An 89,423-nucleotide genomic window follows, 5' to 3' on the forward strand; every position below is an offset into this window, starting at 1 on the left:
CGTAAAGTTTACTCTATCACTGATGCTGGCCGTAGCGCGCTAGGTGAATGGTTTGAACAACCAACTGCACACCCAACCGTTCGTGACGAGTTCTCAGCTAAGCTAATGGCTTGTGCTGTACAACCTTCTGACGCTTACCGTGTACAACTTGCTGAGCTAGTAGAAGAGTCTCGCAAACTGGTTTCTCACTACAAAGAGATTGAAGCAGCTTACTACGCAACGCCATCAACTCTAGACAAGCAAGCACGCCTTGAGCGTCTTACTCTTCGTCGTAACCTACTTATCCGTGAAGCATGGATTGTATGGGCTGAAGAAGTACTGCTTGAACTTGGCGCTCTTGCTTAAGTTAAGCTAGAAGCTAGAAGCTAGAAGCTAGAAGCTAGAAGCTAGAAGCTAGAAGCTAGAAGCTAGAATAGCAAAAGGCTTGAACTCTTAGAGTCCAAGCCTTTTTTGTATCTATAGGATTTGAAATTTTACAGCCAGAGGCTTTTACAAGCACTTAGGCTTTACTTCTTAGACTTTGCTTAAAGCGCAGCGACTTGTGGACGAACACCTAATGTGTGGCAAAGTGCGTAAGTCATTTCTGCACGGTTTAGCGTGTAGAAGTGGAAGTCTTTCACACCTTCACGGCTCAGTGTACGAACCATATCAATTGCTTGGCTAGCACCAACAAGCTGACGAGTCGTTGGATCATCATCCAAACCTTCAAACTGCTTCGCCATCCAACCCGGTACTTTTACGTTGTTCATCGCAGCAAAGCGAGACGCTTGCTTGAAGTTAGAAACCGGTAGGATGCCCGGAACAATTTCAACATCTACACCAGCCGCCACACAGCGGTCTCGGAAACGTAGGTAGCTTTCAACATCGAAGAAGAACTGAGTGATAGCACGGTTAGCTCCCGCATCGACTTTACGCTTAAGGTTAATAAGATCCGATTGAGCGCTTTTTGCTTCAGGGTGAACCTCAGGGAATGCCGCTACTGAGATATCAAAATCGTGGCGAGATTTAAGTAGCTCGACTAGGTCAGATGCGTACATATCTGGCGCGCCGCCGCCTGCTGGAATATCACCACGCAACGCAACAATACTCTCGATACCATTCGCCCAGTAATCGTCGGCAATTTGAATCAGCTCTTCGCGACTCGCATCAATACACGTTAGGTGCGGTGCTGCAACTAAGCCTGTTTGGTTCTTAATCTCTTTAATGATTGAGTGGGTACGGTCACGTTCGCCCGAGTTTGCACCGTAAGTTACCGATACAAACTTTGGTTGAAGTGTTTTAAGACGGTGAACAGAATTCCACAGGGTCTCTTCCATCTTCTCATTGCTTGGTGGAAAAAACTCAAATGACACATTGATGTTGTCAGAAAGCTCAGCGATATTCTGATTTAAAGCGTCGATATGACTAGCGTGTGTGTATCCCATCTTACTCTCCCTGTGGCAAAAGCAACCACTAAAAACTCAAATCCTTAAACGACGTTTAGACGTCTATATGTCTGTAGAATGTATTGAATACGATTTAATGTCAACAGATCCATTATGAATTTTTTTCAAGTAGATCGTGAGTAAAACTCAAGTCGTTAGATGGGTCGCAAAGCAGAAATAAGGAAGAAAAAAGGCTGAGAAACACATCGTGCTTTCAGCCTTATTTATCTTAGTGAATAGTATGCTATTTAAGTGTCATAGCAAATGATCTGAGTATTAGAACAGGCTCGACATTCGGTTCAAATCAGACTGAATTGCACCAGCCGTCACTTCACGTCCAGCACCCGGGCCACGAATAACCAATGGATTATCTTTGTACCATTTACTCTCGATCGCAAAGATATTGTCGCAAGGCAGCAAGTTCGCCAGAGCGTGCTCTTTAGATAGGGCTTCAACACCTACGGTTGCCTTACCGTTCTTCTCTAAACGCGCTACGTAACGTAGAACTTTCTGTTGAGAGTGCGCTTTCTCTAAACGCTCGGCCAACTCTTCGCTTAGCACCGAAGCCTTATCAAAGAAGTCATCTACCGACAGATCTTGCAACTCTTCAGGGACCAGTGATTCCACTTTGACGTTTTCAGGCTCGATATCTAAACCCGATTCACGCGCCAGAATCACCAGCTTACGCATCACGTCTGAACCATCTAGGTCAGCACGAGGGTCAGGTTCAGTCAGGCCTTGTTGCCACGCTAAGTCAACCAACTCGCTGAATGGCACGGTGCCATCAAACTGTTGGAACAACCAAGACAGCGTGCCTGAAAAGATACCTGACAGCGCAATAATGTCATCGCCACTTTCACGCAAGTCTCTGACTGTGTGGTTAATCGGCAGGCCTGCACCAACGGTCGCGTTGTACAACCAGTGACGGCTGATCTTAGCGAAAGCATCCTGTACTTGATGGTAATACTCGCTCGATGCAGAACCAGCCACCTTGTTAGCCGAGATCAGGTGAATACCTTGTTGTGCGACTTGCAGATATTTTGCTGCAAGCACTGGGCTTGCCGTAACATCTAACACAACCGCTTCATCGTAGCCCTGAATAGAACCTAAACGCTCTAACCAGTCGTTACCATTATTGGCAATGGCTTCATCGTCAAAACACTTACTCACTGAGGTCGCATCAATGCCTTGATCGTCGAACCAATAGGTTTGGCTATCAACCACGGCTACCAATTCGAAGTTCATTCCACGGCGCTTTTCAAGTTCCGCTTTTTGCTCTGCAAACAGGCTTAACCAACTTGAACCAATGTTGCCCTTACCACACAAAGCAATCGCAACACGCTTCTGCGCTTGGAACAGTTGAGAGTGAATGCCTTTCACTAGGCTTGATGTTTCACTCTTACGAATGACTGCCACTAAGCTTAAGCCTGAGTTCGCTTCTGAGATGAACTCAACCGGCGAGCTCTTAAGTTGTTGGTAGAAACCGTAGCAATGGTTCGGGTTCTTAGTCACACCCGCACCCACAGCAGCAATCAGAGAAAAACCTTCTTTAAGCTTAATCTCAGCTTCAATCGCGTGGTCTTGAAGATATTCTAATGCACCACCAGCTATCTCTTCCGTGTAGGCAAGACGCAAGCAGTGTTGATCCGGTTCAAGCTCATAGGCAAGCGGCTCCAGTTGAGCACGCTTAAGCCCTTCAAGGACTTCACTCTCGAGACGGTCGAAATCATGGCCGTGCCCAAAGGTCAGTTGCACGATAAGCACTTCATCCAGAGAGGTAATGATTTTGGCGCCACGACCCGATGCCAGTACGCGCTCAATCTGTGTAGAGCCCGCCTCCGGCTGGTAGCTGCAGCGTAAGCTGAGATCCATAGCACTTTGAGCCACAGGCTGTAGCGTTCGGCTATGAAGCACTGGAGCGGCAAGACGAGCCAATTCACTGGCTTCATCAAGGCGAAGTAGAGGCATTAGACACGCATCTGAAACCAAACGAGGGTCAGCGCTGTAAACGCCCGCCACATCACTCCAAATCGTCACGCGTTCAACTTCAGCCAAAGCACCAATCACGGTTGCTGAGTAATCCGAACCGTTACGACCAAGTAATACCGTTTCACCCTCGAAGTTCTGAGCCATAAAGCCCGTAATCACCACGCGGCAATGTGCATGCTGCGCTAAGGCTTCTTTGATCAGAGGATAAGAACGTGCGCGGTCAACTTCAGGTTGAGCACCCGCTTCTGCACGTAAAAAGGCACGTGCATCTTGAGCAACTGCTTGTAAGTCATGCTGGCATAACAAAGCAGCGAGTAGACGTGAAGACCAAACCTCACCGTGTCCAAGCACTTTTGCTTTTTGTGCTTCACTTAAAGGAGCCGTTAGCTCCCCCAAAGCGGTAAATTCTTGTTGAATGGTTGCCGTTAGCTGAGCCGAAGACTCACCTTCAAGCAGTGTTTCAATCAGTTCAAGCTGGAACTGACGAAGTGCCTGTAGGCATTCATGAGCAATACGACCATCTTTGTCGAGCGCTTCAACAAATTCAATTAAGCGGTTGGTTGTTTTGCCCGCTGCTGATACCACCACCAAATCAGTTGCTGTTGAGTATTCTCTAAGAATGTTGACCACGCGCTGATAACACTCAGGATTCGCTAAACTGCTGCCACCAAATTTATGTAGCTGGCGAAAGGTTGCCATTATTAACCCTCCCCTTCAGCGATAAAGCCTTGTGTCTTTTCAAACGCTTGCTTGAGGTCGTCAATCAAGTCATCAGCATCTTCAAGGCCAACAGAAAGACGCAGTAACTGTTGAGAAACACCCGCCTCTGCCAGTGCTTCTTCGCCCATCGCACGGTGAGTCATCGACGCAGGGTGACAAATCAAGCTTTCCACACCACCCAGTGATTCAGCCAAAGAGAACAGCTCTAATTTATCGACAAAGTACTTAAGCGCTTCGAATGAACCCGCAAACTCAAAGCTCAACATTGAACCAAAGCCAGACTGCTGTTTCTTCGCAATATCATGACCTGGATGTTCAGGGAGGCTTGGGTGATAAATAGTGCCAACGAGATCTTGCTGCTGCAGAGACGCCAGAATTTCACGTGAGCTTTCTTCGTGAACTCGCATACGCGCACCTAGCGTACGAATACCACGTAAAGTCATGTAGCTATCAAATGGTGTGCCGGTCGCACCAATACAGTTGCCCCACCAGGCTAGCTCTTCAGCGTGCTCTTCTGTCTTAGTGACCACAACGCCACCAATCACATCTGAGTGTCCATTGATGTACTTAGTGGTTGAGTGGATAACAAAATCCGCACCCAGCTCTAAAGGCTTTTGGAACACAGGTGTCAAAAACGTGTTGTCGACAGCAACCAGAGCACCAACCTCTTTCGCTTTGCGGCAAGTTTCTGCAATATCAACCACACGAACCAGTGGATTCGATGGGGTTTCGATTAAGATCAACTTTGGCTTAAGCGCGATCGCCGCATCTAGCGCAGCTTGATCCGATTGATCAACGAACAGAACTTTGAAGTCACCTTTCAGTGAGCGAGTGTTAAACAGACGGTAAGTACCGCCGTAGCAGTCGTGTGGTGCAATAATAAGATCATCGCCACCTAAGAAAGCAGAAACCCATAAGTTAAGCGCCGAAGTACCACAGTTAGTGACCACCGCGCCTTTGCCCGATTCAAGCTCAAACAGTGCAGTTTCTAGTAAACCGCGGTTTGGGTTACCAGAACGGGTGTAATCATACTTTGGCACTTCACCAAAAGCGGGAAACCCATAGTTAGTCGAAAGATAAATAGGTGGGACAACAGCATGGTGTTGCGTGTCTGACTCGATACCAGTACGTACTGCGATGGTTGCTGGCTTCCGGCTGCTCATAGGTGCTTCCTTACAAGTTTTGCGTCTGAGAATCACAGCTGCTTGTCGGCATTTTGCGGCTGTGTTAGATATATGTTATTCACTTTACTTTCATAAACGTGAGACGTCAACACTTCTAGACGTCTATATGTCTTTGCTTATGGCAGTAAATCCCGCTAAAATCACCACTATTAATTTATTCTAACAACTAAAGTGATGAAGGTACGCAATGGCCGACTGGAATGGTGAATACATAAGCCCATATGCTGAGCATGGAAAGAAAAGCGAACAAGTAAAGAAAATTACAGTTTCTATCCCTCTAAAAGTGTTAAAGGTTCTTACTGACGAGCGTACTCGCCGCCAGATTAATAACCTACGCCATGCAACAAACAGTGAGCTACTGTGCGAAGCCTTTCTACATGCGTACACAGGCCAACCACTACCAACGGATGAAGACCTTCGTAAAGATCGTCCTGACGATATCCCTGCTGAAGTTAAAAAACTGATGACAGAAATGGGTATCGAGTTCGAAGCGTTTGACGAAGAATAAAACAACTCAGTCACTGCCTTCATTATTGATTCGCTATAGCTGACCCATCTATCACATTATGCATTGCGTTTTTATGACTACGCTGCGAATGATAGACATAAAAAAACCGACTCCAGATGAGTCGGTTTTTTATTATCCTTTTCTCTCAATAGAGCAGCAGCTACTACGCCATGTAGTTAGCAGGCATCTCGATACGAGCTACGCCAGATTCAACAGCCGCTTCCGCAACTGCTCGTGCTACGCGAGGAAGTAGACGTGGGTCCATTGGCTTAGGAATGATGTAGCCTTTACCAAATTCCAGTGCGGTCTCACCCGCCGCTGCTAGTACTTCAGCTGGAACTGCTTCTTTCGCCAGTTCACGAATCGCTTTAACCGCCGCTAGCTTCATTTCGTCATTGATTTCGCTTGCACGCACATCTAATGCACCACGGAAAATGAATGGGAAACAAAGTACGTTGTTTACTTGGTTAGGGTAATCACTACGGCCTGTACCCATGATAAGGTCAGAACGAACTTCGTGTGCAAGCTCAGGTTTGATCTCTGGATCTGGGTTTGAACATGCAAACACAACTGGCTTATCAGCCATCAACGTTAGTGCTTCAGCAGGCAGTAGGTTAGGACCCGATACACCTAAGAACAGGTCAGCGCCTTCGATAACATCTTCAAGTGTGCGCTTATCCGTGTTGTTTGCGAATAGCTCTTTGTATTCGTTCAGATCATCACGACGAGTGTGAATCACGCCTTTACGGTCAAGCATGTAAATCTTCTCACGCTGAGCGCCACACTTAATCAGTAGTTCCATACATGCAACCGCTGCTGCGCCAGCACCTAAACAAACGATCTTACACTCTTCAAGTTTCTTACCTTGAAGTTCGATCGCGTTCAGCATACCCGCTGCCGTTACAATCGCAGTACCGTGTTGGTCATCGTGGAATACCGGTACATCACAACGCTCAATCAGGCGACGTTCAATCTCAAAACAGTCTGGTGCTTTGATGTCTTCCAGGTTAATACCGCCGAATGTATCTGCGATATTCGCAACCGTATCAACGAACTCATCGATTGTGCGGTGTTTTACTTCAATATCGATAGAATCTAAACCAGCAAAACGCTTAAACAGTAGCGCTTTACCTTCCATTACAGGTTTAGAAGCAATAGGACCAAGGTTACCTAGGCCAAGAATCGCTGTACCGTTAGAGATAACAGCAACCATGTTGCCCTTACCTGTGTACTTATAGACGTTATCAACGTTCTGTGCGATCTCGCGAACAGGCTCAGCCACGCCTGGGCTGTATGCAAGTGCTAGGTCTTCTGCAGAGTTTGCAGGCTTCGTCAGTTCTACGGCAATTTTGCCTGGAATCGGGAACTCATGATAATCAAGAGCTTGCTGACGGAATTGTTCTTGAGGCGATAATTCTTGAGAGGATTGAGCTTGGCTGCTGTCTTCAGACATAGGTGTAGGTTCCTAGGATATTATTATTTGGGGGATCTTGTTCATGTTAATGGATGTACTTCAAAGTTCCTAGGTGGTTGGAGCCTCTGTCTCATTAAAAAACGAGATTTCACTACTAATAAGACCAGTGAGCAGTTGAAATTACTGTCGCTTGTTGAACTTTCGAGCTGAATTTTGGTGAAGAGAGATACGCAAGGAATTGCCCTGCAATAGAAAGGTAGGCACCTTAATCGTTGGGCGGGATTGAAGCTTGAATGAAAATCAGTGCTTTCTTAAATTGCAGGCAACAAAAAAGGACACCGAAGTGTCCTTTTTCATGTCTAAATAGCGAGAATTACTTCTTGCTAGAAAGAGCACCGAAACGCTTGTTGAAGCGATCAACACGGCCGCCAGTATCTACGATACGTTGCTTACCAGTGTAGAACGGGTGACATTTGTCACATACGTCTAGGTGGATAGATTCTTTTGCAAGAGTTGAGTTGAACTCAAATGTGTTGCCGCAAGAACAAGTTGCAGTAACTGCTTTGTATTCTGGGTGGATTCCAGCTTTCATGGGATAACCTCAAGTAGGCCGTGTCGCTATACGATTCTAAGCCGCACACCACACGTAGTTTAAAAAAGAAATAAAGACACCGCATCGACACAAAAGAGTGATGAAGCCATACCTTTAAGGCGCAGTATAGTAATGAATCTATAAGGTAGGATCAACTGATTTGATACATTTTTCACCAATTCTCTCTTTATTTCCTTTATCGGCCTGAGATTTCGGGCTGTCGTTGTCTGTATACGCTAACTCGCCGCCTTCAACCAAACTGCTTCTCGAATTTAAGCGCCTTATCCTTTAGACTGTTCGCTCTCGTCAACTCAGATAAAGCCGTCCCTTTATGCGTCCAATGATTGCCCGTGTGGCGCTGCCTGTTCCACTCGACAAGCAGTTCGATTACAAGATTCCAAACCACCTATTTCCGATTATTGGTGGACGAGTCTCTGTGCCTTTTGGACGACAAACCTTAACCGGTGTTGTAACGGCTCTGGTTAACGAATCTGAATTCGAGCTCGATAAGCTCAAACCCATTAAAGCCTTATTAGACAATCAGCCCGTTTGGCCGGAATCTGTCTATTCACTGTTAATGTGGTGTAGTCATTTTTATCAGTACCCTCTTGGCGAAACCTTTGCTAACGCCCTTCCGAGCGCTCTAAGAAAAGGCAAAGCCGCCGACTTCGCGACGCTGGTTGAATGGCAGTTAACGCCATCAGGCAAAGACCAACTGATGCAAGGTTTTGGTCGCGCGGTCAAGCAAGCCAAAGTGATGCACATGCTTGAGCACGGCCCGGTTCCTCATCAAGAGTTCATTGATGAAGAAGTTGGCAGCGCCGTACTCAAAACGCTAGAAGAGAAAGGCTGGATTGAATCGGTAGAGAAAAAGCCGAAGCGTCAACCGTGGCCAGTTGAACTTGAGAACGACCAAGACAAACCTAAGCTCAATGCCGAACAAGCCATCGCGATTGCGACCGTAAATAGCCAAACCGACTTTGGTTGTTTCCTGTTAGAAGGCGTCACTGGCTCAGGTAAGACCGAGGTTTACCTGAATATGATTAAGCCGATTCTCGATCAAGGTAAACAAGCGTTAGTACTCGTGCCTGAGATTGGCCTCACCCCTCAAACGATTAACCGCTTTAAGCGACGCTTTAATGTGCCTGTTGAGGTTATCCACTCGGGTTTAAACGATTCTGAGCGACTGAATGCTTGGTTATCAGCGCGCGATAAAATAGCAGGTATCGTAATTGGTACCCGTTCGGCTCTGTTCACGCCGTTTGCGGATCTGGGTATTATCATTGTCGACGAAGAGCACGATGCTTCTTATAAACAGCAAGACAGCCTGCGCTACCACGCTCGTGATGTGGCGATAATGCGTGCTCATAAAGCGCAGATCCCGGTTGTGTTAGGTTCAGCAACACCCGCTTTTGAAACGCTGCATAATGCTCAGATAGGCAAATACAGTTATCTCACCCTTACTTCACGTGCGGGTGTAGCTTTGCCGACCACCAATAAAGTATTGGATGTGAAAGGCGAATATCTGGAAAGTGGTTTGTCTGCGTCGTTAATTGCAGAGATGCAAAGACATCTCAAAGCAGGTAACCAAGTGATGCTGTTTCTCAATCGCCGTGGGTTCTCTCCGGCATTGATGTGTCACGACTGTGGTTGGACAGCTGAATGTAAACGCTGTGATGCTTACTATACCTATCACCAATACAGTAATGAGATGCGCTGCCACCACTGTGGTTCTCAGCAGCATATCGTGCACAATTGCCAAGGTTGTGGGTCTGCGAACTTAGTGACAGTGGGTGTCGGTACCGAGCAGTTAGAGGCTCAGCTTGGCCAACTATTCCCTGAATACAAAACCATTCGTATTGACCGCGACAGCACCCGCCGTAAAGGCAGCTTAGAAAGCGCACTCGAGTCGATTCGTAAGGGTGAATTCCAAATTCTTATCGGCACTCAGATGCTTGCTAAGGGTCATCATTTCCCTGATGTGACACTTGTGGCGTTATTGGATGTCGATGGCTCTTTATACAGCAGTGACTTCCGAGCGTCTGAACGTCTTGCCCAGCTATTCATCCAAGTAGCGGGACGCGCAGGACGAGCAAGCAAACCCGGTGAGGTGATCTTACAGACTCACCACCCAGAACATGGGTTGCTGCAAGCTTTGCTGCATAAAGACTACAACCACTTTGCTCAGACGGCGCTGGCAGAACGTAAGCAGGCAATGTTACCGCCTTATACCTTTATGACTCTGTTTAGAGCAGAAGCCAATGACACTCGCTTGGTGGAAGAGTTCTTGCGTCAGGTTCGTCACACATTGGAATCGCACCCGCTGTTTGATCAATATTGCATGGTGCTAGGACCAACCCCAGCCCCATTAGCAAAACGAGCAGGCAAATCGCGCTGGCAGTTAATCTTACAGACTCAAACTCGCTCGTTAATGCAGAAGCTATTAATGAGCGCTAAGCCGGCAATTAATATGTTACCCGCCGCGAAAAAAGTTCGTTGGTCACTCGACATAGAGCCGCAAGATCTGAGCTAAACCCCTTCGGGTTAAAACTAATGATAAGTTTGTTCACAAATATTTCATATTTCTCGTGAGCAAGTTCACACGAGTCATGTGATTTTTGTTAATCTAGCCGTAACTTTACACGGATTAAACGAATAAAATATTGCAATAAAAAAAGTGTTAGCAACACTTTCATAATATCTATTCGATTACATTTATTATTCACGCCTTAGATACTTAGGCGACAAAGGAACTTAAAAGAGGGTTTAATTTATGGCGACAATGAAGGATGTTGCCCAGCTAGCAGGCGTCTCAACAGCCACGGTATCACGTGCATTGATGAACCCTGAGAAAGTCTCAGTTTCGACTCGTAAACGAGTGGAAACAGCAGTACTTGAAGCTGGATACTCACCCAATACATTAGCTAGAAACTTACGTCGCAACGAATCAAAAACCATCATCACTATCGTTCCTGATATCTGTGACCCTTATTTCGCCGAGATCATTCGTGGTATCGAAGATGCCGCAGTAGAAAATGACTACCTTGTCTTACTGGGTGATAGCGGCCAACAAAAGAAGCGTGAGTCTTCATTTGTTAACTTAGTTTTCACCAAACAAGCTGACGGTATGCTATTGCTTGGCACTGACCATCCATTTGATGTCAGTAAATCTGAACAAAAGAATTTACCACCAATGGTGATGGCGTGTGAGTTTGCCCCTGAGCTTGAACTGCCTACCGTACACATCGATAACCTGACCTCTGCATTTGAAGCGGTGAACTACTTAGCTCAGTTAGGTCATAAGCGTATCGCTCAAATATCAGGGCCAGTATCGGCAACGCTGTGTAAGTTCCGCCAACAAGGCTATCAACAAGCGCTGCGTCGCGCTGGAGTATCAATGAACCCTGCCTATAGCACCGTCGGCGACTTTACTTTTGAAGCCGGTGCTCAAGCGGTTCGTCAATTGTTGGCACTTCCTGAACAGCCTACAGCTATCTTCTGTCATAACGACGCGATGGCCATTGGCGCGATTCAAGAAGCGAAGAAGCTGGGCTTACGCGTTCCTCAAGACCTATCGATTGTCGGCTTTGATGACATCCAATTCGCTCAATACTGCGATCCTCCGCTAACCACCATTTCTCAACCTCGTTATGAGATTGGACGCCAAGCGATGTTGATGATGCTTGATCTACTGAAAGGCAACGATGTGCAAGCAGGTTCGCGTCTACTTGAAGCTAAATTAGTGGTTCGAGGCAGTACAGCACCACCTCGTATGTAACCTTCAAAAATACCCTTACAAATCTGCGGCACATTTTGATGTGCCGCTTCCATTTCTGCACTATTATCCTCGCGCAATCTGGATTACCATGAGGGCAGAATCAGCAACTATTGAAATGTCTTGTGGCTAATAGAGATTATGTAAAGCGCGGTCGTGGTACGAAAAAGCCGACCAAAAAACAAGCCCCTCGCCGTAAACCTTGGCGCAGTGGTCTTTTGGCGATCCTCCTTGCCGGTGGTTTTGGTTACGGACTTTACCTATTGAGTAATGATCCTGAGCCGCCAGCACCTGCTCCTGTGGTAACCAAACCAAAACCTAAGCCAAAACCAGCGAAAGTGATTCCGCCGCCTCCTGAAGAGAAATGGGACTACGTTGAAACGCTGCCAAGCCGCGAAATCGAAGTGAAAGCCAAAGAGCAAGAGATCTCGAAGATCCCTTACATCATGCAGTGTGGCGCTTACAAAACCTCGTCGCAGGCAGAAGCTCGTAAGTTGGATATAGCCTTCCAAGGTATCTCGAGTGAGATCCGCAAGAAAGATGGCAGTAGCTGGTACCGTGTGGTTCTAGGTCCATACAAGTTGAAGCGTGACGCAGAGCGAGATCGCCATAAGCTGCAACGAGCGAAAATCGAACCTTGTGCTATTTGGAAAGACACCGAGTAATTTAGATTCAGCGGCAGTCTCGGTCTTAGTAAAAGCCGAAAACCAAACACCGAAAGCCTCCCACTGTGGAGGTTTTCTTTTATCCCCTCCCCTTTAACCAAATTTCCTTACAACTTCCGCCGATAAGTTTGCACGACATCACTCACCCTTCCTTGAATTATCCGAGCGCCATCCTCATATACTTTTTATACCCAAAGATAAGAAATATTAAGAGGCCCTACTCGTGACTACCATTGTATCTGTACGTCGTAATAATAAAGTCGTCATCGCGGGTGATGGACAAGTATCTCTAGGCAACACTGTAATGAAGGGCAATGCCCGTAAAGTACGTCGCCTATACAACAACAAAGTACTGGCAGGTTTTGCTGGCGGTACCGCTGATGCTTTCACGCTATTCGAAAAATTTGAAAGCAAGCTGCAAATGCACCAAGGTCACCTAACCAAAGCTGCCGTTGAGCTGGCGAAGGATTGGCGTAGCGACCGTGCTCTACGTAAGTTAGAAGCACTGTTAGCAGTAGCGGATGAGACCGCTTCACTGATCATCACAGGTAACGGTGACGTCGTTCAACCTGAGAACGACCTGATTGCGATCGGTTCGGGCGGTAACTTCGCTCAAGCAGCAGCTACTGCACTATTAGAAAATACTGATTTAGATGCGCGTGAAATCGCAGAAAAGTCGCTGAACATTGCGGGCGACATCTGTGTCTTCACCAACCATCACCACACTATTGAAGAACTAGAAAGCACCGTTGAGCTGCCAAAGCCAGAGTAACGACCGCTTCCATCAATAACGTTGTATTCAACAGTGATTAAAGAATTAAGGAAAAACCATGTCTGAGATGACTCCTCGCGAAATTGTTCACGAACTCAATCGCCACATTATCGGCCAAGACAACGCTAAGCGTTCAGTAGCTATCGCTCTGCGTAACCGCTGGCGTCGTATGCAGCTTGAAGAAAGCCTGCGTGTTGAAGTATCACCAAAGAACATCCTAATGATTGGCCCAACAGGTGTCGGTAAAACTGAAATTGCTCGCCGCCTAGCGAAATTAGCAAACGCGCCTTTCATCAAGGTAGAAGCGACTAAGTTCACCGAAGTTGGCTACGTTGGTAAAGAAGTTGAGACCATCATCCGTGATCTAACGGACGTTGCAATCAAGATGACACACCAACAAGCGATGGAGAAAGTACAGTACCGCGCTGAAGAACAAGCTGAAGAACGCATTCTTGATGCCCTTCTACCACCAGCACGTGATGCTTGGGGTCAGAACGAGCAATCAACAGAAGACACCACCTCTTCAAACACTCGCCAGATTTTCCGCAAGAAACTGCGTGAAGGTAAGCTAGACGACAAAGAGATCGAAGTTGATGTAGCCGCGCCGCAAATGGGTGTTGAAATCATGTCACCTCCAGGCATGGAAGAGATGACAAACCAGCTGCAAGGCATGTTCCAAAACCTAGCAGGCGACACCAAGAAAAAGCGTAAGATGAAAATCAAAGACGCATTCAAAGCACTGACGGAAGAAGAAGCTTCAAAGCTTGTGAACCAAGAAGAGCTAAAAGAGAACGCGATCTTCAACGCTGAAAACAACGGCATCGTATTCATCGATGAGATCGACAAAATCTGTAAGCGTGGCGACAGCTCAGGCCCAGACGTATCTCGCGAAGGTGTTCAGCGTGACCTACTGCCTCTTATCGAAGGCAGCACAGTATCAACCAAGCACGGCATGGTTAAAACTGACCACATCTTGTTTATCACATCAGGCGCATTCCAAGTGGCTAAGCCATCTGACCTGATCCCTGAACTACAAGGTCGTCTACCAATCCGCGTAGAACTTGAAGCACTATCAGCACATGACTTCAAACGCATCCTGACTGAACCAAAAGCATCTCTAACAGAGCAATACATTGCCCTAATGAAAACAGAAGATGTGAGCATTGAGTTTACTGAAGATGGCATCAACCAGATTGCGGACGCAGCATGGCGCGTAAACGAAACCACTGAGAACATCGGTGCGCGTCGTCTACACACAGTAATGGAGCGTCTAATGGATGAAATTTCATTCGAAGCAACAGACAAAGCTGGCAGCAAGCTTGTTATTGATGAAGCTTACGTAACGTCGAAACTTGGTGAGTTCGTAGAAGACGAAGACTTAAGTCGCTTCATCCTGTAGCACACCAAACTCCAACTTATTGCTCTATCTCAAAGAAATAGCAGCTAATAAGCGAATTCAAGGCCCACTTTCGAGTGGGCTTTTTATTACCCGAAAAATGGGCGTATACTCAAATCACAGTTTGAAACGAAGACTTACAAAGAAATAGACCTACGATGAAACAATCTCTACTGATTTGGCTTGATGCCGCACGACCAAAAACTCTGCCTCTTGCACTTGTCTCTATTCTTACAGGAAGTAGTTTAGCGTTCGCCGGCGGTCAGTTTTCTTTATCGATAGCACTACTGGCTTTTCTAACCGCCACCCTATTACAGATTCTGTCGAACCTAGCCAATGACTATGGCGACGCAGTAAAGGGCACAGACAACGAAAATCGCCTGGGACCAACACGCGCCATGCAATCTGGCGCGGTAACAGCGAAAACCATGAAGCAAGCGATCATCCTCAACATCGTGTTTACCATGGTCGCTGGGCTGATTCTTATTTTTCACGCCTTAACCTCGATTGAAAGTATCTTATCTTTCATTGCGTTAGGCGTATTAGCCATTGTTGCAGCCATCGCTTACACCGTCGGTAATAAACCTTATGGCTATATCGGCCTTGGCGACTTATCGGTGTTTATCTTCTTCGGTTTGTTAGGTGTATCGGGGACTTACTTCTTGCACACTGGCCATGTTGAACCAAGCCTGTTTCTCCCTGCTCTGGGCTGCGGACTGATGGCGGTTGCGGTACTCAATATCAACAACATGCGCGATATCGAAAACGACAGCGAATGCGGTAAACGTACCATGGCAGTTCGCCTAGGACAGCGCAAAGCTAAGCACTATCATTTCGCCTTGCTTGGTCTCGCCCTTGCGTCTTTCGCTATTTACCTACTGATTCAAGAAAAGCCAGTCTGGATCAGCCTGCCGTTTTTGCTGAGTATTATTATTGTTTATAAACATGGCAAAGCTGTTTGGGAAACCGAAAAACCCGCGCAGATTGCACCAATGATGCCAGTGATTGTGAAATGCTCACTGGTCACTAACCTATTGTTTGCAGGGGTTGTCGTAGCTCAAACTCTATTGAGTTAAATGAGACTAATCATTGCAAAGGGATCAAGCACCGATATACTCAAAGTAAGCTCATTGTTCAAAAGGTATACGAATGGAATACAACACTTCAGCACTGTGCGACATATATTTGGATCAAGTTGATGTCGTGGAACCAATGTTCAGCAACTTCGGTGGACGTGCATCCTTCGCAGGACAGATCACGACATTAAAGTGTTTTGAAGACAACGCTTTGATTCGCTCTGTACTAGAGCAAGATGGTCTGGGGCGTGTGTTGTTAATCGACGGTGGTGGCTCACTGCGTAAAGCGCTGATTGATGCTGAGATTGCCCTACTTGCCGAAGACAATGAGTGGGAGGGTATTGTGGTTTACGGCTGTGTTCGTGAAGTCGATGAGCTTGAAGACATGAACTTAGGCATCCAAGCCTTGGCTTCTATTCCCGTTGGTGCGAGCCAAGAGGGTGTCGGTGAGTTAGACGTTCCAGTGAACTTTGGTAGCGTGACCTTCTTACCAGAAGATTACCTCTACGCCGACAACACCGGTATCATTCTTTCAGCCGAACCTCTAGATGTAGAACTCGATCTGGATGTTGAGCAAGAAGAGGTCGAGTAACTCACTCGGCTTTGAATACTAAAACAAAGCATAAGAATACGAAGTATTAGAACGCAAACAAAAACGCCCGCTACTGAGTAGCGGGCGTTTTTTTAAATCTGAAGAGTCGATTACTCTACTTCATCCATTTTACCAAGAAGGTTACGGATGCGATCTTGCCATGCTGAATGCTCTTCCTGCATTTGCTGAGTTTTTTGCTCTAGTTCGTGACGGCTTGCTTTAAGCTCACCAGCTTCTGTTGCTAGTGCTTGTTTCTCTTCTTTAAGCTCTTCCACTTCCATTTGAAGAAGTGCAATTGTATCTACTGCTGTTTGAATTTTTGCTTCTAGCTGCTCTAGTACTTCAAAAGACATTCTGGCCTACCTTTAAGTTATCCGTTTGATGGTGAAGGTTCACTCCACTTATTTCCCCATTCTACTCAGCAGAGCAAGGATAAACACTCAATATATTCGATATTTTGCGCCATTCGATGAAAAAAACAGCGCTTTTTACCGAATATTGACGTGAACGATTAGCGCCACAACGGCAAACCGATTATTTTGATGAATAATAACTGTTTTCCACTGCGAATTGATCGAGAGCAATCTCCAAAAAACAAAAAGGCAAACGTTTCCTTTTGGATATGGTAAAATTCGCCGCGAAATTTCTATTCCCCCTTTGAAAATTTTGGAGTCCGCATGAAACGCGATTTAGCAATGTCATTCTCTCGTGTCACAGAAGGTGCAGCACTAGCTGGTTACAAGTGGCTTGGCCGTGGCGATAAAAACGCTGCAGATGGCGCTGCTGTAGAAGTAATGCGTAGCCTATTAAACAAAACTGAAATTAGCGGTGAGATCGTTATCGGCGAAGGTGAAATCGATGATGCACCTATGCTGTACATCGGCGAAAACGTAGGTGTGGGCGGCGATGCTGTCGACATCGCAGTTGACCCAATTGAAGGGACACGCATGACAGCAATGGGCCAATCAAATGCATTGGCTGTATTGGCTGCAGGCGAAAAAGGCAGCTTCCTTAAAGCGCCTGATATGTACATGGAGAAGTTGGTTGTAGGCCCAGGTGCTAAAGGTGTGATTGACCTAGAACTACCATTAACAGAAAACCTAGAAAACATCGCTAAAGCGTTAGGTAAAACACTCGATACTCTAGTCGTAACCACACTGGCTAAGCCTCGTCATGATCAAGTCATCGCCGACATGCAAGCTATGGGCGTTCGTGTATTCGCTGTGCCAGACGGTGATGTTGCGGCTTCTATCTTAACGTGTATGCCAGACAGCGAAGTGGACGTCATGTACTGCATCGGCGGCGCACCTGAAGGTGTGGTTTCTGCCGCGGTAATTCGCGCACTTGATGGTGATATGCACGGTCGTCTACTGCCTCGCCACGAAGTGAAAGGCGACACAGCAGAGAACCGTAAACACGGTGAACTTGAGCTTGAGCGTTGTGCTGAAATGGGCGTAACAGCGGGTATCGTGTTGAAGATGGAAGACATGGCTCGCAGCGACAACGTTGTATTCTCAGCAACGGGCATCACTAAGGGTGATTTGCTAGAAGGCATTACTCGTCAGGGTAATATCGCAACAACAGAAACTCTGCTTATCCGTGGCCGCTGCCGTACGATTCGCCGCATCAAATCTATCCACTACCTAGAGCGTAAAGATCCAGAAGTAGTAGGTCATATCCTGTAAGCCTAAACTCGGTGAAACAGAATATTCGAAGGCTGATACCAAGTATCAGCCTTTTGCTTTATTGGCGCAGTAGAATCTCATCATGGCTGCCGATAGAGTAAAACGCGAGCTATAGAGTAAATCATCATCAATATAGTAAATGGTTTGCTTTATAAACACCTTGCCTCATAATAGTAAGGTTCATGAGGTAGGGATAGTATGAAAACAAGCGACAAAATCTTACAGACCATTAAGCGTCAAGGCGCGGTAACCGCGAAACAACTGTCAGAAGAATTTGGCATGACGACAATGGGTGCAAGGCAACATCTGCAAAGCCTGGAAGATGACGGTATTCTTGCTTTTCATGATGTGAAAGTGAAAGTGGGTCGCCCGACTCGCCACTGGTCCCTGACTCAACAAGGCCACAGCCAATTTACAGACCGACATGGTGAACTCACTATTCAAGTGATTGATGCTGTGGAGAATCTATTTGGTAAAGAAGGGCTGGCTAAGGTTGCGGCCGAGCGTGAACAACACACACTCAAGCAATATCAAACTGCGCTGTCTGACTGTGATTCACTCATCAGCAAGCTTAAAAAACTCACCCAGCTTCGTGAAGACGAAGGCTACATGGCAGAGCTTCAAGAGCATGACGATCACTACATCTTGATTGAGAACCACTGCCCTATCTGCAAGGCTGCAACTCGCTGCCCTAGCCTGTGCCAATCTGAGCTCAATGTGTTTACTGAGTTACTAAAAGGTGAGTGTCACGTGAGCCGTACAGAGCACATAATTGCTGGCGAGAGACGCTGTACTTACACATTAACACCCGCACTTTGATCGTAACGGTAAACGGTTGATACTGTCTCAATATTGAGAAAACACAAATAGATTAAAATTTGTACAGATTTCTTTCTTAAGCTTATAGCATATGAAACACGCTTAATGCTAAGGAAGGAATGATGGCGCATCCTCAACCCGCTCAAAAACTGCCACCCTTTGACGAACTTGTCCAACTCGCGAAAAGCGATCCTAAAGCATTCAACCAATTCAAACACGAGATGTGCGAACAGATGATTTGTTCGGCTTCAGAGACCATGCAAGGTAGGCTTCGCGCTCAACAAAGTCACATCGACTTAGTGGTTAGTCGCTGTAAAAACCCACACCATGCCAATGTCGTGCTCATGCAAGAGTTACGCTGTCAGGTCTGTAAGTTCCAAGATGCACTCGAAGGGCGCAGCGGCTTTAAAGAATCTCTGCCTGAAAATGTCGTGCCTTTTAAGCCGAATACCGAACCTAAAATGTACTGAAAGTAGCAAGGCATTAAAAAGAAAAAAGGGAGCCTAATGCTCCCTTCTTATCTATCAATATTTACATGGGTCTTCGCCGTAGTCATTACGGCCTTCAGTGCCCTTCAACAAGCCACACTCAATCAGAATCCATAAGCCACACACTAATGCCGCGACGGTTGCCGCCATATGAATTGGCGATACAGGCTCTGTGGTAGTCGCAGCCATTGGCGAAGCTAAACGACCCAGTACTAGCGGCACATTTAGCAATAGCCAGTAATTCGACTTATTGCGGTCGTGCCAGCGCTTAGCGGTGACCGCAAGATCTGGGATCACAAGCATCAATAGGAAGATTGGTAGCAGGATATACGAATAAGCAGGGAACAACACAGAGATACCAGAAGCAAAACCAGTAATCGCTATGTAGTAGAAAATATTCCAAATCCAGTAAGTCTTACGACCAATTCTCCCCTTGAAAGAGAGCAGTAAATCTTTCATCGACATCTTAAATACTCAAATTTATACGCCGCTAAAAGTCAGCAGCAATGGTTAGTTTATTACTTTTTGAAAACAACTTTTATCCATATCACGAATATTCACCGTTAAGCTTCTTACATGACTCGCTTGCTCTTGCAGGATCTGCATTAACGATCGTGACAATTCTCGCTTTTGCTCTTCCGTTCGTCCCGAAAGTAACTCAAAGCTGATATGAATAAAGTCTACACTATCTTCCTCATCACCGACCAACCAATTATGGCAACGCAGTGAACGAGACTTCACTGATGGCACATCAAACAAGCCACATGTGAGAGCGACTTGGTGGAGATCTTCCAGTAAGCCTTGGATATTCACTCGCTCATCCACTGAATTGGAGTACTCTAGAACTAGATTCGGCATTGTTACTTCCTGTTGTTAACGCAATCGTTTGTCCCTTAATAACAACTAACGATGAAAAATCCGAGAAGTTAGCTATTATTCTGTCTGCCGGATCACTGATATATGCTCAAAATCTACTCTGACCATTGAGTAAGATCCAAGAAAGTCATGACCACAGTCATGATCTGTTGATATTAATCTGTTATATTATTTCGTAATAAAGTTTACTTTTTTACATTCGATTTATTTAAATACTTTGGAGATATTCCTATGCGTCATCCTGTAGTTATGGGTAACTGGAAACTAAACGGCAGCAAAGAAATGGTTGTTGATCTACTAAACGGTCTTAACGCTGAACTTGAAGGCGTAACAGGCGTAGACGTAGCAGTTGCTCCACCAGCACTTTTCGTTGATCTTGCTGAGCGTACGCTTACTGAAGCTGGCAGCGCGATCATCCTAGGTGCTCAAAACTCTGACCTAAACAACAGCGGTGCATTCACTGGCGACATGTCTCCAGCAATGCTTAAAGAGTTCGGCGCATCTCACATCATCATCGGTCACTCTGAGCGTCGTGAATACCACAACGAATCAGATGAGTTCGTAGCTAAGAAATTCGCATTCCTAAAAGAGAACGGCCTAACTCCTGTTCTTTGTATCGGTGAATCTGAAGCACAAAACGAAGCCGGCGAAACTGTTGCTGTATGTGCTCGTCAACTTGACGCTGTTATCAACACTCAAGGTGTTGAAGCTCTTGAAGGCGCTATCATCGCTTACGAACCAATCTGGGCTATCGGTACTGGTAAAGCAGCTACAGCTGAAGATGCACAACGCATCCACGCTCAAATCCGTGCACACATCGCAGAGAAATCTGAAGAAGTTGCTAAGAAAGTTGTTATCCAATACGGCGGTTCTGTTAAGCCAGAAAACGCAGCAGCTTACTTCGCACAACCAGACATCGACGGTGCTCTAGTTGGCGGCGCAGCGCTAGACGCGAAAAGCTTCGCAGCTATCGCTAAAGCAGCAGCTGAAGCAAAAGCTTAATTTAAACGTCACCGTTTAGATTAGATGAAAGGTCAACTTAGGTTGGCCTTTTTTGTTGCCTGTCATTCCAGAAACCTCAAACGGCAGGCACAAAAAAACCGCTGAACAATCAGCGGTTTTTAAATTCTTTAAGCGAACGCTAGGCGTGGCTTAGAACAACTCTTCTGCAACGCGGAACAGCTCAGAACGGTCTGGGTTCTGCATGTTCTCGATACAGTCGATGATGTCGTGGTGAACAAGTTCTTCTTTCTCGATACCAACACAACGACCACCGTGACCTTCTTGAAGAAGGTGAACAGCGTAGTTACCCATGCGAGAAGCCAGTACACGGTCAAATGCAGTAGGACGACCACCACGTTGGATGTGACCAAGAACCGTTGCACGAGTTTCACGACCAGTTGAAGATTCGATCTCTTTAGCCAGTTCGTTCGCATCCATCATTAGCTCAGTTAGAGCGATGATTGCGTGCTTCTTACCTTTAGCAATACCATCTTGGATGTTGCTGATAAGCTGTTCTTTATCTAGGCCAGTCTCTGGAGTAATGATGTACTCACAACCACCCGCGATTGCTGACATAAGCGTAAGGTCACCACAGTGACGGCCCATGATTTCAACAATAGAAATACGTTGGTGAGAAGAAGACGTGTCACGTAGACGGTCAATTGAATCAATAACAGTGTTAAGCGCTGTTAGGTAGCCGATTGTGTAGTCAGTACCCGCGATATCGTTATCGATTGTGCCTGGAAGACCGATACATGGGTAACCCATTTCAGTCAGTTTCTTAGCACCCATGTAAGAACCGTCACCACCGATAACAACAAGTGCTTCGATGCCGTGCTTCTTAAGGTTCTCAATGCCTTTCTCACGAACAGCAACGTCTTTGAACTCAGGGAAACGTGCAGAACCTAAGAAAGTACCACCACGGTTGATCACGTCAGATACGCTTGAACGGTCAAGCTTTTCGATACGGTCTTCAACAAGGCCTTGGTAGCCGTCGTAAATGCCGTAAACTTCAATGCCAACTGATAACGCAGTACGAACAACGCCGCGAACTGCTGCGTTCATACCTGGAGCGTCACCACCACTGGTCAAAACACCGATCTTCTTAATCATGCTCACCCTCGATTTTTGGGAATCTATTATTCAATTCTTGTACTTGCTGATTGTATATCAACAAGATTTTAAATCTGTATTTGTGCTTTATGTTACATTTCCTCAAAGGGAATAGCACTTAAATCGCGTAAATTTATGTAACATTTCTACTTCTGTAAGAGTATTACAGTTTTACTCAGTAACTTTGTTGATTCACATCAGAATCAACATTAATTGTTACTAAGGTGTTTTTTGAATCACCAAAGAGTTAGTAATTTTTACTCACTTTAGTTCAAAAGCCACCCACTTACCATTTGCCAGCTAATTTTTAGCACGCATTACCACGAGTGGAATTTCTGCTGCTTCTCTGGTCCAAATACGACCGAATACGGGTCTTGGTGAATTAATACATCAGCATCAGGGAACACGGAGATAAGCTTAGCTTCTACTTCGTCTGAAATGCGATGCGCTTCAATAAGTGGGATATTATCTTCTAATTCTAGATGCAGTTGAATGAAGCGAATTGGCCCCGAACGACGCGTTCGTAATTGATGCACACCCAAAACGCCTTCCACGCTCAATGATGTCTCTTTTATCTGCTTTAGTTCTTCATCAGGTAGCTTATGATCAAGCAGAGATTGAACCGCTTCCATCGCCATTTGATAAGCGCTGTAAAGAATGTAGATACCTATACCGACCGCAAATACAGAGTCCGCTTGGCCAAGCCCAAACCAACTTAATGCCAGTGCCAGCATGATCGCGGCGTTCATATAAAGGTCTGATTGATAGTGCAATGAATCGGCTGCAATAGCTTGGCTACCCGTTTTGTTGACCACATGTTTTTGGAAGCGAACCAGACCAAAGGTCATCACTATCGCGAACAGGCTGACGTAGATACCAATTTCTGGAGAGTTCAGTTCATGAGGTCGGAAGAAGCGCTCAATACCATTGAGAATAAGGAAACATGCTGAGCCAGAAATAAACATCGCTTGCGCTAATGCAGCAAGGGATTCGGCCTTACCATGACCAAAGGTGTGCTCTTTGTCGGCAGGCTGCAGAGAGTAGCGAACCACAATAAGATTAACGACAGAGGCTGCGATATCAAGCATGGAGTCCACGACGGAAGCCAACAGACTCACAGAACCTGTCACCCACCACGCTGCGACTTTCACTATCAATAAAATAGTGGCGATGGTTGTGGCTGCCCAAGCGGCGAGCGTAACTAAACGTGCGTATTCTTGTTTCATAACTTGGCTATAAAGTGACTGATAGCACAAAGTATAACCTGCAAACAACCAATTGAATATGACAGCCATGATGTAAAACATTCATTTTTAAGGATCAAAAAAAGCGGCACACGGCCGCTTCTTTCTAAACACTTTCATTCAACGCTGATTTATCAAGCAATGAATTACTTGTCTTTGTTCATGCGTTTTTCCATTTTGTCAGCACACTTAGTCATGCGCTCTTGTTGGATTTCTTTCAGTTGAGTCTTTTGCTCAGGTGTTAGTACGCTCATCATTTGATGTTGTTTCTTAAGCATTGCTACGCGACGCTCAGTTTGCTTCTCAACCATTTGGCTTGCTAGGTCGTTTGCAGCTGCTTCATCGAAGTTGTCAGCCAGTACCAATGCTTGAACTTTCTCTTGATGCGCTTTCATTTTCGCCATCTTGTCAGCTTTATTGCCTGAGTGTTTTTCTTTCATCTCAGCGCGGTTCGCTTCACGCATCTCTTTTAGTTCTGCTTTTTGAGCATCAGTCAGGTCTAGCTGACGCATCACTTTCTTATCGAAGCCGCCACATTTACCGTGCATGCCTTTGTGGTCGCCTTTATCACCACCACCGTAAGCATATGCGCTTGCTGTACCAAAAATAAGTGGAAGTGCCGCAGCTGCTAGTACAAGTTTCTTAGTCATTTTCATAATTGTTGCCTCAATTCGGTATAATAAGTCATGTGTTGCGTCTGTTTCTCAGCGCTTGAATATAGATTAGTCTTTCCCTCGTAAAGTGACGTTTAGAAAGCGTAAAGAATCGTAAAGAGTGAAAGTTGACGAATAATTAGCAGTATTATTAACCTGTAAATAGCAGATAACCGATTAAGGCTTCCCAATGGCGAACATTCTTCTTATTGATGACGACACCGAGTTAACCAGCTTACTCAAAGACATTCTGAGCTTTGAGGGCTTCACTGTTTCCGAAGCCAATGATGGCTATGCAGGGCTTGAAGCTATCAATGATGAGATTGACCTGATTCTTCTGGATGTGATGATGCCGCGCCTTAATGGCATGGAGACACTAAAGAAACTGAGAGAAAATTGGGAAACGCCCGTGCTGATGCTGACCGCAAAAGGCGAAGAGATCGACCGTGTAATTGGCCTTGAACTTGGCGCAGACGATTATCTACCTAAGCCTTTCAGTGACAGAGAGTTGTTAGCGCGTATTCGTGCCATTTTGCGTCGGACTCAAACCACCACTGCACCTAAAGCGGCCAGTGACAAGGTTCAATATCAAGACATCGAAGTCTTCCCTGGTAAACAAGAAGCCTACTGTAATGGTCAGCTCATCGACCTCACCACAACCGAGTTCGCACTACTGAGTCACCTTATCCAAAATCCAGGGCAAGTGATCACCAAAGAAGCATTGAGCCTAGATGTGTTAGGTAAAAGGCTTGCGGCGTTTGACCGCGCAATTGATATGCACATCTCCAATCTGCGTAAAAAGATTCCTGAGCGCAGCGACGGCAAATCTCGCATCAAAACCTTACGAGGCCGTGGTTACTTATTGGTAGAGGAAGATTAATGCGTATCCCTAAAATCACCAGCTTATATGGACGTATCTTTGCTATCTTTTGGTTCACCATGTTACTGGTGCTTTTGTCGGTGCTGTCACTTCCCCATTTAGATCCACGTGTAGCACGTGATGTGCCCGCAGATCATCTCAATAAATTAGAGCGTATCGCTAAATTCACAGAGAAACGCTACGCCAAAGAACCGAATCTGGGCAAAATTGTGTTCCAACTTGAGGCACCACGTAGCCGCAAGGATTCTCGCGCCCGCATCTACTTAACTGACCTTGAAGGAGCTGTCCTTACCTCTAAGAGACATTCAGACTACAAGTTGAAGGCAATTCGAAACTTTGTGACCTCAATTGAGAACCCTGAAGTGCCGAAGCAGAAGCTATACGGGCACTACATGGTCGCAGGTCCAGTACCGATCAAACTCGCAGGTGAAGAACTGTTGATGTACGCCGGAGTGAAATGGAATCAACCACCGCCATTCTTGTTACGCCTGTTTGATAAACCTCTGCAGCTTTTGCTTGCCGTGATGTTAGCCAGTACCCCGCTATTATTATGGTTAGCTTGGGCATTGAGCCAACCTGCTCGCAGGCTCGAACGCGCAGCCCAGCGCGTAGCGAAAGGTCAATTTGAAGTCGATCCAACACTTGAAAAAGGCACTTCAGAGTTTAGACAAGCAGGTGAAAGCTTTAACCAGATGGTAGAAGCGGTGAACCAAATGATTTCGGGGCAACAGCGACTGCTCTCTGATATTTCACACGAGCTCCGCTCCCCACTGACACGTCTTCGTATGGCCAATGCACTAGCGATTCGTAAACAAGGCGAGAGCCAAGAGTTAGAACGCATTGACACCGAAGCACAACGTTTGGAACAGATGATCAGTGAGCTACTGACGCTATCTCGTATGCAGGTCGACAGCCACATTACTCGTGAGGTTCAACCTATCTCGAGCCTGTGGGAAGAGATCTTGAAAGACGCACAGTTTGAAGCCGAGCAGATGGGTAAACAGCTGACGTTCTCGGAGATCCCCGAGCGTTCTATTTCGGGTAACCCTAAGCTGCTGATGAGTGCGCTAGACAATATTACGCGTAATGCCATCTACTACGGCAAAGACCAAGTCGATGTGCAGTTCCACGTGGTGCAAGATCAGCTAACAATTTGCGTCAATGATAATGGTGATGGTGTACCGGAGGATGAATTAGATTCTATCTTCAGGCCTTTCTACCGTGTCTCAACTGCCCGTGATCGTAATACCGGAGGTACTGGGCTTGGGTTAACCATTACTGAGAGTGCGATTCGCCAACACAGCGGCACCATCACGGCAAGCCGAAGCCAGTTAGGTGGATTACAACTCGAAATCACCCTACCTATCTTACCGGTGTAATACCCCCACAAAGATCGCAGTTGATAATGATTGTTATTATCACTATGGTAAATCCTCTAATTATGGAGGATTTACCATGTCGCACACTTTCCCTGAACTGCCCTACGCTTACGATGCCCTAGAACCTTACATTGATGCTAAAACGATGGAAGTGCATTACAGCAAGCACCATAGAACCTACTACGATAAGTTTGTTGCGGCGGTGTCTGGCAGCGAACTAGAACAGCAATCTCTGACCGAAATCTTCGCTAACATCTCGCAGCACAGCCCTGCCGTGCGTAACAATGGTGGCGGCTACTACAACCATATCTTGTATTGGAATTGTATGTCGCAAGACGGCGGTGGAGAACCGACAGGCGAACTTGGTGATGCTATCAAGAGCACATTCGGAGATTTCAAGACGTTCCAAGATCAGTTCGCTCAAGCAGCAATCAATACCTTCGGCTCAGGCTTTGCGTGGTTGGTGGTAGAACAAGGACAACTGAAAATCATCTCAACCTCAAACCAAGACAACCCGTGGATGGATACCATCGCCAGCAATGGTGAGCCAATTCTTGCGCTGGATGTTTGGGAACACGCTTACTACATCAGCTACCAAAACCGTCGCCCTGATTACATCAACGCATGGTGGAATGTGGTGAATTGGAATGCCGTATCTGAAAACTACGCACAAGCACTTACGAATAAAGCGTAAGCGAATGGTGGTGAACTGTACTCACTCAGCTTGCCACCGTATACTCGGGCTATCTTTGATTATTCTTGTGAAACAACATGTTTGATATCGCTCTATACGAACCAGAAATTGCGCCCAATACGGGTAACATCATCCGCCTATGTGCTAACTGCGGCGCAAACCTGCACCTGATTGAACCGCTTGGCTTTGATTTTGAAGAGAAGAAAGTTCGTCGTGCTGGCTTGGATTACCACGACCTTGCGCGAGTGAAGCGTCACAAGAACCTAGAAGCCTTCCTTGAGTATCTAGAAAATGAACGCGAAGGTGACTTCCGTATTTTTGCTTGCACAACGAAAACCACAGGTCACCACGTGGATGCAAAATTCCAACAAGGTGATGTGTTGATGTTTGGCCCAGAGACACGCGGCCTGCCTGCTGAGTTCATCGAAAGCATGCCAATGGAACAACGCATTCGCATTCCAATGATGCCAGACGCACGCAGCCTAAACCTGTCTAACGCGGTTGCGATTATTGCTTTTGAAGCGTGGCGACAAATGGGGTTTGAAGGCGCGGTATAACCGATCGCTTACTAGGGCGGTTATCTGCTACCAATGATCGCTAACACGCAATAAAAAAGGCTCTTACCATTATCACTTGCTTGCGAAGGATAATGGTAAGAGCCTTTTCTGTTTTTCCCTCTATATAAAGAAGAGGGAAAACGGATTAGTTCAAGCGGTTACGATCGTTGTCGTCGTCTTTCTTCTCAAACTCACCCTCAAAGGTGTTGCCATCTTTTGATTGGTCAGAGGGATCGCGATTGAATGGGTCTTGTCCAAATGGACTCTGACCAAAACCAGCCTGTCCACCCGCATGGAAACCGCCAGACATATTGCTAACCACCATTTTTTCCATCATTTTCTTAGCAATCATCGCTCTTGGTGCTGGCAGCAATACCAACATACCAAGTGCGTCCGTCATAAAACCCGGAGTCAGCAGCAATACACCTGCAACCGCAAGCATCACGCCTTCAAGAATCTGCTGTGCTGGCATTTCGCCTTGTTGCAAACGGCCTTGTACAGACATTAGTGTCTGAATGCCTTGGCTACGAACCAGTGAGGCACCAACAAATGCAGTAATCAACACTAACGCAATAGTTGGCCACAATCCTAAGAAGCCACCAACTTGAATAAATAGCCCAATCTCAATGATGGGTACGAAGATAAATAGTAATAATAAGATAGGAAACACACGCCCTCCTTTGTTGCATTCAGTTTACGCTGAAAGCCCTATCAATCTCAAATTTATCCTGTAAATAAGCGTGTTTATTGACCGAGAATAACTTTGCAAAATATTGACGAAACAAAACCGAAAAAGGTGATCAACTTAATATTTTTATGCGCTAAGTACAGTATCATGTGCCACATAAGTCAGGACGGATTTATCAGCCCAATATTCTAGCGAACGGAGTATTTGCACACAGAATAGGCTAATAACTAACTATATAATCAGAATAATTCTCTAAGGATCCTGTTATGGCTACTCTATCAGAAGCACAAGTTGATGCTCCTCAAGCTACTCGTCTCGAAGAAGATCTTTTAGGTCAACGTCATGTTCCGGCTGATGCTTACTACGGCATCCACACTCTACGCGCAGTTGAAAACTTCAACATCTCAAATGTAACGATCTCAGATGTACCTGAATTCGTTCGCGGTATGGTGATGACAAAGAAAGCTGCGGCTTTAGCAAACAAAGAGTTAGGTGTAATTCCTAGCGAAGTGGCTAAATACATCATCCAAGCTTGTGACCTAATTCTAGACACGGGTAAGTGCATGGATCAGTTCCCATCAGACGTTTTCCAAGGTGGTGCTGGTACTTCTGTAAACATGAACGCGAACGAAGTGGTTGCGAACGTGGCACTTGAGCTTATGGGCAAAGAAAAAGGCCAATACGAGTTCATCAACCCGAACGACCATGTAAACCGTAGCCAATCTACAAACTGTGCTTACCCAACTGGCTTCCGTATCTCTGTTTACAACAGCGTACTAAAACTGATCGACGCGATTGAATACCTAAAAGGTGCATTCGAGCTTAAGAGCCAAGAATTCAACACCATTTTGAAGATGGGTCGTACTCAACTTCAAGATGCAGTTCCAATGACGGTTGGCCAAGAGTTTCACGCTTGGGCTGTAACCATCAATGAAGAAATCAAAAACCTAGAATACACCTCAAAGCTACTGCTTGAAGTTAACCTAGGCGCAACAGCTATCGGTACTGGTCTGAATGCAGCTCCTGGCTACCAAGGCCTAGCAGTTAAACACCTAGCAGAAGTAACGGGCCTTGAGTGTGTAGCGGCTGAAGATCTTATCGAAGCAACGTCTGACTGTGGCGCATACGTAATGACGCACGGCGCACTTAAGCGTCTAGCCGTTAAGCTATCTAAGATCTGTAACGATTTACGTCTACTTTCTTCTGGCCCACGTACTGGCCTGAACGAACTGAACCTACCTGAACTACAAGCTGGCTCTTCAATCATGCCTGCTAAAGTAAACCCAGTTGTACCTGAAGTAGTAAACCAAGTTTGCTTTAAAGTTCTAGGTAATGACAACACGGTTTCTTTCGCAGCAGAAGGCGGTCAGCTTCAATTGAACGTAATGGAACCTGTTATCGCACAAAGCATGTTTGAGTCTTTAGACATCCTAACAAACGCATGTGTGAACCTACGCGACAAGTGTGTAGACGGCATTACTGTGAACAAAGAAGTGTGTGAATCTCACGTATTTAACTCTATCGGTATCGTAACTTACCTAAACCCATACATTGGCCACCACGAAGGTGACATTGTTGGTAAGATCTGTGCAGAAACAGGTAAGAGCGTGCGTGATGTGGTTCTAGAGCGCGGTTTATTGAGCGAAGAAGAGCTTGATGACATTTTCTCTGTTGAAAATTTGATGCATCCTCAGTATAAAGCGAAGCGCTACGAATAAAGTTAGCGAGAAAGGGCTCCAAACGGAGCCCTTTTTTAGGCTCCAATACGGTTAACCATGTTTATTTTGTGGATTTCTGTATGTTGCACTTTTGCTTAATTGAACCTAAACCATAGAACTATTATGTGAACATTCCAGCGGCGAATGTTCACATAATAAAATCTAAATGAGGTGTTACTTATGATTGCAGTAGAACTATTTGTCGTCCTGCTCTTTATCTTTTTGGGGGCCAGAATTGGCGGTATCGGTATCGGTTTTGCCGGTGGTGCTGGTGTTATTGCCCTTTCACTTATTCTTGGCGTTCCAACAAGCCAATCTTTCATCCCGATCGACGTAATCTTGATCATCATGTCTGTTATCACCGCAATTGCTGCAATGCAGGTTGCTGGCGGTATGGACTGGTTGGTGCAAATTGCAGAAAACTTTTTGCGTAAGCACCCTGAACGCATCACCTTTTATGCGCCAATCGTGACCTTTGTAATGACGCTAATGGCGGGTACTGGTCACACAGCATTCTCAACACTTCCTGTTATCGCAGAAGTAGCGAAAGGCCAAGGCGTTCGTCCTTCTCGTCCACTGTCTATCGCAGTTGTCGCTTCTCAAATCGCTATCACGGCTTCGCCAATCTCGGCAGCGGTTGTGGCTTTCGCGGCAATGCTGGCACCGTTCGGTGTTGATTATCTAACGCTACTGATGGTTTGTATCCCAACAACCTTCATCGCTTGTATGGTTGGCGCGGTTGTCGCTAACTACATGGGTAGCGAGCTGAAAGACGATCCTGTTTACCAAGAGCGTCTAGAGAAAGGTCTAATCAAACTAGCAACAGAAGAGAAACGCGAAATTCTGCCAACAGCGAAGAAAGCAACGTACATCTTCCTAGCAGCGATTGGTTTCGTGGTGTGCTACGCAGCAGCTATCTCTAGCTCTGTTGGTCTAATTGAAAACCCTGCGCTAGGTCGTAACGAAGCGATCATGTCTGTGATGCTGGCAGCAGCTGCGGCTATCGTTCTGTTCACTAAGATTGATGCAGCTAAGATTTCTTCAGCGCCAACATTCCGCTCTGGTATGACGGCATGTGTATGTGTACTTGGTGTGGCTTGGTTAGGTTCAACATTTGTAAACGCACACGTTGCTGAAATCAAAGACGTAGCAGGCGCTCTACTGGCTGACTACCCATGGATGCTGGCTCTTGTTCTGTTCTTCGCTTCGATGCTGCTTTACTCTCAAGGCGCAACAACGGTTGCACTGATGCCTGCAGCACTAGCGATTGGCGTAGCACCACTAACAGCCGTTGCTTCTTTTGCTGCGGTAAGTGCGCTGTTCGTACTTCCAACTTACCCTACGCTACTAGCAGCGGTTGAGATGGATGACACAGGCTCAACGCGTATCGGTAACTACGTTTTCAACCACCCATTCTTCATTCCAGGTGTGGTAACAATCAGTACAGCGGTAGCACTAGGCTTCGCGTTCGGCGGTCTGTTTATCTAATATTCGCTGATGATTGAACATTTAAAAGGAAGCTTCGGCTTCCTTTTTTATTTTCTACTCAACGTGTTGTTTGATACACATCAAATAACCATTATAAACTTTAAAAACCGCCTAAAAATAAAGTTTGAATAAAATTCCAAGATTATTCAACCCAACTAGAAACAACACCTATCAAATCAATCCCCCCTCGCTTTCCTTTAATCCATAGCGAATATTAATCCAAGCTAACTAACCAAAAAACCTTGCCGTTTTTCTGCCATTTTTCAGACCATTCATTAGCGATTATTTTTGTGAACAGCACCAAACTTAAATACTGACGTAAGGAATAAAATAACCGCAGCTAAATTAAATCTAACTTCATTTGGATTAGTAAATATAAAAACAAACTTAATTTAAAGTCAGCAACTTTATATCGTTGAGTGCTTTATAAGTGTCCGTGTATTTACAATCTATAAATCATTAGTCGCTAATTCACATCACTTCTATTTAAGATGATGTAAGGAGATAGCCATGACAACTCAAACGATACCAAGCGAGAAAAAAAAGGGCGGCTTCTTTGCCAACTTTAAATTCCCTTCTGCCTACACCATTCTATTTATTCTGATAGCGTTCGTCGCTCTGCTTACCTGGATTGTTCCAGCAGGCCAATACGACCGAGCAATGAATGAAGAGCTAGGCCGAGAAGTACCCGTAACCGGAACCTATCAAGCGGTAGAAGGTAACCCTCAAGGCGTGATTGACGTACTGCTAGCGCCTATTGACGGCTTCTACGACCACAATAGCTATGAAGCTGCGGCAATCGACGTTTCGCTGTTCATCCTAATCATTGGTGGCTTCTTAGGACTAGTAACTAAGACGGGGGCGATTGATGCCGGTATCGAACGCGTTACCGCACGATTAGAAGGGCGAGAAGAGTTGATGATACCAATACTGATGGCACTGTTCGCCGCAGGCGGTACTGTCTACGGCATGGCGGAAGAATCACTACCATTCTATACACTGTTGGTGCCTGTAATGATGGCTGCTCGCTTTGACCCTCTAGTGGCTGCTGCGACGGTACTACTTGGCGCAGGGATTGGGGTGCTAGGTTCAACCATTAACCCATTCGCAACCGTGATCGCTGCCAACGCCTCTGGCATTCCATTTACCGACGGTATCGTGTTGCGTATTGCGATGTTGATTATTGGTTGGGGTATCTGTGTCGCCTACGTGATGCGCTACGCAAGAATGGTTCAAGCCGATCCAAGCAAATCCATTGTGTACGACAAATACGAAGAGAACAAAGCGCACTTCCTTGGCAACGCAAGTGGCGAAAAACTAGAATTCACCGCAACTCGTAAACTGATTCTGACCATTTTTGGTGGTTCATTCGCGGTAATGATTTACGGTGTATCCGTTGCTGGGTGGTGGATGGCAGAGATCTCTGCAATGTTCTTAGCAGCAACCATCATCGTCGGTATTGTGGCTCGTATGAGCGAAGAAGAGTTTACCACCAGCTTTATTGATGGTGCCCGTGACCTACTTGGTGTTGCGCTTATCATAGGTATTGCACGTGGTATCGTAGTGGTGATGGACCGCGGTATGATCACCGATACCATTCTGTTCTCTGCAGAACAAATGGTAACGGGGCTTTCTTCAGTTATCTTCATTAACGTGATGTTCTTCTTAGAGATTCTACTGTCGTTCTTAGTTCCATCGACCTCTGGCTTGGCGGTACTTACCATGCCAATCATGGCACCACTGGCTGACTTTGCTGGCGTAGGTCGTGACCTGGTTATCACCGCGTACCAATCAGCATCTGGCTTGGTGAACCTAATTACGCCAACCTCCGCGGTGGTGATGGGTGGCTTGGCGATTGCTCGCGTCCCTTATGTACGCTGGGTTAAATGGGTAATGCCACTAGTCGGTATCTTGATGGTGTTCTGCATCATTGTTCTGAGTATTGGTGCGCTTATCTAAAACCTACACACCTCACTTTCTCACTCAAAGCCGCTTTCTAGCGGCTTTTTTTGTCACTATCGATGACCAACAAAACCCTTCCATCGAAACACCCTCACAAGCTGCACACGCATCATTTAAAGCCACTCTATTAATCTATCTACCTATCAAAGCCGCAAAGCCTAAACGAGCTGAGACACTTGCTAGAAAGCAAAGATAACCTTTAAATATCGATACTAAGGTTAATTAAAAAGCAAATATTCATCGCTACTATATTTAGATAAATACTTAGTCACTTATTAGAGTTAATTATATTAAAAGTAAATCAATCTGTAATAACCAAAGGACAAGCATTAGCTATTTTCATAGAAAATCGGATTAAAACACTCGATTATAAAGTGTGACCGAAATAGCTTTATTCGCATTTAAATTGTTAAAGAATAATTAATTTCACATTCAAAATTAAATATATAAATACTAACATTGCATACTTCCACCTTAAGCTCATTCTTATCAATAAAATTATTTTGCATATAAACCCCTGTAATTCCCACTCTAGTAATACGAGTGAAAAAAGTATGCATAATGTTCCCAAAGAGTTAACTATTTAGAAGGGATAGCCAATAGTTAAAAGTGCATAAAGTTTGTTAAAACCCTTAATTTTAAAGGGCTGAGGGATAAAAAACGATTTGTGATAGATCTCTAAGAATACCTGACTAGCAGGCGTAATATTAATTCCAGACAAGAGATATGAATAAATAATTCATTCTTCTCAACTGAAAATAAATAATTACTCTTAGCGATAAAAGTAATTCAAATATATAAGAGAGAGACGATCATGAGTAAGTTCTATGTAGGTTCTGAAATAGGTCAATTACGCCGCGTTCTAGTTCACCGTCCAAGACGCGCACTGACTCACCTAACACCCTCTAACTGTCACGATTTACTATTTGATGACGTACTGGCTGTTGAGCGTGCAGGTAAAGAGCATGACGCATTTACTCAAACGCTACGTGATCAAGGTGTTGAAGTTCTTCTTCTTACTGACCTACTAGCGGACACGCTAGCAGTGCCAGAAGCGAAAGATTGGCTTTTGAATCATCAAGTTTCTGATTACCGCTTAGGCAAAACTTTTGCTAACGACGTGCGCTGCTACTTGGGCGACTTACCAAACCTAGAGCTAGCAAAAATCCTAACGGGCGGCCTGTCTTACGCTGAGATGCCAATGAAATCATCTTCAATGATGCAAGGCATGCACGCACCAACTGACTTCATTATCGAACCTCTACCAAACCACCTATTTACTCGTGACACATCTTGTTGGGTATATGGCGGTGTATCAATCAACCCAATGGCGAAACCTGCTCGTCAACGTGAAACCAACCACGTTCGCGCTATTTACCGCTGGCACCCAACATTCGCAGGCCAAGACTTCATCAAATACTTCGGCGATGAAGAAAACATCAGCTACGACAACTCAACGATTGAAGGCGGTGACGTTCTTGTTATCGGTCGTGGCACAGTGCTTATCGGTATGTCTGAGCGTACAACAGCACAAGGTGTTGAGCACTTAGCATCTAGCCTATTCAAACACGGTCAAGCGAAACAAGTTATCGCAATGCAGCTACCAAAACACCGCTCTTGCATGCACTTAGACACCGTTATGACGCACATGAACGAAGATACGTTCTCTGTTTACCCTGAAGTGGTGAGTAAAGACGTTCAGTGCTGGAACTTAACTGGCGATGAGTCTGGTGCGGTAAAAGTGAAAGAGGAAGGCTACTTCGTAACGGCTATCGAAAAAGCATTGGGCGTAGACAAGTTAAACCTAATCACGACTGGTGGTGACAACTTCCATGCAGAACGTGAGCAGTGGAACGATGCAAACAACGTTCTAACGGTTAAACCTGGCGTCGTGATTGGCTACGAAGGCAACACATACACCAATGAAAAATACGACAAAGCAGGCATCACAGTTCTTCCGATTCCAGGCGATGAACTTGGCCGCGGTCGCGGTGGCGCACGCTGCATGAGCTGCCCAATTGAGCGTGATGGTATCTAATCACTAAGACGAAACGGCCAAGTTGAACGATCTTAAATCATCTCAGCTTGGCCAAAATGAGAGAACACAATTATGACTAAGCAAACTGTTGTTGTCGCACTCGGTGGTAATGCCCTACTTCGTCGCGGTGAGCCGTTAGAAGCCGATGTTCAACGCCGCAATATTGAAACGGCTGTGAAAACCATCTCTGAAATCGCAAAAGTGTACAACGTGGTGTTAGTGCACGGTAATGGCCCACAAGTTGGCTTACTTGCTCTGCAAGGTTTGGAATACAAGAAAGTAAATCCATACCCGCTAGATGTATTGGGCAGCGAAACTCAAGGCATGATCGGCTATATGTTGATGCAAGAGTTTAAGAACTACCTGCCTAACCGCAACATCTCTTGCATGTTGACCCAAATGACGGTTGATCCAAATGATCCTGCATTTGCGGATCCAACCAAACCGATTGGCCCAATCTACGAAGAAGCTGAAGCGCGTGAATTAGCGGAGAAATTCCACTGGATCGTCAAACCAGACGGACAACACTTCCGTCGCGTTGTGCCAAGCCCACGCCCTACTGGCATTGTTGAGCACGAAGCGATTACGCAACTTATCGATGCAGGCCACCTCGTAATTTGTACAGGCGGCGGTGGCATCCCAGTAAAAAAAGAAAACGGCAAATTAGTGGGTGTTGAAGCGGTTATCGACAAAGACATGTCAGCGGCTTTCTTGGCGAAACAACTGGATGCGGATGCACTGCTTATTTTGACCGACGCGGACGCTGTTTACCTTGACTGGGGCAAACCGACTCAACACGCATTGCGCAGTACCACCCCAAGCGAGTTAGCAATGTTCGAGTTCGATGCAGGCTCTATGGGGCCAAAAATTGAAGCGTCGTGCGAATTCATTGAGCAAGGCGGCAAGGTTGTGGGTATCGGCGCACTCGAAGATGGCTTGCAAATCCTGCAAGGCCAAGCGGGTACCAATATCACCAAAGGTTAACGCACAAATAAGTTTCTATGTCCTTGTAAACACAGAATCAAACGAAACAAACCGAACCGAACAAATTTAACTAAAAATTGAATCGCGCTTTCTTGAATTTTCTTTCCCTGTAACAGGAAAGCGCCTAAATCTAAGAAGGAATACATCATGGCTTTTAACCTACGCAATCGTAACTTCCTAAAACTACTAGATTTCACTCCACGCGAAATTCAACACTTGTTAGATCTTTCTATGGAGCTAAAAAAAGCGAAGTACAACGGTTACGAACAGCCAACACTGACTGGCAAAAACATCGCACTTATCTTTGAGAAAACCTCAACTCGTACTCGCTGTGCATTTGAAGTTGCTGCATTCGACCAAGGTGCTCGAGTTTCTTACTTAGGCCCATCTGGCTCTCAAATTGGCCACAAAGAATCAATGAAAGATACCGCTCGCGTTCTTGGCCGTATGTACGATGGCATTGAATACCGCGGCTTCGGTCAAGAGATCGTTGAAGAGCTAGGCGCTTACGCTGGCGTACCAGTATGGAATGGCCTGACTGACGAATTCCACCCAACACAAATCCTGGCTGACTTCCTAACTATGACGGAATACGGCCGTGGTAAACAACTGCATGAAATCAGCTTTGCTTACCTAGGTGATGCTCGTAACAACATGGGTAACTCTCTAATGGTTGGCGCTGCGAAAATGGGCATGGACATTCGCCTTGTTGCTCCAAAACAATTCTGGCCACAAGAAGAACTATTAGCTGAATGTCGTGAAATTGCTGAACACACAGGCGGCAAAATCACGCTAACAGAAGATGTTCAAGAAGGCGTGCAAGGTTGTGACTTCCTATACACCGATGTTTGGGTATCGATGGGCGAAGCAAAAGAAGCGTGGGCTGAGCGCATCAACCTAATGATGCCTTACCAAGTCAACATGGACATGATCAAAGCGACTGGCAACCCACATGTGAAATTCATGCACTGCCTACCGGCTTTCCACGGCGAAGATACCACCGTAGGCAAACAACTTGCTGCTGAATATCCACAACTAAAAGACGGCGTTGAAGTGACAGATGAAGTGGTTGAGTCTGAATACTCTATCGTGTTCGACGAAGCTGAAAACCGCATGCACACCATCAAAGCAGTAATGGTTGCGACACTAGGCAACTAATAAGTTAATAAGTTAAGCACTCACTTGTTCGTAAGACGTTGACAAGTTAAGTGCAATAACAGGGAAATGCGGGTGGCGTTCTTGGGATTTTGACCTTGGATAAAACCCGCATTTTTTTTCATGTACTAGAAAGGATTATTACCTGAAAAAACCTGAGATTCGCAGTTCCGACAAAGGCTTAAATGAAAGCTAAAAACGGACGCAATTTCGCATAAAAATCCATTAAATGAATACTTTACAGAAAGTATTGCATGGTCTTTTTATCTGAGTATAATCCTCCGCAATTTGTCTAAAGAGAGCAAAAAATGAACCGCAATTCTGTCGCACATAATTGTCAAACCACACGCCAAAGAGTGGCGTTGGTGTCATTTTTATTTTGCTCTATTGATCGTTTCGAAGCCTCCTATTTTAGGGGGCTTTTTTTTGTCCGCAATTTGACTGTATGCATAGAAGGAAGACCCGTTATGGCGCATTCGTTATTTAACAAGCACATCATCTCCATACCTGAGCTCACTCGTAATGAACTAGAGCTTATCGTCGACACAGCAGCAAGACTCAAGGCCGAGCCAAACCCAGAGTTGCTGAAAAATAAAGTCGTTGCGAGCTGCTTCTTTGAGCCTTCAACTCGAACTCGTCTTTCATTTGAAACCGCCGTTCAACGCCTTGGTGGCACGGTCATCGGCTTTGATAATGGCGGTAACACATCACTGGCGAAAAAAGGCGAAACGCTTGCCGACTCAGTGCAGGTTATTTCATCTTACGTGGATGCCTTTGTGATGCGTCACCCACAAGAAGGCGCAGCACGTTTAGCGTCTGAATTCTCTAACGGTGTTCCGGTGGTAAATGGCGGCGATGGTGCCAACCAACACCCAACTCAGACCTTGCTGGATCTGTTCTCGATTTACGAAACGCAGGGCACGCTTGATAACCTCAATGTCGCATTCGTCGGCGACCTAAAATATGGCCGTACTGTGCACTCACTAACCCAAGCGCTATCAAAATTCAATAACGTACGTTTCTTCTTTATCGCACCAGAAGTATTAGAGATGCCAGATTACATCTGTGAAGAGCTAGAAGAGATGGGGATCCAATACAGCACTCACAGCAGCATTGAAGAAGTCGTGCCAGAACTGGATGTTTTATACATGACTCGCGTACAGAAAGAGCGCTTTGATGCGTCGGAATACGCACACATGAAATCGGCTTACATCCTAACCGCCGATACATTGAAAGACGCTCGTCAAAATATGAAGGTCCTTCACCCACTGCCACGCGTCGACGAAATCACCACCGACGTCGATAAAACGCCACACGCTTACTACTTCGAACAGGCTGAAAACGGTGTGTACGCACGTGAAGCTTTATTAGCCCTAGTTCTAAACGACACTTTATAAGCAGGAGATATAGTCATGGTTAAACAAACTCAGCTACAAGTAGAAGCGATCCGTAATGGCAGCGTGATTGACCACATCCCTGCTCATCTTGGGATTAAAATTCTCAAACTGTTCAAGCTGCATAAAACAGAACAACGCATCACGATGGGCTTAAACCTGCCATCATCAGCGCTCGGCAACAAAGACCTAATCAAAATTGAGAACATCTTTCTGACCAAGGAACAAGCCAACCAATTGGCTCTGTACGCTCCACAAGCGACAGTGAATCAGATTGAAGAGTACAAAGTGGTCAACAAGCTAACCCTTGTGCTGCCAGAACAAATCAACAGTGTGTTCGCCTGCCCAAATAGCAACTGTATTTCACACGGTGAACCTGTCGAAAGTAGCTTTAAAGTGCAGCTAAAACACGGAAACGTACAGTTAAAATGTCACTATTGTGAAAAAGTATTCTCTCGCGAGATCATGAGTGAAATTCGCTAACCCTTAGCGGTATTACCTTCGCAACAAAAACCACTAAAGTAACATGGATATTTATTCCCAAGCCGGAATAAATATCCATTAGCCAAAGAATAAAACCCCAAAATAAAAGCAATAAACCAGAATATTATTTGGTGATCGCCTTCAAAAAGATAACTATCCTTTAGTGGTAGACTCAATGAATAGATGATCATACATCTCGCATACCCTTCCTTCTCTACTTCGGGATTCATCGGTAAGCCTAATTAATAATCGTACTCTACGGCTTTGGGAGTGCGTTCTGCGCTATGGACAAGCGATATCCACACGTTGACCTTAAGGAGTTGTTCATGAACGAAATCACTGAGCACGGTTGCTTGTATTCAGCTGAAGATAAAACACTGACTGCGGCGTGCAAACGCTTACTACAACAACAAAGCTTCTCGACCCAAAATCAACTGCGCGAGAAACTGGTCGAGATCGGTTATACAGGCATTAGCCAATCGACTGTCTCTCGCATTTTGTCACAGCTTGGCGTTGTCAAAATTCAGAATGCCTGTGGTAAAAAGGTTTACTGCATTACAGTTGAAAGCGCGCCTGTGCGTGTCGATGCCTCCATCTCATCGCAAATCGAATTAATTACTCACAACCAAGCGATGGTGATCGTCAAAACAAACCCTGGTTGTGCGCAGTTGGTCGCAAGGTTAGTCGATATCGACCCACATACAGAGATTATCGGTACTGTTGGCGGCAATGACACTGTGCTCATTATTCCAAAAGATACGATGAACATTGATGCTTGCGAACAAGTAGTAAGAGCACGCTTAGGTGTTGCCTAAATGTCTTACTGGCAAGGGCTGTTCACTGCAGTTGCGCAGCTAACCCTCTCTCGACTGCCTAGCAAAGTGGCTCACCCGCCCTAGCGGATATTTGCTGGTCGATGAAACTAATCACAAACTATTACGGTCTGATTGAGTTAAGATACCTTCAACTCCAATTTGATGACTAAATAGTATGCGACGACTTGCCACATTACTTTTTGTTTGTGTTTCCCTGTTCACCCAGCCTGCGTGGGCGCTTTTTGGAAATGACAACGCCGAGCCAAGCTTCGGAGGCAATAACAACGGTTTTGTCCCTGTAGACCAAGCTTTCCCTTTCAATTACTACCAGCAAGACGGCAAGGTGCTTCTCGACTGGCAAGTAAAAGAAGGCTACTACCTCTACCAACATAGCCTCTCTTTCACTGGGCAAAATCTCGCGATCGGTAACGTTGAATTAGAAGATGGTAAGCCACACCAAGATGAATTCTTTGGTGAGGTGAGCATTTATACCCAGCCGTTATTCGTTCAAGTTCCCCTACAGAGTTACCAAGATGGCTCACAGCTGATCGTTAAATATCAAGGCTGTGCGGATGCGGGTTTCTGCTATCCACCCGAAACTCGAATCATCGACATTGAACCATTTGCGGCTACAGATTTTGGTTCTGGTTCAGGCGACTCTCAAGCTAATGCGGTATCGCAAGAGTCATCGGCTGCAAACAATGAAACCGATGTTTCAACGCAACAAGCTTCTCTAAAAGCAGACGTTGCAACTAACACCACTCCACAATCAAGTGCACCCGTTTCAAAAGAAGCGAGCCTAGCCGATAAGCTCGGTGACAGTTGGTGGACGCCATTATTATTCTTAGCACTTGGTGTTGGCTTAGCCTTTACACCGTGTGTTCTGCCGATGTACCCAATTCTAACGGGTATCGTTTTAGGTGGCGGCAAGCTCAGCCAAGGTCGTGCGCTGATGTTGTCGTTCATCTATGTGCAAGGTATGGCGCTAACCTACACCCTGTTAGGTTTAGTGGTTGCCTCTGCAGGTATGCAGTTCCAAGCGGCGATGCAACACCCTTACGTATTGATTGCGTTGAGCGTTCTATTCGTGGCGTTAGCCATGTCGATGTTTGGCGTTTATAACCTGCAACTGCCAAGCAGCATTCAAACTTGGCTCAACAACCAAAGTAACAAGCAACAAGGTGGCAATACCTTGGGCGTGTTCGCGATGGGTGCTATCTCTGGCTTGGTGTGTTCGCCTTGTACCACAGCGCCACTATCGGGTGCGCTGTTGTATGTGGCTCAAAGTGGTGACCTGTTTACTGGCGCGATCGCTCTATACGCATTGGCGATGGGTATGGGTATCCCGCTGATCTTAGTTGCGGTATTTGGTAATAAGCTACTACCGAAAGCGGGCAGCTGGATGGACAAGGTAAAAATCGTATTCGGCTTTATCTTGCTGGCAGCACCAATCTTCCTGCTAGAGCGTATTATCCCTGAGTTATGGGCAACAGTGCTTTGGTCTGGCCTTGGCTTCATCGCCTTCGGTTGGCTGTACCACAGCAAAAATGCACTGCCATTCGGCGGCTGGAAGCAAAGTGCGGTCGGTATCATCGCAATGCTTGGCTTGTTTGCTTCCGCACAGCCTGCATTGAACTATTGGTTTGCGGAGAAGAGCGTAACGGTAGAACAACAGCATATCCAATTTGCACGCATCAATACCGTTGAAGAGCTAGAAATCCAGCTCATCGAAGCGAAAAAGCTGGGTAAACCAGTGATGCTCGATTTCTACGCAGATTGGTGTGTGGCGTGTAAAGAGTTCGAGAAGTACACCTTCCATCAAGCTGATGTTGAGAACAAACTTTCTGACTTCGTACTGCTTCAGGCTGACGTAACAAGAAACATGCCTCAAGATATTGAACTGCTTAAACAATTACAGGTACTCGGCTTACCAACGATTGAGTTCTGGGATGGCGAGGGTAACCATGTTCCAAATGCTCGTGTCACTGGTTTTATGCCTGCCGATGTATTCTTAAAACACATGCAAGACCACCAGCTATAACGACGACATTCGTCTAAATACAAGCTCTAACGCAAGCTGCACTGCTCCTCATAACGAGATGGCAGTGCGGCTTTTTTGTGATTATAGGAAACGCTTTCCAAGAACAGGGATAAAAGTCGATATGGTTCAGACTTTTAATGCATAGATATTGTCCACATACTCAATCAGGATGATAATAAATATTAACTAAATTGTTAAAAGTATGAACGTCATGGACTCGACCTATACCATCATCATTGCTGATGACCACCCTCTCTTCCGCAACGCCCTGTTTCAGTCAGTTCATATGGCGATCAGCGGTGCGAACCTGCTTGAGGCTGATTCTCTCGACGCCTTACTGGCTCTGCTTAAGAAAGAAGATGAACCCGACCTGCTGCTGCTCGACCTGAAAATGCCGGGTGCCAATGGCATGTCAGGCTTAATTCAACTGCGCGCTGAATACCCAGATCTACCGATTGTGGTGATTTCTGCCAGTGAAGATGCCAGCGTAGTGACTCAAGTGAAGAGCCACGGTGCGTTTGGCTTCATTCCTAAGTCGAGTGATATGCGTGAATTGGTGAGTGCACTGAATCAAGTGCTGAATGGCGACCCGTTCTTCCCTGAAGGACTGATTACCAACAATGCTGCCTGTAGCGACCTTGCAGAAAAGATTTCCACACTGACGCCTCAGCAGTACAGGGTATTAGGGATGCTTTCTGACGGCTTGCTGAACAAGCAAATCGCCTATGAATTGAATGTTTCGGAAGCGACCATCAAGGCACATATGACGGCCATCTTCCGTAAACTGGATGTGAAAAATCGTACTCAAGCGGTTATCTTGCTACAAGAAGTCCACAATTAGGCTTCGCTCATATCCTCTTCTAAAGTCGTCTTAGGTAAACATAAACCCAACCTGACGACTTTATGATCATCTATCTCTGCGACTACCCAAGTGATGTCATGCCACTCGAAGCTATCGCCCAATACTGGGTGCGCGCCAAGTTCGCGCTCAGCCAATTGTTTTAGCGTCATGTCGCGCTCTTCTTCCGAGCCAAGTTCAATGCCATAGCAGTCACTCACGGCAGCAATCGATAACCCAACCTCAAGGAAGAAATCACCAAAGAATCGAGCTGCATCTTCGGCTAAAGGTGCCTCACTGAATAGCTCACTTAGGCTATCTAGGTCTTTATCTTGACCAAGCACACAGAGAATATCGTTCGCCTCTAGCACGGTACTGCCCGATGGGTGAAGCAAGGTATCCTTTCTAAACAGTGCAGTAATGCGCGTTCCTTCCGGCATAGACAAACGCTTCAGTGGTTCGCCCACACACCATTTCTCTTCTTTCAGCTTGTAGACAAACATCTCCCACTCACTGGCAGGGTAGATTTCAATGCCTGTACGAGAAATCGGTGTCGGTGTTGGAGGTAAAGTCACTTGAGCCAATCTCGCGACTTTCATCAAGCTGCCGCCTTGAACAATCAGCGACACCATAACCACGAAGAAGGCGATATTAAAATACAGCTGAGCATTGGGCAGGCCAGCCATCATCGGGAACACGGCCAGAATGATCGGCACCGCACCACGTAAACCGACCCAAGAAACAAACCAACGTTCCTTGGTGGTAAAGCTTCTGAACGGCAGCAAACCCAACCAAACCGACAGCGGACGAGCAAACAAAATCATACCGAAGGCCAGTGCTAATGCAGGCAGAGCAATGTCCATCAGCGTCGATGGCGTCACCAGTAAACCCAATACCAAGAACATCACGATTTGGCTTAACCACGTCATGCCATCAAGGACATTAAGAATCGAGTGTCGAGAGCGTGTCGGACGATTACCAATGAACAAGCCCACTAAGTAAATCGATAAGATACCGCTGCCGCCAAGCATGTTAGAGAAGGCAAACAGAGCTACACCGCCACTGAGCACCAGAATCGAATACAGGCCATCAGCCAGCTGCACTCGATTGATTAAGCTCCACAGAACCCAACCGCCACCAAGGCCGATAAGCGTGCCGACACCAAACTGCATCGCGAAACTTTTCAGTAGGAAGTTCATTCCCATCTCGGCATCTGGGGTGCCAAGTAGCGTAATTAAGGTCACTGTCAGGAAGACTGCCATTGGGTCGTTGGTACCCGATTCGATCTCTAAGGTTGAGCCAACACGCTCATTGAGGCTTTGCCCTTTCAACAAAGAGAATACCGCTGCCGCATCGGTGGAGCCAACAATTGCGCCCACCAAAATGCCCTGCATCAGTGACAGGTCGAACAGCCAAGAAGCCATAAGTCCAGTTAAGGTCGCAGTACAGGCCACGCCTATTGTGGCTAGTGACAGTGACGGCCAGAAAGCGACCTTGAAGCTTGCAACCTTGGTCCGCATACCGCCATCAAGCAGGATCACAGCAAGCGCAAGATTACTCACCAAATAAGTTAGGGAGTAGTCATCGAAATTGATGCCACCGGGCCCATCTTCACCAGCTAACATGCCAACGAAAAGGAAGATCAAAAGAATAGGAACGCCCAAGCGAGAGGAGACTTGCGAAAAAAGCACACTGATGGCGATGAGCACCGCACCAGTTAAAAATAAGTGGTTAATAGTTATTGCGTCCAATTCGTCCCCCCAAAGAATAAAACCCGAGCTTTAAGCATGTTGATCTTCTGCCGTTAAGCAAGGCGCGGTCGGTAAAAGTGCCGCTGATACTATAACAAACTTATGTTTCGCTTCGTGTCATATGCAGGACTAAATACCGTTTCTCGGTCATTTAGTTGTTAAATTTTATGACTCGCACCCTAATTCATGCGTTTTTGTTAGACCTTAGGCTAATTTAACAACATTGTAACATCACATTTTTCTATGGTTATGTCTTCCAACTCCCATATTTCAGTGGATTAGTGCTAATCGCGTCCCGACTAAAGTTGCACAGATCCCTTTACTTATCCTTGCTACATTCTAAATCGTAACATTACGTTAACACGATAATTTTCTACAGAAACAGTTTCTACGGAAACGAAATAAAGGAGAAGGCAATGGCGTTCGAATCTACGGAACATGCTCAAGCCTACTGGAAGGAAAACTTGGGAATTATGGGAACACTGCTCGCGGTCTGGTTTGCAGTGTCTTACGGCGCTGGCATCTTATTTGTGGATGCCCTCAATACCGTTCAGTTTGGCGGGTTCAAGCTAGGATTTTGGTTCGCTCAGCAAGGTTCGATATACACCTTCGTGGCGCTGATATTTATTTACGTTGTTCGCATGAATGCGCTCGACAAAAAATACAACGTACAGGAAGACTAGAGGCTAGAACATGGATATTCAAACTTGGACGTTTATTCTCGTCGGTATTACTTTCGCGGTATATATCGGCATCGCAATCTGGGCTCGTGCAGGGTCTACGAGTGAGTTCTACGTTGCTGGCGGTGGTGTACACCCAGTAGCAAACGGCATGGCGACCGCCGCTGACTGGATGTCGGCAGCATCATTCATCTCAATGGCAGGTATCATCTCATTCGTTGGTTACGACGGTGCGGTTTACCTAATGGGTTGGACAGGCGGTTACGTACTACTTGCGCTATGTTTAGCACCTTACCTACGTAAGTTCGGTCAGTTTACGGTTCCTGATTTCATCGGTGAGCGTTACTACTCGAAAACTGCCCGTATGGTAGCGGTATTCTGTGCAATCTTCGTATCATTTACGTACGTTGCAGGTCAGATGCGTGGTGTAGGCGTTGTATTCTCTCGTTTCCTAGAAGTCGACATTAACCTAGGTATCATCATTGGTATGGGTATTGTGTTCTTCTACGCAGTGCTTGGTGGCATGAAAGGCATCACTTATACGCAGGTAGCTCAATTCTGTGTCCTCATTTTCGCCTTCCTTGTTCCAGCAATCTTTACGTCAATCATGATGACAGGTAACCCACTTCCACAAGTTGGTATGGGCTCTACGCTATCAGGCACAGATGTTTACTTACTTGATAAACTGGATGGACTCACCGAAGAACTCGGATTTACCGCCTATACCGAAGGTAACAAGAGCATGGTGGATGTATTCTTCATCTGTGCGGCTCTAATGGTAGGTACTGCGGGTCTTCCACACGTAATCATTCGTTTCTTCACTGTACCAAAAGTACGTGATGCTCGTATCTCAGCGGGTTGGGCTCTACTGTTCATCTCATTGCTATACACAACAGCACCAGGTGTTGCAGCATTCGCTCGTGTAAACATGATCGAAACAATCAACGGCCCTGACATGCAAGGTGTCGCAGCAGCAGACGCACCAAGCTGGTACAAAAACTGGGAAAGCACAGGTCTAGTAGGTTGGGAAGATAAGAACGGCGATGGAAAAATGTTCTACTCGGGCGATGAACGCAACGAGATGAAGATTAACCGTGACATCATCGTATTGGCTTCTCCAGAGCTAGCGAAACTACCAAACTGGGTTGTAGCACTGCTTGCAGCCGGTGGCCTAGCAGCCGCACTATCAACTGCCGCAGGTCTACTACTGGTAATCTCTACGTCGATTTCACATGACTTGTTGAAGAAAGGCTTCAGACCAAACATGACCGACAAACAGGAGCTGTTAGCCGCTCGTTTGGCAGCTATGGTCGCGATTGTCGGTGCAGGTTACTTGGGTATTAACCCACCAGGCTTCGTAGCACAGGTAGTAGCGTTTGCCTTCGGCTTAGCCGCAGCATCCTTCTTCCCAGCGATTATCCTAGGTATCTTCTACAAGAAGATGAACAAGGAAGGCGCAATTGCAGGTATGTTGTCAGGTATTGCCTTCACAGCAAGCTACATCATCTACTTCAAGTTCATTAACCCAGCAGCAAGCACACCTGAAAACTGGTGGTTTGGTATCAGCCCAGAGGGCATCGGTACGCTAGGTATGTGCCTAAACTTCGTAGTATCAATTGCTGTAAACAAGGTAACTGCTGAAGTGCCACAAGATGTACAAGATATGGTTGAGAACATTCGTTACCCGAAAGGTGCTGGTGAAGCTCACGACCACTAAGCAGAGATGTTTAGCAAAAAATGAATCAGTACTTACATTGTAGGGATTAGGTACTGAATCTCAGAAAGCCGATACGTTATGTATCGGCTTTTTCTTTTCCCGTTTTATTTTATAAAAAGACAAACAAAAGGTTGTTTTTAAAATCTCATTTGATAATAATTATCATTAAGATCCAGTAGGGAGATGCAAGTGATGATGAAAGAACAGCAGGGTCTCTATTCGAGGTTTTACAAAGCACAAGATCGCTTTGCTTCATTAGAACAAGTCCAAGGCCATGAGCCATTTGTGATTCGAGACTACATCGAGTGCGCACTGACGCTTTCCGCTTACTATGAAAAGCACGCCGCCCAAGAAAACATCTTGTTGTGCGAGCTGTACCTGCGCCAAGTTTTCTTCCATCTGATTGAAGCGATTGAGTCTCCTGAGCGCAGTTTCGCCTTTCGTCATATCTGCCTAGACTCTATTCACTCACCACTATTTTATTTGAAACGCCACTACTGCCAGCAGCCTCAAGGCCAAGCGCGTTTTTTGAATCTCAGCCAAACACTACAATAAGTCCAAGCCCCACTTGGCTAACAAGGATAGAACATGACCCTACAATATCGAATTGAGAAAGACAGCATGGGGGAAGTGAAAGTCCCTGCTGATGCGCTATACCAAGCACAAACTCAACGTGCTGCAGATAACTTTGCTTTTAGTTCACACAAGATGCCAACCAGCTTCATTCAAGCATTGGCATTCATTAAACAGGCCGCCGCAGACACCAACGCTCAGTTGGGTTTATTGGAAGGTGATATCGCCAACGCGATTGCCGAAGCGAGCCAAGAGATCATCGATGGTAAATACCTCGATCAATTCCCGATCGATGTTTATCAAACTGGCTCTGGTACTAGCTCCAACATGAATGCTAATGAAGTGATTGCAACACTCGCTTCAAGAAGTTTGCAGGGTAACGTGAATCCGAATGATCACGTCAATATGGGTCAAAGCAGCAACGATGTGGTACCAACTGCAATTCAAGTCAGTGTCGCTCTTATGGCTGAAAACAAACTACTGCCTGCATTAACTCACCTTTCTGAAGCACTTACCGTTAAACAGCAAGAGCTTGCTGAGGTAGTGAAAACCGGTCGTACTCATCTAATGGATGCGATGCCAATTACCTTTGCTCAAGAGCTTGGTGGCTGGAAGTTCCAGATTGAACACGCCAAGCAAGCCATTGAAAGCACCCTGCCCGCTATCAAGGCGCTCGCTCAAGGTGGAACAGCGGTAGGAACCGGGATCAATGCCGACCCACGCTTTGCCGATAAGTTTGCAAGTCACCTATCTCAATCGACAAAGATCAGTTTTAACTCGAGTGAGAACTTCTTTTTCAACCTCAGCAGCCAAGATGCGATCGTTGCCTTTTCAGGGCAGCTCAAAACTGCAGCAGTTGCGATCATGAAGATCTCAAACGATCTTCGCTGGATGAACTCAGGCCCGCTAGCAGGTTTAGGTGAGATCGAATTGCAGGCGCTACAGCCGGGTTCTTCTATCATGCCGGGCAAAGTGAACCCTGTGATTCCAGAAGCCGCAGCGATGGCAGCAGCACAAGTGATTGGTAACGACACGACGATTACTGTGGCAGGCCAATCAGGCAACTTCCAACTGAATGTGATGCTGCCAGTCATTGCTCATAACGTATTAGAAAGTATCGAGCTTTTAGCTAACAGCTCCATCGCATTGGCTGATAAAGCCGTTGCGACCTTTACTGTGCGCCAAGACAATCTTGATTTAGCACTTTCAAAGAATCCAATTCTGGTCACGGCACTCAACCCTGTGATTGGTTACTTGAAAGCTGCGGATATTGCTAAGAAAGCCTACAAAGAGGGTTTGCCAATCCTTGAGGTTGCAGAAAGAGAAACCGATCTCAGCCGAGAAGAACTCAGCAAACTGCTTGATCCAACCACACTGACGCAGGGTGGTATTGCTGGTTAAAACCAGTAACTCATAGCAAGTCTATCGGATCAAAAAAAGGCCTCATCTGAGGCCTTTTAGTCTCTAATAGTTAATTAAAAATAGTGATTTGAATTAACTCACGCGATTCAATACCGCTCTGAGTTTTAGCGGCTTCACAGGCTTGGCAATAAAACTAAAGCTGTTGGCCTTTATCGCTGCCAACATGTCATCTGTTCTATCGGCACTGATGATGACCCCTTCAAAAGAGTCTCCAAGGCGCAGTCGACACTGTTGCAACACCTCAAGTCCCGTTCGACCATTGTCGAGACGATAATCAGAGAAGATCACATCCGGCTGCCAGTCGTCATCGAGACACTTCAAGCTTTCAACCAGATCAACCGCGGTCTTAACCTCACAACCCCAACGACCAATCAGGTTCTCCATCCCGACCAAAATTTCGCGCTCATTATCGACACACAATATTTTCAGATGTTCGATGTCGCTGGTCGCCATTGGCGCTGAAGCTTGCACAACTGGAGCCACTTTTTCCGCTCGAGCTAAGGTGATGGAAAAGACACTACCTTGACCCGGCCATGAGCGCATCGAAATTTGATGACCAAGTACATGAGCAATACCTTTCGAGATGGCTAACCCTAACCCCAACCCTTGATCAGAACGCACTTGGCTGCCACGAGTAAATTCTTCGAAGATCTCTTGTTGCTTGTCTTCATCGATACCGGTTCCATTATCCCACACATCGATTCGCACTTGCCCGTTCACTCGCCTTGCACCCAGAACCACTTTGCCTTCCGGGTTATAGCGAAAGGCGTTGGTCAAAAAGTTCTGAATCACGCGCCTTAATAACTTAGGGTCAGAGTGAATGAACAATGACGATGGGATCATCTTGAACTCAATTTTTTGTTGTCTCGCTAAGGCACTAAATTCCGCATTTAAGTTGGTTAGCACATCGTGTACAGCAATCGCGTGAATGTTGGTTTCTAGCTTCCCTGATTCCAGTCGAGAGATATCCAGTAAGTCACCAATCAGATCTTCAGCAGCACCAAGCGCACTCTCGATATGAGATGACAGCTGCTTCACCTCTTGCTCTTTCGCCACCTCAGAAAGTGACGAAGCAAACAAGCGCGCAGCATTGAGCGGCTGCATTAAATCGTGGCTTACCGCGGCTAGAAAACGACTCTTGGATTGGGACTCTTGATCCGAAATCTGAGTTGCTTTTACCAAGCGATGATTCAGTTTCTCGAGCTCTTGAGTTCGCTCATGCACTCTTGATTCCAAGCTTTCGTTAGCATCTTTTAGCGCTTGCTCTGCTTGTCGGAATACCGTGATATCAGTGAAGCTCATTACGAAGCCGCCACTTGGCATCGGATTACCTTGCACCTCAATCACTCGGCCATCAGGACGAATACGGGAAGATGTGTGTCGAGTGCCTTGTTCAAGGTGATAAACACGGCGGCGAACGTGATCTTCTGAGTCACCCGGACCACACAAACCTTGTTCAGCATTATGACGAATCACATCTGAAATGGGTCGTCCAACCTGAATCAAACCCGCAGGGAATTCAAACAGCTCTAAGTAACGTTGATTCCACGCCACCAGCCTCATTTGTTTGTCTATTACTGCAATGCCTTGGCCAATATGTTCAATCGCGCCTTGCAATAAACCACGGCTGAAATCGTACAGTTCAGAGGCTTCATCAACGATGGTCGCAACCTCTTCAAGCTGCATATTTCTGCCTTGCAAGGCCGAAGTAAGTACTAACTTAGCAGAAGAGGCACCGAATACACCGGCGAGTACACGCTCTGCGTGTCGAATCAAACTCGCAGGTGCTTGTTGATTAGGAAGTAACGGCTGCCCGTGTTGTTGCCAATAGCTGTGTAAGGCACTTTTCGCTCGCTTTCGACCGACAAAACGCGACGCCAACATCTCTAATTCAGCCACGGTTACACGGCTTTGATAAAGGCTAATGTTCTCATTTTCAGGCAGCGGCGTGCCAACAAATGCTGCTGATTGTAAGCGCTCACTTAGGCTTGGCCTGGTCGACATCGAAACCACGGCATAGCACAAGGTATTAAGTACAATACTCAGCACAATGCCCCAGTTCGAACTGCTGATATTCCAGCTACTGAGCAGTTCTGGCGGCGTGATCATCCACAGCAAAAGGTTACTTTCACTATCGCCTGCCAACATGCTGGTTTGACTCATCAGGGTAATCAGCCAAATCACTGAACCGACCATTAAGCCGACATACACACCCTTTCGGTTACCCGGACGCCAGTACAAACCACCAATCAGTGCCGGAGCAAATTGAGCAATCGCCGCAAACGAAAGGAAGCCGATCGCAGACAAGGAGTGAATGGTGTCGAGCGCCTGATAGAACAACCAAGCACCAAGCAGAAGCAATAAAATAAGCCCGCGACGAATTACGAGTAGCAGCCCCGAAAAATGACGATGGGTTCTTTGAGTTAGGCGCATGCGACGCAGAAGCAATGGCATAACTAAATCGTTCGAAACCATGATCGCCAATGCGATAGTCGATACGATCACCATACCACTTGCGGCAGACGTACCACCAAGGAACGCAAGCAAGGCAATATGATTGGCGCCTTCAGCCATCGGCAGGCTAATCACATACGTATCTGCAGGCATGCTTGGAAGCAGCCCTTGCCCCGCCCATGCGATAGGAAGAACAAACAACCCCATCAAAATCAGATAAAGCGGAAATAACCAACGTGCTGTGTGTAGATCTTGAGGACGTTCGTTCTCTACCACCATGGTATGGAATTGGCGTGGCAGACAAACAATCGCCAACATGGTTAAAACGGTATGAATGATTAGAGTCGGAATATTCGGTGATTCGTAGGTGGAAGCCGCCAAATCAAGCAAGTCGATTTTGTCGCTGCTCATCGCCAAGTACATGATAAACAGACCAACAATCAAGAAGGCCGCCAGCTTAACGATGGACTCAAATGCCACAGCCATCATCATGCCACGGTGATGTTCCGTGTTATCTATATGCCTGGTACCAAACAACATCGTAAAGATGGCCAGCGCGCCAACCACAAACCAAGAAACATGATAATCCTGATAGCCAAAATCTTGAGCCAGACTAGGAGCAACAATATCGAGCCCCATGGTAATACCGCGCAGTTGCAGCGCGATATAAGGAAGAATACCGACCACTGCGATAACCGTCACAGCTACCGCTAAGCCCTGAGATTTTCCGTAACGAGCTGCGATAAAGTCGGCAATCGAGGTGATGTGTTCTCGCTTCGCAATCAGGATCAACCGCGCCAAGATCCGCCACCCTAGTGTAAAGACCAGAATCGGGGCGAGATAAATGGGTAAAAAAGACCAAGGGTTATTGCTCGCCTGCCCCACCGTTCCGTAGAAGGTCCAAGAGGTACAATACACCGCAATAGAAAGGCTATAGATCCATGGACGCCAGCGTGATAGCCAGCGAACTTGCCTGTCTCCATACCATGCGATCAGAAATAACACGCCCAAGTAAGCTAAAGAGACTGGAATTACTACCCATCCTTGCATTGAAAACCCTTTCTTCATCCATAAAAAAACCTCTCCATAAGGGAGAGGTTTCATTTAACTAGGGAAGTGCGTTTAACTCAATCGCATCGCTTAAATTATGTGCTTTGGGCTTTAATTCTGAGCATCAGATTGAGCTGAGGCTGTTTGATTGACTTCAACCACTGAACTTCTTTCATCCAGCTTAATGAACAAGGCCAATCCACCCATCGCAGCCATGCCCCAGAAAATATTCGCTCCCCAAAGCTCATAACCCCAACCACTTAAGGTCGTCATTAACGCGATAAAGGCACCTAATGGAATCGCGTTGTACAGAGCTTGCAGGGCAACCATCTTGTTCTGTTCTTCAGATTGGATGTATTGAATCGCCGCGATGTGTGCCATGGCGAATGTCACCCCGTGCAGCAACTGAGCCACTATCAATACTGGAATCGCAATCGTTGATGCTGTGATACCCCAACGAGCCATTACCCCGATGCCAGCAATCACAAACAGAGTGCGCAATGATAATCCAGCAAACAATCGCTTGCTCAGAGCAAATACAGCCACCTCAGCAACCACAGCCAAGCTCCACAGATAACCGATGATCGCCTCAGAGTGCCCGGCCTCTTTCCAGTAAATCGCACTAAAGCTGTAATACGCGGCGTGGCTTCCTTGAAGCAGTGCCATCAATGCAAGAAACTTCACTACCGACGATTCACGTAATAGTTGACCAAGTTTAGGTCTTTCAGCGACTTGCTCTGATTCTGTCACCGGCATTACGTTCGGGTTTCTCATCGCGAACAACAGAGAAACCAAAACTCCTGCCAGCGCAGTATACAAAATCATATCCGTGCCAAATTCAGCCACCAGATAACCAACCACCGTTGAACCAGCAATAAATGCCACTGAACCCCACAAACGTGTACGTCCGTAATCAAGCATCTTGAGACGGCTGTAATGGTTCGCCATTGCATCAGAAAGCGGAATAATCGGTCCATAGCAGAGGTTGAACATTACCGTTGCTAGCAACATCAATAAAAAGCTACCACCAGTAAAGAAATGGAAACCAACAAATAATAGCGCGACAAAACTGAGGCAACGCAATGCTGGTATTAAATGCTCAACTTTATGGATACGTGGGGTGATCACAAAGTTGGCAACACAACGCGTAGCCAAACCCACACCAATCAATACGCCAATGTCCCCTGCAGAAACGCCTTGGTCTTCAAACCACAGCGCCCAAAATGGCAGATAAACGCCATAGGCAAAAAAGAAACCAAGAAAATACTGGGATATCCAGCCATAAGGGGAAGGATTAAACATAGGCGACCTATAAAAATGTGTGGAACAAGGAAGCGCCAATTATGCCTAGGTCACAAAAGATGAAAAAGGGAATAATTACGGTGATAGTATTCCTATATTCAATTAGTTTGAATATCGCATTTAGACTAAAGTCGTCTGGAGCTTCGCTGGTATTTTGTCAGACTGATTAAAGACTCCCACTTCTTCTTGTGATGCTTATGCCTGACAAATTTAATATGCAGCACCCACCCTTCGATAGCCTGTCCGACACCGAACAGTTGAAGCTGCGATCTTCATTAGACGTGGTGTATTACCGTTCTCAAGAAGTGATACTAGAAGCCGATAGGCCAAGTCGACACCTGCACATTTTGATCAAAGGGGCCGTTGAAGAACGCGCCAGCAGTGACGGTGAGATTTACGCACATTATGCCAATGACGACATTTTTGATGTACGCAGCCAGTTTGAACCCCACACCAAACACCAATATATCGCGCTCGAAGACACATTAAGTTACCTGCTGCCCACCGATACTTTTCTCGATCTTTACCACGCCAATGGCCAATTCGCGGCTTACTTTGATAGTAACCTATCGACCCGAAAGGCACTGATTGAAGCCGCTCAGCAGCAACAGAATCTTGCCGAGTTCATACTGACCAAAGTAGACGACTCAATTTATCACCCACCACTGATACTTGAACCGAACCAACCTATCAACCAAGTCACTCAAACCCTTAAAGAACAAGGGTTGGATTCGGCTCTAGTTCATTTGGAACATAATGATCCAAAAGCTATTAGATCATCATATTCCTTCCCGTATGGAATCGTCACTCGAACCAATTTATTGCATGCTGTGATGCTCGATAATTTCCCATTGGATGCGCCTGTCGGTGAGATCGCAACCTTCCCGGTGATGCACGTGAACCAAGGCGATTTTTTATTTAACGCCATGATTACCATGACCAGAAATCGAGTGAAAAGGTTGATGGTTTGTGATGGTAAAAATGCGGTCGGCATGGTGGATATGACACAGATCCTCAGTGCATTTTCCACACACTCTCACGTTCTCACTTTGCGTATTGCGCGAGCCACCAGCGTTGAAGAGTTGGCCATGGCCTCTAACAAACAGCGTCAACTGGTCGAGAGCTTACTCAGTAACGGGATTCGCACACGCTTTATCATGGAACTGATTTCTGCGGTCAACGAACAGATCATAGAGAAGGCTTTTGAGTTGATTATCCCTCCTGCACTGCATAACCACTGCTGCCTAATTGTGTTGGGTTCAGAAGGTCGCGGAGAGCAAATTCTCAAAACCGATCAAGACAACGCTCTGATTATTCAAGATGGTTTGGAGTGGCATCAATGCCAAAGTGCCATGAACGACCTAACCCATACATTGCAGCAATTGGGTTACCCACTATGTCCGGGCAACGTGATGGTCAACAACCCGAAATGGGTTCATTCACAACAAGAGTGGAAGCAAACCCTCACCAGCTGGGTAAGCAAAGCAACGCCAGAGACAGTGATGGATATCGCCATCATGGCGGACGCACACGCTGTGGCGGGTAATAGGGAACTATTAAAACCAGTCAAGCGGCACCTCAGTGATTTAATGCTAGGACAAGAGTTGATTTTGACGGAATTCTGCCGCCCAGCGCTGAACTTCTCAGTACCCCTCACTCTATTTGGCAATGTGAAGCAATCCAAGTCAGGGCTCGATATCAAACAAGGCGGTATTTTCCCTACAGTGCATGGTGTGAGAGCACTTTGTCTTGAGCATGGTGTCACCGTAAACAACACCTTCGAACGCATTGAGCAGCTGGTCAGCAAGAAGGTATTAGAGCAAAGCACCGCGGATAATCTCAGTGAAGCACTCAAACAGTTCTTTAAATGGCGTTTAGCTCAGCGACTTTCACAACAACACAGCAGCAATAAAATCGACGTCAAACTGATGGAACGAGCAGACAGAGATTTGCTTCGTCATAGCCTGCACGTGGTGAAGAAATTCAAGCAATGGCTCGGCTACCACTATCAGATACGAGATTAGGCAATTGAACGATGAATAGGTTGGTTCGCTATTACTGGCATCACAAGCTCAAAGGCTCTCTTTACCAGCCTCTATTTACTGCGCCTATTGATCATGAATATGTATCACTCGATTGTGAAACCACCAGCCTAGACCCCAATCAGGCGGAATTAGTCACTATTGCCGCGACCAAGATCATCGGTAACCGAATCATTACTAGCCAACCTTTTGAAGTCCGATTGCGCGCCCCGCAATCGCTCGATTGCAATTCAATAAAAATCCACCGCATTCGTCATCAAGATCTAAAGCACGGCATCGAAGAAAAACAGGCTTTAGTTGAGCTACTGAACTTCATTGGTAATCGTCCTTTAGTCGGCTATCACATCCGCTATGATAAAAAAATTCTCGACCGCGCCTGTTTAAAACAACTTGGATTTCCACTGCCTAACCGATTAGTCGAAGTGAGCCAACTCTATCAAGACAAACTCGAAAGACAGCTGCCCAATGCCTATTTTGATCTCAGTATGGATGCGATTTGTCGCCAGCTCGATTTACCGATTCCAGTCAATAAACATGATGCATTACAAGACGCTATCTCCGCTGCGCTGATCTTTGTACGCCTTAAACATGGTGACCTGCCCCGTTTCAACTCTTCTTATTCTTAATTCAACCACTGGCGCTTCACATAGAGAGCAATATCTCAAAAATGAACTTAACTCGCTATTTTGTAAGTGAAAAGCAGCGTCTCATCCTAAAGTCTAATTGTGGAAATCGCCGTCCTAGCCGAGAGTGATAACACAAAGATGGTTCTGTAATAGACCTAGAAACTGAACACAAAGGAAGTTGCCAGTTCATTAGGAATGTAGGCACAAGGAGAGATGCAATGAGTGAAGCCCACGTTTATCCGGTAAAAGAAAATATTAAATCAACCACACACGCGGATAATGACACTTACCTAGCCATGTACCAGCAATCTGTTTCTGACCCTGAAGGCTTTTGGGGTGAACACGGAAAAATCGTTGATTGGATCAAGCCTTTCACACAGGTAAAAAACACCTCTTTCGACCCTGGCCACATCGACATCCGCTGGTTTGAAGATGGCACGCTTAACGTTTCGGCTAACTGTATCGACCGCCACCTTGCTGAACGCGGTGATGAAGTCGCTATCATCTGGGAAGGCGATGACCCGGCAGATGATAAAACTCTAACTTTTAATGAACTGCACAAAGAAGTGTGCCTGTTTTCGAATGCTCTAAAAGAGCAAGGCGTACGCAAAGGTGATGTGGTTTGTTTATACATGCCAATGGTGCCAGAAGCGGCAGTAGCAATGCTGGCATGTACCCGTATCGGTGCGGTTCACACGGTAGTATTTGGTGGTTTTTCACCAGAAGCACTGTCTGGTCGTATTATCGATTCAAACTCTAAAGTCGTTATCACTGCCGATGAAGGCGTGCGTGGCGGCCGTGCGGTTCCACTGAAGAAAAACGTCGATGAAGCTCTGACCAACCCTGAAGTGAAGAACATCGAGAAGGTTGTAGTATTCAAGCGTACTGGCGGTGATGTGGCTTGGCATGAACACCGTGATGTGTGGTGGCATGATGCTATTGCAAACGTATCGGCAGATTGCCCACCAGAAGAGATGAACGCAGAAGATCCACTATTCATCCTTTATACATCAGGCTCAACGGGTAAACCTAAAGGTGTTATGCACACCACAGGTGGTTACCTTGTTTATGCAGCGATGACATTCAAATACGTGTTCGATTACCAAGAAGGCGAGACTTTCTGGTGTACTGCGGATGTGGGCTGGATTACGGGTCACACATACCTTGTTTACGGGCCACTAGCTAATGGTGCAAAAACTATTTTGTTTGAAGGCGTGCCAAACTACCCGAACACAAGCCGTATGAGTGAAGTGGTCGATAAGCACCAAGTGAATATTCTTTACACAGCACCAACTGCGATTCGTGCATTGATGGCGAAAGGCAATGAAGCCGTTGAAGGCACATCTCGTGACAGCCTAAGAATCATGGGCTCAGTGGGTGAACCGATTAACCCTGAAGCTTGGGAGTGGTACTACAAAACGATTGGTAACGAACAGTCTCCAATTGTCGATACTTGGTGGCAAACAGAAACGGGCGGCATCTTAATCGCACCGCTACCGGGCGCAACCGATCTAAAACCAGGTTCAGCGACGCGTCCATTCTTTGGTGTGCAACCTGCGTTAGTTGATAACATGGGTAATATCATTGAGGGTGCAACAGACGGCAACCTAGTCATTCTAGACTCTTGGCCGGGCCAAATGCGTACCGTTCATGGCGATCATGACCGCTTCGAACAGACTTACTTCTCTACATTTAAGGGCATGTACTTCACCAGTGACGGCGCTCGTCGCGATGAAGACGGTTACTACTGGATTACTGGTCGTGTCGATGACGTACTTAACGTCTCTGGTCACCGTATGGGTACTGCTGAGATTGAATCTGCTCTAGTAGCGTTCGATAAGATTGCAGAGGCTGCGATTGTCGGTATCCCTCATGATATTAAAGGCCAAGCAATTTACGCTTACATCACGCTGAATGATGGTGAGTTCCCAACCGCAGAGCTTCATAAAGAAGTGAAAGACTGGGTACGTAAAGAAATTGGACCAATTGCAACGCCAGATGTATTGCACTGGACTGACTCTCTGCCAAAAACTCGTTCAGGTAAAATCATGCGTCGTATCCTGCGTAAGATTGCTACCGGAGATACAGGTAACCTAGGTGATACCTCAACACTAGCCGACCCAAGCGTGGTTGATAAGCTGATTGCTGAGAAAGCAGAACTGGCATAAGCAACCCGTTACACTCTGAATTACTGTTTAAAACAGACCTTACCTAAACCGTCACCTATGTGGCGGTTTTTTTATGGCTGATCTTGATCTCAAATATCCTCGACAAAATTAAGGCTATGACGCTTTTTTGTTAAGTTGGTAACAATTCCACGCTGTATCAATAGGAGATTAGACCAGTAAATTGCTGCGATTTGCGCTGAATTAGCTATAATCTGGTTCTAATTTTTAAATTTGGGTTTTTCTCACTGGAAATTAACCCCAAATTTTCAATAAAATGGCAACATTCACGTTCGTAAACACGATAAAGGAAGATAGCCCCACGATGTCTACAAAGTTTCGCATTCTAGTTTTAAATGGCCCAAACCTTAACCTGTTAGGCCTTAGAGAGCCTGCACACTACGGTTCTCAAACACTTGACCAGATTATTAGCTCACTGACCGAGCAGGCGAAAGCACACGATGTTGAGCTATCTCACTTACAGTCAAATCGCGAGTATGAACTGATTGAAGCGATCCATAGTGCTTATCAAAATGTTGATTTTATTATTATCAACCCAGCAGCCTTTACACACACCAGTGTGGCACTGCGTGATGCACTACTTGGCGTTGCAATCCCATTTATTGAGGTCCATCTATCGAATGTTCACGCGCGTGAGTCATTCCGTCACCACTCTTACCTATCTGATAAAGCAGAAGGTGTGATTTGTGGCTTAGGTGCCCAAGGTTATCAATTTGCTTTGACCGCTGCGCTCAGCAAGCTCAACTCAAAGTAAACATAAACAACGAACTATTACTAACCTACTCAGTCAAAGAGTAAGTTCAATTAACAGATAAAGAGAAAGAAACAATGGATATTCGCAAAATCAAAAAGCTAATCGAATTGGTTGAAGAGTCTGGTATTTCTGAGCTAGAAATCTCTGAAGGTGAAGAGTCAGTACGAATCAGTCGTAACAGCACTGCACCTGTAGCACCTGTTCAATATGCAGCAGCTCCAGCTCCTGTAGCAGCGGCAGCAGCTCCTGCGGCGGCACCTGTAGCAGCAGAAGCTGCGGCTCCTGCAGTTCCAGCGGGCCACCAAGTTCTTTCTCCAATGGTTGGTACTTTCTACGGCGCTCCAAGCCCAGACGCAAAACCATTCGTTAAAGTTGGTCAATCTGTAACTGCTGGCGAAACTCTATGTATCGTTGAAGCAATGAAAATGATGAACCAAATCGAAGCTGATAAATCTGGTGTTGTAACAGCTATCCTAGTTGAAGACGGTCAACCAGTAGAATTCGACCAAGCTCTAGTAATTATCGAATAATAGAGAGCACTCATTATGTTAGATAAATTAGTAATCGCGAACCGTGGTGAGATTGCACTACGTATTCTGCGTGCATGTAAAGAGCTTGGCATTAAAACGGTAGCGGTTCACTCAACTGCTGACCGTGATCTTAAGCACGTACTACTTGCAGACGAAACCATTTGTATCGGTCCAGCTCGTGGTATCGATAGCTACCTAAACATCCCTCGTATCATCAGCGCAGCTGAAGTTACAGGTGCAGTAGCAGTTCACCCTGGCTACGGCTTCCTATCTGAAAATGCAGACTTCGCAGAACAGGTAGAACGCAGTGGCTTTATCTTCGTTGGCCCTAAAGCTGAAACCATTCGCATGATGGGTGACAAAGTGTCAGCTATCACGTCAATGAAGAAAGCTGGCGTACCTTGTGTACCAGGTTCTGACGGTCCTCTTGATGACGACGAAGCGAAAAACAAAGCGCACGCTAAGCGTATTGGCTTCCCAGTAATCATCAAGGCATCTGGCGGCGGCGGCGGTCGTGGTATGCGTGTTGTTCGTTCTGAAGCAGAACTAACAGAAGCTATCGCGATGACTCGCGCTGAAGCAAAAGCATGTTTCAACAACGACATGGTTTACATGGAGAAATTCCTAGAAAACCCACGTCACATTGAAGTACAAGTGCTTGCAGATGGCCAAGGTAATGCTATCCACCTAGGTGAGCGTGACTGTTCAATGCAGCGTCGTCACCAGAAAGTTGTGGAAGAAGCGCCAGCTCCAGGTATCACTGAAGAGATGCGTAAGTACATCGGCGAACGCTGTACACGTGCATGTATTGAGATCGGTTACCGCGGTGCAGGTACATTTGAATTCCTATACGAGAACGGTGAGTTCTACTTCATCGAAATGAACACTCGTATTCAGGTTGAGCACACGATTACTGAAATGGTAACGGGTATCGACCTAGTGAAAGAACAGCTACGTATTGCTGCTGGTCAGCCTCTATCATTCACTCAGGATGATATTAAGCTGCGCGGCCACTCAATCGAATGTCGTATCAATGCTGAAGATCCAGTTCGTTTCCTACCTTCACCAGGTAAGATTGAACGTTTCCACGCACCAGGCGGCATGGGCGTACGTTGGGAATCTCACATCTACACTGGTTACACAGTGCCACCACACTACGATTCAATGATTGGTAAGCTGATCACTTACGGTGAGAACCGTGATGTGGCTATCGCTCGTATGAAGAACGCATTGGGTGAAATGATTGTTGAAGGTATTAACGTTAATACTGAGCTTCAACTGTCTATTATGAACGACGAAAACTTCCAACACGGTGGTGCAAACATCCACTACCTTGAGAAGAAACTTGGTTTGTCATAATCCGTTCGTTTAAGAACAGTCAAAATGCTCACTTCGGTGAGCATTTTTGTTTTTGAGCCGCCGAAAAACTCAATCTTTAATCCCCATTATATTCCGTGGGGTTTTGGTGAATTTGCTCATATTTTCTGCTAGACTCGCCATCCAATTTTTCTCATATAGAAGATGCAGCCATGCCTTGGATTCAAATCAAGCTTAATGCTACCAATGAAAATGCCGAACAAATCGGCGACATGTTAATGGAAGAGACTGGTGCTCTTTCTGTAACTTTCCTGGATGCACAAGATACCCCTGTATTTGAGCCTCTGCCGGGCGAAACTCGCCTTTGGGGTGATACTGACATTCTCGCGCTTTACGACGCTGAGACTGATACTGGTGTCGTTCTAGCGCAGATTAAAGCAAGTAACATGTTCCCTGCAGACTTTGCTCATAAAGTAGAGCAAATTGAAGACAAGGATTGGGAACGTGAATGGATGGACAACTTCCACCCAATGAAGTTTGGTGAGCGTTTATGGATCTGCCCTAGCTGGCGCGATATCCCGGAACCTGACGCTGTCAACGTAATGCTAGACCCAGGCCTTGCATTTGGTACCGGTACTCACCCGACAACGGCACTGTGTCTTGAGTGGCTTGAAGGCTTAGACCTGACAGGAAAAACCGTAATCGACTTCGGTTGTGGCTCAGGCATCCTAGCGATCGCGGCGATCAAACTAGGCGCGGCAAAAGTTATCGGGATCGATATTGATCCTCAAGCTCTGCTTGCATCAAAAGACAACGCACAACGCAATGGCGTTGCTGAACAACTCGAAGTATTCTTACCACAAGATCAACCGGAAGGTTTGCTGGCTGACGTTGTTGTTGCCAACATTCTTGCAGGTCCATTACGCGACCTTTCTGGCATCATCAAAGGCCTAGTTAAGCCAAATGGTGTGCTTGCGATGTCGGGTGTTTTAGATACACAAGCGGAAGATGTGGCGACTTATTATCGTGATGAGCTTCACATTGATCCGATCATTGAACAACAAGAATGGTGCCGAATCTCAGGTCGCAAGCAAGGCTAGACAAGACTTTGGGCGCTAATTGACTGAAATTTAAACAAATTACAAAAACAAATTGTAAATGCTCAAATATTAGTCTTTTCACGCAGCGAAAAAATGCGTAAAATGCGCGCCCTTGCTGGTACAGAACTGTGATGACATTTTTGAAAATCGGAAATTATCAACTTAAGAACAATCTAATCGTCGCTCCTATGGCTGGCGTAACGGATAGACCATTCCGTGAGTTGTGTCTTCGCTACGGTGCGGGGATGGCAGTCAGTGAAATGATGTCCTCCAATCCGAAAGTTTGGAAAACGTCAAAGTCTCAGCAGCGTATGGTACATGAAGGCGAATCGGGCATTCGTTCAGTACAAATCGCTGGTGCAGATCCACAGCTTATGGCCGAGGCTGCTCAATTTAATGTCGATAACGGTGCGCAAATCATCGATATCAACATGGGTTGTCCAGCTAAAAAAGTGAATAAAAAGCTTGCGGGCTCAGCCCTACTGCAGCACCCAGAACTCATTGAAGACATTCTGAAGGCGGTGGTAAATGCTGTCGACGTTCCAGTAACGTTGAAAACGCGCACAGGCTGGGATACAGACAATAGAAACTGTGTCCAAATCGCGAAAATAGCCGAAGACTGCGGCATACAAGCTCTTGCGCTCCATGGAAGAACTCGCGCTTGTATGTACAAAGGTGAGGCAGAATACAAACACATTAAAGCAGCGAAACAAGCAGTATCTATTCCGGTTATCGCTAACGGTGATATCGATAGTCCGGAAAAAGCGAAGTTTGTGCTGGAGTACACCGGCGCTGATGCTTTAATGATAGGTCGACCTGCCCAAGGACGTCCTTGGATTTTTAACGAAATCCTACACTATTTGGAAAACGGCACCACGATGGACCCACTCCCGATTTCGGAAGTGAAAGACATCATGCTTGGTCATGTGCACGCTCTACATGAATTTTATGGAGAGTTTTTAGGCCCTCGCATCGCTCGTAAGCATGTGGGTTGGTATCTAAAAGAACATGAACAAGCGAGTGAGTTTCGCCGTACCTTCAACGCATTCGAAGCAGGTGATCTGCAGCTTGAAGCGCTAGAAGGTTTTTTTGATAACGTTGCACCATAATTACGAGAAGAGCTAGACCGAATATGTTCGAACAAAATCTGACTTCAGAAGCATTGACAGTAACTACAGTTACATCACAAGACCAAATCACGCAGAAGCCACTACGTGACTCAGTTAAAGCATCATTGAAAAATTACCTTGCTCAATTAAACGGTCAAGAAGTCAGCGAGTTATACGAATTAGTATTAGCTGAAGTTGAACAGCCACTACTAGACACTATCATGCAGTACACTCGCGGTAACCAAACTCGCGCAGCAACCATGATGGGTATTAACCGCGGTACTCTTCGCAAGAAACTTAAAAAATACGGCATGAACTAATCGTTCTTTCGTAATTTATTGAATTGAAAGCCAAGCTCATTTTTGAGTTTGGCTTTTTTTTGGCTTGTCGAACCGTGATAGGTAGCTGATTACTCTCCAGTGCGACAACAGCGCCCTTTGTCGACGTTTGCTGAATCCAAGGCTGCCAGAATAGAACAATGGCTTGCATCGTCGTCCACGTGGCCACAACACGCATCATTAATCTTTTTAAGTGCGGTGCGAATCTTAGTTAACTCGGTAATCTTCTCATCAATCATCTCTAGTTTTGCTGAGGTAATCGACTTCACTTCGGCGCAACTGTGCTGTGTGGCCTCGAGACGAATCTCAAGCAATTCTTTGATTTCATCTAAACTCAGCCCTAACTCTTTAGATTTGAGAATAAACGTCACCTGCTTTTGGTTATTTTCATCATATAAGCGATAACCCGACTCACTGCGACTGGCTGGCGCGATCAGGTTATTCTTCTCATAAAATCGCAAGGTATCGGCTGTTACACCGCATCGTTTCGCTAATTCACCGATCTGAAACATGTTTTTTCCTACTGTTTCGTCCATTCCACAATTAACCTTATCGTTACTTTTCAGGTTGAAATGGCACTTTTCATAATTAATTTTGAGATGCCAAACGATTGCGCGAGCTTTTTTGTAATAAATTAGTTAGAATCTGCGCCATCAAATTTGGAGTTGGTTATCTTATAGCTTAATCATAAGACTAACCCAAAAGGTCTTTACCAAAACTGGCCAATATTTTATCTCTTACTGGTATCTAAGATAATCCACGCTAAGAAGATAGAAACAAGTTCTTTTTTGGCAAATATCTTTATTTTAACCCCATGAATTTGAGGAAGATGGAAGCATGAATAACGCTCGTCCAATTCGCCGCGCTCTAATCAGCGTATCAGACAAAACTGGTATCGTTGAATTTGCACAAGCTCTTGCTAACCGTGGTGTAGATATCCTATCTACCGGTGGCACTGCTCGCCTGCTTGCTGAAAAAGGCATCTCTGTTACAGAAGTATCTGACTACACTGGTTTCCCAGAAATGATGGATGGCCGTGTTAAGACTCTGCACCCAAAAGTTCATGGTGGTGTTCTAGGCCGTCGTGGTCAAGATGATGACGTGATGGAAACTCACGGTATCAACCCTATCGATATGGTTGTTGTAAACCTATACCCATTCGCAGAAACCGTTGCTAAAGAAGGTTGTACCCTTGCTGACGCTGTTGAAAACATCGACATCGGTGGTCCAACAATGGTTCGCTCTGCAGCGAAAAACCACAAAGACGTCACTATCGTTGTTAACGCACACGACTACGAGCGCGTTGTCGCTGAAATGGACGCGAACGAGAAATCTCTAACGCTAGAGACTCGCTTCGACCTAGCTATCGCGGCATTCGAGCACACCGCTTCTTACGACGGCATGATCGCTAACTACTTCGGCACTATGGTTCCATCTTACGGTGCCTCTCTACTTGATGAAGAAGGAAAGAAGGCTGACGAAGAGTCTAAATTCCCTCGCACGTTCAACCAACAGTTCGAGAAAAAACAAGACATGCGCTACGGTGAGAACAGCCACCAAGCTGCTGCATTCTATGTTGAAGCGAACCCTGAAGAAGCATCTGTTTCTACTGCTCGCCAAATTCAAGGTAAAGCCCTTTCTTACAACAACATCGCTGACACCGACGCAGCACTTGAGTGTGTGAAAGAGTTCGACCAGCCAGCATGTGTGATCGTTAAGCACGCTAACCCATGTGGTGTTGCACTAGGTGAAGACATCCTAGAAGCTTACGACCGTGCATTCAAAACAGACCCAACGTCTGCATTTGGCGGCATCATCGCTTTCAACCGTGAACTAGACGCAGCAACAGCAACGGCTATCACTGAGCGTCAATTCGTTGAAGTTATCATTGCACCATCAGTTTCTGCTGAAGCAGTAGAGATCGTAGCGGCTAAGAAAAACCTTCGCCTACTTGAGTGTGGCGAGTGGACAACTAAGACAACTGGCTTTGACGTGAAACGCGTTAACGGTGGTTTGCTAGTTCAAGACCGCGACCAAGGCATGGTGTCTGAAGATGACCTTAAAGTGGTTTCTAAGCGCCAACCTACAGCTGAAGAACTAAAAGATGCTCTATTCTGCTGGAAAGTAGCGAAGTACGTTAAATCTAACGCTATCGTTTACTCGAAAGGCGATATGACAATCGGTGTAGGCGCTGGCCAGATGAGCCGCGTTTACTCTGCGAAAATCGCAGGCATCAAAGCTGCAGACGAAGGTCTACAGGTTGAAGGTTGTGTGATGGCATCTGACGCGTTCTTTCCATTCCGTGACGGTATCGACGCGGCGGCAGAAGCTGGCATCAAATGTGTTATCCAACCGGGCGGCTCTATGCGTGATGACGAAGTTATCGCAGCAGCAGACGAACACGGCATGGCGATGATCTTTACTGGCATGCGTCACTTCCGCCACTAATTTCCTCTTCGTATTTGGCACTGTGGCGTCGTTAGCTGCTTTCGTCCACCCCGGTCACATAGCGGGCTATGTGACCGGGGATGGGCTCAATTGCTGCCTAGCCACATCACCAACTACTTTGAGCAGAATTTATAATTTTGTTTTTTAAATATTCCGATATTTGAAATACGTAGAGCAAGTCAGTGACTTTAGTTCAAGGAAAACACGCGGAGCTTATGACTATAAGTGAGCATGCTTGACACAGAAATAAAGGCTCTGAAGCAGCTATAAGGATTTTAAAACATGAACGTATTGATTATTGGTGCCGGCGGTCGTGAGCATGCACTAGGTTGGAAAGCGGCACAAAACCCAAACGTTGAAACGGTATTCATTGCTCCAGGTAACGCAGGTACTGCACTTGAGCCGAAACTTGAGAACGTAAACATCGGTGTTGAAGACATCGCTGGTTTAGTGGCGTTTGCTCAAGAGAAAAAAATCGAACTGACTATCGTTGGCCCTGAAGCGCCATTAGTTATTGGTGTGGTTGACGCATTCCGCGAAGTGGGTCTGCCTATCTTTGGTCCAACTCAAGCGGCAGCACAGCTTGAAGGTTCGAAAGCATTCACTAAAGATTTCCTAGCTCGTCATGACATCCCAACGGGTTACTACGCGAACTTCACTGAGATTGAGCCGGCTATCGCTTACGTACGTGAGCAAGGCGCGCCAATCGTAGTAAAAGCTGACGGTCTTGCAGCAGGTAAAGGCGTTATCGTTGCGATGACACTTGAAGAAGCTGAAGACGCAATCAAAGACATGCTAGCGGGCAACGCATTTGGCGAAGCTGGCAGCCGCGTGGTTATCGAAGAGTTCCTTGAAGGCGAAGAAGCAAGCTTCATCGTAATGGTTGACGGTTCTAGCGTGCTTCCTATGGCCACCAGCCAAGATCACAAACGTGTTGGCGACAAAGACACTGGTCCTAATACTGGCGGTATGGGTGCTTACTCTCCTGCTCCAGTTGTGACGCCTGAAATCCACAACCGTATCCTTGAGGAAGTTATCTACCCAACGGTACGTGGTATGGACGCTGAGGGCGCACCTTACACTGGTTTCCTTTACGCTGGCCTAATGATCGATGCTGACGGCACACCTAAGGTTATCGAATACAACTGCCGCTTCGGCGATCCAGAAACGCAACCTATCATGATGCGTATGGAGTCAGACCTTGTTGAGCTTTGCCTAATGGCTATCGACGAGAAACTAGACGAAGCAGAATCGAAGTGGGATCCACGCGCTTCTATCGGTGTTGTTCTTGCGGCTGGCGGTTACCCTGCTGACTACGCAAAAGGTGACGTAATTTCACTACCAACAAGCGAAGTTGAAGGCCAAAAGGTTTTCCACGCAGGTACGACAAATAACGAAGCTGGCGACGTGGTGACAAACGGTGGTCGTGTACTTTGTGCAACGGCACTGGGTAACACGGTTTCTGAAGCTCAAGAGCGTGCTTACGCGTTGACGAAGCAAGTTAGCTGGAATGGTATGTTCCACCGCAATGACATTGGTTACCGTGCGATTGCGCGCGAGCAAGAGCAGTAATCAATTTTGTTACTCGCTTACTTTCCATAACAGTAAGCAAATAGCAGTAAGCGAATAACAGCAAAAGGCGCCTCGATAGGCGCCTTTTTTATTACTCAATCTTTCTAGGAATCTGCGCCTGTACAGACAAATTAGCACTTGGCCTACAGTAGGCCAAATACTCTCAAACCTTTGATTGTTAGCTATTCTTTCAACAATGATGGCCTAACGACACAATCATGGCTGTCTTCAGCCAGCATCAGTAACTCTTTCACGCTCATCTTACCCAGTGAATCACTGCCAAGAAACGCCGCATAGCTTTCCACAGATGCCAATCGGTCGATCACGAAGCTTGGTAAAGTCTGGTTAAATTCAATGCGATCAAATTCACCACCAGCGCACGTCTTAAAAGAGCTGCCATCCCAGTAACCCTGAACCAATCTTAGCCCTTCGTCATTCTGCTTCATCGTAGTCTCTAGAACCGATTTAGCTTCTTTCTGGTAGTTTTCAAGCTGCTTAGCTTGGATAGGTAAGATTTTGCTGTCGATACGATACTGTTGATACACAGCTTCGCCCGACTTATTGAAACGCACATGGACACGATAAGGAACCAGCTTATTAGAAGAGTTACGCTGCTCGCCTTCACGAATGAATTCACGAAGCACACTTTCTGACCAAGCATAGTCAGTTTGGTACCAGCCGTAATCGCCTACAGTGACGTAGTCAGCTGAAGTATGAGGTTGTGTTAGCTTGTTTGTAACCCAGTAAAAACTTGTCGCGTCGCCCATGACTTGGCCGCCGGTGTGAGTTTCAAATTGCTCTAGGTTTTTGCGAGGGCTTGTTGAAGAACAGCCAATAAGAAATGTAGATAATAGTGAAACGAGAAGAAATGCTTTTTTCATAAAAACCTGTACCGAGGTGGAATACGACTACCTCGGTACAGTTTAGATTATTTCACTGAATCTTTCAGCGCTTTACCTGCAACAAATGCTGGAACATTTGCAGCAGCGATTTGGATCTCATCACCAGTTTTTGGGTTACGACCAGTGCGAGCTGCACGGTGGTTTACTTTAAAAGTACCAAAACCAATTAGCTGAACTTGATCGCCATCTTTAAGAGCATCTGTAACACCGCCAAGAGTCGCTTCTAGAGCAGCTTTAGCTTGTGCTTTAGAAAGGTCCGCTTTTTCAGCAATAAAGTCGATTAATTGAGTCTTGTTCATTTTAGGTTTCCCTTCTTTGTATTTTTGAATTCAATTCACTCTAAAACATAAATGCCCCATCTGGCAAAGGTTTGTCGTCGATCTTTAGCTCTAATGCCGTAGTTTTAGCCATAATATGAGTAATAACTCACAATTTGTTACTGATTTTATTAAGCAAGCCCTTGTTTAAAAGGGGCTGAGAGCAAAATTAATGATGACCTAGCCACTACTTTTTCACTATAATCCACGCTGAATCGCTGCTAAAGCGTACAATTTAATTTAAGGGCAAACATGCTGCTGCTAACTATTTACGTCTCCATTGCTATTGGAGTTTCTTTCATTTGTTCTGTTTTGGAAGCTGTACTTTTGAGTATTAGTCCGAGCTACATTGCTCAACTAAAACAAAATGGGCACCCTGCAGCAGAGTCTTTAGACAAACTGAAAACAGATATTGACCGCCCGCTTGCGTCAATTTTAACGCTCAACACCATCGCGCATACTATCGGTGCTGCGACAGCAGGTGCACAAGCGGCTGTCGTTTTTGGTAGCCAATGGTTAGGTGTCTTCTCTGCCGTGCTAACGCTAGGTATTTTGGTACTGTCTGAGATTGTTCCAAAAACCATTGGTGCAACCTACTGGCGTCAACTTGCTCCTACTTCAGCAAGTGTGCTGCGTTGGATGGTGTTCTTCCTAACACCGTTTGTATGGTTCTCAGAACAGATCACCAAACGTCTTGCTCGTGGCCACCAAGCACCCAAAATGCGTGATGAACTATCTGCAATGGCGATTTTGGCAAAAGAGAGCGGCGAGTTTGCAGAAGGCGAATCAAAAATCCTGAGCAACCTACTGGGTATTCAAGATGTACCCGTGACTCAGGTAATGACGCCGCGCCCAGTGGTATTCCGTGTTGATGCGGAAATGAGTGTGAATACCTTCCTAGAACAACATAAAGATACGCCATTCTCACGCCCGCTGGTTTACAGCGAGCAGAGTGACAACATCATCGGTTTTGTTCACCGCTTAGAGCTGTTTAGATTGCAGCAAGCCGGTTGTGGTGAGAAAGCTCTGGGTGAGGTAATGCGCCCTATCCACGTGTTGCTGAACAACATGGGCTTGGCTAAGGCCTTTGACCAGATGATGGCAAACCGCCTGCAACTGTCTTTAGTTGTGGACGAGTACGGCACCATTCAGGGCATCATCACCCTAGAAGATATCTTTGAACACCTAGTGGGTGAAGAGATTGTCGACGAAGCGGATAAGACGACTGACATGCAAGAACTGGCGTTCCAACGCTGGGAAAAGTGGAAAGAGACACACGGTGTTATCGAAAACCGCGATGACGAGGACGAGCTAGAGGAAGAAACTCCAGCAGACAACGATTCCTCAGATTCAACATCAGCGGATGACGACGACGCATCAAAAGATAAGGCATCAAAAGACAAAGCGCAGAACGAAGACAAAAAAGACGCTTAATCTAAATTTGATATCGTCAGATACAATAAAGGCTCCCTAGGGAGCCTTTGTTTTTATTCGTACCTTGGTGCGATAGCGAATTATAACGCAACACCAATGTTACTGACTGGGTCTTCACGCAGTTCGTGGCGTAGGTCTTTGATCAACTCTAAGTCACGCTCAGTCGTTTCACGTAGAGGTCGGAAAATGGCCCACTGAACGTCCCACTCTTCACATACCGCTTCGTTTTCTTTCTGGTTTTCGTTGGTCACTTCTTCAGCGCCTTGAGCAAACTCAAGCTCAGCAACCGTCTTCACCGATTGTTGACTCACTTTAATTACCGCTTCCAACATATGTTCACGGTCAAGCAGGCCATGAATTAGCGTTGCTAGGCCTTGGCATGCGTCCATTGCTGGGTAAACACCATAAAAATCAAAATCATCACCGCTAGGGAATAGCTCTTCAACCTTCTCAAGTTGACGCTCAAAGTTCACCTTTGCTGTTTTAACCGTCAGGATTTCCCAAATGCTATCCAAAACATCACGATAGATTCGAGCTTCCGCAAATTCTGTATTCTCACAAAACATGGCATAGTTAGGGTACATACGCTCACATAGACACGCCATAAAGGTAATTTGTTGCCAAGGTTCTAACTTTTCAAGACGAACCTGCAGTGGATTCTGAAGCATAGTCACTCAATAATTGCAGAAAAAGACAGCGAAAGTGTACTTGATAAACCCTGGGGGGAAAAGGTAAGCCGATGAACAATTTCACGAATAAGCTCTATATTCTTACTGAGCATAACGATACCTATACGCAACTGATTCTAAACCAGGATTTACCCGACCTAGAAATTACTCAAAACCCCGAGTTAGCTGAAATTGTATTAGCCTCGCCTCCCCTGATAGCCGAGCGCCTTGGCGAGTTTAAAGAGCTAGACTGGGTACAGAGTACCTACGCTGGCATCAATAAACTCACTCAGCCAGACCTTCGTCAGGATTACACGCTGACCAACGTCAAAGGTATCTTCGGTCCTGCTATCGCGGAGTACGTTTTAGGTTACGCAATCAGCCACTGTAGACACTTTCCTCATTACCACCAGCATCAACAACAACGAAACTGGCAGCCACAGCTTTATACTAGCCTAACTGACAAAACTATGGTGATTTTAGGAACAGGTTCAATCGGCAGTCATTTAGCAAAAACCGCGGCCGCTTTTGGTATTCATACCATAGGTGTCAACCGTACGGGCATCCCATCCAAACAAGAAACCTTTAAAGAGACGTTCCACATCAATGAGATAGAGGCTGCCCTCAAGCAGGCCGATATTGTGGTCAACACCCTGCCATCAACTGCTGAAACCTATCAGTTGTTGAACCAAACCACGTTAGGCTACTGCTCTAATGTGTTGCTGTTTAATGTCGGTCGAGGAGAGAGCATCGACAATAAAGCCTTGTTGCTCGCCATAAAAAACAGATGGGTAGAACACGCATTTTTAGATGTGTTTGAAAGTGAACCCCTCTCGCAAGAACACCCTTTCTGGAAACTACCGCAAGTTACCATCACTCCGCACATCGCTGCACTCAGTGAGCCAAGACAAGTGGTCGAGATCTTCGCAGAGAATTACCAACAATGGCGAGATGGCTTTACACTTAATCATGTCATCGATTTTGATAAAGGTTACTGATGTCCTCTTCGTTACTTAAAGAGATTCGACAATGCCGAGCTTGTGAACCTCACCTATCACACGGTGCCAACCCAGTGATTCAAGCACACCCAAATGCGCGTTTGCTGATCATAGGTCAAGCGCCGGGTATCAAGGTGCACGAGTCGTCGATCCCTTGGAATGACGCCAGTGGCGAACGATTAAGAGACTGGTTAGGGATAGACAGCGATACTTTTTACGACGAGCATAAAGTCGCGATTGTGCCTATGGGGTTTTGTTATCCGGGAAAAGGAAAGAGTGGCGATCTGCCACCACGCAAAGAATGCGCAGAGCTCTGGCACAAAAAGGTACTGCAGTCATTGCCCAACATTCAAATGACACTATTGATTGGTCAATATGCGCAAAACTATTATTTAAAGGAAAGAACCACCAAAACGCTGACAGAAACAGTCAAAAACTGGCAGGCTTGGGCGCCTGAATTTTTGCCATTACCTCACCCTTCGCCACGCAATAATATCTGGCTAAAGAAGAACCCTTGGTTTGAAAGTGAAGTCATTCCCTATATCAGGAAACACATCTCAGAGCATTTGGCCTACCATGATCCAAATACCTAATTAACTGCACACAACAAGATTAAACCGCGATCAAATACCAATTTCAGACAATAAAAAAGCGCTGTTGGTTTCCCAACAGCGCTTTCAGTCATCTTACTCAGAGTTACTTGTGGTAAGGCTTAGACAATTCGTGAACAGCGTCAACGAATACACCAGCGTTCTCTGGCGGTACATCTAAGTGGATACCGTGGCCTAGGTTAAATACATGACCTGTACCACCGTCGCCGAAGCCTTCTAGGATGCTGCCCACTTCTTCGCGAATACGTTCAGGCTGAGCGTAAAGCATTGAAGGATCCATGTTACCTTGCAGAGCAACTTTGTCGCCGATGCGAGCTTTTGCATCTGCGATGTTGATTGTCCAGTCTAGACCAACCGCATCACAACCTGTTGCTGCGATAGACTCAAGCCACATGCCACCGTTCTTAGTGAACAAAGTAACCGGTACACGACGACCTTCGTTTTCACGGATTAAGCCATCAACGATTTTGTGCATGTATTGCAGTGAGAATAGGTTGTAGTCACGAGGAGTCAGTACACCACCCCATGTATCAAATACCATTACTGATTGAGCACCCGCTTTAATTTGCGCGTTCAGGTATTCGATAACACTGTCAGCCAGCTTGTCTAGAAGCAGGTGCAGTGTTTGTGGTTCTGCGTACATCATCTTTTTGATCTTAGTGAATGCTTTAGAGCTCCCACCTTCAACCATGTATGTCGCTAGAGTCCATGGGCTACCAGAGAAACCAATCAGCGGCACTTCGCCTTTCAGGTCTTTACGGATCTGACGAACGGCATTCATTACGTATTGAAGCTCACCTTCTGGATCGGGTAAGCCAATCTTCTCTACGTCAGCTTTACACGTGATAGGACGCTCAAACTTAGGACCTTCACCTGTTTCAAAGTACAAACCTAAGCCCATTGCATCAGGGATAGTTAGGATGTCTGAGAACAAGATTGCCGCATCAAGCGGGAAACGACGTAAAGGTTGAAGTGTTACTTCTGATGCCAGTTCCGCGTTTTTGCACAAAGACATGAAATCGCCCGCTTCAGCGCGCGTTGCTTTGTACTCAGGAAGATAGCGGCCAGCTTGGCGCATCATCCATACCGGTGTGTAATCAACAGGCTGTTTTAAAAGTGCGCGTAAATAGCGATCGTTTTTTAATTCGGTCATTCCGTTAAATTCCAATTCAATCTTGTCTAGTTTTGATGGCAAGTATTCTAACACTGATTGAAGGGTAAAAGCTGTGTGCTTTGCAACCTAGATCAAGTTATTAACTTTTAAATCAATGCTTAATTTGCACCCAATTACGGGAGCATGTTAAAAATTTGTTCGCTAGCGAAAATTACAATTATAACATCTGAGTAGTCACTACTCAGCATCTCATAACGACATCTTACTTACCCCCTCCACTTGTGGAGGGTTTTTTTTAGCTTTTGACTACCCATAGGCTAAATACTATCACAGGCCAATTAGTGCTCTAGCATCTGCTCCGTCACACCATCTTTCATCACGTCATCAACTGTTTTCTCAATCAACTGTCTCGCAATGGTTCCAACAGGAGCAACATCAGGTAGGCCTGTTACGCCAAACCATTGAGCATCCGATAGCTCGCTATAGTCAGGCTTAAGCGTACCACCAGCATAATCTGCAAGAAAGCCCATCATCATACTCGATGGAAACGCCCATGGCTGACTGCCAAAGTAACGAATGTTGTCGACATCGATACCCGTTTCTTCTTTGACTTCTCTTGCCACACACTGCTCTAAGGTTTCTCCGACCTCTAGGAAGCCCGCTATCACGGTATACATGCCTGTTTTATGTCTTGGGTGCTGCGCAAGCAATATCTTGTTGTGGTTTCGTACAGCGACAATGATGCACGGGAAGATACGAGGATAATGAAGCGTGCGGCAATCTCCACACTGCATCGCCACCTGGTTATGATTGAGGTGATTACGGCCGCCACATTGAGGGCAAAAGCGCATACTTTGAGTCATATGCCCATATTGGATGGCTTTGCTTGCAGTCAAGAAACTCGCTTCAGGCCAGTGCAGCAACTCTCTTAGGCTGACCATGCTCAACTTATTCTCCACATCACAATCGTTGAGCCAATACACCTTGCGACCTTGATGTTGACCAATACAGATTGCATGCTCAATACTCAGCCCTAGCTCTTCAGCAGAGCCAAACGGAAACTGATCATTATTAACCCAAATATCACTACCAGAAACGACGCACCAATAAGCTTGCTCTGTCATTTTTTTATCACTTTTTTTTAACATCCCTATGCCTCATTGCTTGCAGTTCGTTCATTTTACTGGCAATCTAATTTCATACTAGAGTTGTAGCAGAGAATATTTCAAGCTATTACTTTTAGTAGCTACCAATAAAACGGACCCTGCTTAGGCAATTACTTGATCACAAGGTTGTGATCAGATCATGAGGACATGGTCATGCTAAATAAATTCAAACAAATACAAGAACAATGGGGTGGCTCTAATGAGGTCATCGATCATTGGCTCGAAACTCGACAGTCTCTAATCGTTGAGTATTGTAAGCTTGCCGCTCTGCAGCCTTCATCGTCGAAAGCAACTGCAATCACCGAACTGCCTTCTCCAGAAGAGCTCCAAAAATTCAGCCAACACCTTGTTGATTACATCTCTGAAGGTCATTTCAAAATCTATGACATGGTGATGGATAAATGGCAGTCTACTGGCTTCAAAGCAACAGACGAAATCAACCAATCTTATGGTCATATCGTTCTTACCACAGATCCACTGCTCAACTTCACCGATAAATACGCTGCCATTGAAGCGACCGATACATTAGAAAGCTTTGATAGTGAGCTATCACTCGTTGGTGAGATTCTTGAGGCGAGATTTGCGGTTGAAGACCAACTGATACAACAAATTGCCGACAGCCTAGCGGTCCCACCAGGAGCGTAATGGCTTAACATCTTCTAAGCTTGCCTCTGTGCAAGCTTTTTGTTTTGTCTGTAGCGTTACCTAAAACATCCAACTCTTCTACCAGAGGTTATTGGTTCGTCCCTACTCTGATGTTTTGCGATAACCAGACTTAACACTTGTCACCAGTTTCACCCTCACGCTCTTCCTGCAAACACTCAAAACTACCTTCGAAAAAGTACTCGTGACTAAGTCCACCAGCCAAGCAATCAAGCAATCAAGCAATCAAGCAATCAAGCAAACCTATCAGATTCTAATCTATAGGCCCTCGTTAAACACCAATACGCCAGATACAAAAAAGGCACCCAAAGGTGCCTTTTTCTTATCTCTTAGAGACTACTCGTAGAGCTTACTCTTCTGAAGAGAAACCAGCGTTTAGAAGTGCTGCTAGGTTGTCAGTAGCTTGTTCAGCTGAAGGACCTTCTTGCTCTTCTTCACGTTGCTTTTGACGCTCTTGGTGGTATGCGAAACCAGTACCAGCTGGGATCAGACGACCAACAATTACGTTCTCTTTCAGACCGCGAAGGTCATCACGCTTACCAGAAACCGCAGCTTCTGTTAGTACGCGAGTCGTTTCTTGGAACGATGCAGCTGAGATGAATGACTCAGTTGCAAGAGATGCTTTAGTAATACCTAGTAGATCACGTTCGAAACGTACTAGTTCTTTACCTTCAGCTTCTAGCTTACGGTTAGCAATCTTAACATTGTGGTACTCAACTTGTTCGCCAGGTAGGAACGGAGAGTCACCAGAATGAGTGATTGTACACTTACGTAGCATTTGACGAACGATAGTCTCGATGTGCTTATCGTTAATCTTTACGCCTTGTAAGCGGTAAACTTCTTGAACTTCGTTCGCGATGTACTGAGTTACTGCGTGGATACCACGTAGACGCAGGATATCGTGTGGAGTTTCAGGACCGTCGGCGATTACATCACCACGTTCAATCTTCTCACCTTCGAACACGTTCAATTGACGATGCTTAGGAATCATCTCTTCGTAAGCGTCACCGCCTTCACGAGTGATTACTAGACGACGCTTACCTTTCGTTTCTTTACCGAAAGACACAGTACCTGTGTGCTCAGCAAGGATCGCAGGCTCTTTAGGCTTACGAGCTTCGAATAGGTCAGCTACGCGTGGTAGACCACCGGTGATATCTTTGTTTCCGCTCGATTTTTGAGGGATACGAGATAGTGTGTCACCAATGCCAACTTCAGCGCCATCTTCAATGTTTACAATCGCTTTGCCAGGTAGGAAGTAGTGAGCTGGCATATCAGTACCAGGGATCATTACGTCGTTACCTTGCTCATCAACAAGTTTGATAGCTGGACGCATATCTTTACCTGCTGCTGGGCGAGCTGCTGCGTCTGTAACTTCACTTGAAGAAAGACCCGTTAGATCGTCAGTTTGACGAGAAACTGTAATACCATCGATCATATCTACGAATTGGATACGACCTGCCACTTCAGTGATGATTGGCATGGTATGCGCTTCCCAGTTAGCTACAACTTCACCAGCAGTAACTGCTGCGTTGTCGCCTTTGGTTAGCATCGAACCGTAAGGAAGTTTGTGCTTCTCTTTAGTACGGCCGAATTCATCAATAATCGTCATCTCAGATGCACGAGAAGTGATAACCAGTTTCTTATCTTTGTTAACTACGAACTTAGCATTGTGAAGTTTCACAGTACCAGTTGTCTTAGCTTGGATGCTGTTCTCTGCTGCTGCAGTAGATGCCGCACCACCGATGTGGAACGTACGCATCGTTAGCTGTGTACCCGGTTCACCGATAGATTGTGCAGCGATAACACCAACTGCTTCACCTTGGTTCACTAGGTGACCACGTGCTAGGTCACGACCGTAACACTGTGCACAACAACCGAAGTCTGCATCACAGGTAACAACAGAGCGCACTTTCATGCTATCTACTGAGTTGTCTTCCATGATTTGACACCACTTCTCATCAATCAGAGTATTACGTGGAATCAGTACATCTTCAGTACCAGGCTTAAGAACGTCTTCAGCTACTACACGACCTAGAGCAAGCTCAGAAAGTGCAACTTTAACGTCACCACCTTCGATGTGAGGCATCATGTCGATACCTTCATGCGTGCCACAGTCATGTTCGTGTACTACAACGTCTTGAGCAACGTCTACTAGACGACGAGTTAGGTAACCCGAGTTTGCTGTTTTCAGTGCTGTATCCGCAAGACCCTTACGAGCACCGTGCGTTGAGATAAAGTACTGAAGGACGTTTAGACCTTCTTTAAAGTTCGCGGTGATCGGCGTTTCGATGATTGAACCATCTGGACGCGCCATCAGACCACGCATACCTGCTAGCTGACGAATCTGAGCTGCAGAACCACGTGCGCCCGAGTCGGCCATCATGTAGATGCTGTTGAACGATTCTTGCTGTTCTTCTTCGCCGTCACGGTTGATAACTGTTTCAGAAGATAGGTTATCCATCATTGCTTTCGCAACGCGGTCATTCGTAGATGCCCAGATATCGATAACTTTGTTGTAACGCTCACCCGCAGTAACAAGACCAGATTGGAATTGCTCTTGGATTTCGCGAACTTCTTCTTCAGCAGATTCAATTTCATCGTATTTCGCTTGAGGTACAACCATATCGTCGATACCTACAGAAACACCAGAAAGTGCAGCGTATGCAAAACCTGCGTACATGATTTGGTCAGCAAATACTACTGTATCTTTTAGACCAAGCTTACGGTAACACTCGTTAAGAAGAGTAGAGATCTGCTTCTTACCTAACTTTTGGTTAACGATGCTGTACGGTAGGCCAGCTGGAACGATTTGCCATAGCATTGCACGGCCGACAGTTGTATCAACCATCTTCGTTTCAGTAGTGCTGTTACCATCTTCGTCTACTACAGTCTCGGTGATACGTACTTTAACGCGAGCGTGTAGCTCAGCAGTCTTAGTACGGTATGCCTTTTCAGCCTCAGCAGGGCCAGCAAGGTACATACCTTCGCCTTTCACGTTGATCTTGTCACGTGTCATGTAGTAAAGACCCAATACAACGTCCTGAGAAGGTACGATGATCGGATCACCTGACGCTGGCGACAGAATGTTATTCGTCGACATCATCAGTGTACGTGCTTCAAGCTGTGCTTCTAGAGTTAGAGGCACGTGTACCGCCATTTGGTCACCATCGAAGTCGGCGTTGTATGCCGCACACACTAGTGGGTGAAGCTGAATCGCTTTACCTTCGATTAGTACTGGTTCAAACGCTTGGATACCTAGACGGTGAAGTGTAGGTGCACGGTTAAGCAGTACTGGGTGTTCGCGGATTACTTCGTCTAGGATATCCCAAACGATAGCTTCTTCGCGCTCTACCATCTTCTTAGCAGCTTTGATTGTCGTAGCCATGCCACGAGTTTCTAGCTTGCTGTAGATGAACGGCTTAAATAGCTCAAGTGCCATCTTCTTAGGAAGACCACACTGATGTAGACGAAGGTATGGACCTACTGTGATTACAGAACGGCCAGAGTAGTCTACACGTTTACCTAGAAGGTTCTGACGGAAACGACCCTGTTTACCCTTGATCATATCAGCAAGAGATTTCAGAGGACGCTTGTTCGAACCAGTGATAGCACGACCACGACGACCGTTATCTAGAAGTGCATCAACAGACTCTTGCAGCATACGTTTTTCGTTACGTACGATGATGTCCGGAGCAGCTAGCTCTAGAAGACGCTTCAAACGGTTGTTACGGTTGATCACACGACGGTAAAGGTCGTTCAGATCTGAAGTCGCAAAACGACCGCCATCTAGTGGTACTAGAGGACGTAGATCTGGCGGCAGAACCGGAAGTACAGTCAGAATCATCCATTGCGGATCGTTACCCGATGCAATGAACGCTTCAACTAGCTTCAGGCGCTTAGTAACTTTTTTACGCTTAGTTTCTGAGTTAGTTGTTTCTAACTCTTCGCGCATTTCTTCCACTTCTTGATGAAGGTCCATTGTTGCAAGCAGATCTTTGATCGCTTCAGCACCCATCTTAGCAGTGAATTCGTCACCCCACTCTTCTAGACGATCCAGATACTCTTCTTCAGTAAGCATCTGAGATTTTTCTAGATCAGTCATACCTGGTTCAGTTACTACGTACATCTCGAAGTAAAGAACACGTTCGATATCACGTAGAGGGATATCCATTAGTAGACCGATACGAGACGGTAGTGATTTTAGGAACCAGATGTGAGCAACTGGTGAAGCTAGCTCGATGTGGCCCATGCGGTCACGACGAACTTTAGTTTGTGTAACTTCAACGCCACACTTCTCACAGATAACACCACGGTGCTTCAGGCGCTTGTATTTGCCACAAAGACATTCGTAGTCTTTAACTGGACCAAAAATACGTGCACAGAACAGACCATCACGTTCAGGTTTGAACGTACGATAGTTAATTGTTTCCGGCTTTTTAACTTCACCAAAAGACCATGAACGGATCATGTCTGGTGAAGATAGACCGATTTTGATTGCATCAAATTCTTCGGTCTTATGCTGTGCTTTTAGAAAGTTTAATAAGTCTTTCACATTCAGCTCCTGTAAGGAGTTAAAGGAGCTCACTGCTGTAGCAAGCTCCCTTTTACCAAATAATCCTATCTTCTTTTAAAAAAGAGGAGGGATTACTCTTCGTCTTCTAGCTCGATGTTGATACCTAGCGAGCGAATCTCTTTCAACAGTACGTTGAACGACTCAGGCATACCAGGTTCCATGCTATGGTTACCGTCTACGATGTTCTTATACATCTTAGTACGGCCGTTAACGTCATCCGACTTAACTGTTAGCATTTCTTGTAGAGTATATGCAGCACCGTATGCTTCTAGTGCCCATACTTCCATCTCACCGAAACGCTGACCACCGAACTGAGCTTTACCACCAAGTGGTTGCTGAGTTACTAGGCTGTAAGAACCAGTTGAACGAGCGTGCATCTTGTCATCAACCAAGTGGTTCAGTTTCAGCATGTACATGTAACCAACAGTTACAGGACGCTCAAACGAATCACCAGTACGACCATCAAACAGTTTAAGCTGACCAGATTCTGGCAGATCACCCAGTTTAAGTAGTTCTTTGATTAGAGATTCAGAAGCACCGTCGAACACAGGAGTAGCAATCGGTAGACCGCCACGTAGGTTCTTGATCAGTGTACGAACTTGATCATCAGACAGTTCAGCAATATCAACTTTCTGACGAGTATCACCAAGATCGTAAACCTTCTGTAGGAACTCACGGAACTTATGCAGTTCTTGTTGTTCCTTAACCATTTGGTTGATCTTGTCACCGATACCTTTCGCAGCCAAACCTAAGTGAACTTCTAGGATCTGACCGATGTTCATACGCGATGGTACACCCAGCGGGTTAAGTACGATGTCTACAGGCTGACCTTTCTCATCGTATGGCATGTCTTCAACAGGGTTAATCTTAGAGATTACACCTTTGTTACCGTGACGACCGGCCATCTTATCACCAGGCTGGATACGACGTTTAACCGCTAGGTAAACTTTAACAATCTTAAGAACGCCAGGCGCTAGATCATCACCTTGAGTGATTTTACGACGCTTAGTTTCAAACTTCTTATCGAAGTCTGCTTTTAGCTCATCCCACTGCTCAGCAAGTTGCTCAAGCTGTGTTTGTAGCGCATCGTCTTCTAGAACTTGCTCTAGCCATTGCTTACGACCGATAGTATCAAGCTTAGCTTCAGAGTAACCACCAGACAGAAGTACAGCTTTAACACGGTTAAGAAGGCCACCCTCAAGAATTTGGAACTCTTCAGTTAGGTCTTTCTTAGCTTCTTTAAGCTGCATCTGTTCGATTTCAAGTGCACGCTTGTCTTTCTCTACGCCATCGCGAGTGAAGACTTGTACATCGATGATAGTACCCGAAACAGAGTTTGGTACACGTAGAGAAGTATCTTTAACATCAGATGCTTTCTCACCGAAGATAGCACGTAGTAGCTTCTCTTCAGGAGTCAGTTGAGTTTCACCTTTAGGGGTTACTTTACCAACTAGGATGTCGCCACCCTTAACTTCAGCACCAATGTAAACGATACCTGACTCGTCTAGTTTAGACAGAGCAGACTCACCTACGTTTGGAATATCAGCTGTGATCTCTTCAGAACCCAGCTTAGTATCACGAGCCACACAAGATAGTTCTTGGATGTGGATTGTCGTGAAACGGTCTTCTTGAACTACGCGCTCAGATACTAAGATCGAGTCTTCGAAGTTGTAACCGTTCCAAGGCATGAATGCGATACGCATGTTTTGGCCAAGAGCAAGTTCACCAAGGTCTGTTGAAGGACCATCAGCAAGAACATCACCGCGTGCAACTGGTTCACCTGGAAGTACAGTTGGACGTTGGTTAATACATGTGTTTTGGTTCGAACGCGTGTACTTAGTTAGGTTGTAGATATCGATACCAGCTTCGCCAGGTACCAATTCATCTTCGTTAACCTTAACTACGATACGAGAAGCGTCTACAGACTGAACTTGACCACCACGTTTAGCAACCGCTGTAACACCAGAGTCAACTGCGATGTTACGTTCGATACCCGTACCTACTAGAGGCTTATCAGCCTTAAGTGTTGGTACAGCTTGACGTTGCATGTTGGCACCCATCAATGCACGGTTCGCATCATCGTGTTCTAGGAACGGGATAAGCGAAGCAGCGATAGATACAACCTGGTTTGTCGCAACGTCCATGTAGTCAACGTGATCGCGTGGGTGAAGACCAGATTCACCTTTTTGACGAGCTGTGATTAGCTCATCTGCAAACGTACCTTCTTCAGTAAGAATGGTGTTTGCTTGCGCGATTACGAATTGACCTTCCTGGATTGCAGACAGGTAATCAACTTCTTCTGTTACTACACCATCAACTACACGACGGTACGGAGTTTCTAGGAAACCGTAATCGTTACAACGTGCAAACGCAGATAGCGAGTTAATTAGACCGATGTTTGGACCTTCAGGCGTTTCGATCGGACATAGACGACCGTAGTGAGTTACGTGAACGTCACGTACTTCGAAGCCTGCGCGCTCACGAGTAAGACCACCAGGACCTAAAGCAGAGATACGACGTTTGTGCGTAACTTCTGACAATGGGTTGTTTTGGTCCATGAACTGTGAAAGCTGTGAAGAGCCAAAGAATTCTTTAACTGCAGCAGAGATCGGCTTAGCGTTGATAAGATCTTGAGGCATGATTGCATCAAGGTCACCAAGGCTTAGGCGTTCTTTAACGGCACGTTCTACACGAACTAGACCAACACGGAATTGGTTTTCTGCCATTTCACCTACAGAACGGATACGACGGTTGCCAAGGTGGTCGATATCGTCCACTTCACCAATACCGTTACGGATACCAATCAGTTTCTTCATCACTTCGATGATGTCTGATTCATCCAGAGTACCGCGCTCTTCTTCTTCTTCACGCTCGATAGAGCTGTTGAACTTCATACGACCTACAGTTGATAGGTCGTAACGTTCTTCAGAGAAGAATAGGCTTTCGAATAGAGACTCTGCAGCTTCTTTCGTTGGTGGCTCGCCAGGACGCATCATGCGGTAGATTTCTACCAATGCAGAGATGCGATCTACTGTGCTATCTGCACGTAGAGTGTCTGACATGAATGGACCGTGATCTAGGTCATTCGTGAACAGAGTTTGTAGAGCCTTGTGGCCTGCTTGAGACAGGTTAGCAAGTGCTTCTAGGCTAATCTCTTGGTTCGCGCCAACGATGATCTCACCAGTTGCTTCATTGATGTAATCTTTAGATGCAACTTTACCAACGATGTACTCTACTGGTACTTCGATGTGCTCAACGCCATCTTTCTCAAGTTGACGGATATGGCGAGCAGTAACACGACGACCAGTCTCAACGTAAGTTTTGCCGTTTGCTTCGATGTCGAATGACGCAGTTTCACCACGTAGACGATCAGGAACCAACTCCATAAGAAGAGTTTGGTCTTTAACTTCGAAGTTCACTTTGTCGAAGAATAGATCAAGGATCTCTTCAGTCGATTTACCAAGTGCACGAAGAATAATCGATGCTGGTAGCTTACGACGACGGTCGATACGTACGAATAAGTTATCCTTAGGATCGAACTCAAAGTCTAACCATGAGCCACGATAAGGAATTACACGTGCGTTATAAAGAACTTTACCTGATGAGTGGGTCTTACCCTTATCACTGTCGAAGAACACGCCTGGGCTTCGGTGCAGCTGGGATACGATAACCCTCTCGGTACCATTAATTACGAAAGTACCATTGTCTGTCATAAGCGGAATTTCGCCCATGTAGACTTCTTGTTCTTTAATGTCTTTTACAGTACCTGCTGGTGCATCTCGATCAAAGATAACTAGACGTAGTTTTACGCGTAGTGGCTTTGAGTAAGTAACACCGCGGATTTGACATTCTTTAACGTCAAAAACTGGCTCACCAAGACGGTAGCTAACGTATTGCAGCTCAGAATTGCCGTTGTAGCTCTGAATTGGAAATACAGAACGGAAAGCAGCTTCAAGACCGTATTGACCTTCTGGATCCTGTTCGATGAATTTGTCGAAAGAATCAAGCTGGATCGATAACAGGTATGGAATGTCCAAAACTTGTGGACGAGTACCAAAATCCTTACGGATGCGCTTTTTCTCGGTATAAGAGTAAACCATGGGGTTCCTCAGCTCGCTGATAAGTGACCCAAACCACCCAAAACACTCTTCAGAGGGGGTGGTGACAAACAGCTGTTTAGTGGTAGTGAACAATCATTTCGAAAAAATGACTGTTTTTTTGCTCGGATTATGACGGTTAAACAGCGGAAATTTCGTCATAGCCCTACAGCGCAAAAAGGCCGGTGGTTAATAAACCACCAGCCATTAGCCTTGCGGCTATGAAATTAAGTAATAATTACTTGATTTCAACAGAAGCGCCAGCTTCTTCTAGCTGTGCTTTAAGAGCTTCAGCTTCAGCTTTGTCAACGCCTTCTTTAAGCGCTGCAGGAGCTGAGTCTACAAGACCTTTAGCTTCTTTAAGACCTAGGCCAGTTGCGCCACGTACAGCTTTGATAACTTGTACTTTGTTAGCGCCAGCAGCAGTTAGGATAACGTCGAATTCAGTTTGCTCAGCAGCAGCGTCGCCGCCAGCTGCGCCGCCAGCTACAACAGCAGCAGCTGCAGTAACGCCGAATTTCTCTTCCATAGCTTCGATAAGCTCAACAACTTGCATTACAGACATTTCTGCAACTGCGTCTAGGATTTGCTCGTTAGTAATAGACATAACAATTCTCTTTTAAGTCAACAATAAGTTTAAATAGCAACCAGTGAAAAGCAAGGCTTATGCCGCAGCTTCTTCTTTTTGGTCGCGAACAGCAGCGATAGTACGAACCAGCTTGCCAGCAGAAGCTTCTTTCATGCACATCATTAGGCGTGCGATAGCTTCGTCGTAAGTTGGTAGTGTCGCTAGTACTTCAGCATCAGTAACTGCGCCTTCAAATGCAGCAGCTTTGATCTCGAAATCTTTATTCTCTTTAGCGAAGTCTTTGAAAAGACGCGCTGCAGCACCTGGGTGCTCATTAGAGAATGCGATCAGAGTTGGACCAGTGAAAGTGTCTACTAGACACTCGTAGTCTGTACCCTGAACCGCACGGCGTGCTAGTGTGTTACGAACAACTTTCATGTAAACACCCGCTTCGCGAGCTTGTTTACGTAGAGAAGTCATTGCGCCAACTTCAACGCCACGAGAATCAGCTACAACTGCAGAAAGTGCACCACTGGCAGCTTCGTTGACTTCAGCAACAATTGCTTTTTTGTCTTGAAGATTTAAAGCCATTTGGATTAACCTCTGGTTGTGATTACAGCACTCAATACAAAATGTAATGAGCGTTTACGATGTTATTTAAAAATGAATAAATTCACTTCAAACCACAACATCGCCTACGTAGGTTTTATTAAGCTATCAATAATCTAATGAAAATCGACAGCGCCTACGGTCTTGGGATAGATGATTTCAAATTGCTTTAAAACCACCCAACCACAAATATTAGGCGCAGAAGTATACACTAAATCTGCGCCTAAGCAAATTAGTTTGCTTGAGTGTCAAGACTAGCTTGATCAACAGCAACACCAGCACCCATCGTAGTAGAGATGCTTACTTTCTTCAGGTAAGTACCCTTAGCTGAAGAAGGCTTAGCTTTCTTAAGAGCAACTAGAAGAGCTTCTAGGTTCTCTTGAAGCTGGTTAGCTTCGAAAGATGCTTTACCGATAGTAGTGTGGATGATGCCGTTCTTGTCGTTACGGTAACGAACCTGACCAGCTTTAGCGTTCTTAACCGCTTCAGCAACGTTAGGAGTTACAGTACCAACTTTAGGGTTTGGCATAAGGCCGCGTGGACCTAGGATTGTACCTAGTTGACCAACAACACGCATTGCATCTGGAGAAGCAACAACAACGTCGAAGTTCATTTCGCCTTTTTTCACTTGCTCAGCAAGATCTTCCATACCAACGATATCTGCGCCAGCTGCTTTAGCTGCTTCTGCGTTTGCACCTTGAGTGAACACAGCAACGCGGATGTCACGGCCAGTACCGTGAGGTAGCACAGTTGCGCCACGAACGTTTTGGTCAGATTTACGAGCATCGATGCCTAGGTTAACAGCAACATCTACAGACTCAACGAATTTAGCAGTCGCTAGTTCTTTAAGAAGAGCAACAGCTTCGTTGATTTCGTATTCTTTAGTCGCGTCAACTTTGTCGCGGATTACGCGCATACGCTTAGTAAGTTTAGCCATGATCTTATCCCTCTACCACTAGGCCCATTGAACGAGCAGTACCAGCAATAGAACGCTTCATTGCTTCGATGTCAGCACCAGTCATATCAGCAGCTTTAGTTTCTGCGATTTCCTGTACTTGAGCGTCAGTTACAGTACCAACTTTCTCAGTGTTTGGACGACCTGAACCAGACTTAACGCCAGCAGCTTTCTTAAGAAGAACAGCAGCAGGTGGAGTCTTAGTTACGAACGTGAAAGAACGGTCGTTGTAAACAGTAATAACTACTGGAGTAGGTAGACCTTTCTCAACAGATTCTGTTTTTGCGTTGAACGCTTTACAGAATTCCATGATGTTCACGCCGTGTTGACCTAGAGCAGGACCAACCGGTGGACTTGGGTTTGCCATACCAGCTGCAACTTGCAGTTTGATATAAGCTTCAACTTTCTTAGCCATGATATTTCCTAATATTTTGGGTACATGCGCTAGCCGTAAGGCGAGCTCCCCATAAATTCAATTAACTCTTTTTTACTTCCGCAGAAGCAAAAAGGCGCGAAATTATAATCATAATTCGCGCCTTTAACAACCCTAAAAAGGTGATTTTTTATACTCTTTTATTTTGAACAACTTATGAAGCATTTATCCACAGCTTGCTCAAATGTCAGAGTTTTAGTCCAGTTTTTCAACCTGACCAAATTCAAGCTCAACTGGTGTTGCACGACCAAAGATCGATACAGATACCTTAATGCGGCTTTTCTCGTAATCTACTTCTTCAACAGTACCGTTGAAGTCAGCAAATGGACCATCGTTCACACGAACCACTTCACCCGCTTCGAACATTGTCTTAGGACGTGGAGACTCGCTCGCTTTCTCTAGACGGTTCAAGATAGCATCAGCTTCTTTATCAGTGATTGGTGCAGGACGATCAGAGGTACCACCAATGAAGCCCATAACACGCGGAATGCTGCGTACTAAGTGCCATGATTCATCATTCATGATCATTTGAACTAATACGTAGCCAGGGAAGAATTTACGTTCACTTTTACGACGTTGGCCAGCACGCATTTCCACTACTTCTTCAGTAGGTACTAGCACATCGCCAAATAGTTCTTCCATGTTGTGCATTTTAATATGCTCGCGTAGCGACTGTGCAACACGACCTTCAAAGCCAGAAAAGGCTTGAACTACATACCAACGTTTTTTTGGAGCTTCACTCATGAATCAGAACCCTCTACACCCCAGTTGCTAGAGAAACTAGACGGACCATAATGCCGTCAATTCCCCAAAGCACTAGAGACATAACAATACATACAGCTAAAACGATCAATGTAGTTTGCATAGTTTCTTGGCGAGTAGGCCAAACAACTTTACGAATCTCCATACGAGATTCTTTTGCAAAATCGATCGCAGCTTTACCTTTAGTTGTTGTTGCTGCAACGCCTAGTGCGGCAGCAATCAGCACAACTACACCTGCAGCGCGAATTACAACAGACAATTCACCATACAGGTAATTACCCACAACAGCAGCAGCCAACAGAACAAAAGCGACAATCCACTTCATTGTATCTGCTGCACCTGAGCTATCAGGAGTTTCAGCGTTTGCTTTCATAAAACCAACCTGTGATAAGTCTTAAATATAGACGACAATAACCCCGCTGTTGCAGGGCACATTCCTTTGCGTTGCAAAACAACACATCTAACAGTCATTTTAGTCAAAAAGACCGTTTAATTCTTTGCTAAGAGCAAAAATCGATGTCAAAACATCCAACTCTTTTTTTAGCGCAGAAAAAGGGCATCAAATGATGCCCTTTTTACTAGTGGTTCGTCAAATCTTATGCAAAGATTTTAGCTACAACACCAGCACCAACTGTACGGCCACCTTCGCGGATTGCGAAACGTAGACCTTCGTCCATTGCGATTGGAGCGATTAGCTCAACAGTCATTTGAACGTTGTCACCTGGCATTACCATTTCTACGCCTTCTGGTAGAGTGATGTCGCCTGTTACGTCAGTTGTACGGAAGTAGAACTGTGGACGGTAACCTTTGAAGAAAGGAGTGTGACGGCCGCCTTCGTCTTTAGAAAGTACGTATACTTCAGACTCAAACTTAGTGTGTGGGTTGATAGAACCTTTCGCAGAAAGTACTTGACCACGTTCAACGTCATCACGCTTAGTACCACGTAGAAGTGCACCAACGTTCTCACCTGCACGACCTTCGTCAAGCAGTTTACGGAACATTTCAACACCAGTACAAGTAGTAAGAGTAGTCTCTTTGATACCAACGATTTCTACTTCGTCACCTACACGTAGGATACCGCGCTCGATACGACCAGTTACAACAGTACCACGACCTTGGATTGAGAATACATCTTCAATTGGTAGTAGGAACGGTTGGTCAACTGCACGCTCTGGCTCAGGAATGTAAGAATCTAGTGCTTCTGCAAGCTCAACGATCTTGTCTTCCCACTGCTTCTCGCCGTTTAGTGCGCCAAGTGCAGAACCTTGGATAACTGGTAGGTCATCACCTGGGAAGTCGTATTCAGAAAGAAGTTCACGAACTTCCATCTCAACTAGCTCAAGTAGCTCTTCGTCATCAACCATGTCACATTTGTTCATGAATACGATGATGTAAGGGATACCAACTTGACGACCAAGTAGGATGTGCTCACGAGTTTGAGGCATAGGGCCGTCAGTCGCAGCAACAACTAGGATACCGCC

Annotated in this window: 77 protein-coding genes (1 of these 77 only partly in view); 47 read left to right on the top strand and 30 right to left on the bottom strand. The window is 45.8% G+C overall.

What is annotated here, in order from left to right; all coding sequences use genetic code 11:
- Nucleotides 1-345: the 3' portion of a PadR family transcriptional regulator gene (locus CWO13_RS20520; protein ID WP_102433311.1), read on the top strand. It extends 195 nt beyond the left edge of the window; the window shows 345 of its 540 coding nt (coding positions 196-540); its start codon lies beyond the left edge, outside the window; it ends in the stop codon at nucleotides 343-345.
- A gap of 179 nt (nucleotides 346-524) precedes the next feature.
- On the opposite strand, the gene metF is transcribed toward CWO13_RS20520, so the two are convergent.
- The 3 genes from metF to CWO13_RS20535 form a co-directional block, all read right to left on the bottom strand.
- Complete coding sequence (gene metF, locus CWO13_RS20525; protein WP_029405383.1) at nucleotides 525-1,424, bottom strand: methylenetetrahydrofolate reductase; 900 nt, start codon at nucleotides 1,422-1,424, stop codon at nucleotides 525-527.
- A gap of 276 nt (nucleotides 1,425-1,700) precedes the next feature.
- Nucleotides 1,701-4,112: a bifunctional aspartate kinase/homoserine dehydrogenase II gene (locus CWO13_RS20530; RefSeq protein WP_108083440.1), complete on the bottom strand. Its 2,412-nt coding sequence runs from the start codon at nucleotides 4,110-4,112 to the stop codon at nucleotides 1,701-1,703.
- Nucleotides 4,113-4,114: 2 nt separating this feature from the next.
- Nucleotides 4,115-5,296: an O-succinylhomoserine (thiol)-lyase gene (locus CWO13_RS20535; RefSeq protein ID WP_102433313.1), complete on the bottom strand. Its 1,182-nt coding sequence runs from the start codon at nucleotides 5,294-5,296 to the stop codon at nucleotides 4,115-4,117.
- Nucleotides 5,297-5,504: 208 nt separating this feature from the next.
- Here CWO13_RS20535 and metJ point away from each other — a divergent pair, with 208 nt between their 5' ends.
- Nucleotides 5,505-5,825, top strand: coding sequence for a met regulon transcriptional regulator MetJ (gene metJ / locus CWO13_RS20540; protein WP_004415993.1), 321 nt, complete (start codon nucleotides 5,505-5,507; stop codon nucleotides 5,823-5,825).
- 163 nt (nucleotides 5,826-5,988) lie between these two features.
- Here metJ and CWO13_RS20545 read toward each other — a convergent pair whose 3' ends face one another.
- Nucleotides 5,989-7,278, bottom strand: coding sequence for a malic enzyme-like NAD(P)-binding protein (locus CWO13_RS20545; RefSeq protein WP_019821524.1), 1,290 nt, complete (start codon nucleotides 7,276-7,278; stop codon nucleotides 5,989-5,991).
- A 334-nt stretch (nucleotides 7,279-7,612) separates the two neighbouring features.
- Nucleotides 7,613-7,831: a 50S ribosomal protein L31 gene (rpmE, locus tag CWO13_RS20550; protein ID WP_004737142.1), complete on the bottom strand. Its 219-nt coding sequence runs from the start codon at nucleotides 7,829-7,831 to the stop codon at nucleotides 7,613-7,615.
- A gap of 331 nt (nucleotides 7,832-8,162) precedes the next feature.
- Here rpmE and priA point away from each other — a divergent pair, with 331 nt between their 5' ends.
- The 7 genes from priA to rraA all read left to right on the top strand — a co-directional run bounded on the left by priA (nucleotide 8,163) and on the right by rraA (nucleotide 16,107).
- Nucleotides 8,163-10,364, top strand: coding sequence for a primosomal protein N' (gene priA, locus CWO13_RS20555; RefSeq protein ID WP_102530067.1), 2,202 nt, complete (start codon nucleotides 8,163-8,165; stop codon nucleotides 10,362-10,364).
- Between the two features lie 240 nt (nucleotides 10,365-10,604).
- Nucleotides 10,605-11,609, top strand: coding sequence for a DNA-binding transcriptional regulator CytR (cytR, locus tag CWO13_RS20560; RefSeq protein WP_048659182.1), 1,005 nt, complete (start codon nucleotides 10,605-10,607; stop codon nucleotides 11,607-11,609).
- A 122-nt stretch (nucleotides 11,610-11,731) separates the two neighbouring features.
- A complete protein-coding gene (locus CWO13_RS20565; protein WP_029405385.1) occupies nucleotides 11,732-12,271 on the top strand; it encodes an SPOR domain-containing protein in 540 nt (179 codons plus the stop codon).
- Between the two features lie 223 nt (nucleotides 12,272-12,494).
- Entirely contained in the window at nucleotides 12,495-13,043 is a 549-nt protein-coding gene (hslV, locus tag CWO13_RS20570; RefSeq protein WP_004729692.1) for an ATP-dependent protease subunit HslV, read from the top strand.
- A gap of 58 nt (nucleotides 13,044-13,101) precedes the next feature.
- Entirely contained in the window at nucleotides 13,102-14,442 is a 1,341-nt protein-coding gene (gene hslU, locus CWO13_RS20575; protein WP_048605412.1) for an HslU--HslV peptidase ATPase subunit, read from the top strand.
- Between the two features lie 155 nt (nucleotides 14,443-14,597).
- Nucleotides 14,598-15,515, top strand: a complete 918-nt coding sequence (locus CWO13_RS20580) for a 1,4-dihydroxy-2-naphthoate polyprenyltransferase (RefSeq protein WP_050632401.1) — start codon at nucleotides 14,598-14,600, stop codon at nucleotides 15,513-15,515.
- A 73-nt stretch (nucleotides 15,516-15,588) separates the two neighbouring features.
- A complete protein-coding gene (rraA, locus tag CWO13_RS20585) occupies nucleotides 15,589-16,107 on the top strand; it encodes a ribonuclease E activity regulator RraA (protein WP_102433316.1) in 519 nt (172 codons plus the stop codon).
- Nucleotides 16,108-16,217: 110 nt separating this feature from the next.
- On the opposite strand, the gene zapB is transcribed toward rraA, so the two are convergent.
- Nucleotides 16,218-16,460, bottom strand: coding sequence for a cell division protein ZapB (gene zapB / locus CWO13_RS20590; RefSeq protein WP_008219652.1), 243 nt, complete (start codon nucleotides 16,458-16,460; stop codon nucleotides 16,218-16,220).
- Nucleotides 16,461-16,784: 324 nt separating this feature from the next.
- Between zapB and glpX the strand changes: the two genes are divergently transcribed.
- From glpX to CWO13_RS20605, 3 genes are all read left to right on the top strand, one after another.
- On the top strand, nucleotides 16,785-17,792 hold the full coding sequence (glpX, locus tag CWO13_RS20595; protein ID WP_048659185.1) for a class II fructose-bisphosphatase: 1,008 nt from the start codon (nucleotides 16,785-16,787) through the stop codon (nucleotides 17,790-17,792).
- A gap of 198 nt (nucleotides 17,793-17,990) precedes the next feature.
- Nucleotides 17,991-18,611 carry a helix-turn-helix transcriptional regulator gene (locus tag CWO13_RS20600; RefSeq protein WP_102433317.1) on the top strand — a complete coding sequence of 207 codons (621 nt, stop codon included), beginning with the start codon at nucleotides 17,991-17,993 and terminating at the stop codon, nucleotides 18,609-18,611.
- Nucleotides 18,612-18,733: 122 nt separating this feature from the next.
- Nucleotides 18,734-19,081, top strand: coding sequence for a DUF3135 domain-containing protein (locus CWO13_RS20605; protein ID WP_102433318.1), 348 nt, complete (start codon nucleotides 18,734-18,736; stop codon nucleotides 19,079-19,081).
- 54 nt (nucleotides 19,082-19,135) lie between these two features.
- On the opposite strand, the gene CWO13_RS20610 is transcribed toward CWO13_RS20605, so the two are convergent.
- On the bottom strand, nucleotides 19,136-19,564 hold the full coding sequence (locus CWO13_RS20610) for a DUF805 domain-containing protein (protein WP_048659188.1): 429 nt from the start codon (nucleotides 19,562-19,564) through the stop codon (nucleotides 19,136-19,138).
- 45 nt (nucleotides 19,565-19,609) lie between these two features.
- Nucleotides 19,610-19,957 carry a 5-carboxymethyl-2-hydroxymuconate Delta-isomerase gene (locus CWO13_RS20615; RefSeq protein ID WP_017061157.1) on the bottom strand — a complete coding sequence of 116 codons (348 nt, stop codon included), beginning with the start codon at nucleotides 19,955-19,957 and terminating at the stop codon, nucleotides 19,610-19,612.
- A gap of 249 nt (nucleotides 19,958-20,206) precedes the next feature.
- Here CWO13_RS20615 and tpiA point away from each other — a divergent pair, with 249 nt between their 5' ends.
- Nucleotides 20,207-20,977, top strand: coding sequence for a triose-phosphate isomerase (gene tpiA / locus CWO13_RS20620; RefSeq protein WP_017061158.1), 771 nt, complete (start codon nucleotides 20,207-20,209; stop codon nucleotides 20,975-20,977).
- A 150-nt stretch (nucleotides 20,978-21,127) separates the two neighbouring features.
- On the opposite strand, the gene pfkA is transcribed toward tpiA, so the two are convergent.
- The 3 genes from pfkA to CWO13_RS20635 form a co-directional block, all read right to left on the bottom strand.
- On the bottom strand, nucleotides 21,128-22,090 hold the full coding sequence (gene pfkA, locus CWO13_RS20625) for a 6-phosphofructokinase (RefSeq protein ID WP_017061160.1): 963 nt from the start codon (nucleotides 22,088-22,090) through the stop codon (nucleotides 21,128-21,130).
- A gap of 317 nt (nucleotides 22,091-22,407) precedes the next feature.
- Nucleotides 22,408-23,316 carry a CDF family cation-efflux transporter FieF gene (gene fieF / locus CWO13_RS20630; protein ID WP_048659217.1) on the bottom strand — a complete coding sequence of 303 codons (909 nt, stop codon included), beginning with the start codon at nucleotides 23,314-23,316 and terminating at the stop codon, nucleotides 22,408-22,410.
- A gap of 164 nt (nucleotides 23,317-23,480) precedes the next feature.
- Complete coding sequence (locus CWO13_RS20635) at nucleotides 23,481-23,990, bottom strand: CpxP family protein (protein WP_055319901.1); 510 nt, start codon at nucleotides 23,988-23,990, stop codon at nucleotides 23,481-23,483.
- A 187-nt stretch (nucleotides 23,991-24,177) separates the two neighbouring features.
- Between CWO13_RS20635 and CWO13_RS20640 the strand changes: the two genes are divergently transcribed.
- From CWO13_RS20640 to trmL, 4 genes are all read left to right on the top strand, one after another.
- The gene (locus tag CWO13_RS20640) at nucleotides 24,178-24,867 is read left to right on the top strand and encodes a response regulator (RefSeq protein WP_055319900.1); all 690 of its coding nucleotides are present in this window, start codon (nucleotides 24,178-24,180) and stop codon (nucleotides 24,865-24,867) included.
- A complete protein-coding gene (cpxA, locus tag CWO13_RS20645) occupies nucleotides 24,867-26,246 on the top strand; it encodes an envelope stress sensor histidine kinase CpxA (RefSeq protein ID WP_102530069.1) in 1,380 nt (459 codons plus the stop codon). Before CWO13_RS20640 ends, cpxA begins: the two co-directional genes overlap by 1 nt.
- A gap of 76 nt (nucleotides 26,247-26,322) precedes the next feature.
- Nucleotides 26,323-26,940, top strand: coding sequence for a superoxide dismutase (locus CWO13_RS20650; protein ID WP_102530070.1), 618 nt, complete (start codon nucleotides 26,323-26,325; stop codon nucleotides 26,938-26,940).
- Nucleotides 26,941-27,017: 77 nt separating this feature from the next.
- Complete coding sequence (trmL, locus tag CWO13_RS20655) at nucleotides 27,018-27,497, top strand: tRNA (uridine(34)/cytosine(34)/5-carboxymethylaminomethyluridine(34)-2'-O)-methyltransferase TrmL (protein WP_009844716.1); 480 nt, start codon at nucleotides 27,018-27,020, stop codon at nucleotides 27,495-27,497.
- Nucleotides 27,498-27,642: 145 nt separating this feature from the next.
- Here trmL and CWO13_RS20660 read toward each other — a convergent pair whose 3' ends face one another.
- Nucleotides 27,643-28,167, bottom strand: coding sequence for an FxsA family protein (locus CWO13_RS20660; RefSeq protein WP_017077583.1), 525 nt, complete (start codon nucleotides 28,165-28,167; stop codon nucleotides 27,643-27,645).
- A gap of 284 nt (nucleotides 28,168-28,451) precedes the next feature.
- Here CWO13_RS20660 and aspA point away from each other — a divergent pair, with 284 nt between their 5' ends.
- The 11 genes from aspA (at nucleotide 28,452) to CWO13_RS20730 (ending at nucleotide 43,104) form a co-directional block, all read left to right on the top strand.
- Nucleotides 28,452-29,903 (top strand): aspartate ammonia-lyase, encoded by a 1,452-nt coding sequence (aspA, locus tag CWO13_RS20665; protein WP_102433322.1) that lies wholly within the window; start codon nucleotides 28,452-28,454, stop codon nucleotides 29,901-29,903.
- A gap of 180 nt (nucleotides 29,904-30,083) precedes the next feature.
- The gene (locus tag CWO13_RS20670; protein WP_048659195.1) at nucleotides 30,084-31,391 is read left to right on the top strand and encodes an anaerobic C4-dicarboxylate transporter; all 1,308 of its coding nucleotides are present in this window, start codon (nucleotides 30,084-30,086) and stop codon (nucleotides 31,389-31,391) included.
- Between the two features lie 510 nt (nucleotides 31,392-31,901).
- Nucleotides 31,902-33,350 (top strand): YfcC family protein, encoded by a 1,449-nt coding sequence (locus tag CWO13_RS20675; protein ID WP_048659196.1) that lies wholly within the window; start codon nucleotides 31,902-31,904, stop codon nucleotides 33,348-33,350.
- Nucleotides 33,351-34,167: 817 nt separating this feature from the next.
- Nucleotides 34,168-35,391, top strand: coding sequence for an arginine deiminase (gene arcA, locus CWO13_RS20685; protein WP_017062724.1), 1,224 nt, complete (start codon nucleotides 34,168-34,170; stop codon nucleotides 35,389-35,391).
- A 72-nt stretch (nucleotides 35,392-35,463) separates the two neighbouring features.
- Nucleotides 35,464-36,375, top strand: coding sequence for a carbamate kinase (arcC, locus tag CWO13_RS20690; protein ID WP_016790859.1), 912 nt, complete (start codon nucleotides 35,464-35,466; stop codon nucleotides 36,373-36,375).
- A gap of 147 nt (nucleotides 36,376-36,522) precedes the next feature.
- Nucleotides 36,523-37,533 carry an ornithine carbamoyltransferase gene (locus CWO13_RS20695; RefSeq protein WP_108083441.1) on the top strand — a complete coding sequence of 337 codons (1,011 nt, stop codon included), beginning with the start codon at nucleotides 36,523-36,525 and terminating at the stop codon, nucleotides 37,531-37,533.
- 464 nt (nucleotides 37,534-37,997) lie between these two features.
- Nucleotides 37,998-38,927: an aspartate carbamoyltransferase gene (gene pyrB, locus CWO13_RS20705; RefSeq protein WP_017062721.1), complete on the top strand. Its 930-nt coding sequence runs from the start codon at nucleotides 37,998-38,000 to the stop codon at nucleotides 38,925-38,927.
- Nucleotides 38,928-38,942: 15 nt separating this feature from the next.
- A complete protein-coding gene (pyrI, locus tag CWO13_RS20710; RefSeq protein WP_108083442.1) occupies nucleotides 38,943-39,407 on the top strand; it encodes an aspartate carbamoyltransferase regulatory subunit in 465 nt (154 codons plus the stop codon).
- 326 nt (nucleotides 39,408-39,733) lie between these two features.
- Nucleotides 39,734-40,222 carry an arginine repressor gene (locus CWO13_RS20720; RefSeq protein ID WP_048659199.1) on the top strand — a complete coding sequence of 163 codons (489 nt, stop codon included), beginning with the start codon at nucleotides 39,734-39,736 and terminating at the stop codon, nucleotides 40,220-40,222.
- 175 nt (nucleotides 40,223-40,397) lie between these two features.
- Nucleotides 40,398-42,263, top strand: a complete 1,866-nt coding sequence (locus CWO13_RS20725) for a protein-disulfide reductase DsbD (protein WP_102433240.1) — start codon at nucleotides 40,398-40,400, stop codon at nucleotides 42,261-42,263.
- 211 nt (nucleotides 42,264-42,474) lie between these two features.
- Nucleotides 42,475-43,104, top strand: a complete 630-nt coding sequence (locus tag CWO13_RS20730; RefSeq protein ID WP_108083443.1) for a response regulator — start codon at nucleotides 42,475-42,477, stop codon at nucleotides 43,102-43,104.
- Here CWO13_RS20730 and CWO13_RS20735 read toward each other — a convergent pair.
- Nucleotides 43,101-44,852 (bottom strand): potassium/proton antiporter, encoded by a 1,752-nt coding sequence (locus CWO13_RS20735; protein WP_102433242.1) that lies wholly within the window; start codon nucleotides 44,850-44,852, stop codon nucleotides 43,101-43,103. The genes CWO13_RS20730 and CWO13_RS20735 overlap by 4 nt on opposite strands.
- Before the next feature lie 416 nt (nucleotides 44,853-45,268).
- Between CWO13_RS20735 and CWO13_RS20740 the strand changes: the two genes are divergently transcribed.
- The 4 genes from CWO13_RS20740 to CWO13_RS20755 all read left to right on the top strand — a co-directional run bounded on the left by CWO13_RS20740 (nucleotide 45,269) and on the right by CWO13_RS20755 (nucleotide 49,223).
- Nucleotides 45,269-45,535 carry a DUF4212 domain-containing protein gene (locus CWO13_RS20740; RefSeq protein ID WP_010435433.1) on the top strand — a complete coding sequence of 89 codons (267 nt, stop codon included), beginning with the start codon at nucleotides 45,269-45,271 and terminating at the stop codon, nucleotides 45,533-45,535.
- A 10-nt stretch (nucleotides 45,536-45,545) separates the two neighbouring features.
- Nucleotides 45,546-47,249, top strand: coding sequence for a sodium:solute symporter family protein (locus CWO13_RS20745; RefSeq protein ID WP_017062715.1), 1,704 nt, complete (start codon nucleotides 45,546-45,548; stop codon nucleotides 47,247-47,249).
- A gap of 192 nt (nucleotides 47,250-47,441) precedes the next feature.
- Nucleotides 47,442-47,804, top strand: coding sequence for a hypothetical protein (locus CWO13_RS20750; protein WP_108083447.1), 363 nt, complete (start codon nucleotides 47,442-47,444; stop codon nucleotides 47,802-47,804).
- Between the two features lie 33 nt (nucleotides 47,805-47,837).
- Complete coding sequence (locus CWO13_RS20755) at nucleotides 47,838-49,223, top strand: class II fumarate hydratase (RefSeq protein ID WP_102530071.1); 1,386 nt, start codon at nucleotides 47,838-47,840, stop codon at nucleotides 49,221-49,223.
- Between the two features lie 93 nt (nucleotides 49,224-49,316).
- Here the strand turns inward: CWO13_RS20755 and CWO13_RS20760 are convergent, their stop codons facing one another.
- Together CWO13_RS20760 and CWO13_RS20765 are read right to left on the bottom strand one after the other, a co-directional pair.
- A complete protein-coding gene (locus CWO13_RS20760; protein ID WP_108083448.1) occupies nucleotides 49,317-52,748 on the bottom strand; it encodes a hybrid sensor histidine kinase/response regulator in 3,432 nt (1,143 codons plus the stop codon).
- A 111-nt stretch (nucleotides 52,749-52,859) separates the two neighbouring features.
- Nucleotides 52,860-54,050 carry a 3-phenylpropionate MFS transporter gene (locus CWO13_RS20765; protein ID WP_099165046.1) on the bottom strand — a complete coding sequence of 397 codons (1,191 nt, stop codon included), beginning with the start codon at nucleotides 54,048-54,050 and terminating at the stop codon, nucleotides 52,860-52,862.
- Nucleotides 54,051-54,241: 191 nt separating this feature from the next.
- Here CWO13_RS20765 and CWO13_RS20770 point away from each other — a divergent pair, with 191 nt between their 5' ends.
- From CWO13_RS20770 to fis, 9 genes are all read left to right on the top strand, one after another.
- Nucleotides 54,242-56,074, top strand: a complete 1,833-nt coding sequence (locus CWO13_RS20770) for a DUF294 nucleotidyltransferase-like domain-containing protein (RefSeq protein ID WP_108083444.1) — start codon at nucleotides 54,242-54,244, stop codon at nucleotides 56,072-56,074.
- A gap of 11 nt (nucleotides 56,075-56,085) precedes the next feature.
- Nucleotides 56,086-56,718 (top strand): 3'-5' exonuclease, encoded by a 633-nt coding sequence (locus tag CWO13_RS20775; RefSeq protein ID WP_048663023.1) that lies wholly within the window; start codon nucleotides 56,086-56,088, stop codon nucleotides 56,716-56,718.
- Between the two features lie 218 nt (nucleotides 56,719-56,936).
- A complete protein-coding gene (acs, locus tag CWO13_RS20780) occupies nucleotides 56,937-58,886 on the top strand; it encodes an acetate--CoA ligase (protein ID WP_009844693.1) in 1,950 nt (649 codons plus the stop codon).
- Nucleotides 58,887-59,208: 322 nt separating this feature from the next.
- Nucleotides 59,209-59,658, top strand: a complete 450-nt coding sequence (gene aroQ / locus CWO13_RS20785; protein WP_048659205.1) for a type II 3-dehydroquinate dehydratase — start codon at nucleotides 59,209-59,211, stop codon at nucleotides 59,656-59,658.
- A gap of 74 nt (nucleotides 59,659-59,732) precedes the next feature.
- Nucleotides 59,733-60,188, top strand: a complete 456-nt coding sequence (accB, locus tag CWO13_RS20790) for an acetyl-CoA carboxylase biotin carboxyl carrier protein (protein ID WP_048659206.1) — start codon at nucleotides 59,733-59,735, stop codon at nucleotides 60,186-60,188.
- 15 nt (nucleotides 60,189-60,203) lie between these two features.
- On the top strand, nucleotides 60,204-61,547 hold the full coding sequence (gene accC / locus CWO13_RS20795; protein ID WP_017062706.1) for an acetyl-CoA carboxylase biotin carboxylase subunit: 1,344 nt from the start codon (nucleotides 60,204-60,206) through the stop codon (nucleotides 61,545-61,547).
- Nucleotides 61,548-61,717: 170 nt separating this feature from the next.
- On the top strand, nucleotides 61,718-62,605 hold the full coding sequence (gene prmA, locus CWO13_RS20800) for a 50S ribosomal protein L11 methyltransferase (RefSeq protein ID WP_009844690.1): 888 nt from the start codon (nucleotides 61,718-61,720) through the stop codon (nucleotides 62,603-62,605).
- Nucleotides 62,606-62,745: 140 nt separating this feature from the next.
- Complete coding sequence (gene dusB / locus CWO13_RS20805) at nucleotides 62,746-63,714, top strand: tRNA dihydrouridine synthase DusB (protein ID WP_032546269.1); 969 nt, start codon at nucleotides 62,746-62,748, stop codon at nucleotides 63,712-63,714.
- Nucleotides 63,715-63,737: 23 nt separating this feature from the next.
- Nucleotides 63,738-64,034 carry a DNA-binding transcriptional regulator Fis gene (gene fis, locus CWO13_RS20810; RefSeq protein WP_004729744.1) on the top strand — a complete coding sequence of 99 codons (297 nt, stop codon included), beginning with the start codon at nucleotides 63,738-63,740 and terminating at the stop codon, nucleotides 64,032-64,034.
- 89 nt (nucleotides 64,035-64,123) lie between these two features.
- Here fis and zntR read toward each other — a convergent pair whose 3' ends face one another.
- On the bottom strand, nucleotides 64,124-64,564 hold the full coding sequence (gene zntR, locus CWO13_RS20815) for a Zn(2+)-responsive transcriptional regulator (protein WP_048659207.1): 441 nt from the start codon (nucleotides 64,562-64,564) through the stop codon (nucleotides 64,124-64,126).
- Nucleotides 64,565-64,889: 325 nt separating this feature from the next.
- Between zntR and purH the strand changes: the two genes are divergently transcribed.
- Nucleotides 64,890-66,500, top strand: a complete 1,611-nt coding sequence (purH, locus tag CWO13_RS20820) for a bifunctional phosphoribosylaminoimidazolecarboxamide formyltransferase/IMP cyclohydrolase (RefSeq protein ID WP_102433244.1) — start codon at nucleotides 64,890-64,892, stop codon at nucleotides 66,498-66,500.
- 282 nt (nucleotides 66,501-66,782) lie between these two features.
- Nucleotides 66,783-68,072, top strand: coding sequence for a phosphoribosylamine--glycine ligase (gene purD / locus CWO13_RS20825; protein WP_048612396.1), 1,290 nt, complete (start codon nucleotides 66,783-66,785; stop codon nucleotides 68,070-68,072).
- Between the two features lie 182 nt (nucleotides 68,073-68,254).
- On the opposite strand, the gene CWO13_RS20830 is transcribed toward purD, so the two are convergent.
- Nucleotides 68,255-68,953 (bottom strand): DUF1481 domain-containing protein, encoded by a 699-nt coding sequence (locus tag CWO13_RS20830; RefSeq protein WP_048659209.1) that lies wholly within the window; start codon nucleotides 68,951-68,953, stop codon nucleotides 68,255-68,257.
- 47 nt (nucleotides 68,954-69,000) lie between these two features.
- Nucleotides 69,001-69,273 carry a nucleoid-associated protein HU-alpha gene (hupA, locus tag CWO13_RS20835; protein ID WP_004729753.1) on the bottom strand — a complete coding sequence of 91 codons (273 nt, stop codon included), beginning with the start codon at nucleotides 69,271-69,273 and terminating at the stop codon, nucleotides 69,001-69,003.
- Nucleotides 69,274-69,543: 270 nt separating this feature from the next.
- Between hupA and CWO13_RS20840 the strand changes: the two genes are divergently transcribed.
- Nucleotides 69,544-70,725, top strand: a complete 1,182-nt coding sequence (locus CWO13_RS20840; RefSeq protein WP_102433245.1) for a CNNM domain-containing protein — start codon at nucleotides 69,544-69,546, stop codon at nucleotides 70,723-70,725.
- An 80-nt stretch (nucleotides 70,726-70,805) separates the two neighbouring features.
- On the opposite strand, the gene CWO13_RS20845 is transcribed toward CWO13_RS20840, so the two are convergent.
- A complete protein-coding gene (locus CWO13_RS20845; RefSeq protein ID WP_017062699.1) occupies nucleotides 70,806-71,393 on the bottom strand; it encodes a YjaG family protein in 588 nt (195 codons plus the stop codon).
- Between the two features lie 71 nt (nucleotides 71,394-71,464).
- Here CWO13_RS20845 and CWO13_RS20850 point away from each other — a divergent pair, with 71 nt between their 5' ends.
- Together CWO13_RS20850 and CWO13_RS20855 are read left to right on the top strand one after the other, a co-directional pair.
- A complete protein-coding gene (locus tag CWO13_RS20850; protein ID WP_055319891.1) occupies nucleotides 71,465-72,391 on the top strand; it encodes a D-2-hydroxyacid dehydrogenase in 927 nt (308 codons plus the stop codon).
- Nucleotides 72,391-72,984, top strand: coding sequence for a uracil-DNA glycosylase family protein (locus CWO13_RS20855; RefSeq protein WP_108083445.1), 594 nt, complete (start codon nucleotides 72,391-72,393; stop codon nucleotides 72,982-72,984). Before CWO13_RS20850 ends, CWO13_RS20855 begins: the two co-directional genes overlap by 1 nt.
- A 103-nt stretch (nucleotides 72,985-73,087) precedes the next feature.
- On the opposite strand, the gene hemE is transcribed toward CWO13_RS20855, so the two are convergent.
- Together hemE and nudC are read right to left on the bottom strand one after the other, a co-directional pair.
- Entirely contained in the window at nucleotides 73,088-74,155 is a 1,068-nt protein-coding gene (hemE, locus tag CWO13_RS20860; protein WP_017060530.1) for a uroporphyrinogen decarboxylase, read from the bottom strand.
- A gap of 299 nt (nucleotides 74,156-74,454) precedes the next feature.
- Nucleotides 74,455-75,264 (bottom strand): NAD(+) diphosphatase, encoded by an 810-nt coding sequence (nudC, locus tag CWO13_RS20865; protein ID WP_102433248.1) that lies wholly within the window; start codon nucleotides 75,262-75,264, stop codon nucleotides 74,455-74,457.
- Between the two features lie 165 nt (nucleotides 75,265-75,429).
- Here nudC and CWO13_RS20870 point away from each other — a divergent pair, with 165 nt between their 5' ends.
- On the top strand, nucleotides 75,430-75,927 hold the full coding sequence (locus CWO13_RS20870; protein ID WP_048605474.1) for an Rsd/AlgQ family anti-sigma factor: 498 nt from the start codon (nucleotides 75,430-75,432) through the stop codon (nucleotides 75,925-75,927).
- Between the two features lie 367 nt (nucleotides 75,928-76,294).
- Here CWO13_RS20870 and rpoC read toward each other — a convergent pair whose 3' ends face one another.
- The 9 genes from rpoC to tuf all read right to left on the bottom strand — a co-directional run.
- A complete protein-coding gene (rpoC, locus tag CWO13_RS20875; RefSeq protein WP_017060527.1) occupies nucleotides 76,295-80,497 on the bottom strand; it encodes a DNA-directed RNA polymerase subunit beta' in 4,203 nt (1,400 codons plus the stop codon).
- A gap of 92 nt (nucleotides 80,498-80,589) precedes the next feature.
- On the bottom strand, nucleotides 80,590-84,618 hold the full coding sequence (rpoB, locus tag CWO13_RS20880) for a DNA-directed RNA polymerase subunit beta (RefSeq protein WP_017060526.1): 4,029 nt from the start codon (nucleotides 84,616-84,618) through the stop codon (nucleotides 80,590-80,592).
- A gap of 235 nt (nucleotides 84,619-84,853) precedes the next feature.
- The gene (gene rplL / locus CWO13_RS20885; RefSeq protein ID WP_017631516.1) at nucleotides 84,854-85,222 is read right to left on the bottom strand and encodes a 50S ribosomal protein L7/L12; all 369 of its coding nucleotides are present in this window, start codon (nucleotides 85,220-85,222) and stop codon (nucleotides 84,854-84,856) included.
- 57 nt (nucleotides 85,223-85,279) lie between these two features.
- The gene (gene rplJ / locus CWO13_RS20890) at nucleotides 85,280-85,774 is read right to left on the bottom strand and encodes a 50S ribosomal protein L10 (RefSeq protein ID WP_010435550.1); all 495 of its coding nucleotides are present in this window, start codon (nucleotides 85,772-85,774) and stop codon (nucleotides 85,280-85,282) included.
- Between the two features lie 250 nt (nucleotides 85,775-86,024).
- On the bottom strand, nucleotides 86,025-86,729 hold the full coding sequence (rplA, locus tag CWO13_RS20895) for a 50S ribosomal protein L1 (protein ID WP_048659214.1): 705 nt from the start codon (nucleotides 86,727-86,729) through the stop codon (nucleotides 86,025-86,027).
- Between the two features lie 4 nt (nucleotides 86,730-86,733).
- Nucleotides 86,734-87,162, bottom strand: coding sequence for a 50S ribosomal protein L11 (gene rplK, locus CWO13_RS20900; RefSeq protein ID WP_010435555.1), 429 nt, complete (start codon nucleotides 87,160-87,162; stop codon nucleotides 86,734-86,736).
- Nucleotides 87,163-87,375: 213 nt separating this feature from the next.
- Nucleotides 87,376-87,924, bottom strand: a complete 549-nt coding sequence (gene nusG / locus CWO13_RS20905) for a transcription termination/antitermination protein NusG (protein WP_010435556.1) — start codon at nucleotides 87,922-87,924, stop codon at nucleotides 87,376-87,378.
- 13 nt (nucleotides 87,925-87,937) lie between these two features.
- A complete protein-coding gene (gene secE / locus CWO13_RS20910; protein ID WP_010435558.1) occupies nucleotides 87,938-88,315 on the bottom strand; it encodes a preprotein translocase subunit SecE in 378 nt (125 codons plus the stop codon).
- 223 nt (nucleotides 88,316-88,538) lie between these two features.
- Nucleotides 88,539-89,423 (bottom strand): elongation factor Tu (tuf, locus tag CWO13_RS20915; protein ID WP_108083446.1); only part of this gene is annotated, 885 nt, incomplete at its 5' end.

Source organism: Vibrio sp. ZF 223, assembly GCF_003050585.1.
GTDB classification, from domain to species: Bacteria; Pseudomonadota; Gammaproteobacteria; order Enterobacterales; family Vibrionaceae; genus Vibrio; species Vibrio crassostreae.

Excerpts from the sequence above, each read along its gene's own strand:
- metF (WP_029405383.1), bottom strand. The coding sequence starts at position 1,424 with ATGGGATACACACACGCTAGTCATATCGACGCTTTAAATCAGAATATC.
- CWO13_RS20530 (WP_108083440.1), bottom strand. The coding sequence starts at position 4,112 with ATGGCAACCTTTCGCCAGCTACATAAATTTGGTGGCAGCAGTTTAGCG.
- CWO13_RS20535 (WP_102433313.1), bottom strand. The coding sequence starts at position 5,296 with ATGAGCAGCCGGAAGCCAGCAACCATCGCAGTACGTACTGGTATCGAG.
- metJ (WP_004415993.1), top strand. The coding sequence starts at position 5,505 with ATGGCCGACTGGAATGGTGAATACATAAGCCCATATGCTGAGCATGGA.
- CWO13_RS20545 (WP_019821524.1), bottom strand. The coding sequence starts at position 7,278 with ATGTCTGAAGACAGCAGCCAAGCTCAATCCTCTCAAGAATTATCGCCT.
- rpmE (WP_004737142.1), bottom strand. The coding sequence starts at position 7,831 with ATGAAAGCTGGAATCCACCCAGAATACAAAGCAGTTACTGCAACTTGT.
- priA (WP_102530067.1), top strand. The coding sequence starts at position 8,163 with ATGCGTCCAATGATTGCCCGTGTGGCGCTGCCTGTTCCACTCGACAAG.
- cytR (WP_048659182.1), top strand. The coding sequence starts at position 10,605 with ATGGCGACAATGAAGGATGTTGCCCAGCTAGCAGGCGTCTCAACAGCC.
- hslU (WP_048605412.1), top strand. The coding sequence starts at position 13,102 with ATGTCTGAGATGACTCCTCGCGAAATTGTTCACGAACTCAATCGCCAC.
- CWO13_RS20580 (WP_050632401.1), top strand. The coding sequence starts at position 14,598 with ATGAAACAATCTCTACTGATTTGGCTTGATGCCGCACGACCAAAAACT.
- rraA (WP_102433316.1), top strand. The coding sequence starts at position 15,589 with ATGGAATACAACACTTCAGCACTGTGCGACATATATTTGGATCAAGTT.
- zapB (WP_008219652.1), bottom strand. The coding sequence starts at position 16,460 with ATGTCTTTTGAAGTACTAGAGCAGCTAGAAGCAAAAATTCAAACAGCA.
- glpX (WP_048659185.1), top strand. The coding sequence starts at position 16,785 with ATGAAACGCGATTTAGCAATGTCATTCTCTCGTGTCACAGAAGGTGCA.
- CWO13_RS20600 (WP_102433317.1), top strand. The coding sequence starts at position 17,991 with ATGAAAACAAGCGACAAAATCTTACAGACCATTAAGCGTCAAGGCGCG.
- CWO13_RS20605 (WP_102433318.1), top strand. The coding sequence starts at position 18,734 with ATGGCGCATCCTCAACCCGCTCAAAAACTGCCACCCTTTGACGAACTT.
- CWO13_RS20610 (WP_048659188.1), bottom strand. The coding sequence starts at position 19,564 with ATGTCGATGAAAGATTTACTGCTCTCTTTCAAGGGGAGAATTGGTCGT.
- CWO13_RS20615 (WP_017061157.1), bottom strand. The coding sequence starts at position 19,957 with ATGCCGAATCTAGTTCTAGAGTACTCCAATTCAGTGGATGAGCGAGTG.
- tpiA (WP_017061158.1), top strand. The coding sequence starts at position 20,207 with ATGCGTCATCCTGTAGTTATGGGTAACTGGAAACTAAACGGCAGCAAA.
- pfkA (WP_017061160.1), bottom strand. The coding sequence starts at position 22,090 with ATGATTAAGAAGATCGGTGTTTTGACCAGTGGTGGTGACGCTCCAGGT.
- fieF (WP_048659217.1), bottom strand. The coding sequence starts at position 23,316 with ATGAAACAAGAATACGCACGTTTAGTTACGCTCGCCGCTTGGGCAGCC.
- CWO13_RS20635 (WP_055319901.1), bottom strand. The coding sequence starts at position 23,990 with ATGAAAATGACTAAGAAACTTGTACTAGCAGCTGCGGCACTTCCACTT.
- CWO13_RS20640 (WP_055319900.1), top strand. The coding sequence starts at position 24,178 with ATGGCGAACATTCTTCTTATTGATGACGACACCGAGTTAACCAGCTTA.
- cpxA (WP_102530069.1), top strand. The coding sequence starts at position 24,867 with ATGCGTATCCCTAAAATCACCAGCTTATATGGACGTATCTTTGCTATC.
- CWO13_RS20650 (WP_102530070.1), top strand. The coding sequence starts at position 26,323 with ATGTCGCACACTTTCCCTGAACTGCCCTACGCTTACGATGCCCTAGAA.
- trmL (WP_009844716.1), top strand. The coding sequence starts at position 27,018 with ATGTTTGATATCGCTCTATACGAACCAGAAATTGCGCCCAATACGGGT.
- aspA (WP_102433322.1), top strand. The coding sequence starts at position 28,452 with ATGGCTACTCTATCAGAAGCACAAGTTGATGCTCCTCAAGCTACTCGT.
- CWO13_RS20670 (WP_048659195.1), top strand. The coding sequence starts at position 30,084 with ATGATTGCAGTAGAACTATTTGTCGTCCTGCTCTTTATCTTTTTGGGG.
- CWO13_RS20675 (WP_048659196.1), top strand. The coding sequence starts at position 31,902 with ATGACAACTCAAACGATACCAAGCGAGAAAAAAAAGGGCGGCTTCTTT.
- arcA (WP_017062724.1), top strand. The coding sequence starts at position 34,168 with ATGAGTAAGTTCTATGTAGGTTCTGAAATAGGTCAATTACGCCGCGTT.
- arcC (WP_016790859.1), top strand. The coding sequence starts at position 35,464 with ATGACTAAGCAAACTGTTGTTGTCGCACTCGGTGGTAATGCCCTACTT.
- CWO13_RS20695 (WP_108083441.1), top strand. The coding sequence starts at position 36,523 with ATGGCTTTTAACCTACGCAATCGTAACTTCCTAAAACTACTAGATTTC.
- pyrB (WP_017062721.1), top strand. The coding sequence starts at position 37,998 with ATGGCGCATTCGTTATTTAACAAGCACATCATCTCCATACCTGAGCTC.
- pyrI (WP_108083442.1), top strand. The coding sequence starts at position 38,943 with ATGGTTAAACAAACTCAGCTACAAGTAGAAGCGATCCGTAATGGCAGC.
- CWO13_RS20720 (WP_048659199.1), top strand. The coding sequence starts at position 39,734 with ATGAACGAAATCACTGAGCACGGTTGCTTGTATTCAGCTGAAGATAAA.
- CWO13_RS20725 (WP_102433240.1), top strand. The coding sequence starts at position 40,398 with ATGCGACGACTTGCCACATTACTTTTTGTTTGTGTTTCCCTGTTCACC.
- CWO13_RS20730 (WP_108083443.1), top strand. The coding sequence starts at position 42,475 with ATGGACTCGACCTATACCATCATCATTGCTGATGACCACCCTCTCTTC.
- CWO13_RS20740 (WP_010435433.1), top strand. The coding sequence starts at position 45,269 with ATGGCGTTCGAATCTACGGAACATGCTCAAGCCTACTGGAAGGAAAAC.
- CWO13_RS20745 (WP_017062715.1), top strand. The coding sequence starts at position 45,546 with ATGGATATTCAAACTTGGACGTTTATTCTCGTCGGTATTACTTTCGCG.
- CWO13_RS20750 (WP_108083447.1), top strand. The coding sequence starts at position 47,442 with ATGATGAAAGAACAGCAGGGTCTCTATTCGAGGTTTTACAAAGCACAA.
- CWO13_RS20755 (WP_102530071.1), top strand. The coding sequence starts at position 47,838 with ATGACCCTACAATATCGAATTGAGAAAGACAGCATGGGGGAAGTGAAA.
- CWO13_RS20760 (WP_108083448.1), bottom strand. The coding sequence starts at position 52,748 with ATGCAAGGATGGGTAGTAATTCCAGTCTCTTTAGCTTACTTGGGCGTG.
- CWO13_RS20765 (WP_099165046.1), bottom strand. The coding sequence starts at position 54,050 with ATGTTTAATCCTTCCCCTTATGGCTGGATATCCCAGTATTTTCTTGGT.
- CWO13_RS20770 (WP_108083444.1), top strand. The coding sequence starts at position 54,242 with ATGCTTATGCCTGACAAATTTAATATGCAGCACCCACCCTTCGATAGC.
- CWO13_RS20775 (WP_048663023.1), top strand. The coding sequence starts at position 56,086 with ATGAATAGGTTGGTTCGCTATTACTGGCATCACAAGCTCAAAGGCTCT.
- acs (WP_009844693.1), top strand. The coding sequence starts at position 56,937 with ATGAGTGAAGCCCACGTTTATCCGGTAAAAGAAAATATTAAATCAACC.
- aroQ (WP_048659205.1), top strand. The coding sequence starts at position 59,209 with ATGTCTACAAAGTTTCGCATTCTAGTTTTAAATGGCCCAAACCTTAAC.
- accB (WP_048659206.1), top strand. The coding sequence starts at position 59,733 with ATGGATATTCGCAAAATCAAAAAGCTAATCGAATTGGTTGAAGAGTCT.
- accC (WP_017062706.1), top strand. The coding sequence starts at position 60,204 with ATGTTAGATAAATTAGTAATCGCGAACCGTGGTGAGATTGCACTACGT.
- prmA (WP_009844690.1), top strand. The coding sequence starts at position 61,718 with ATGCCTTGGATTCAAATCAAGCTTAATGCTACCAATGAAAATGCCGAA.
- fis (WP_004729744.1), top strand. The coding sequence starts at position 63,738 with ATGTTCGAACAAAATCTGACTTCAGAAGCATTGACAGTAACTACAGTT.
- zntR (WP_048659207.1), bottom strand. The coding sequence starts at position 64,564 with ATGTTTCAGATCGGTGAATTAGCGAAACGATGCGGTGTAACAGCCGAT.
- purH (WP_102433244.1), top strand. The coding sequence starts at position 64,890 with ATGAATAACGCTCGTCCAATTCGCCGCGCTCTAATCAGCGTATCAGAC.
- purD (WP_048612396.1), top strand. The coding sequence starts at position 66,783 with ATGAACGTATTGATTATTGGTGCCGGCGGTCGTGAGCATGCACTAGGT.
- CWO13_RS20830 (WP_048659209.1), bottom strand. The coding sequence starts at position 68,953 with ATGAAAAAAGCATTTCTTCTCGTTTCACTATTATCTACATTTCTTATT.
- hupA (WP_004729753.1), bottom strand. The coding sequence starts at position 69,273 with ATGAACAAGACTCAATTAATCGACTTTATTGCTGAAAAAGCGGACCTT.
- CWO13_RS20840 (WP_102433245.1), top strand. The coding sequence starts at position 69,544 with ATGCTGCTGCTAACTATTTACGTCTCCATTGCTATTGGAGTTTCTTTC.
- CWO13_RS20845 (WP_017062699.1), bottom strand. The coding sequence starts at position 71,393 with ATGCTTCAGAATCCACTGCAGGTTCGTCTTGAAAAGTTAGAACCTTGG.
- CWO13_RS20850 (WP_055319891.1), top strand. The coding sequence starts at position 71,465 with ATGAACAATTTCACGAATAAGCTCTATATTCTTACTGAGCATAACGAT.
- CWO13_RS20855 (WP_108083445.1), top strand. The coding sequence starts at position 72,391 with ATGTCCTCTTCGTTACTTAAAGAGATTCGACAATGCCGAGCTTGTGAA.
- hemE (WP_017060530.1), bottom strand. The coding sequence starts at position 74,155 with ATGACCGAATTAAAAAACGATCGCTATTTACGCGCACTTTTAAAACAG.
- nudC (WP_102433248.1), bottom strand. The coding sequence starts at position 75,264 with ATGTTAAAAAAAAGTGATAAAAAAATGACAGAGCAAGCTTATTGGTGC.
- CWO13_RS20870 (WP_048605474.1), top strand. The coding sequence starts at position 75,430 with ATGGTCATGCTAAATAAATTCAAACAAATACAAGAACAATGGGGTGGC.
- rpoB (WP_017060526.1), bottom strand. The coding sequence starts at position 84,618 with ATGGTTTACTCTTATACCGAGAAAAAGCGCATCCGTAAGGATTTTGGT.
- rplL (WP_017631516.1), bottom strand. The coding sequence starts at position 85,222 with ATGTCTATTACTAACGAGCAAATCCTAGACGCAGTTGCAGAAATGTCT.
- rplJ (WP_010435550.1), bottom strand. The coding sequence starts at position 85,774 with ATGGCTTTAAATCTTCAAGACAAAAAAGCAATTGTTGCTGAAGTCAAC.
- rplA (WP_048659214.1), bottom strand. The coding sequence starts at position 86,729 with ATGGCTAAACTTACTAAGCGTATGCGCGTAATCCGCGACAAAGTTGAC.
- rplK (WP_010435555.1), bottom strand. The coding sequence starts at position 87,162 with ATGGCTAAGAAAGTTGAAGCTTATATCAAACTGCAAGTTGCAGCTGGT.
- nusG (WP_010435556.1), bottom strand. The coding sequence starts at position 87,924 with ATGAGTGAAGCTCCAAAAAAACGTTGGTATGTAGTTCAAGCCTTTTCT.
- secE (WP_010435558.1), bottom strand. The coding sequence starts at position 88,315 with ATGAAAGCAAACGCTGAAACTCCTGATAGCTCAGGTGCAGCAGATACA.